The organism is Nocardia sp. NPDC059691 (assembly GCF_042733915.1).
GTDB lineage: Bacteria > Actinomycetota > Actinomycetes > Mycobacteriales > Mycobacteriaceae > Nocardia > Nocardia sichangensis.
In genome coordinates this window covers 114,225-210,291 of sequence record NZ_JBHWFB010000015.1, presented here as the reverse complement: position 1 = coordinate 210,291, position 96,067 = coordinate 114,225, and the positions used below count along the sequence as shown (strand labels likewise).

The window sequence follows — 96,067 nt, the reverse complement described above, 5'->3', positions numbered from 1 at the left end:
ACGGCGGCCGCGCAAACGCGAGCCGAGCCCCGAACGGCGCATGCTCGGTCTCGCTTCGCTCGAAAGACGTGGTCGGAGTGCGCTGGGCGCGTCGTATCGAAGCTCACTACCCGATGCACGCAGGGTGTAGTGGCCGAATGTCGGCTACTCCTCCGTCGTCCACACGGCGGCCACGCAAACGCGAGCCGAGCCCCGAACGGCGCATGCTCGGTCTCGCTTCGCTCGAAAGACGTGGTCGGAGTGCGCTGGGCGCGTCGTTTCGCAGCTCGCTACCGCGTGCACGCGGGTTGTAACGGCTGGCTGTCTGCTCGGCCCGAATGCGCCCACTTGGCCGTTCGTCGCGTACGCGGCGGCCGCGCACACGCGAGCCGGGCCGCGAAACGGCGGCGCGGAGAAGGGGGCACCGGTGTCGGTTGGACAACGCATCAACCCGGTGTGTTCGCCGCCTGCATCGCTCGCGCGGCGGCCGCTTGCTCCTCCGTCGCTTCGAGGCGGTCACTCGTGGGTGCGCCGAGTCGCGGCGGCGCAATAGGCGCTCTGACTTCGCCCGGCACCGCGACCGGGCCCGCTGTGGTCACGCGTGAACGATTCGGCGCATGGACTGGCCGTCACCGGGCCAGGAAGTGCCAGCCGAGCCATGCCCACACGAGTACTGCGGCGATTCTCGTCGCCCGGGTGCCGGTCAGGTAGGCGATCGTCTCTCCCAGCGTTGCGATCAGGTCCCGGCGCAGGCGCGTGATCACTACTGCGGCGAGCGCGGCCGTCAGGAGCAGGGCGAATCCGAGGAGGACGGCGGTTCGATCGCTCATCCGGAGACCAGCCACCATCCGGCTGCGAGCCACAACAGCCATCCGGCGAATCGCAGCGGCCATTGTTCGAGCGCCGGGTCCAGCAGCGTGGACAGTGTCGGGTGTTCGTGGCTCGGCCGGTTCAGGGCGGGCTGCCGCAGAAGGGCGTAGACCTCCCATGCCGACGCCGCGACCAGCAGTGCCGACCACACGGCTGTGCCGCGCCTGAGCCGGGCGGTGGACGGGGGTCGCTCGATTCGCACGCGGAAGGCAAGCACCATCCCCGCGAGTGCCGCCACCGCCACCATCGCGGTTGCCTGCCAGCTGAACGGCCTGGTCGCGGCACCGCACGCCGCCAGCACGAACCACGCTGCCAGCGGCGTCGCACGCCGTCGAAACCGATGCGCCGAGCGCGCTGGTTGCTCTGTCACATGCGCAGGATAAGACCCCGGCTGCTCAGAACGGGGCAGGCGGTTGCGACCTGCGCGCGGATTTCCAGCGAGGCGACATCGCTCCCCCGTGGTACCGCGCGGTCGGCCGCGTTCACCCGTCGGCGCGCAGCAGCCCCGAGATCAACAGCAGCACCGATTGCTGGGTCTGGGCGCGGGCGAGGTCGGGGTCTTCGGCGTGCGCGACGATCAGGGACGCCTCGCTGACCACGCTCACGACGAGCTGGGCCAGCACGGGAACGGGGGCGTCGGCGATCAACCCGGCGGCGCGGGCACGTTCGAGTTGCGCGGTGATCAGGCCTAGGCCGTGGGCGGATTCGAATTCGCGCCAGGCCTGCCAACCGAGCACGGCGGGGGCGTCGGTGAGGGCGATGCGCAGCATCGCCGGACGCTGGCAGATCTCAAGGAACAGCGCGAGACCCGCCGCCATCCCGGCCATCACATCGTCGGAATCTACTGCGGCGATGGCGTTTTCGATCTCCTCGGTGATCTCCGCCTCGATCTGCTCCAGCACCGCGAGGAACAGTCCGCGCTTGTCGCCGTAGTGGTGGTGCAGCGCGCCCCGGGTGACGCCGGCCTCGGTGACCAACTCCTCGGCGGAGGTGCCCGCGAAGCCGCGCTCGGTGAACAGGCGGCGTCCCGCCTGTTCGAGCGCGGCTCTGGTCGCTCGGGAGCGGTCTTCCTGGCTACGGCGTGGCATGCAGCCGAGTGAACTCCAGAATCGATTCGGCGAGCAACTCGGGCTGATCTTCCGGCAGGAAGGTGTAGGAGTCGTCGATGAGCTTCAGCGTCGCGTCCGGCAGGTCGCGAGCCAGGCGTTCGGCGAACGACACGGGGAACAACCGATCCTCCCGCGCCCAGGCCAGCAGTACCGGAATGTCGACTTCGGCGAAATGACGGGCGGCTTCCAGGGTGTATCGGCGATGCGCCGATTTCAGAAAGCGCCGCAGATCTTTCCGGATCGCGGCGGAGTCGCGGCTCGGCAGCAGGTAGGAGTCGACGATCTCCGGCGGGACCGGCCGTTTGGTGACCCAGCCGAAGGCCACCGGCAGCCGGTGCAGCGCGCGGATGCGCAGCAACTCGGTCAGCGGGCGCAGCGAGCCGGGGATCCTGGCCAGCAGCGGCAGCGTGGTGAACGGCTGCGGCAGGAAGCCCTCGTAGCTGTCCACCGAGGCGAGCACCACCCGGCCGACGCGGGAGCGGTCGCGGGTCAGCAACACCTGCGTGATCGCTCCGCCGGTGTCGTTGGCGACCAAGGTGACGTCGGTGAGGTCGAGGCGTTCGAGGAACGCGGCGATGAGATCGGCGACACCGGCCGGAGTCAGTTCCGCGTCCGGCACCGGGATCTCGTGCGAGCCGAGCGGCCAGTCCGGCGTCAGGCAGCGGTACCCGGCCGCTGCGACAGCGGGCACCACCTTGCGCCAGAGGTCCGCGTTGACGAGCAAGCCGTGCACGAAGACGACAGGGGCGCCCGCACCCGTCTCGTGGTAGCGGATACGGCCGCCGGGCAGGTCCACATCGTGGGTGCGGCCTAGTGCTGTGCTGGTTGCCATGGGTCCTCCCAGTGGTCTCGGTTCCCGACCACTGTTACATACATACCGTATGTATGTCTAGACCCGCAGTGCGCGGCGGATCAGCTGAACACCGCCTTGACCGCGTCCTTCGACGCCGTCACCGCGGTCGCCAGAGAGGCGACGCCCGCCACCGACTCCCCGACCGCGTACAGCACCCCCGTGAGCACGATCCGATTCGGCCGCTCCTTCGCCGCCTCGGCCGCCGCCCGCCGAGTCGTCTCCTCGACCAACTGCCGTTCCGCCAGATCGATGTCACACCGGCTGATCCGGTCGAGCAGATCGCTCAGGGAAGACCGCAATTCCTCCACCGCCTCCGCTGCCACCGCGTCGTACCTTCGGCGTGAACGCACGCCACATCTGCGGCAGAACAGGTGGTCGTCCCGGTTGGAATGCTGGCACTCGGCGCATCGCACCTCGCCAGCCAAGCATTCGCCTGCCGCCGAGCCGATCGCAATCCGGGTGCCGTACCAGGTCTGACCGGCTGTCACGGCACCCGGGTTCCATTCGGCTCGAGATGGATACGTGCCAGCAAGATCTTGCCGATGGGAGGCGTCAAGACCGCTCGAGCCTCGCCAGGAACTCTCCCCCGCCCAGTTCGTTCCAGCGGCCCTGCGCACCGGCACCCGGCAACAGCGCCAAGGCTCCCGCGAGCGTGACCGCGGTGGCCAGTCCGTCGCGGCGCTCGGTGGCGATTTCCGGGACGGAGAGCGTGGACAGTTGGCTCACGAGTTCATTCTGACTGAGAAGGCTTCACTCACGCCGAATACGCACGGAGCCTGCGAGCAAGATATTGCGACCTAGCGCGGTACCGCGGCAAGCATCGGTGAAAACGACTGTCGACCAAGCTATTACGCACCCGGCGGGCTTTTCGGAGTGCCAGATCCTACATCGACGATCCCCCCGCGACCGTCTCTCCGAGGTCCATACTTGATTCCTGTTCCAGCACCGCCGACGCGACAGAGAACTCTCCACCCGGGGGGCCATGAGAGGGGAACCGATTCATGCGACTCCTCGTCGCCGCACCGCTCGGAGACGTCATCGAGCCGACGCCGTCGCCGTCGTTCCCTGCGGCGGATACCGCCGTCGCGCCACCGAGCGGAACGGGCAGGGCGCTGATGCCGGACCGGGAGCGCCGAAAGCGGGCTGTGCCGTCAGGTGAATCGCGGACCGAGGACATCAGCGTGCCCATTTCGGCGGCACCAGCTGATGAGGTAGTGCGCGTGCTCACCGCACCAGCGAAAAACCGCGCCCTGGGTCAACGGCGTGCCCTCGGGCAACTCCTTCCGAGCGAGGATGATCGGGCCGATATAAGTATTGGTCGCCTTGTTGGCGGTGTTGAGACCGACACGAGCGACCTGGGCGAGAGAGTTGTAGTCCCACGCCGACTTGGCCGCGATCGCACCCGCCAGCCGGCCCGCCGTCTCGCCACGCTGTTCGGTGAACAGCGCGCACAACGCGGGCGGCCCTTGCGGCGGCGGCGCGACCTGGTCGCTGCGGCCGGTCGCGGCGCGCTGAATAGCATCCAGCAGCGCGGGCACACCGGAGGACTTGTCGTAGAACTCGGCGATCTCGTCCGCGCGCAGCCGCGCCTCGTCGAGATGATCGCTCTCCATGCTGTGTCCTTGAGCCGCGAGCAGGACCTCGCTCTGCCGTTTGGTTTCCCGGAGCAAGTCCAGAACATCCAAACCGTCGAACCGGTACTCCATTTCGGGTTTGTTCCAGATCAGATCCGAGATGACCACATCGAACCGGAAACGTCCCACGATTCGACCGCGCACCTCGTCGACGTCGGAGGCGACCGCGACGGTCGACGCCGGAAAGTACTGCGACAGCACAGGGGCGATGATTCCGCCCAACGGCGAGGCGACAAGCACTCGTAAGTTCGGTTCCATAGCGCGATCTTCATCGCTGCCGACACTCGTCGGCAAGACTCCAAATGTCTATCGAACCAGTAGGTTTCGTAATGCGTATCGCACAGCAAGATCTTGCTCGCCCGGCCGGTTGAAGAGTGCCGCAGCCGGCGATCCGGCGCTCGAAGACTACCGATCGCCGACGTGTCGATGACCTCATCGCTTTTCGATTGCTCGGCGGACGACTCGGACACCGCAAGATCTTGCCGGAGAACGAGCGTTCGAGCAATATTCCAGCGACACACCTCGGTACCGGCAAAAATCGGCCCACCGGCCGGAATACGGGTCGGAAATCACCGCGAAATTCGCTGATCAATCACCCACGGCGACTTATATGCTTTCAATCCGGTGCGCCACCCGAGCCTGTCGCACCGTTCCCCCTACCGGAAGGACCAGCAATGGCCGAAGTGTGTCCACAGTGCGGCAAGAAGACCGGAATGGATATCGGCGAGAAGGATCGTCAGGGGTGGCAGAAATACCAGTGCCAGATGTGCAAATACGAATGGAAGGCACCGAATCCCTGATCGTTCTCGCCGACCGTCCGGCGCCCGTCGTGCGGCTTATCCGATGAGATCGCAGGGAAAATCGTTCCGGCCTCGAATTTTCGCAGTATCAATTCGCGTGCATCGTCACCAGACGCATCGGGAGGGCAATCAGTGGCACACACCGTCGGTATCGATCTCGGTACCACGTATTCAGCGGTCGCCGTCGTCGGCGCGGGCGGGAAACCGGAGATCCTGGTCAACCGGGACGGCGAGCGGATCACGCCTTCGGTGGTCTTCTTCGACTCCGACAGCGTGCTCGTCGGCTCGATGGCCAAACGGTCCGCGGCGACCGCGCCGCTGGATGTCGTGCAGTTCGTCAAGCGGCAGATGGGCAATCCGGACTGGCGATTCGTCACCTCCGACGATCGCGCCTATTCGGCCGAGGAAGTCTCGGCGATGATTCTCAAACGGCTGAAAGACGACGCCGAATTGATCCTGGGGCAGGGGCAGGTCACCGACGCGGTGATCACGGTCCCGGCGTTCTTCGACGACGCGCGCCGCCGGGCGACCAGGGACGCGGGAACGATCGCCGGACTCAACGTGCTGCGCGTGGTGAACGAGCCGACCGCGGCCGGGTTGGCCTTCGGGCTCGACCTCGGCCGCAGCGGCACCGTCATGGTGTACGACCTGGGCGGCGGCACGTTCGACGTCACCGTGATGCGGATCCGCGACGGCGTGTTCGACGTGCTCGGTACCGATGGGCTGCACGAACTGGGCGGCTTCGAATGGGACAACCGGCTCATGCGCCACCTCAACGAGGAGTACATGGCCCGAGGCGGCGGCGATCTCGACGACGCGTTCGAGACCCAAGCCGATCTGCGCGAGAAAGCAGAACTCGCCAAACGCACCCTGAGCTCCGCCGGGTCAACGCGAGTCGTGCTCAGCCACAACGGCGTCACACACACGCTCACCGTCACGCGGGAAACGTTCGAGGACCTCACCAGCGACCTGCTGAACCAGTCGCGCGACCTGACCCATTCCCTCGTGGAGGAATTGGGCCTGAGCTTCGCCGACCTCGATCACGTCTTGCTCGTCGGCGGCTCCACGCGCATGCCCATGGTGGCGGCGATGCTGGAGGAACTGACCGGCAAGCCGCCGTTGCGTGCGGGCAACCCCGACGAACTCGTGGCGCTCGGCGCTGCGATCCGCGCCGAAGCGGAGACGTCCTCGAGCACGGCGCCGAAGCCGGTCATCCTCGACGTCACCTCGCAGGCGCTGGGCACGGTCGCCCTGAACGACAACCGGGAACCGAAGAACAACATCGTGATCCCCCGCAACACCAAGATCCCAGCCAAGGCGAGCAAAGTGTTCGGCACCGTCGCCGACGGCCAGACCGAACTGCGGATCTGCGTCACGCAGGGCGACGACGAGGATCTCGACTACGTCCGGTTCGTCACCGAAGGAAAGTGGCCCGACGGCGGGCAGCTCTTCGCCATTCCGCCCTATCCGGCGAATGCTCCGGTCCAGATCACATTCCACTACGACATAGACCAGACCATTCAGGTCGAGATCACCGACCTCACCGCGGACAAATCGCTCGGCACGTTCGAGGTCGACAACGTCGCCAACCTCAGCGAGGGCGAAATCCGCGTCGCACGCACGAAGAACGAAGACCTCGAGGTGAATTGAAGCATGACCACGACAACCGAAGAATTCGTCAACTACTACGAAATCCTCGGCCTCGCCGAGACCGCCGACCCGAATGCCATCAAGACGGCCATCCGCGAGCAGCGCAGAATGTGGAACAAGCGCGCGGGCCAGTCGGATCCCGTCAAACGCGCGCAGGCCGAAGCCCGGGTACGGCACCTCGGTCAGGCCGAGCGCGTGCTGCTCGACCCGAACCAGCGGCGGCAATTCGACCAGCAGGCCAGGCAGTACCGTCCGGCGAGCAATCAGCCCGCGCCCGTGGTGCAGGGCGGCCGGGACTGGCTGAGCCTCGCACGCGAGTATTTCGAGCGCGGCAACGCTCCCTCCGCGTACTACTGCGCCCGCGAGGCGATCTCGGTCAACGGCGCGAACCACGAAGCGTGGGCGGTGCGGGCGAACTCGTCGTTCGTCATGGGCAACTACAAGGACGCCGGCTTCGAATTCCGGGAGGCCATCAGCCTCAAGCCCGACAGCCCGGAATACCACTTCGACTACGCCGAAGCGTTTCTCGCCACCGGGGCGCTGAACGAAGCGCTCGGCGAATACGAGACGGCTCTGCGTCTCGCGCCCGGCGAGCCGCTGTACCGCACCGCCATCGCCAACGTCTACCTCCAGCAGCACAAGAACGACCAGGCGCTGGAACTGATGGAGGACGTGGTCCGGCACCATCCGAACGAGCAGATCTTCCAGTACTACCTCGCGCTCGCGCTGGAGCAGGTCAACCTGGGGATGTGGTCGGAGCTCCGCAGCGGGGCGTACTGCATCACCTCCGAAGCCCAGATCGCCGTGACGCACGAAATGTCGGGCCGCGCGTTGAAACTCCGGTTCGACGACGCGCCGCTGCGCGCCTCGCTGCAAGAGAACATCGAACTCGCCGAGCGGGCCGCCGTGGCCAAATGGTTCCACAGCGGTGCGGGCGCGTGGGCGGTGGCCCTGGTGATCGGCCTGGCGCTGATTCCGGCGAAGGGCATCGGCCTGCTGATCGTCGCGGGCGTCATCGCCGGCTACACGCTGACCCACCGGATGCCGGTCTGGAAGCACAACTCGAAGCGATACGACATCGCCAAGCGCGGCATATGAGTGCGGCTCCGGACGCGGGTGATCCGCTGACCGCGCTGGCCGGGGAGATCGCGCAATTGCGTGATCTCTTCCAGCGCAGGCTGCTGGAGGACAAGGCGAAGAATCGGGCGTTGGACGACCTGCACGAGCAGCTCGCACTCGCACGCGGCGGGCTCTCCGAACAACTCCTGGCCCCGCTGTTTCGCGAGCTGCTCAGACTCGTCGATCGCGTGACTGCGCTGAACGACGACGACGCCGCGCTCGGCAGCATCGTCGACGAACTGCACGAACTGCTCGAACGTCGTGGCGTCCGGCGCGTGCCCGCCACGGCCGACTTCGATCCCGACGTTCACGAAGCCGTCGCCGTCGCCGAGGCTTCCGGCCGATCGCCGGGCACGGTGCTGCAGGTCGTCCGGCACGGATACCTCATGGGTGAACGCCTGCTGCGGCCGGAACAAGTCGTCGTCGCGGCGCGCCCCGCGCGATCGGAGTCCGCCGTTCCCCCCATCGAAAGGTTCGAATGATGCGCAAGACCCTCCGCGTAGCCGTTCTCGTCTCCGCTTCCACGGCGTTCCTCGCCCTCGGACTGCCGAGCGCATCGGCGTCCACCACCGTGAGCGGCACGATCGGCTGCATCAACAGCGCGTCGCCGGTAGGCGTCTGGGTTCAGGCCAAGACGTCGAAATCGGGATGGGCGCGGACCAAGCTTCCGGTCCGGCTCGGCGGCCACTCCAAGGTCGACTACTCCTTCGAGCTCGACAAGGGCGGCGACTACCAGGTGCATGTCGGGTGCGGGGGAACGCCGCAGAAGTGGGCGAAATCCCTGAAGTCCAAGGACGTCTCGGGCACCAAGAACGACTTCCTTTGCAACGACATGGACCGGCTGTCGGTGGCGGCGTTCAACGCTCTGGTCGGCCGGATGTTCGGCCGGCCGGACCTCACCCAGGGCGTGCCCTACGGTGAGTGCAAGCACATTCCGTGACATGAGTACTCGGACCTCTCGGCCGAGAGCACAGGCCCGCTGCCGCCGATCTTCTCCGCGGCGGCACGCAGGCGCCGGACCGATTCCGCGTCCCCTGTGGTGGGTCATCTGGAAGACCCGGCCGAGCAAGTAGGTTCGATCGCACAGGTCGCCGTTCGGTGCACGATCGAAACCGGGCGGGTCGCTCGCCCCCTGCGACAATCTGGACGATTGACCAATATGACGCTACCGTCTGTAGATCACGACGAGACGGAGCTCACATGACGGTGTCCGATCCTGCCCACGTATCCGGCACGCGGGAACTGGGCCTGGCCGAACTGGCGGCCGCGATCGCGAGCGGCGCGATCACCTCGACCGCGGCGGTCGGCGGCGCACTGGACCGGATCGAGGCGGCGCAGGGCACGCTCAATGCCTTCCGGATCGTGCGCCGCGAGCGGGCCCTGGCGGAGGCCGCCGACGCCGACCGGCGGCTGGCCGCGGGAGAACGACTGCCGCTGCTGGGCGTGCCCGTCGCGGTGAAGGACGACACTGATGTCGCGGGCGAGCCGACCGCGTTCGGCTGCGGCGGCGACTTCGCACCGAAGACCGAGGACGCGGAATCGGTCCGGCGCATGCGTGCCGCGGGCGCGGTGATCGTCGGCAAGACGAACACCTGTGAACTCGGACAGTGGCCGTTCACGAGTGCCGCGTGGTTCGGGCACACCCGCAATCCGTGGGATCGCGACAGGACGCCCGGCGGGTCCTCCGGCGGAGCTTCGGCCGCCGTCGCCGCCGGATTGGTCCCCGCCGCTCTGGGTTCCGACGGCGCGGGCTCGATCCGCATCCCTGCGGCCTGGACGAACCTGGTCGGCATCAAGCCGCAGCGCGGACGAATCTCCACCTGGCCGGAAGCCGAAGCGTTCTACGGGCTCACCGTGAACGGTCCGCTGGCGCGTACCGTCGCCGACGCGGCGCTACTGCTGGATGCGGCGGCCGGTCCGCATGAGGGAGATCTGCACACCCCGGAGCCGATCACCGCGTCGGACGCCGTCGGCCGGGATCCGGGAAAGCTGCGAATCGCCCTGTCGCTGCGTATCCCCTTCACCGCGACCAGGACCGCGCTTGATCCCGAGGTCGAGCGATCGGTGCGCCGCACCGCCGACACACTGCGCGCGCTCGGACACACCGTGACCGTGGCCGACCTGCACTACGGCATCCTGATCGGCGCTTCCTTCCTCCCGCGTTCACTCGCCGGGGTCCGGCGGGCGTACGACCGCATGCCCGGTCCGGAAGTCGATCCGCGCACCACCGCCAACGCCCGAATCGGACGCGCGCTCGACGGCCCCGCCCTCTACGCGGCACGGCAGCTGGAACCTCTGCTGCACAAGCGAATCGGCCACTTCTTCCGCGACTACGACGTGGTCCTCGCCCCGACCACCGCCACCCCACCGCCCCGCGCCGAGGAAATCGACGGCATCGGCGTCAACGCCACCAACAACCTCATCACCGCGGCCTGCCCCTACACCTGGCCATGGAACGTCCTCGGCTGGCCCAGCATCAACGTCCCCGCAGGCTTCACCGACACCGGCCTCCCCGTAGGCGCCCAACTGATGGGCACAGCAAACTCCGAACCCCTCCTGATCTCCTTGGCCGCCCAACTCGAATCCGAACTCCAGTGGCACCGCCACCGCCCCGCCCGGTGGTGGTGACCCGGACCATCGACAAGTCGGCGTCCGTGTCCGGGCGTTTCGGCATGCGCAGCGGGAAGTTCAGTCCGTCGGCTGCGCCGGATCGGCCTGGCCGCCGCAGAACACCTCGTCGACGAGCCTCTGTGTCGCTTGCTGGAACGGCACCGCCAGGGACAGGGCAGCGTCGTCCGCGTAGTTCAGGGTGGCGGTCAGGGTCTTCTTGCCGTCGGGTGTGCTGTACATCAGCGCCGCGTGACCCGCCGCGCCGCCGTTGTGGGTGACGACCGTGCCGCCGAGACCGGTGTCCTGCACGAATACACCGAGGCCGTAGCCCATGTTCGGGATGCCTGTCGGGTGCGGTGCGCACATCTCGGCCAGCAACTCGGCAGGCAGCAGCTTGCCGCTCGTCAGCGCGGAAATGAAGGTTCGCAGGTCCTGGGTGGTCGAGATCATGTCACCGCCGCTGGAGATCCAGGAGGGGTTGTGGCTGGTGACGTCGACCGTCTTCTCCTGCCCGGCGTCCTCGTATCGGTAGTAGGCGTGGGCGTGCGGCTCGGGGAGCTCGGTCTGGGTGGTCGGGGCCACGGTGCCCGACAGCCCGAGCGGCCCGAAGATCAGCCGCTGCATCTCCTGGGCGACCGGGCGGCCGGTGACCTTCTCGATCAGCAACCTGGCCAGCACGTAGTTGGTGTTGGAATAGCTCCAGCCCGTGCCCGGTTCGAACCGCGCGGGCTTGGACAACGCCAGCCGCACCAGCTCTTCGGGCTGGTAGGTCTCGAAACGCTTGTCCACCCACTCTTTGCCCGCGGTGGTAGCGGGGATTCCCGGCACGACGGTCCCGTCTTCGTAGTACTCGCCGGTGAAGTTGAACACCCCGCTGGTGTGCTGCAACAGCATCCGCACCGTGATCCGCGAATCGAGTTCGAACTCGGGCAGGTAGTGGGCCGCCGGGTCGTCCAATCCGATCTTGCCCTCGGCCACCAGTTGCAGGACCAGAGTCGCGGTGAAAGTCTTTGTGTTGCTGCCGATCCGGACGTGCCCGTCGGTCGGCGGCTTCGCGGTGTCGCCCAGCCTGCTCACCCCGGCGCTGCCGACCCACTCGCCGCGCTCGTCGTGCACGCGCAGCGTGATTCCGGCGAAACCAGAAGCGACGATCTCATCGAGGGCCTTCTGGAGTTGCGGTCGATCCGGCCCGGCGGCAACCGTTCCGCTGTCGGCACCGGCCACCCCGGCGGCATCGAGCGCCGCGATGATCTTGCGGGCCATCTCGGCCGTGGCGGGGCCGGGCTCGCCGTGGTGAGGCTGGGCGGCTGCGTCGACGGCGATGCGGACGGTGCCGCGGAAGTTGTCGGCCTCGGCCGGATCGTGCCGCTCGAGCAGGTGCACGGCCGAGGTCAGGGCAGGCAGTACCTGGTCGGCGAGTTCGGCGACGGTCTTGCCCTTCAACTGGATGTCCTTGGACTTCGCGGCGAGCACGTGCCCGACCAGGCCGGTCGCCGACGTCAGGGCGATGGAGCCGTTCGTCGCGGCCACGTGCGGCGTGCCGGTGGCGGCCATCAGCGACAACGCGCCGTACGCGGCGGTCCGCAGCGTGCTCTTGTCCTGGTCGGAGAGGGTGGTGGTGGAAGTCGCGATTGCTGTGCTGTTCATGTGACTACTGTCGCGAGCCCGGCTGATACCGAGCTGACGCCGTTCTGACACGACCACTGACACGGCACTCGCCTCGAGTACAGCCGACACATCGGTGGATTACCCGGAATCATCGGCAGCCGACCGGACGCCCCACGCCAACGAAGACGCCTCCAGGACTTCCACGCACGCCCGCCGACGCCCGAACCGGTCAGAAACCCAGTTTGCCCAGCTGTTTCGGGTCGCGCTGCCAGTCCTTGGCCACCTTCACGTGCAAATTCAAGTAGATCCGGGTGCCGAGGATGTGTTCGATCTGCTTGCGGGCGTTGGTGCCGACCTCTTTCAGACGGGAACCGCCCTTGCCGATGACAATGGCCTTCTGGCTGGGCCGCTCGACGTAGAGCAAGGCGTGCACGTCGAGCATGTCCTCGCGCTCTTCGTAGGGCAGGACCTCCTCGATGACGACGGCCAGCGAGTGCGGCAACTCGTCGCGCACACCCTCGAGCGCGGCCTCGCGAATGAGCTCGGCCATCAACGTTTCCTCGGGCTCGTCGGTGAGCTCGCCGTCGGGGTAGAAAGCCGGGCCCTCCGGCATCTTCGAGGCGATGACGTCGACGAGGACTTCCACCTGCTCACCCTTGACCGCCGAGACCGGCACCACGTCGGCCTCGGGGCCGAGCAACTGGGCCACGGCGAGCAATTGCTCGGCGATCTGCTCGCGGCTCACCTTGTCGATCTTGGTGACCACGCCGAGCAGCGTCGTCTTCGGCGCCATCTGCTTGATCTGCTGCACGATCCAGCGGTCACCCGGACCGATCTTCTCGTCGGCCGGGATGCACAGCGCGATCACGTCGACTTCCGAATACGTATCGCGCACAAGGTCGTTGAGGCGCTGGCCGAGCAAGGTGCGCGGGCGGTGCAAGCCCGGTGTATCGACCAGGATCAGCTGAGCGTGCTCGCGGTGCACGATGCCGCGAATCGTGTGCCTGGTGGTCTGCGGGCGCGACGAGGTGATCGCGATCTTCGCGCCGACCAGGGCGTTGGTCAAGGTCGACTTGCCGGTGTTCGGCCGACCGACGAAACAGACGAACCCGGAACGGAATTCGCCCTTCTCCCGCGCGTCAGCCACCGCGGACCTCGCCGGAGTCGGCGCTCACCGCGTCGGCCGCGTCGGCGGAGTCGTCGACGATCTCGAACACCGCGCCGTCACGATCGGTGAAGATGATCCGCGCCTCCGCCGAAACCTCCCGCACCGCCGTCACACCGAAGTCGGACAACCGCCCGCCGACCACCACGGCCGCCTCGAAGCCCTCCGCGCCGCTGGACAACGCCGCGGCCACGGCGGCTTGCAGCGCCGTCAACCGCAACGCGGTCAGCGTGACCTCGCCCGCGGCGTAGGTGCGACCGTCGGTATCGCGGATCGCGGCTCCACTCGCCCCGCCGGTGCGGCCGAGCGCACCACGGGCCAGCACGACCAGCTTGTTGTCCTCGGCGTCCAGTTCGGTCATTCGGTGTCTCCGTCCTCGTCGCGATCGGCCGCGATATCCCGCTCCGATCCGTTCGCCTTGCGCTTGCCATTGGGATTGTCCCCGTTGGTCTTGCCCGCGGGGACCTTCTCGCGCGCTTTGCGTACCACCACGGTGTTCACCCGCATCCGGCCGCGCGCGTCCGGTCCGCCTTCACCGCGCAGCACCAACCCGTGCGCCTCGATCTTCGAACCGGGCAGCGGCACCCGGCCCAGTTCGTGCGCGAGCAGGCCGCCGACGGTGTCGACGTCCTCCTCCTCGATCTCCAATCCGAACAGCTCGCCGAGATCCTCCACCGGCAGCCGGGCCGACACGCGGTAGCGCCCGTCGCCGAGATCCTCGACGGGCGGGGTCTCGTCGACGTCGTACTCGTCGGCGATCTCTCCGACGATCTCCTCCAGCACGTCCTCGATGGTCACCAGACCCGCGATGCCGCCGTACTCGTCCACCAGCAACGCCATGTGGTTGCGCCTGCGTTGCATCTCGTCGAGCAGGCTGTCCAGCGGTTTGGAGTCGGGCATGAACACCGCGGGACGCATCACCTCACGCACCCGTACCTTGCGGCTGCGTTCGGCGAACGGCACGAGGTCTTTCAGATACACCACGCCGCGAATGTCATCGACGTTCTCGCCGACCACCGGGATCCGCGAATGCCCGGAACGCACCGCCAGCGACATGGCCTGCGCCGCGGTCTTGTCCGCTTCGATCCAGACCATCTCCGTGCGCGGCACCATCACCGCACGCGCCGCTGTGTCGCCGAGTTCGAAGACCGACTGGATCATCCGCCGTTCGTCGTCGGCCACCACTCCGCGCTCACCGGCCATCTCGACCACTTCGCGCAACTCGATCTCGGAAGCGAAGGGCCCGTTGCGAAAACCCTTACCGGGAGTGATCGCGTTACCGATGAGGATCAGCAGCCTGCTGATCGGGCCGAGCAGCGCGCCGATGAACTGCAGGGGCAGGGCCGCGGCCAGGGCGATGGAATACGCGTGCTGCCTGCCCAGCGTGCGCGGGCCGACACCGATCACCACGTAGGACACCAGCACCATCACCAGCGCGGTGATCAGCAGCGCCCAGTTCCTGCCCCAGACCGTCATCAGTCCCGCCGCCAGCAGCACCGTCGCGCCGATCTCGCACAGGATGCGAAGCAGCACCATGAGATTCACGTAGCGGGCCCGGTCGTCGACGACCCGGCTCAGCCGCACGGCGCCGGGCCGGTCGGCTCGCACCAAGTCCTCGACGCGGGCGGGCGAGATCGTGTTCAGGGCGGAATCGACCCCGGCGAAGACCCCACCCACGGAGATGAGCAGGACCGCGAGCAGGACGAGGGTCAGGGCATTCACGCGGGACCCAGGGACTCACCCGGTGTGGTGAAACCCGCCTTACCCAGCAACCGCGCGTCGCGTTCGGCCAGTTCGGCGCGCCGCTGCGCCTCCCGCAGGCTCTCGTACCACTCCTCGAGCAGCCGGGCCTGCAACGCGAACATCTCTTTCTCCTCGTCCGGCTCGGCGTGGTCGTAGCCGAGCAGGTGCAGCACGCCGTGCACGGTGAGCAGAGCGAGTTCGTGATCCAGGGAGTGCCCCGCCTTACGGGCCTGACCGGCGGCGAACTCCGGGCACAGCACGATGTCGCCGAGCATGGATGGGCCTGGTTCGGGGCTGTCGGGCCGCCCGCCCGGCTCGAGTTCGTCCATGGGGAAGGACATGACGTCGGTCGGGCCGGGTAGGTCCATCCAGCGCATGTGCAGGTCGGCCATGGTGTCGAGATCGACGAGCACCATCGACAGCTCCGCGGCGGGGTGCACGTCCATCCGGGCGATCACGAACCGCGCGACGCTGACCAGCTCTTCTTCGGGCACGTCGATACCCGACTCGTTGGCGATCTCGATACTCACCCGAACAGCCTACGATCCCGTCGATCGTGTCGGCGGAGCGGAGCCCCGCCCGGCGAGACGAGTTACCGCCGGTCCGACCGGCTCGCCGCGCGGCGCTGCGCTCGGTTGCCGCCGTAATGCGGGGCGACCTGCGGACGCGACTGGGCCTCGAAGCGGTCGTAGGCGTCGACGATGTCCGAGACCAGCCGGTGGCGAACCACGTCGCTACTGGTCAGCTCCGCGAAGTGGATGTCCTCGATCTCGGTGAGGATCTCGCTGGCGGCGCGCAGACCGGACCGGGCGCCGGTCGGCAGATCGACCTGCGTCACGTCGCCGGTCACCACGATCTTCGAGCCGAACCCGAGGCGGGTGAGGAACATCTTCATCTGCTCGGCGGTGGTGTTCTGCGCCTCGTCGAGGATGATGAAGGAGTCGTTCAGCGTGCGTCCGCGCATGTAGGCCAGCGGCGCGACCTCGATGACACCGGCCGCCATCAGCTTGGGAATGGCCTCCGGGTCCATCATGTCGTGCAGCGCGTCGTAGAGCGGGCGCAAGTACGGGTCGATCTTCTCGTTCAGCGTGCCGGGCAGGAAGCCGAGCCGCTCGCCCGCCTCGACCGCGGGGCGGGTGAGAATGATCCGGTTGACCTGCTTGGTCTGCAGCGCCTGGACCGCCTTGGCCATCGCCAGATAGGTCTTGCCGGTACCGGCGGGGCCGATGCCGAACACGATCGTGTTCGCGTCGATCGCGTCGACGTAGCGCTTCTGGTTCAGCGTCTTGGGCCGGATGGTCTTGCCCCGCCGGGACAGGATGTCCAGGCTGAGCACCTCCGCGGGGGACTCGCTGGAGCCCTCGGTGAGCATCGAAACGGTGTGCCGCACCGCCTCGGGCGTCACCACGCGGTTGCGCCCGGTCAGCGCGACCAGCTGCTCGATGACCCGCTCGGCGAGCGCGACGTCGGCCGCCTTGCCGGTGAGGGTCACGGAATTCCCGCGGACGTGGATGTCCGCGTCGAGCAGCGTCTCCAGTTCGCGAAGATTCTGGTCGGCCGAACCGAGGAAGGGGAACACGGATTCAGGAGCGAGTTCGATGCTCGAGCGCACGGTGCGCGCTGCGGGACCCGAACCGTTGTCGCCGGCGCCGATGCCTGCCGCTGGGGTGGTGGGGTCGCCGATCTCGCCTTGTGTTCTCAAAAGTGGCTATAGCCTGCTTTCCGGTCTCGACTGCTGCTGTATGGAGAAAGTTTAACCCGCCCCACCGACACCGCCCAGTGAATAAGCCGTGGGCAAAACCGGCTCCTCACGGGATTCCCCCACGTCGCCGCGCCCAATCCTCGGTGAAATCACGAAAGCGTCGCACCGCGTCCGGTGGTGTGGTAGCGGCGGGCCAGATCAGCCCGACCGCGCGCGCGGCGCCCGCGTCCGCGAGCGGGACCGTCACCGGGCCGGACAGCGGGCCCGCGGACAGCGGATCTTCGCGCGGCAGGATCGCCACTCCCAACCCCGCCGAGACCAGCCCGGCCACCGTGACGAGATCGCTCGACTCGAACGCGATCCGCGGCCGGATGTCCGCGGCGGCGCACAGTTCGTCGAAGATGCGCCGCATCCCGAATCCGTGGTGCATGGTGACGAACTCCGCGTCGGCCACCTCGGCGAGGCGGACCTGCCGCCGTCCGGCCAATCGGTGTTCCGGCGGCACCGCGAGAACCAGCGGCTGTCGCAGCACGGCGCGCCAGCCCACGCCGGCGACAGCCGGGCGCGGCGAGACGATGCCGAGATCGCTTTCACCCGCGAGCACTCGCTCGGTCACCGCGGCTGCCGCTCCCTGCCACAGCGTGATCGCGATCCGGCCGGAGATGCGCCGGAAGCCGCTGATCAGCTGCGGCACCAGCGAGCCGCCGAAAGAGTGCTGGAACGACAGCCGCACGACGCCCCCGGCCGGGTTGGCCCGATCCGCGAGGGCCTGTTCCGCCGCGTCCAGCTCGGATTGCGCGCGGCGGGCGTGCTCGCAGTAGATGCGACCGTATCCGTTCAGGACGATCCGCTTCCCGCGCCGGTCGAACAGTTCGACTCCCACCCTGCGCTCCAAGCGGGCCAGCATGCGCGACAACGTCGGCTGCGCCAGGTGCAATCGCTCCGCAGCGGCGCCGACCCGTTCGAGTTCGGCGAGTGTCGTGAACCACTCCAGATCCTCGCCAAGCACTGCCCGACCTTTCTATATGCGCTCAGGGAATGAACTCACTTCTCATTATTCATTTCCTTCCGGAATACCGCCTGGCGATGCTGGACGAAAGGAGGACCCGATGACCACGACACGGATCGAAGCGGCGAGGGACGTCGCCCACGAACGCAGGATCACCATCGCGCTGTTCGCGGCCGGTCTGACGACATTCGCCTCGATGTACAGCGCCCAGGCACTGCTGCCGAGTCTCTCGGCCGCGTTCGGCGCGACGCCCGCGCTGGCGGCACTGGCGGTGTCGCTCACCACCGGGTTCCTCGCGCTGGCCATCATCCCGGTGAGCGCGCTCTCGTCGCGGATCGGCCGGACCAAGGTGATGATCGGTTCCGCCGTCGCGGCGGCGGTGCTCGGACTGCTGCTGCCGCTGAGCCCTTCGCTGGATCTGCTGCTGGCCGGACGCGCGCTGCAAGGCATCGCGCTGGCCGGTGTGCCCGCGGTGGCGATGGCCTATCTGGCAGAGGAGATCGGCGGGGACGGGCTGGGCGCCGCGATGGGCATCTACGTCGCGGGTACCACCATCGGGGGGCTGGCCGGGCGGTTGATCCCGGCGTTCACGTTGGACGTGGCGTCCTGGCGGTGGGCGCAGGCGGTGGCCTCGATCGCCGCCGCGGCCTGCACCGTGTGGTTCGTCCGCCGGCTGCCGCCCTCGCGCGGCTTCGTGCCTCGTCCCGCCGGGATCCGGACGGTCCTGGGCGACCTCGGCAGCCCCTTGCGTCACCGTGGACTGCTCGCTCTGTTCGGACTGGCGTTCGTGCTCATGGGCGGGTTCGTCTCGATGTACAACTATCTCGGCTACCGGCTGACCAGCGCGCCGTTCGGGCTGCCGGAAGCACTGGTGGGGCTGGTGTTCGTGCTCTATCTGGCCGGAACGGCGGCCTCGGCGGCATCCGGCCTGCTGACCGATCGGATCGGCCGATCCCGGGTGCTCGCGATGTCGCTGGCCGTCATGGCGATCGGGCTCGTGGTGACGATTCCCGACCACATCGGCACTGTTCTGCTCGGCGTATTGCTCTTCACCGCGGGTTTCTTCGGGGCGCACACCGCGGCGAGCGCGTGGGTGGGGGCGATGGCCGAAGGCAACCGGGGCGCGGCGTCGTCGCTGTATCTGTTCGCCTACTACCTCGGCAGCGCGCTCGTCGGCGGAACGGCGGGCATCGCCTACGCCCGCTCCGGGTGGCTCGGGCTGGTCTGCGGCATCGGATCGCTGATGGTCATCGCGGCACTGCTGCTGTGGGTATCGCATCGGGCGTCGACGCGAGACCTCACCAACGCGGCGTCAGTGCGCCGAGCGCCCCGAGAGCGACCGCTGCCGCGGTGGATGTACGCAGCACGGTCGGGCCGAGCAAGGTGATGTCCGCGCCCGCTTCGGCCAACGCCGTGAGCTCGGCGTCGTCCAGCCCGCCTTCCGGACCGACGACGAGGACGATTTCGGCGGCCTCGGCGAAGGGCAATTCGGTGAAACGGGCGGCGCCGGATTCGTGCAGCGCCGCGACGATCGCACCGCGGGCCTTCGCCGCGCGGACCAGCTCCAGCAAGTCCTGGGTGCGGTGCAGGTCGGCGACTTGCGGAATGTAGGCCCGGCGGGACTGCCTGGCGGCCGAGCGGGCCGCGGCCCGCCACTTCTCGACTCCCTTGGCCGCCTTGCCCTCCCAGTTCGCGACGCAGCGCGCGGCCTGCCAGGGAACGACGACGTCCGCGCCCGCCTCCGTCATCAGCTCGACCGCCAGTTCCGAGCGATCGGATTTCGGCAGCGCCTGCACGACGGTCACCGGCGGCGTCTGAGGTGCCGCGAGTACCCGCTCGCGCACCGCGAGCTCGAGCCGGTCGCGTTGCGCGGCAACGACTTCCGATGCGGCCAGTACCCCGCGCCCGTCGGAGAGGGTGATCGGCTCGCCGACCCGGATGCGGCGCACCGTGGCGGCGTGCCTGCCCTCCGGGCCGTCGAGCACCGCGACCGCGCCCGGCTCGGGCACCTCGTCGAGGTAGAAGACCGTCGCGGCCACCTAGCGCCCGCTGAAGGACGCGCGCAGTCGCGCGAACAGGCCGCTGTTGTGCTCGGATTGCGCCGACATCACTTCGGCGCGTTCCCGCTCGCGCAGTCCCTTGTACTTGCGCAACAGTTCGGTCTGCTTGCTGTCCAGCTTGGCCGGGATCACGATGTCCAGATGCGCCAGCAGGTCGCCGCGCGCGCTCGAGCGCAGCCGCGGCATGCCGTGCCCGCGCAGCACCGAGATCTCGCCGGGCTGGGTGCCCGCCGGAATACTCAACTCGGTCGGGCCGTCCAGGATGGTGTCGATCACGACGGTGGTGCCGAGCGCCGCGTCCACCATCGGCACCCGGATGGTGCAGTGCAGATCGTCCCCGTCCCGGACGAACACGTCGTGCGGCTGCTCCACGATCTCGACGTAGAGGTCGCCCGCGTGACCGCCGCCGGGGCCGACCTCGCCCTGCGCGGCCAGCCGCACCCGCATGCCGTTCGCGACGCCCGCGGGGATCGGGGCCGCGATCTCGCGGCGCGCCCGCACCCGGCCGTCGCCACCGCATTTGTGGCACGGGTCCGGGATGGTCTCGCCCGCGCCGCGGCAGGTGGGGCACGGGCGCGAGGTCAGCACCTGGCCGAGGAAGGACCGCTGCACGGACTGGACCTCACCCGCGCCGCCGCAGGTTTCGCAGCGCACCGGCTTGGACTTGCCGTTGGTACCGGAGCCCTGGCAGATGTCGCACAGGATCGCGGTGTCCACGGTCAGGTGCTTGGTCACGCCGACCGCGCACTCGGCCAGGCTGAGCCGGGTGCGGATCAGCGAGTCGGCGCCGGGCTGGACGCGACCGCGCGGCTTGCGCGCACCGGCCGATCCGCTCATGCCGCCGAAGAACGCCTCGAACACGTCGCCGAGCCCGCCGAAGCCCGCGCCGTTGAATCCGGCCCCGCCACCGCCGGATTCCAGCGGGTCGCCGCCCATGTCGACGATGCGCCGCTTCTCCGGATCCGACAGCACCTCGTAGGCGGCCGACACTTCCTTGAACTTGGCCTGCGCCGCCTCGTCGGGGTTGACGTCGGGGTGGAGCTCACGCGCCAGCTTGCGGTATGCCCGCTTGATCTCCTGGTCGGTCGCGTTCTTCGCGACGCCGAGCAGTCCGTAGTAGTCCCGTGCCACTTGAGTTCTCTAGTCCTTGGTCGTTCTCGACAGTGCCGCCGGTGCCCGCGCCGCTGTGAAGCGCGCCGACAACAGCATTAGTCTTGTGCACTCAACTTTATCCGGCCGAAAGATCGAGCGTAGCAGTGGCGTCGTCGCGTCAGCGCTCGGCGAGTACCTCGCCGATGTATCGGGCGACGGCCGCCACCGATGCGATCGTGCCCGGGTAGTCCATCCGGGTGGGCCCGAGCACCCCCATACCGCCGAGCACGGCGCCCGCCGCGCCGTAGCCGGTCGACACCACCGACGTGCCGCGCATCTGCTCGACCTGCGTCTCTTCCCCGATCCGCACCGTCACCGTCCCTGGTTGCTGGGCAGCGGCGAGCAGCTTGAGCACGATCACCTGCTCCTCGAGCGCCTCCAGAACCGAACGCAGCGAGCCGGGGAAACCGAAGTCGGCGGCGTTGCGGGTGAGGTTGGCGGTGCCGCCGAGCACCAATCGCTCCTCCGGGTGCTCCACCAGGGTCTCCACCAGCACCGTGGACACCCGCACCAGCACGTCGCGCAGCCGCAACGGAGCGTGCTCGGGCAGCTCGGCCACCGCCGCGGAGGCCGCGGCCAGGCGTTTGCCGTCCATCGCGCCGCCGAGCATGCCGCGCAGCGCGGCCAGATCCTCGTCGTCGACCAGCGCGCCGAGCTCCACCAGGCGCTGGTCGACCCGGCCGGTGTCGGTGATCACCACCAGCAGCAGGCGGGCGGGATTGAGCGCCACCACCTCGATGTGCCGCACCGTGGACGCCGACACCGTCGGATACTGCACGACGGCGACCTGCCTGGTCAGCTGAGCGAGCAAGCGGACGCCCCGGCGCAGCACGTCGTCGAGGTCGACACCGGACTCCAGGAACTCGAGGATCGCCCTGCGCTCCGCCGACGACAGCGGCTTCACCTCGGAGATCCGGTCCACGAACTGCCGATAGCCCTTGTCGGTGGGGATTCGGCCGGAACTCGTGTGCGGCTGGGTGATGTAGCCCTCGGCCTCGAGCACCGCCATGTCGTTGCGCACCGTCGCGCTGGAAACACCCAGGTTGTGCCGCTCGACCAGCGTCTTCGACCCGATCGGCTCCTTGGTCGCGACATAGTCCGCGACGATGGCGCGCAAGACCTCGAAGCGCCGATCCTCGGTGCTCGACATCGGCCGCACCTCCTCGCTCTCGTCTCCCATCACGCCGTACCCGGCGCCGACGTCCCGTGACCGCCGCGCATCGCGGGCCGACCACGGGTTCGTCCGTCGATCCAGTCTAATTGTCGGTAACCGGATCTCTCGCCTGCAACGGGGCGTGACGAGCTGCGCGACGCTCAGCGCGGAACGGCGGCGTCGATCACCGCGGCCACGGCGTCGGGCCGGGAGACCAGCGAGGCGTGCGAGGCCTCGATCTCACCGGTTCGAGCCGCCATGCGCTGGGCCATGAAGCGCTGGGAGGACGGCGGGATGACCCGGTCGTCGGCGGAGACCAGATACCAACTCGGAGTGCCGGACCACGCGGGCGGCCCGGACGGTTCCAGATTGGCCTTCACGGCGATGGAGCGCTGATGGACGATCATGTCGGCCGCGGTCTCCGGGCCGACGTCCTGGGCGAAGACGTCATGGAAGCTGGCGGGTGCGACATACGCGTCCAGGTTCTTCCCGGCGACACCCGTGACGTCGTCGACGAGCTTCACCTGCAGCGCGGGCGGCAGCAGCTGGCTGCCCGGGAAGCGGATCGGGTCGAGCTCGGCCTGCGCCACCTCGCCTTCCACCGGCGCGAAAGCCGCGATGTACACCAGCGATTCGACCTTCGGATCGTGCACGTTGCTGATCACGAAGCCGCCGTAGGAGTGCCCCGCCAGCACGACGGGACCGCTGATCGTGTCCAGCGTGCGCTGCACGGCGGCCGCGTCGTAGGCGGGCCCGCGCAGCGGATTCTCCGGCGTCACCACGCGGTAGCCGCGCTCGCGCAGCACGGCGGCGACACCGTCCCAGCTGGTGGTGTCGGCGAAGGCGCCGTGGACGAGCACGACGGTGGGCAGCGATTGCGCTCGCGCAGGCCCGGCCGCTGTAGTGGCGGCGAGCAGGAGGGCCAGCGCGGCCACAGCACGGCGCAGGTAACGTTTGTTCGGCATCGGGTCTCGGCTCCTCAGCTCTTCAGGAAGTCCAGCAGATCGGCGTCGAACGCCTTCTCGTAGTCGCCGCACAGGCCGTGCGGAGCGCCGGGGTACACCTTCAACTCGGCCCTCGGCAGCAATTTCGCCGTCTTGGCGCCCGCGGCGGCGAGCGGCACGATCTGGTCGTCGTCGCCGTGCGCCACCAGCACCGGGATCTCGATGCTCGGCAGCTCGGCGGTGAAATCGGTCTCGGAGAACGCCTTGACGCAGTCGAACGCGCCCTTGAGCCCCACCTGCATGCCCATCAGCCAGAAGTGGTCGCGCAGTCCTTGTGAGACCTTCGATCCGGTGCGGTTGGCGCCGTAGAACGGGATCGCCAGATCCTTCCAGAACTGCGAGCGGTCGGCGGCCACGCCCGCGCGGATGTCGTCGAACGCCTCGATCGGCGTCCCTTCCGGATTGCTCGCGGTCTTCAGCATCAACGGCGGGACCGCGCCGAGCAGCACCGCCTTGACCACCCGCGAGGTGCCGTGCCGGGACAGATACCTGGTCACCTCGCCGCCGCCGGTCGAGTGCCCGACCAGAATCGCGTCCTTGATGTCCAGCTCGTTCAGCACCGCGGCGAGGTCGTCGGCGTAGTGGTCCATGTCGTGCCCGTCCCACACGTCGCTCGAGCGTCCGTGCGCGCGCCGATCGTGGGCGATGGCGCGATAGCCGTTGCTCGCCACCAGTTTCATCTGGTTGTCCCAGGCGTCCCCGTTCAGCGGCCAGCCGTGGCTGAACACCACCGGACGTCCGGCACCCCAGTCCTTGTAGTAGATCTCGACGCCATCGGTGGTGGTGATCGTCGGCATGACAGTTCCCTTCGATCTGGACGGATGTCGGGTGAACCGGGGATCGATCTTGGTCGACCGACAGCGTATGACGGGCGGCCGCCGGAGAAACGACTCTGCGTGCACGATCGTCGGCTAAGAATGCACGGCCCGGTCGGCGGGTTCCATGCGAGGATTGCCGAATCTGTCTCATTTGCGACGGAGGCTGTGATGACGGTCGTGTTCAATTCGGACACCATCGCGCCGCACGAGCGGGCGGACGCGGTGGCCGCGGCAGTACAAGAGGCATCGGTCCCGTCCCATGTCGTACTGGACGGGCCGGACGAGCGTGTGCACGCCACGTTCGACGTGTGGTGGTTCGGCGAGGCGCGCATCGTGCGTGCCAGCACCTCGGGCATCCAGCTGATCCGGACGCCGAAGCAGGTCAGGACCTCCCCCGCGCCGGTACTGGCGGTCGCGGTGCAGCAGGCGGGCGACGGACGGTACGAGCAGGGTGACGTCCGTCGCGTCGTGCGACCGGGCGATCTGCACGTCATGGATCTGAACGCGCCCTACGACTTCAGCCGGCGCGGCGACGGGGCGTCGACCTGCCTGCACGTGCCGCTCGATCAGCTCGGCCTGCCCGCCGATCTGATCGGTCAGGCCGCCGCCAGAGTGCAGGACAGCCCGCACTACCGGCTGGTGGCCAACCACATCGTCCAACTGACCGCCGACGCGGACGCGCTCAGCGCCGACCCCGCGGCAGCCCTGTCGGGTTGCGCCAGCATCGAGCTGATCCGGGCACTGTTGTTGTCGGCGTGCGCCGACGACGGCTCAGTCGTCCCCTCCGACATCCTGCTGTCCCGGATTCGCGCCTATATCCGGCGCAATCTGGCGGATCCTGGTCTCGGCGCGGAACAGATCGCCAAGGCGCACAACATGTCGGTCCGGCAGCTCTACAAGATCTACGCGAACACGGAGTGCAGCCTCGAGCAGGGAATCATCAGCCAGCGTCTCGAGCGGGTACACGGCGATCTGACTCGTCCGGACCAGAAGCATCGGACGATCGCGATGATCGCGCGCCGCTGGGGCTTCCGCGATCCGTCACATTTCGCCCGGCGCTTCCGCGCCGCCTACGGGCTCACGCCACGGGAATGGCGCAGCACCGCCCTCGCCCCGGACGAGGCGTAATGGTCAGCCGCAGGTTTTCGCCTGTTTGCCCGCGAGCGCATCGAGACCGAGCATCGCCAGCAGCGACTCACAGTCGGCGGCGTTCTCCGCGTAGCTGGCGACAGTGCGGGCGGCGACGGCGCACTGGCGCGCGTTTTCCGCTTTCTCCGCTGCTCGCGCCTCCGCGAACTCGCCTGGTTCATGGATAAGGGTCATACGTGGTGCCGAAGCCATGAGTCTCCTTGGGGTTGATCGCAGACTACGCGGCCGGTGCGCACCGAGTTACCGGAACGAGACATAAAGTGCATCGCGTTGACCCGACCGTGATCCGGCACGGGATCAGTCGAGCAGTTCACGGACGACGCCGTCCGCGAGCAGACGGCCGCGGTCGGTGAGGACGAGCCGGTCGTCCGCGGTGCGCACGGCGAGGCCGTCAGCGACCACGCGATCGACGGCGGTGCGCGCGGAGGACGCCAGCTCGGCCAGCGGCAGGCCGGTGCGCAGCCGGACGGCGAGCATGACCCGCTCGGTGTAGCGCTCGTCCGCGCTCAGCGCCTCCCAGCCCGCGGCGGGCAGCCCGCCCGCGCCGACTCGATCGGCGTATCGAGCGGGGTGCTTCACGTTCCACCACCGCACGCCGCCGACATGACTGTGCGCGCCCGGTCCTGCGCCGAGCCAGTCGCCGCCGTCCCAGTAACCGAGGTTGTGCCTGCAGACCGCGGCGTCGCCCACGGCCCAGTTCGACACCTCGTACCACCCGAATCCGGCCGAGCGCAGTCGGGCGTCGATGCGCTCGTAACGTGCGGCGAGCACGTCGTCGTCCGGCGCGGGCAACTCGCCGCGGCGCACCCGCCTGGCCAGCGCGGTGCCGTCCTCCACGATCAGCGAATACGCCGATACGTGGTCGACGCCCGCGCCGAGCACCGCGTCGAGGCTGGCGTCCAGATCGGCGTCGCGCTCACCCGGTGTTCCGTAGATCAGATCGAGGTTGACGTGCTCGAATCCAGCGGCACGCGCCTCCAGCGCGGCGGCCACCGCGCGGCCGGGGGTGTGCGTGCGATCGAGCACTTTCAACACGTGCGCCGCGGCGGACTGCATGCCCAGCGACACCCTGGTGAACCCGGCCGCCCGGATGCGCTCGAAGAATTCCGGCGAGGTGGATTCCGGATTGGACTCCGTGGTGACCTCGGCCCCGGCGGCGAAGGTGAACTCGGCGCGCACGGCGTCCAGCACCGAGGCGAGCCCGTCGCCGCCCAGCAGGGAGGGCGTCCCTCCGCCGACGAAGACGGTGGAGACTTCCGGCGTCGCGGTGGGCAACGCCGCGAACTGTTGCGCGGCGGTCGCCAGCTCGCCGCGCAACGCCGCCAGCCACGACTGCGGGGAGGCCGAACTGCCGAGCTCCCCCGCGGTGTAGGTGTTGAAGTCGCAGTAGCCGCACCGCGTGGCGCAGAACGGCACGTGCACGTAGATCCCGAACGGCCCGTCGCCGAAGTCGCGTAGCACCGGCGCGGAGGTGTCGGTGCTCGCGGTAGCGGCGGAAGAACTCACCTGTCCAGTGTGAACGTCGCCGCGACCGCGCCGACGGCCGGGACTCCGCTACCGGCCCTTCAGTCCGCCACGACCGGAGTGTTCTGGTTCGCGGTGAGCAACCAGCGGCCGTCCTCCTTGGACATCACGTACATCGGGCTGCCTTCGCTCTCCAGAACGCCCGCGTGGGTGAAATAGCGCTGGCGCACCTTCACCGCCGCCACGTCCGGGCGGATGAACAGCACGTGCTCGACCTCGTAGGTCGCCGTGCCGTGTGCGGTGGCACCGGGCAGCACCTGCGCGGTGAACTCCGCGATGGCCGCCCGTCCGAAGAGACGTTTGCCGTGTCCGGTGGTCCAGATCGCGTCCTCCCGGAACAGCGCGACGAATTCGTCGACGAGCTCGTTGCGCTGGGCGTGCTGGACGCTCGCGACCACCGCGCGGATGGCTTCGAGCTCGCCGGTGGCGTCGACAGTTGTGGTACTCATGACGCCGAGCGTCCAACCTCCACTTCGCTCGAGGTCAAGCGAGGTGCGCAGTGTCACAGACGGCGCGGTCGCCGTATCACGCGCCCGGTTGGGGCTCGCGACTATGACTGCCGTCACAAACTGGGTCGAACGTCCAGGGGATTTCCCGCAGATTCACGGGAAATACCGGACGCAGGGTCGGAAGGCCATCGCTGACGTGGCACAATTGGCCGCATGCGCGCTTTGGAGATTCGACTGGTGGCCCGTCGCCACGTCGATTACAAGCGCGTCTGTAGCGCCTGCTGTCTGCCCGGTTCCCTCCGGTAGTTCAGCGCGCCCGATCCCCGGGTCCCCGGCGATCCCGACTTCATCGGCCCGCTGACACCGCAGGCGTGAGTCAGCCCCTCGCGCCCCTCAGCAGGATGTACCACCCACCCCGCAGGAGCGACCCCATGACGTCGAGCACCGACGCCGGTCCGACCGATCAGCCCACGCCCGAATCCCAGCCGGAGCGCCGCGCGCGCCCCGAACGCCCGGCCTCCGAACGCCGCGTCCGCCCGGATCGGCCGCGTCCCGAGGCGACCACGACCGGACCGCGCGTGCGCACCGGCAAGCCCGTGCGCCGCAAGGCCGAGGGTCAGTGGGCGCTGGGTTACCGCGAGCCGCTGAACCCGAACGAGCAGTCCAAGAAGGACGACAACCCCCTCAACGTCCGCGCCCGCATCGAGAACATCTACGCCAAGACCGGCTTCGACGGCATCGACAAAGGCGACCTGCGCGGCCGGTTCCGCTGGTGGGGTCTGTACACCCAGCGCGAGCAGGGCTACGACGGCACCTGGACCGGTGACGAGAACATCGATCTGCTCGAGGCCAAGTACTTCATGATGCGCATCCGCTGCGACGCCGGCGCGCTGAACCTCGCGCAACTGCGCACGCTGGGCGGGATCTCCACCGAGTTCGCCCGCGACACCGCGGATCTGTCGGACCGGGAGAACGTGCAGTACCACTGGATCGAGGTGGAGAACGTCCCGGAGATCTGGAAGCGGATCGAGGCGGTCGGCCTGAAGACCACCGAGGCGTGCGGCGACTGCCCGCGCGTGGTGCTCGGGTCTCCGCTGGCCGGCGAGTCGCTGGACGAGGTCATCGACCCGACGCCCGCGATCGAGGAGATCGTGCGCCGCTACATCGGCAAGAAGGAGTACTCCAACCTGCCGCGCAAGTTCAAGACCGCGATCTCCGGCCAGCAGGACGTGGTGCACGAGATCAACGACGTCGCGTTCGTCGGTGTCGTGCATCCCGAGCACGGCCCCGGTCTGGACCTGTGGGTCGGCGGCGGGCTGTCCACCAACCCGATGCTCGCCAAGCGGGTGGGCGTGTGGGTGCCGCTGGACGAGGTGCCGGACGTGTGGGAAGCCGTCGTATCGGTGTTCCGCGACTACGGCTACCGCCGCCTGCGCACCAAGGCGCGCCTGAAGTTCCTGATCAAGGACTGGGGCATCGAGAAGTTCCGCCAGGTGCTGGAGGACGAGTACCTGAAGCGCAAGTTGATCGACGGCCCCGCGCCCGAGCAGCCGACCAAGCCGATCGACCACGTCGGCGTGCAGCGGCTGCGCAACGGACTCAACGCGGTCGGCTTCTCCCCCATCGCGGGCCGGGTGTCGGGCACCGTCCTGACCAAGGTCGCCGACGCGGTCGAGCGGATCGGCTCCGATCGTGTCCGGTTCACCCCGTACCAGAAGCTGATCGTGCTCGACGTTCCCGACGACAAGGTCGACGCGCTGATCGACGAGCTGGAACCTCTCGGCCTGCAGGCGCGGCCCTCGCTCTGGCGGCGGAATCTGATGGCCTGCACCGGTATCGAGTTCTGCAAACTCTCCTTCGCCGAGACGCGCAAGCGCTCCCAGGCGCTGGTGCCGGAGCTGGAGGAACGGCTGGCGGATCTGAACGCGCAGCTGGATGTCCCGATCACGATCAACATCAACGGTTGCCCGAACTCCTGCGCCCGCTCGCAGATCGCCGACATCGGGTTCAAGGGCCAGCTGGTCGACGACGGCACCGGGAATCAGGTGGAGGGATTCCAGGTTCACCTCGGCGGCAGCCTCGGCTTCGACAGCGCGTTCGGGCGCAAGCTGCGCCAGCACAAAGTGACCACCGGGGAACTCGGCGACTACATCGACCGGGTGGTGCGCAACTTCGTCAAGCAACGTTCGGACGGCGAACGGTTCGCCCAGTGGGCGGTCCGCGCCGACGAGGCCGACCTGAGATAAGTGTCGACGGGAGATCAATTGTGACAACCGAACTCGCGGAAAAGCTGTCCGAGGACGAGCTCCGCGCCATCGCCGCGCGCGGCGCCGCCGAACTCGACGGCGCCTCGGCGACCGAACTCCTGCGGTGGACCGAGGACACCTTCGGCACGAACTACATCGTGGCCTCCAACATGCAGGACGGCGTGCTGGTGCACCTGGCCGCGGGCGTGCGCGCCGGCGTCGACGTGCTCTTCCTGGACACCGGCTACCACTTCGCCGAGACCATCGGCACCCGGGACGCGGTGGAGGCCGTGTACGGGGTGAACGTGGTCAACGTCCGGCCGGAACACTCCGTTGCCGAACAGGATCGGCTGCTGGGCAAGGATCTGTTCGCCCGCGAGCCCAACGAGTGCTGCCGGTTGCGCAAGGTCGTCCCGTTGCAGAAGTCGCTCGCGGGCTACAACGCCTGGGTCACCGGCATCCGCCGGGTGGAGGCGCCGACCCGGGCGAACGCGCCGCTGATCTCGTTCGACGAGGCGTTCGGCCTGGTGAAGATCAACCCGATCGCGCCGTGGTCGGACGACGAGATGCAGGACTACATCGAAAAGCACGGCATCCTCGTCAATCCCCTGGTGGAGGAGGGGTATCCGTCCATCGGCTGCGCTCCGTGCACACGGAAGCCGGAGCCGGGAGCCGATCCGAGAAGCGGCCGTTGGGCCGGCCTCGCCAAGACCGAATGCGGGTTGCACCAATCATGACTGAAACGATTCGTAGCGAACGTTCGCTCGGTATCACCGATTTCGACACTCTCGCCGCGCTGGAATCCGAGGCGATCCACATCTTCCGCGAGGTGGCGGGCGAGTTCGAGCGGCCGGTGATCCTGTTCTCCGGCGGCAAGGACTCCACCGTGCTGCTGCATCTTGCGCTCAAGGCGTTCTGGCCCGCGCCGCTGCCGTTCGCGCTGCTGCACGTGGACACCGGGCACAACCTGCCCGAGGTGCTGGAGTTCCGGGACAAGGTGGTCGAGCGCTACGGCTTGCGCCTGCACGTGGCGAAGGTGGAGGACTACCTGGCCGACGGCAGGCTCACCGAGCGCCCCGACGGCATCCGCAACCCGCTGCAGACCGTCCCGCTGCTGGACGCGATCAGCGAGCATCGGTTCGACGCCGTGTTCGGCGGCGGCCGTCGCGACGAGGAGCGCTCGCGCGCCAAGGAGCGGATCTTCTCGCTGCGCAACGCCTTCGGGCAGTGGGACCCGAAGCGACAGCGCCCCGAGCTGTGGAACCTGTACAACGGGCGCCACGCGCCGGGCGAGCACGTGCGCGTGTTCCCGCTGAGCAACTGGACCGAGCTGGACATCTGGCGCTACATCGCCCGCGAGGACATCGACCTGGCGAGCATCTACTACGCGCACGAGCGTCCGGTGTACCTGCGCGACGGCATGTGGATGACGCCCGGCGTGTGGGGCGGCCCGCGTGAGGACGAGGTGCTGGAGACCAGGTCGGTGCGGTACCGCACCGTGGGCGACGGATCCTCCACCGGTGCCGTGCTTTCCGACGCGGCCGACAACGAGGCGATCCTCGCCGAGGTCGCCGCGTCCCGACTGACCGAACGTGGCGCGACCCGCGGCGACGACCGCGTCTCCGAAGCCGCGATGGAAGACCGCAAACGAGAGGGTTATTTCTGACATGTCCGACCTATTGAGGCTGGCCACCGCCGGTTCTGTCGACGACGGCAAGTCCACTCTGGTCGGACGCCTGCTCTACGACACGAAATCCGTTCTGGCCGACCAGATCGACGCCGTCACCCGCGCGTCGGTGGACAAAGGTCTCGCCACCCCGGATCTCTCGCTGCTCGTGGACGGGTTGCGCGCGGAACGCGAACAGGGCATCACCATCGATGTCGCCTACCGCTACTTCGCCACTCCGCGCCGCTCGTTCGTGCTCGCGGACACGCCCGGGCACGTGCAGTACACCCGCAACACCGTGTCCGGCGCGTCCACCGCGCAGCTGGTGATCCTGCTCGTCGACGCGCGCAAGGGCGTCATCGAGCAAACCCGCAGGCACGCCGCCGTGCTCGCGCTGCTCGGTGTGCCGAAGCTGGTGCTCGCGGTGAACAAGATCGATCTGGTGGACGACGCCGCCGCGGTGTTCGCCGCCATCTCCGCGGAGTTCAACGAGCTCACCAGCACGCTGGGCTGGTCGAGCGAGGACGTGCTGGAGATCCCGGTCTCGGCGCTGCACGGCGACAACATCGCCACCCGGTCGGACAACACCCCGTACTACGACGGTCCGTCGCTGATCGAGCACCTGGAATCGGTGCCGGTCGACGCCGACAGCACCGGCGATCACGAGCTGGGCCTGCGGTTCCCGGTGCAGTACGTGATCCGGCCGCGCACCGCCGAGCACCCGGACTACCGGGGCTACGCGGGACAGATCGCGGCGGGCGCGGTCGCTCCCGGCGACGAGGTCGTGGTGCTGCCGTCGGGCATCCGCACGACCGTGGAGCGGATCGACACCCCCGACGGCGAGCTGGCGGTGGCGCAGGCCGGACGCAGCGTCACGCTGATCCTGGCCGACGAGGTCGACATCTCGCGGGGCGACATCATCGCCGCGGCCGCCGACGCGCCCGAGCCGATCGACACCTTCGACGCCACCGTGTGCTGGCTGGGTGACAAGCCGCTGCGCCCCGGTGCGCGGCTGCTGCTCAAGCACGGCACCCGGACCACCCAGGCGATCGTCGGCGCGCTGCTGGAGCGCTTCGACGAGCAGCGCCTCGCGGCCGACCCGAACCCGGAGTCGCTGGAGCTCAACGACATCGGGCGCATCTCGGTGCGGGTCGCCGAGCCGATCGCGGCCGACGACTACCGAGCCAACCGGCACACCGGCAGCTTCCTGCTGATCGATCCGGCGGGCGGCAACACGCTGGCGGCCGGTCTGGTCGGTGACGTGCTGACCGCCGTCGAGGTCGGTACCGGGGCCTGACATGGCGGTGTCGCGAGCCGTGTTCGGCGCCCCGCCGGTCCTGGGCGCTGTCGCCCCGGCGGGCGGTCCGGGCTGCGCGACTTCCCGGAGCGCCCCTGGGCTCGACGGCAGCCCGGCGCGACCGCCCGCGCTGATCGCGGTGGCCCACGGCAGCCGCGATCCGCGGTCGGCGGCAACCGTCGCGGAGGTGGTCGGCGCCGTCGCCGCCGCTCGTGCGGACCTCGACGTCAGGACGGCGTTCCTCGATCTCACCGCCCCGTCGGTCGAACAGGTGGTGGATGCCGTCGCCGCCGACGGGCACACGCACGCGGTGGTGACGCCGCTGCTGCTCGGCAGCGCCTTCCACGCCAGGGTCGATCTGCCCGGCCTGCTCGCCGCGGCCCGTGCCCGCCATCTCGGGTTGCGCCTGACCCAGGCCGACGTGCTCGGCGTGGACGCCGGACTGGTCGGTGCGCTGCGCGACCGTGTCCTCGCCGTCGGCGCCGGGCGCCGCTTCACGGATCGGCGCCTTGGCGTCGCGGTCGCGGCGGTCGGATCGTCGTCGGCGGCGGCCAACGCCCGGACCGCCGAGGTGGCCACCCGCCTGGCCGACCGCACCGGCTGGCGCACCGAGATCTGCTTCGCGACCACCGAACCGTCGGTCACCGAGGCGATTTCGCGACTGCACGCTCGCGGCGCCGAGCACGTGCTGGTCGCTCCCTGGTTCCTCGCACCCGGATTACTGACCGATCGCCTCGTCGACGCGGCGCCGGAGGCGATCCACGCCGATGTGCTCGGCGCGCATCCGGCCCTCACCGAGGTCATCCTGGATCGCTATCACGCGGCGATCGCGGATACTCGCGCGCTCTCGGCCTGACCGGGCGTTCGCGGCGGTTCCCGGGCGGGCGCGCCCGCGTGACGCTGTCGCGTGCTAGGAACGTGGCATGGCCGAGTCGTTCCGCACCACCTCCTGCGCCAGCCACGGACATCCCGAGTTCACCATTCTCTTCACCGAGCCGCGGCTGCCCGGCATGGAGAACTGGCTGCTGTCGTATCTGGAGTCCACCGTCGCGGCGGGCACGCGCTACCACCCCGGCGAGACGATCCGGATCGGCTGGAATCTGGTCCGGGTGCGCGGTCGCGACGACGGCACATTGGGGCTGGCCGAACGCACCGACGCGCAGACCTGGGCCGAGCAGATCGACCGCACCCTGCGCGATGTGTGGTACCAGCGCGAAGTGGCGGCCGGGGTCGGCCTCACCGATCGCCTCGACTTTCCCGGCGAGGACCAGCGAGCCACCATCTCGTCGTGCGGACTCGAATCACCGGTCCTGGTGCTGGCGCGCACCGAGCCGGACGACTCCGAGTCCTCCGGTTGGTCGGTGGAATGCTTCGAAGACCACGCGCACCGGTCGTCGTACTACGCCACCCTGCTGGAGCTGGCCACCGCCATGCCGTTCGCGGTGCAGTTCTTCGCCCTTCCGGTAGCGACCACGGTGCTGATCGAAAGCCCCGAGATCACGCCCACCGGCACCATCCGGCCGCACATCGTGGACGCCGAAGGCGTGGAGCTGTCCCCGGTCCCGGGTTCCTACCTGGACTACCTGGTCAACGGTTCACCGGCCGACTAGTCGCCCGGGCCGAGCAGATCCGCCACGAGGTGGCGCGCGGTAGTGACGCCCCACTCGTCACCCATCTGCCGCGCCGTGTGCGCCGCGGCGATCACCGCGTCCAGTTCGAACGCGACGGCGTCGGCGCTGCGCGCACCGAAATGGCCCTGGTCCTGCGCCCGGCGAATCTCCTTGATCAGGAACGCGAGCCAGTCCCCGCGGTCTTCGGCGATGGCGTCACGCACGGGTCCCGGCCTGCTGTCGAACTCGGCGAGGGTCGCGACGCGGAAGCACCCGCCGGGGAATGCCGGGTCGGCCACCTGACCCAGCCAGCGCTCGACCAGGGCGCGCAGGCGCGGTAGTCCGGCCGGCTCGCTCAGGCTCGGCGTGATGACTTCATCGATGAAGACCTGCCGCGCGGACTTCACCGCCGCGATCTGCAGGCTCTCCTTGCTGCCGAAAAGGGTGGCGATGCCGCTCTTGCTGAGTCCCAGGTCGGTGGCCAAGCGGCCGATGCTGAGGCCGGTGAGGCCCTCGACAGACGCTACGTCGGCGGCGCGGCGGGCGATCGACGCACGCGCCCGCGCGCCCTTGGCCAGGCGCTGATCGGTGCCGCGCGGCTGGTCACGTGTGGTGACGGACTCGGTCATGAGGTCATTCTCCCACTTCGCTATTGCACATACGAACGTATGGTCGTAGTTTAATTGAACGAACGATCGTGCGTTTTGTATCCCCTACTAAGGACTTCCCCATGACCGACGCGTCCGTGCGGCTCGACAGCCCACCGACCGCGACCGCGGCCACGCGCACCTTGCTGATCGCCTGCGGCGCCGCCTTCATCGCCTTTCTCGATCTCTCCGTCGTCAATATCGCCTTCCCGTCGATCGCCAGGGACTACCCCGGCACGGCGACCGCCACGCTGACCTGGGTCGTCAGCGGCTACGCGGTCGCTTTCGCCGCGTTGCTCACCCCGGCCGGACGTCTCGCCGACGCGCTCGGCCGCCGCAGGCTGTTCCTCGGCGCGCTGGCCGGTTTCGCCCTCACCTCCCTGCTGTGCGGGCTCGCCCCGACAGCGGGCTGGCTCATCGCGGGCCGGGTGCTGCAAGGCGGCGCGGCGGCGCTGATGGTGCCGTCCGCTCTCGGCTTGGTGCTCGCCGCCACGCCGCGGGAGAAGATCGGCGCGGCCATCGGAGCCTGGTCGGCCGCGGGCGGGTTCGCCGCTGTCGTCGGTCCCGCACTCGGTGGCGCGCTGGTCGAAGGATTCGACTGGCGGGCGGTTTTCGTCATCAACGTTCCGGTGGCCCTGCTGCTCATCATGGCGGCGGCGCGCGTTCCGGCCCCCGACGACCGTCGATCCGGCGGTGCGCTGCCGGATCCGCTCGGCACCCTCGCGGTGGCGCTCGGGCTGGGCGGGCTGGTCGCGGGCGTCACCGAAGGGCAGCGCTGGGGGTGGACCTCGGCGGGGACACTGACCGCGCTGATCGGCGGCGGACTGCTGGTCGTGGCCGCCCTCATCCGTTCGGCGCGCCATCACGAACCCGCGATCGCGGTCGACCTGTGGCGCAGCAAGTCCTACGCGCTGGCCAACGCCACCTCGTTCGTCTTCGGCGCGGCCATGTTCGCCTGGCTGCTGTCGGGACCGCTGTTCCTGGACGCGATCTGGGACTACTCGGTGCTCGGCTCCGCAGGAGCCATGACCATCGGAGCGGTCGCGTCGATGGTGACGGCGACCGTCGCGGGCCGGATCGGCTCGGCGACGGCCAGGCGGTGGCTCGGCGTGCTCGGTGCGCTGATGTTCGTGGCGTGCACCGCGTGGATGAGCACGGATGCCTTCGGCGCCACTCCAGCCCTGTGGTCGGCGTGGATTCCGGCCGGTGTGCTCGGCGGCGGCGGCATCGGTTTCGTCGTCACGGTGCTGGGCACCGCGGCGGCCGGTGCTCTTCCGCCGCAGCAGTTCGCCGCAGGCACCGGCATGAATCTGACCGCGCGGCAAGTAGGCGGGGCGCTCGGCGTGGCCGTGCTCGCCGCCGTGTTCGCGGCGCGTCCCGACGATCCACTCGGCGCGTTCCACATCGTCTTCGCCGTGTGCGCGGGCATCGCCGCCGTGGCCGCTTGCCTGGCGGCGCTACCGGCCCGCACTCCGTCCTTCTCCGTCGACAACTAGGAATCAGCGTGAGCGACAACGATATTCGTACCGAAGAGAACGATCCGCTGCTGCTGCCGCCCGCGGAACAGCGGCGTCTGCTCGCCGCCGCCCCGTGGCAGCGCTACGCGGTGCTCGGCGACTCCATCGCGCAGGGCGTCGGCGATCCGAGCCCGGGTTACGAATTCGCGGGCTGGGCCGACCGCGTCGCGGCCGTGCTCACTTCGGTTCGCCCGGATCTGGCTTACCTGAACACCGGCCGGATCGGCGCCACCTCCGCCCAGGTCATCGCCGAGCAGTTGCCCTCCGTACTCGAATTCCGTCCGGATCTCGTGCATCTCAGCTGCGGCGGCAACGACCTGTTCCTGCCGGGCGGCGACCTCGCCGAATTGCGTTCCAACCTGGACACGCTGTTCGGAACGCTGGCCCGCACCGGAGCGCGGATCGTGACCTTCACCCTCGCCGACGTCTGGGAAATCGAGCGCATGGCGCCGATGCGTCCGATGCGCGACCGGATGGCCGCGCTCAACGACCTGGTCCGCGAACTGGCCGCCCGCTACGACGCGCTCCTGCTGGAACTATGGGACCACCCGCTGCGCCTGCGGCCCGACCTGATGAGCGCCGACCTCATCCACTTCAGCATGAGCGGTCACGCCGTACTCGCCTCGGACATGGTGCGCACGCTGGCCGGACACGTTCTCGTGTCGCGCTGACCGGACACGTGGCGGAGGCGCCGGCGGTCGGGTGCCTCCACCACATCTCGAAAGGCGGACAACCGAGTGCAATGCGCTGTGGGCGCCGATCGAGGCGAACGACGCCACCGCTCCGTTCCAGGATCACGGCGGTATTCGAGACGACACGCCCCGTCTCCGGCCAGGCCCTCGCGGGCAGCGACCGAACCCGGGTCCGCTGCGACGGCGGAGCAACCCGCTTTCGATGCCTGCGATCTACCCAGGACAGTGTCATGGTGCCGCGCCGGACCGGCCGTCCGATCCGTACCGTTCGACCAGTTCGGCGCCGAGGCCGGCCAATTCGGCGCGGACCTCGGGCGGGCCGAGGACCTCGATCGAGGCGCCCCAGCCCGCCAGCTGCTGGGCCAGCATCCAGGCGGTGGGAGCGGTGACGCGAACCTGGATGCGGCCGTCGGCAATCGGACCGTCCACAACACAGTTCCGCCCCTGCTGGTCGTGCAGGATCGGCAACAGACGCTCGGAGATCAACACGGTGGCGGCGAGGGTCGCGCGCCGCTGCTCCATCTCCTCGACCACCTGTTCCCAGGCGCCGGCGAGATCGAAATCCGCTGGGCGGTGGGCCGGTTGACCGGTGCAAGACGCCTCGGAGATCCGATCGACGCGAAAAGTCCGCCGACCCCGCTCGGTTCCGGCTATCAGGTACCAGACACCGTCCTTGTCGGCCAGGCCCCAGGGATCGACGAGACGCTCGGACCGCTTCCCGGTCCGGTTCGCATAGCGCAGCCGGACCTTTTCCCGCTGCACGACAGCGCGTTGCAGCAGCGACACCAGCGGGGGCAGCTCGCGATCGGTCGCACCCCAGCGCGCGGGATCGATCACCACCGCATCGGCCGCGGCCTCCGCTTCGCCGCGAAAGGTCTGCGGCAGCGCGCGCACCAGCTTGCGCAGCGCCGACTTGGCTTCCGGCACCGCGCCCGCGGAGGGACCCGCCAAGAGGAACAGCGCCCGCGCCTCGCCCGCCGTCAGCCCGGTCAGATCCGTGCGCGCACCGCCCACCAGCGACCAGCCGCCGCCACGCCCCGGCTGCGGATACACCGGCACCCCTGCGGCCGACAGCGCCTCGAGATCCCGGCGCGCGGTGGCGACCGAGGTCTCGAGCTCCGCCGCGACCTGCGCGGCCGTCACCCGCCCTCGGGTCTGCATCATCAGCAGGATCGCCACCAATCGGTCCGCTCGCATACGCACAATTCTTCCGTCAAAAGTGCTCATTCGGTGCGCACTTTTACTCGGATGATGGATCTACGAGTACGGATGAGAACGATTCGAAGGAGACCACCATGCTGCGCGGAATGGCGACGAGCACCTTCTACGCCGACGACCTCGAGGCCGCCAAGGACTGGTACGCGCGGTTCTTCGGCGCCGAGCCCTACTACCAGGTGCCCAACGGCTACTACGAGTTCCGCATCGGCGACTACCAGCACGAATTCGGCATCGTGAACCGCGCCTACGCGCCCGCCGGAGCACGCAACGCCCCCGGCGGCGCGATCGTCAACTGGCACGTCGACGACGTGCGGGCGACGTTCGACCGGCTGCTGGAACTCGGCGCGACCGTCTACGATCCCATCACCCCGCGCGGCAACGGAGAGGGCTTCGTCACCGCCGCCGTTGTGGACCCGTTCGGCAACGTCCTCGGCCTCATGTCCAACCCGCACTACCTCCAGATACTCGCGGAGACCGGTCCCGCGTAATGCAGCAGTACGGCGGCGTGCTGCCCGTATCCTCTCGACGGACACCACGCCGCGCACTCCGGGCGCGTCCCGCTCGAAGCGGACCCGATCGGAAGATCAGGGACGGAACCAGCGTTCCAGGACGGTGGCTACGCCGTCGTCCAAGACGTGGCCGGTCACTTCGTCCGCCAGGTCGCGAACGTCCGTGGGCGCGTTCGCCATCGCGACCGAGTGCGCCGCCCAGCGCAGCATTTCCCGATCGTTGTAGCCGTCGCCGATGGCCAGCGTCGCTTCGTCCGGGACACCGAGTGCGATGCGGAGCTGTTCCAGCGCCCAACCCTTCGACACGCCCTGACGGCAGACGGTGAGCCACGGCCCGAACTCGCCGTGCACCCAGCTCGCGCCGGGCACGCGCAAGGACCGCAGCGCCAGCAACATCTCCTCCAGCGAACCATCCGGCAGCCAGCCGTTCAGTCGCGGGGTCGGTTCGCTGCTCAACGCGTGATGGTCGACGAGCAGATACTCGCCGAGCGAGAATTCGCCGGGACTCGCTCCGGTGGCCCAGGTGCCGATGCCGACCTTCTCCACGGCGAAGATCATCGCGGGAAACAGCGCGCGCAGCGCGGTGATCGCGGGCGCAGGGTCGAACGCCTGGATCGCCACCGGTTCGCCCCTGGCCACGTCGATCTGCACGGCGCCGTTCGAGCAGAGGGCATGTCCGTCGCGCAGACCGAGTTCGGTGAGCACCGGACGTGTGGTCAGCAGCGTGCGTCCCGTGGTGATCACGACATGCGCACCCGCCGCCACGGCCGCGCGCACCGCCGCGACCACCCGCGCACTGATCGGTGTTCCCGTATCCAGCAGCGTCCCGTCTACGTCCAGCGCGATCAGCTGGGGACCCCCGGATGCCATCAACCCATTGTGCCTCGCGGCCGCCGCACCCGCCGTCGAATCCGGCGCGACCAGACCCGCACCGCCACCGGGCAATTCACCGTCCGGGACTGGGCCGCTATCGACCGCGCCCTCCGCCGCCGACACCGCCCGCACCTCCGGCGCCTCCTCTGGACGACCCGCCTGCCGACCCACCGATCGAGCCGGATCGGCCCGGCGAGCCGCCGAACGACGAAGCGCCCGAGGGGTTCCCACCCGAGTGGCCGCCCGCCGACGACGCGCCGCCCGGCCGCCCGCTCGATGAATTACCGGCCGACGCCCCCGAGCCGTGGGCCGACGAAGTGTCAGCCGAGCCGCCGGCGGACGAGCCATGGGTCGACGGAATACCGGCCGACCCGTCCGACGACGAGTTACCGGCCGGCCCAGCCGAAGACGATCCGTGCGTCGTGGAGTGCCCGGGGGACCCTCCCCACGACGATCCACCGGTCGACCCGCCCGGCGAGTCGTCGGAGGATTCGTGCGCGGTGGAATCGTTCGTCGAGCCACCGCTCGACGCGCTCCCGCCGGACGAGGTGGATGTTCCGTCGGTCCCCACGGACGAGGAACTCCCGGGGCTCGCCGGCCCGGAAGAGGACGAATTCGATGCGGAGGGTTCGCCGTGCTCGCCCGTTGCCGTACCGCCGCCCGATGAGTCCGACCTTCCGGTCGACGGACTGCCCGCAGAACTCCCCGGCGCCGTCCCCTCCGCAGGCTTCGAGCCGTTCTGCGATACCGGACCGGTGGAGCCCGGCGTGCCCGACCAGGGAGCGGATACCTGCCCCGGCGCGGGCGGCCGTCCGGGCAGATCAGACCCGGGTGCCTGCCCCGGCAGCGGCAGACCAGGAGCCGGTCCGGGAACGGGCGGCTGCACGATGTCTCCGGGCACGGGACGAACCACCGGAGCGAACGGCAATGGATTCACGAAATAGGCGGGATCGCCATATCCCCGGTAGCGCAGGCCCCCAGGGGCGCAGCAGTTTCGCGGATCCCGGTGCGAGCCGATCCTGGACTCGGCCACCGACGGACCGTAACCGGTGCTGCGCGGAACAGGTGTGATGAATCGGGTATACGCGGAAGTCGGCTGCGATAGCAGCGAGGGCAGCGCCCGGCCCGAGTTCCATGCGGCGGGCACGGCCATCCGGGACCAGGCTTCGGCGAGGTGCTCGCTTCCGACGTCGACCAGCAGACTATCGGTCGGGAAACTGATTTGGGGAAGATGCTCGAGCATCGGCGCCAGCTCGGGAACCATGGATCCGCCGAAGACGGTCACGGCCGACATGGCCACCGCGGAGACCACCGCGGCACTGGAGAACACCGCCACGCGAGGCGCGGCGGCGCGGCGGTCCGACGCACCGAGCGCCATGGTGCGCGCCGCCATCAGCGCGGCGCCCGCGGCGATCGTCTGCCCCGGATCGGCCGAAATCAGCACGGGCCGGCCGAGTTCGGCGAGCGTGCGCGCTACCTCCGCAGGCCGCGACGCCCCTCCCACCAGCAGTACACGCCCGATATCGGAGAGCGTGATGCCCGCTTCCCGCACACAGTCGCGGACCAATTGGAGCGAGTCCTGCACATGCGCGGTACGCAGTCCGTCGATGTCGACGATCGATGTCATCGACAGTCCGGCGCGCGAGACGTCCGGGGCGTACCGCGCGATCATCGATCCCAGCGGCCTGCCGCCGAAATCGTGGGAGCGCGTCGGCTTCCCGATCATCGGATGGTTGTCCCAGTCGGGCCCGACGCGCACGATACTCACATCGAGGCTGGTGCCGCCGAGGTCGTAGATCAAGACGAAATCGGTATCCAGCGGGCCGTGCTCGTGTTCCAGCCATTCCGCCGCCGCGACGGGCTCGGGCACCAGCAGCACGTCGCTCGCCCCGGATAGGTCCAGCGCCTGGCGCAACAACGCGACCTGCTTGTCGGAATACACCGCCGGGTAGGTGGTCACGACGCCCGCCTCGGACGCGTCCGGCTCGACCGCCCTGAGCTCGTTGACCACCGCGGCGACGAGATTGGCCGGCGACCAGATGCGGCCGCCGACGATCACGGCCTCCGGATCACGGCTCAGATCGGCGAAATCCGTGACCGCCATGCTGAATTGCGGTATCCCGCCGAGGCGCAGTCCACCCGCGCTGTCGAAGGTCACCGCGGTGCGGCGAGACCGCACCGCCGGTCGTGGCCGATCCGCGCTGACCGAAGCCGTCACGGAATTCACTGCACCGATGCTGAAACCCAGACCTGTAGTCATTCGCTATCCCGTCAACGCACCGTGACCACGTCCATCACATGGCGTTCCCCTGTGGCCGCGGTCGTCTTCCAAACAGCCACCACAGGTTAGCTGTTTCGCATCGACGTGGATGCGCAATTGATACGGAATGTTCGACCGATAGCAATAATCGTCCGAATTGCCAGGTAGATACGAGTGGACGCCCGCGTCCAGCCCGCTCGACATCACGAATCAGACTGAGCCCACAGCATTTCCGCTACCATACAGCGATCTCGATATGAGGAGAAAATCCGACCGCTCGCCGGTTTGCCCCACCGAAAGCACACCGCTCGACGGACACCCACCGGTAGGTAACCAAACCCTTGCCAAATCCGTGCATCTCGGCACGCCACCACGAGACGGCATTCAATTGACACATCAACTAGATGTCCGATTACCGCCAGCACCCTCGTTCGCGTCCGGCTTGACTCGACATCGGGTCACACCACGGAGGTGCGATCGCGAGAGTGAGAGGAAATCGAACGATGGCAACACGGTTCGCGGAGCAGGTCGTCTTGGTCACCGGCGCGACCTCGGGCGTGGGCAAGGCCGTCGCGCTGCGGGTCGCGGGCGAAGGCGCCGCGGTCGTGCTCGGCGCACGCGGCAAGGACGCGGGTGGGCAGGTGGCCGCCGACATCCGCGCGGCCGGCGGACGCGCGCTGTTCGTGCCGACCGACGTCACGGTGGAACAGGACGTGGCCCGGTTGACCGACGCCGCGGTATCCGAATTCGGCCGCCTGGACGCCGCGTTCAACAACGCGGGCGCGGTGCACGCCTTCGGCCCGGTCGCGGAGATCGACGAGGCGGATTGGCGCGCCGATCTCGAGCTCAATCTCACCAGCGTGTTCTACGGCCTGCGGCATCAGGTTCCCGCGCTGGCGGCCTCCGGCGGCGGCGCGATCCTGAACAACGCGTCGAATCTGGGTGTGGTGGGCATGGGCTCGGTGGCGCCGTACGTCGCCGCCAAACACGGAGTGGTCGGCTTGACGCGTGCGGTGGCGCTCGAAGCCGCCGATCAGGGAGTGCGGGTGAACGCACTGGTCTCCGGGGCGGTCGACACCCCGGCGTTCCGTAATTCGATGGGCGCGACGCCCGAAGGAGTGGCTGCCATCGCGGCGCTGCACCCGCTCGGCCGCATCGCGACGCCGGAGGAGATCGCCTCGTTCTGCGCCTATTTGCTCAGCGGTGAAGCCAGTTTCGTCACGGGTGCGGCACTCGCCATCGACGGCGGCTTCACCGCACGGTGACCTCTGGACGTGGGACCGCCTCGGGATACCGGCGCGGCCGGGGTATCCCGAGGCGGGGTTCGTCAGGCGCGCGCCAGCAAGCGGCGGACCCGGCCTGGGCGAGCTTCCACCGTTCCCCCGGCCCGCACCGCGGGCTGCCGCAGCCGCACCAGACGATCGAGTTCCGCCGCGCTGCCGACGGGTTCGGTCAGGCGGCCCGCGTTGAAGTCGGCGGCCAACTGCCGCACCGTCTCCTGCGCGCAGGACTTGTTGGTCCCGATGAAGCCGGTGGGCCCGCGCTTGATCCAGCCGGTCACATAGGTGCCGGTGACCACGGCGCCGCCCGGGCGCTCCAGCACCCGGCCGTCCTGGTTCGGGATCACCGCGGCCTGCTCGTCGAACGGAAGGCCCGGCACCGCCACGCCGCGGTAGCCGACCGAGGTGAGCACCAGGCCCGCGTCGAGCCGATCGGTCTGCCCGGTCCCGACGGCGCTGATGCGGCCGTCCGGATCGGTGACCAGCTCGGTGCGGCCGATTGCGAGACCGGTCACCCGATCGGTGCCGAGGATCTCGGTGGGCGCGGCCAGATAGCGGAACACGATGCGCTTGCGTTGCCCCACCGGCCGGGTGCGCACACTGTGCAGCAGCCGCAGCTTCTGTTCGACATGGAACGGCAGCTCCGCGCCGAGTTCGGGCAGCTCACCCTCGATCACGATGTCCACGTCGCATCCGAGCAAGCCGACGAACTCCGGCACTGTGAAAGCGGATTCGAGCGGACCGCGCCGCCCGAGCACGACCACCTCCTCGACCTTGCTCTCGCGCAACGCCCGCAATGCGTAGGGCGCGATGTCGGTGCCGGTCAGCGTCGCCGGGTCGCTGGTGAGGACGCGCGCGACGTCGAGCGCGACATTGCCGTTGCCGACGATCACGGCACGCCGGCCGGACAGGTCGAAGGCACGGTCGACGTAGTCGGGATGACCGTTGTACCAGGCGACGAAGTCGGTGGCCGAGACATTGCCCGCCAAGCCCTCACCCGGGATGCCGAGCTTGCGATCCGACGACGCGCCGACGGCGTAGATCACGGCGTGGAAGTGCTCGAGCAGCTCGGCATGCGAAACGTGGGCGCCCACATCCACGTTCAAGTACGAACGGAACCCCGGCTGCGCCGCGATGACGTCGAACAGCTCGCCGACCTTGCGGGTCTTGTCGTGGTCCGGTGCGACGCCGTGCCTGGCCAGCCCGTATGGCACCGGCAGCCGGTCGAACACCGTCACCGACACCTCGGGCTGGGTCAGCAGTTCGTCGGCGGCGTACATCGCCGAAGGACCCGACCCAACGATCGCCACCCGCAGCGGCGTGCGCTCGGTGTGGATCCGTGCCGCGGGCACCGGTCGCGCCAGCAGGGGGCGCGGTCGCGCCTGCCGGTAGAAATCGGCGTTGATCTCGATGAACGGCTTCTGCTCAGCGGTCAGCTTCTTCGATGACACGATGGCGTCGACCGGGCACGCGGTGGCGCAGGCGCCGCAGTCCACGCACGCCTGCGGGTCGACGTACAGCATCTCCGCCGTCCGGAAGTCCGATTCGTCGGGCGTGGGATGGATGCAGTTGACCGGGCAGGCGTACACGCAGGACGCGTCGCTGCAACAGGATTGGGTGACGACGTACGGCATGCGACTCAGGCGACCTTGTTCGCGGCGCGCAGCGGTTCCGATCGGTACCGAGTGCTGGGACCGTCGATGCCGAGCGCCTTCCAGACCGCCTTGGCGACCGGGTTCATCAATCCGATGTCCTTGGCCAGGGCGCGCACGTCACAGAAGTAATCGCTGAAGACCTGCTTGGCCTCCGGCGAGCCGTAGAACAGCTCCTTGCGGACCTTCTCCGGGATGTCGAACTCGGCGAAGAACGACCGCGGCGGCGTGACGATCGAGCGGCCGAGAATCCGCATGACGATCGGCATGGCCAGCGAGAGGATGAACTTCTGCGCCGGCTTCGCTTCCGGCACATGGTTCTTCAGGAACTCGTGCGCGAAGGAGATGTGCCGCGCCTCTTCGGCGACGTGAATGGCCATCACGCCGCGCATGATCGGGTGCACCTCTTCGCCCGAGCGCAAGATCTGCTTCTGGATGTGGTCGATCGGCTCCTCACCGGCCAGCACGGCCATGAAGAACAGATTCGGGAACCAGGCCGCCACGGGCGCGCCCAGGTACTTGAACTTGCTGACCAGCGGGCCCATGCCGGGCACGTCCAAGCCGATCCGGTTGACCATCTCCTGGAACATCAGGGTGTGGTTGTGCTCCTCGATCATCTCGTGGGAGCAGTACCGGAACTCCGGCGAGCCGTTGGGTAGGCCGAAGTTGTGGATGACCATGCCGCTGATCAGGATCGACTCGAACTGCAGGCCGACCTTGGCGATGTTCGCCTGCCGGTACTTGCCGACCGCGATCTTCTGCTCGGTCGACAACGCCTGATACCAGGGGTGGCGCGCCACCGTGTCGGCGGACACGGGCAGAATCCAGCGCTCCTCGCCGGCGTCGGCGGCGAAGTCGGGGTTGTCCCAGTCGATGTCTTCGAAGGGATCGAAGTGCTTGTTGACCGATCCCTCGGAGAGCAGCAGCAGCTTCGCGGCGTACTCCTGCGCCTTTTCAAGATCGGGATCGACGGCTGGTGTCACGGCTGCGGACATCGTCGTCACTGCCTCTCCTCGATGGAACCGTTTAACTGTATCCCATAGTTACACCAACGGAGAGTTACGTCAACCCAGCAGTTGCTAGGGCCGCCCGGCGATGCGCGCCCTCATCACGCGCACCGCCGGACGGCCCCTGTTCATCGCGGTCCGTGCCGGGGCCTAACTCACCAACACCCCGTCACCGACCGCCAGGATCGAAGTCCCGAAACCGAATACGGCCGACATACTCGTGACGACGACCACCCGGCCCAGCCTGCGCCTGGTCCGGCGCGACAGCATCAGGGCCCGCGTGGCGGCACGACGACGGACGCGCCTGCGCCTGACCCGGCGCAGCTCGGCCGCCGCCTCGGCCGCGGCCGCCGCCCTCCGTCCGAGGATCGCGGCGCCGTCGGCGGTGGTCCGCCCGGGATCGGCGGCGACGATCACCGGCCTGGCCAATTCCGCCGCCAAGACCTCGGCCACCTCCGCCGGTCGCGCCGCCCCGCCGACCACCAGCACGCGGTCGACGTCGGCCATGGTGACGTCCGCGACCCGCAAGCAGCGGTAGACGAGTTCCAGCGACTCCCGGACATGCTTGACGCGCAGTTCGCCCGCGATCGTGTCGGCGACCGACTCGGCGACCGACGACGAGTGCGGGCCCGGCCCGGCTTGCTCGGCGATCAACGCCCCGAACGCGCGTCCGCCGAACTCGGTGGAACGCAGCGAGACCCCGACGATCGGATTGCGCGGACATCCCGCACCCACCCGGACCAGCGTGACGTCGAGCCCGGCACCGCCGAGGTCGTAGACGAGGGCGAGACCCGGCATGAGCGGACCACGGTCGGCCTCCAGCCAGGCCGCCGCCGCGACGGGTTCGGCCACCAGCGCCACCTGGGTCAGTTCCACGCCGTCCAGCGCCGCGCGCAACGCGTCCACCTGCTCGTCGGCATAGCGGGCCGGATAGGCCACCGCGATGCCGAGCCCGTTTCCGCGGCCGGGATGGTCCTGCCGCACCTCGTCGATCAGGCACTTCGCCACCGTCGCGACGAGGTCCGCCGGGGCGAGCGCGCGGTTGCCCACCCGCGCCCACGTGCTGGAACGCTGCGTGAGATCGGCGAATTCGGTGACCGCGCGGCCGTGCCGGGGAATCATGCCCACCCTGGCCACGCCGGTGCTGTCGAAGGTCAGCGTGGTGCGGCGCGTGATGGTCTGCGCCCGCTGCGTTTTGCGTCGCCCCGGCGGAGCCTTGGCCGAACCTTCCTCCGCGAGAACGGAAACCGTGTTCACCGTACCGATGCTCAACCCGAGACCAACCGCCATCGCAATCCACCCGATCGCCGTGCCGATTTGCTTCGAACGCCGTTTAGGCAACCACTCCGCGATCTTCGTGCCAAGTCCGGACAACCGATTGTCCGCAAGCCGCCTGTGCCTCGCCGCATCCGAATCCACGGGCTACGACGCCCTCACCAGGCCAACCAGCACTACACATGCCGTCCAGTCGGATTTCCTTGCGACACGCGGGGATAGATCATGCCCGGTGGATGTTTGCCGGAATCCGGGTTCTTACGGGCACGGCGCCGAGCGACAGCGCTCGACATGGGGAGACTCCCCTTGACGGATCCGTGCCGACAATTCGCCGAATGGACGGGGCGCCGCACCCGGCGACAGTCGCCGATATTCGCATCGCATGCCGGGTCCGGCCCGACGCCGCTACGACCGCCGCCTGGCGCACACCTCGCCTCCTCGTCGGCAACCGTTCCGCAGCGCAGCCGGATAGCAGTGGACACGGCAACGGGAGAAAGTTTGGCAACTTCTCAGCGCCACACTCCCTATGCCGCCGGGTATGTGACCGGTTCGCGAAAACCCTTAGTGCGCGGGCAGTTCCGGGATCCGAGTGGCGCGGACGTACACCGTCTCGCCGTCCGACAGTCGCAGCGCCTCGGCGTCACCGCGGGTGACCTGCGCGGCGAACAGGTCGCCGGTCGCTGCGTTGCGCAGTTCCACGCGCACCTCGAAGCCGAGGTGCACCACGCGCTCGACCGTCGCCCTGGTGACGCCCGCGGAAGCGGCGGTGCCCTCGTGCTCGGCGAGCGCCATGCCGGGATCCCGGCCGACGCGAATGTCGTGTGGCCGCACCAGATGTCCGTTGAGCCGGGCCACCGCGCCGAGGAACGACATGACGAACTCGTTGGCCGGCCGGTCGTACACGTCCTCCGGAGTGCCGATCTGCTCGATGCGGCCCTTGTTCATCACCGCGATCCGGTCGGCGACGTCGAGCGCCTCCTCCTGGTCGTGGGTGACCAGCACGGTGGTCACGTGGACCTCCTCGTGCAGCCTGCGCAGCCAGGTCCGCAGGTCGGCGCGGACCTTGGCGTCCAGCGCGCCGAACGGCTCGTCCAGCAGCAGCACCTGCGGATCGACGGCGAGCGCGCGGGCCAGCGCCATACGCTGGCGCTGGCCACCCGACAGCTGGGCCGGGTAGCGGTGCTGGAAGCCGTCCAGTCCCACGATGCCGAGCAATTCGTCGACGCGCTTGCTGATCTCGTGCTTCGGACGCTTGCGGATCTTCAGGCCGAACGCCACGTTGTCGCGCACGGTCATGTGCTTGAACGCCGCGTAGTGCTGGAACACGAAGCCGATGTCGCGCTTCTGCGGCGGCACCCGGGTGACGTCGCGCCCCGCGATGCTGACCACGCCGGTGTCCAGCGACTCCAGCCCGGCGATCGAGCGCAGCAGCGTCGACTTGCCCGAACCCGACGGGCCGAGCAGCGCGGTGAGTTCGCCCGAGGGGATGTCCAGACTGACGTCGTCGAGGGCTGCGAACGTGCCGTAGTTCTTGTTCGCGTTGGTCACGGTGATCACTTTGTGCCCCGCTTACGTTCGAGGAGGGTCATCAGCAGAAGGGTGACGAGGGCGATGCCCATCAGCAAGGTGGCGGCGGAGTACGCGCCGAAGGTGTTGTGGTCGTTGATGTACCGGCCGTGCACGAGCAACGTCAGCGTCTGCGACTTGCCCGGCAGCGCGGAGGACACCATGATCACGGCGCCGAACTCGCCGAGCGCGCGGGCCACGGTGAGCACCACGCCGTAGGTCAGGCCCCACCGGATCGCGGGAAGCGTGATCCGCCAAAAGGTCTGCCACTTGGACGCGCCCAGGGTGGCCGCGGCCTGCTCCTGGTCGTCGCCGATCTCGTGCAGCACCGGCTCGACCTCGCGCACCACGAACGGCAGCGTCACGAAGATGGTGGCGATCACCATGCCCGGTAGGTTGAAGATGACCTTGAAGCCCAGGTCTTCCAGACCGCCGAACCAGCCGCCCGCGCCCCAGAGCAGGATCAGCGAGACGCCGACCACCACGGGCGAGACCGCGAACGGCAAGTCCACGATGCCCTGAACCAGGTTGCGGCCCGGGAACTTTCCACGCACCAGCGCGAGCGCCGTCACGATGCCGAAGACCACGTTCACCGGGACGGTGATCGCGACGATCAGGAGGGAGAGCTGGAACGCCGAGATCGCCGCGGGCGTGGTGATCGAGTCGACGAACGCGCCGATCCCCCGCTCGAACGTGCGCCACAGGATGATGATCAGCGGCAGCACCAGCAGTACGAACAAGTAGCCGAGCGCCACCGTCCGCAACGAGATGCGGGTCAGCGGATGCAGTTTCATCGACCCTGCTCCGTCCCAGGGGAATGCCCGCGCCCCGGCGACACGGGGAGCGCTGCGCGATTGTTTGTCATCGGCTCGCCTGCTCCTTGCGCGCGCTGCGTTCGGCGAGCAGCCGCAGAACCAGCAGCGTCGCGAACGAGATGGCCAGCAGCGCGACCGACACGGCCGCCGCGTTCACCGGCCGATCGATCTCGATCTGCTTCTGGATGTACTGGGAGGCCATCTCGGTCTTGCGCGGGATCGCGCCGCCGATCAGCACCACCGAACCGTACTCGCCGATCGCGCGGGCGAAGGCCAGTCCGCCGCCGCTGATGATGGCGGGAGCCAGCGCGGGCAGCACGATCCTGCGGAAGGTGGTCCAGTTGTTCGCGCCCAGCGAGAGCGCCGCCTGTTCCACCTCGCGGTCGGCCTCGATCAGCACCGGCTGCACCGAACGCACCACGAACGGCAGCGTGACGAACGCCAGCGCGACCACCAGGCCCGGCTGGGTGGCGTTCAGGTGGATGTCGATCGGACTCTGCGGACCGTACAGCGAGAGCAGCACGATACTGGCGACGATGGTCGGCAGCGCGAACGGCAGGTCGATCAGCGCGTTGACCACACCCTTGCCGGGAAACCGGTCGCGGACCAGCACCCAGGCGATCAGCGTGCCCATGACCACGTTGACCACCGCCACCACCACCGAGACCAGCACGGTGATGCGCAGCGAGTCCAGCGCGGCGGGCGCGGTGACGGCGTCCCAGAAACCGGACCACCCGTCCTCGAAGCTGGTCACGGTGAGCGCCGCCAGTGGCAGCAGCACGATGATGCTCAGCCACAGCACCGCGGTGGCGATGCCGAGCGGACCCACCGAGCCGGTCACGCGCAGCCACGACCAGTTCCAGCGGCGATCGGGACGCACGGGTTCGGAGACGCCGGGACCAGCTGCCTGCGCGGTCCCGGCGTTACTGCTCGTAGTCACGATCGTCCAGTATCCCGTGTAACGGGGGTCACCCGGTCACTTGGTGGCGTTGTCATAGATCACCGCTACCGAACCCGTGTTCGGGGTGAACAGTTCCTTGTCCACGGTCTTCCAGCCGCCGAGGTCGGCGATCGTCCACAGCTTCTGCGGGGTCGGGAAGTCCTTGGCGTAGTCGGCGGCGACCTTCGGGTCGACCGGGCGGAAACCGGCGGCGGCCCAGGCCTTCTGGCCCGCGGTGGTGAACAGGAAGTCGCGGAAGGCGACGGCCTTCTGCTGGTTCTTGCTGTTCTTCAGCACCGCGACCGGGTTCTCGATCTTGAACGTGACCGGCGGGACGAAGTGCTCGATCTGATCGCCGTTGCGCTCGGAGAAGATCGCCTCGTTCTCGTAACTCAGCAGAACGTCACCGGTGCCCTGCAGGAACGTCTCGGTCGCCTCGCGGCCGGACTTCGGCTGCACCTTCACGTGCTCCTTGGAGACCAGCTTGCTCAGGTAGTCCAGGCCCGCCTGCGGGTTCTTGCCGCCGTCGCTCTTGGCCGCGTACGGCGCGAGCAGGTTCCACTTGGCCGAACCGGAGCTGAACGGGTTCGGGGTGACCACCTCGACGCCCGGCTTCAGCAGGTCGTCCCAGTCCTTGATGCCCTTCGGGTTGCCCTTGCGCACGACGATCGCGACCACCGAGCCGAACGGGATGCCCTTGGTGGCGTCGGCGTTCCAGCTCGCGTCCACCAGGCCCGCGTCGACGAGGCGGGTGATGTCCGGCTCGACCGAGAAGTTCACGACGTCGGCCTCGGCGCCGTCCTTCACCTTGCGGGACTGGTCGCCGGAGGCGCCGTAGGACTGCTGGATCTGGACGTTCTTGCCCTGCTCGGTCTTGTTGAACTCGGGGATCACCTTGTCGAAACCGGGCTTCGGCACGGCGTAGGCGTAGAGGTTCAGGGTGCCGCCGCTGCCGTCGGAAGCGCCCGCCCCGACCGTGTCGCTGGCTCCGCCGCCGCACGCGGTCAGCGCGACCGCCGCTAGGGCGGCTAGGGCAACGGCGCTGTAGCGTCGGCGCGGCGAAAGCCAGGATTTGCGAGCCATCGGGGTGGACCTTTCGTGCGGACCGCCAGTTCTCCGGTAACACATCGGTGGCGGCGACAAACTTATCGATTCAGCAGACCCGCCGATCGAGCGATACGGCAGCGGCGCGACTACCGGCCCACAACGGGCCGTCGGGAAGCGAAAGCACATCTGCAAGAAGCGCGCCAGTCTGCTGACAAACGAGACGCGGATGTGCCCGGTCGCGATCAGCGACAGTAGACGTCCGCGACCGCGAGGTCACCGACAGCAATCAACGCCAATTCATGGCGGACCTGCGGGACTGCGCTCGAAGACACGGGCAGACTGTAGCAGAGCACAAGGCGGAGTTCGAATCGAAGAGCCCAGGAAGAGGGGGGTTTCATCCGATGACCACCAGTCCGGATCGCGTCCGCACGACATTCCCCGGCATCAGCACCCGCACGTGGGAGCACCCGGCCGACCGCACCGCCCTGGTTACCCTGCGGTCACTGGCGGGGTTCGACGTGGTGCTGCGCACATTGTCGGGTTTGCTGCAAGAACGCCAGCACCGGCTGCTGTATCTGGCCACCGCGGTACGGGTGGACGAGCGGCAATTCCGCACCCTGCACCACCTGCGCGAGGACTGTGTGCGAATCCTGGACGCCCCCACGACGCCCGAGCTGTTCGTGTTGCAGAGCCCACAGGTGAATGCCTTCACCATCGGAATGGACCGGCCGTTCACCGTGCTGACCACCGGGTTGCTCGAACTGATGGACACCGAGGAGCTGCGTTTCGTGGTGGGCCACGAACTCGGGCACGCGCTGTCCGGCCACGCGGTGTACCGCACGATGCTCATGCACCTACTGCGGGTCTCGGCGAGCGTCGGCTGGTTGCCGGTCGGTGGGTGGGCTCTGCGCGGCATCGTCGCGGCCCTGATGGAGTGGAGCCGCAAGTCCGAGCTGTCCGGCGACCGGGCCGGGCTGCTGTGCGGCCAGGATGTCGACGCTTCGGTCCGCGTGCACATGAAGACGGCCGGGGGCGCCTTGGTGAAGGAGATGAATCACGGGGCATTCCTGGCCCAAGCCGACGACTACGAGCGGTCCGGCGATCTGCGCGACGGCGTGCTGAAGCTGCTCAACCTGGAGTTACAGAGCCACCCGTTCTCCGTGCTGCGCGCGGCCGAACTGCGCCGCTGGATCCAGAGCGGCGACTACGACCGCGTGCTCTCGGGCGACTATCCGCGCCGTGACCAGGATCGCGCCACCCGGATCACCGACGAGATGAAGGCCGCCGCCCGCACCTATCGCACGAACTTCGACCAGTCCGACGATCCGCTCATCCGTACCGTGCGCACGCTGGGCCGGGATGTCGGCGCGGCGGCGAGCACGGTCGCCCACGAGGTCGGCGACACCGTCGCGAAGCTCGGCAAGCGGTTCGGCGACTGGCGCGGCGGCGGGAACTGACCGTCAGCGGGTGATCAACCAGGCGACGACGATCAGCACGAGCAGCGCGATGAGGGCGAGCTGAACCCGCGAACGAGGCATCAGCGCGCCCCGCTCTGCACGGGAGTGCGATCCGCGGCGGCCTGCCCGGGCTCGAGCACCGCCGCCGCAGCGGCCGGGGCGGGGCGGGCCGGTGCGGGATGGGCGCCGTAGCGGCGATCCAAGACGCGCAGCACAGCGCGCAGCACGCGATCGAGCCCGTAGGCGATGGCGAAGCTGATCGGGACCATGCCCACGAGCACCACGAGGAACTGCGGGATGAACGGCAGTCCCGCCACCCACAGCTCGAAGCCGTCCCACCAACCTGCGATGCGATGCACGGCTCCAGCCTAGTCGGTACGCCGGCCGGTTCCACGAGGCCGTCGGCCACATCGGCGGACGGAGGAATCGCGCAGTGGACGACGGGCGCACATCGGCCCGAAGATGGGGTATGGCGTCCTCCGATGACCTCACCCTCAACGACTCCGACGGCCTGCCGACGAACTTGGCCGAAACCCACCGCCACGGCGCCTACCCGCCGATCGATGACTACGCCTTCCTGTCCGACTGCGAGACGAGTTGCCTGGTCGCCAGCAACGGCGCGGTGGAATGGATGTGTGTTCCGCGGCCGGATTCGCCGAGCATCTTCGGGGCGCTCCTCGACCGCAGCGCGGGGCACTTCCGGGTCGGGCCGTACGGGGTCAACGTGCCCGCCGCCCGCCGCTACCTGCCCGGCGGGATGATCCTGGAGACCACCTGGCAGACCGGCACCGGCTGGCTGATCGTGCGCGACGCACTGGTGCTCGGCCCCTGGCACAACAACGATCAGCGCAGCAAGACCCACCGGCGCACCCCGATGGACTGGGATGCCGAGCATCTGCTGCTGCGCACGGTGAAATGCGTGAACGGCACCGTGGAGCTGGAGGTGAGCTGCGAGCCCGCGTTCGACTACCACCGGGCGAGCGCACGGTGGGAGTACACCGGCAAGGTGTACGAGGAAGCGACCGCGGTGCGCGGCGACGAGCCCAGCGCCGGGCCGAGCCTGGTGCTCACCACCGATCTGCGTCTCGGACTCGAGGGGCGCGAGGCGCGCGCCCGCACCAGGATGAAAGAGGGCGACGAGGTCTTCGTCGCGCTCACCTGGTCGGAACTGCCCGCGCCGCGCACCTTCGGCGAGGCCGCCGAGAAGATGTGGCAGACCACCGAATGCTGGCGCCAGTGGATCACGCTCGGCAAGTTCCCCGATCACCCGTGGCGCAACTACTTGCAGCGCAGCGCGCTCACCCTCAAAGGCCTCACCTACGCTCCGACCGGCGCCCTGATGGCCGCCGCCACCACCTCGCTGCCGGAAACCCCTGGCGGAGAACGCAATTGGGATTACCGCTACAGCTGGGTGCGGGATGCCAGCTTCGCGCTGTGGGGCCTGTACACGCTGGGCCTGGACCGGGAGGCCGACGACTTCTTCGCCTTTCTCAACGACGCGACGACCGGCGAGGACGGCGAGCCCGTCCCGCTGCAGGTGCTCTACGGCATCGGGGGCGAGCGGCAGCTCGACGAGATCATCCTCGATCACTTGGGCGGCTACGACCAGTCCCGTCCGGTGCGCATCGGCAACAATGCCTACAGCCAGGATCAGCACGACATCTGGGGCACCATGCTCGACGCGGTCTACCTGCACGTGAAGTCGCGCCAGCAGGTGCCGGAGACGCTGTGGCCGCTACTGGTCCGACAGGTGCACGCCGCCATCGAGCACTGGAAGGAGCCCGATCGGGGCATCTGGGAGGTGCGCGGCGAGCCGCAGCACTTCACCTCGTCCAAGGTGATGTGCTGGGTGGCGCTGGACCGCGGCGCGAAGCTCGCCGAGTTGCACGGCCAGTACGAGCACGCCGAAGAGTGGTACGCGATCGCGGAGGAGATCAAGGCCGACGTCCTGGCCAACGGCGTCACCTCAGAAGGCGTGTTCACCCAGGTCTACGGCGGCGACACGCTGGACGCCTCGCTGCTGCTGGTGGTGCTCACCCGCTTCCTGCCGCCCGAGGACGACCGCGTGCGCGCGACCGTGCTGGCCATCGCCGACCGGCTCACCGAGAACGGCTTGGTGCTGCGGTACCGGACCGAAACCACCGACGACGGCCTGAGCGGCACGGAAGGAGCGTTCACCATCTGCTCGTTCTGGCTGGTCTCCGCGCTGGTCGAGATCGGGGAGATCCAGCGGGCGCGGCACCTGTGCGAACGACTGCTCGGCTTCGCCAGCCCCCTGCGGTTGTACGCCGAGGAGATCGATCCGCGCAGTGGCCGCCACCTCGGTAACTTCCCCCAGGCGTTCACCCACCTCGCGCTGATCAACGCCGTGACCCACGTCATCCGTGCCGAGAGCTCCCGGCACGCGGGCCGCTTCCAGCCCGCGAACACCCCGCAGGGCCATCCGGTCTGACCGACGCCGGGAAACGGTCTACGCCGGAACCAGTCCGTCGGCCTCCTCGCGCAGCGCGTGCAGTTTGCCGAGCCGCGCCTCGAGGTCGGCGATCCGCTCCGGCCTGCGGTCGCCGTACTTCCCGTAGTTCTCCTCGGCCGAGCGCAGCGCGTCGTCCGCGGCGCGCGAAACCTCGGTCGCGATGTCGGTGAAGTGGTCGCGCAGCACTCGCTGCACGGCGCGCAAGCGGTTGCGCGACTCCTTGCCGACCTGGAAGATCACGTCGTCCATCAGGCGGGCCACCGCTACCTTGGCCTCGGCCCGGCGGCGCACCTTGCGGCTCTTGCGGTCGTCCCACAGCGCGTTCACGCCCAGCAGCACGCCCGCACCCGCCGAGTACCAGTTCACCAGCGACATGCCCAGGAGGCTGGTGGCCAGACCGACCATCAGGATGCCGCCGTAGGAACCGCGCAGACCGGTCAGGAATTGCTGGGTGACCCCGGCTTTCGCGCTCTCGAGGGGCTCCAGCGGCTGCACCGCCTCGAGCACCTCACCGGGGTTGGACAAGCGCAGGTCCGGCAGCGGCGGGGTCCGGTTGTCGGCCGGGAACTTGGCGGCCACCTGCTCGGACAACTCCATCGAGCGGTAGTGCGCCACGGCGAAGTTCTCCTCGACCGCCTCGCAGATGCGCGCGTCCAGATCCGCGGCGAAATCCTTCCAGCGGCGCGCCGGATCGGTCTGGGCGATCTCGGCCTCGGCGTCGCGGATCAGGCTGCGCAGCCGGTGGCGCAGATCGTGCTCGATGTCGGCCATCAGCTCAGTCGCGCCGTCGACCAGCGTGACCTGCCAGTTCGCGGTGCGCTGGCGCAGCTGATCGGCCTCGTCGCGCGCGCGGGCGAGCTGGTCGGTGATCTCGGCGCGGCGTCGCGGGTCGCGCAGCGCCTCGGCTTCGGTGCGCAGGGTCAGCGCGAGGTGATCGCAGACCAGGCGGATGTCCCCGACCGCGGCTTCCAGCGCCACCGCGTCCGCGCGGGCGACCACGTAGTCGCGCAGATGATCGATCAGCTGCGGCACGCCGGATTCGATGTCGCGCTGGTAGTCACCGGTCAACCCGGCCTGCCGGTGCAGTTCCGCGGAGACCGGGGCCACCGCGAAGCCGAGTCCCGCCGAGTCCAGCAGTTCCCGGTTGCGCTGCTGGGTGCGCGCCCAATGCGGGAACACGTCGATCTTGTTCAGCACGCAGATCACGGTCGGGCAGATCTGCTGGATGCGCTGCAACTCGGCGATCTGCTCCGCGGTCAGCTCGGTGCCGGCGTCGCCGACGTAGAGCACGGCGTCGGCCGCGGCGATCATCGACCAGGTGGTGCGGTTGTCGCCCAGCGCGCCCGGCGCGTCCATCACCACGACACCGTCGGCGAGCAGCGGACTGGGCTGGGTGAACTCGGCACGGACGACGCCCTGGGTGGCCAGCGCGGGACCGGGATCGAGCGGGTCGACCGACTGACGTTCGGTGCGGCCGTGCTCGGTCTGCCGCACCAGCGTCGCGGTCGGCTCCGGCCCGTACTCGACGATCACCGGGACGCTCAGATCGCTGTTCGTCGCACTGACCGAGGCACCGACCAGGCTGTTGACCAGCGTGCTCATGCCGTTCTTCGGACGACCGACGACCACGAGCCGCACCCGGGGATCGCTCACCCTGGCACGAACCATGCTCAGTCGGCTGCCGAGGTCGTCGCGTCCCGCGGATCGGGCCGTCTCCCGCAGCTCGTCGAGTATCCGAATGAGCGGGGCCATCGCGTCCGGATGTTTCACGGTCGCAGCCTTCAGCCCGGCAGCGGCAGACAACCCTCCTCCTTACTCTCGATGACTTTCGTTCAGGTGCCCCCTGCGACCACTCCGCAGTCGTCAGAACCCGCTACGCCCCTGCTAGATCAGGGAGATGTCCGACGCATCGGACACGTAATGGTGCGTTTCCACTATGCCCGACTCCGGCAGCAGTGCACCCGAGAGGCTGCCACCCGAGGACAGCGCCAGTGCGGAGTGGTCGTAGGTGTAGTCGGCGACCGGGTAGACGGTGTCGGCCGGGTGGTCGAGCGCCAGCGGCGCCGAGATGCCGTGCGGCTTCGGGTCGATCACCTGCGGCTTGATCGGCGCCTGGGTGGGTACGGGGGCGGTGTAGGTCGGCGCGGACGGGGCGTGCGGCTCGACGGTGGGCGCCTGTGCGGGTGCGCTGTAGGTCGGCTGGTCCGGCGCCTCGTACGTCGGCTGCGAAGGCCTGCTCACCGTCGGTACGTCGCCTGTGGGCAGTTCGTGGGTCGGCACGTCGTTGGTCGGGTGGGTGCTGTTGGAGGTGCCACCGGTGCTCGGGCGACCCGTGACGCCACCCGGCGAGGTCGCGTCGTCACCCGGGGTGGTCGGCGCATGCGTCGGCGCCGGGGTCTGGGTGACCGTCGCGCCAGGGACCTTGGCGGGCGGCACGTCCGGAGCGGTGGTGACGCCCCCGTGCGGCACCGTGGTGGCGCCCGGGAGCTTCGTGACGTCGTGGTCCGGCGTCTTCGGCGCGGAGGGGACGGTCACGTCGCCGGGAACGCTCGGCGTCGGCGTGGTCTTGACGATCGTCGTCGGCGCGGTGACGGTCGACGCGGGCGACTGGGCCGGGTGGGACGGATGCGGGTCGGTCCCGGGGGCCGGCTTCACCACGGGCGCCGGCCGTACCGCGTCGAACAGCGCGGGGACGGCCGCCGCGGGAGCGGTCAGCACGGACGGGCCCTCCGGAGCGGCGAACACATTCGCGATCGGGGTCGAGGCGGCGTCGGGCTGGATCGTGGTCTGCAGCGGGGTGGCCGCGACCACCGGTGCCGCGGCGACCGCCGCGGGTGCGGGCGCGGGCGCCGTGGCGGCAGGGGCCACCGGCGCGACCGCGCTCACGGGGGCGACGGACGCCGAGGCCGCCAGCGGCTGCGCGACGCTCGATGCCGTCGGCGCACCGGCCGCCGACGCGGACTGCGCGACGCCGGACGCCGCCGACGACTGCGTAGCGGACGCGCCCGATGACGTGAGCCCACCGAGCAGTCCGGAAGGGCCTTGGCTCAGCGCGTTCGGCTGGGCGGCCGCGCTGGCGGTGCCGTCCGGCAGATGGATGCCGTCGGCCAGATAGTCGGTGAATTCGTCGAGCTGATCGCCGACGTGCCCGACGGCGGCGTCGACCTTCATCTCGGAGGTGAAGTAGATCCCGTTCGGGCCGACCCCGAAGTCGACCGACCACTGGGTGCCGACGAACATTCCGAGATCGCCGCCCTGACCGACGCCGTCGAACGGATCGCCCGCCGCGTGCGCCGCACCGGCGCCGCTGTTGCCGGGCAGGTCGAAGACGGTGGAGCCGGGCGCGGTGAAGCCGTTCGCGCCGGGCAGGCCGAAGCCGTGCCCGGCTTGGCCGAGTCCGTGGCCGGGCAGGCCGAACCCGTGCCCGCCGGGCGCGTCGAGATCGTTCGCGGCGTCGGACCGGACGCCGGGCAGCGAGAAACCGTTGGACACGTGACCGTCGGTCCCCGGGATGGACAGTCCGCTCCCGGCATCCCCGTCCATGCCGGGGATCCCGCCGAGCCCGGGGACGCCGCCGCCGGAGTGTCCGGGCAGCTGCGTCCCGTGGCCGCCGGACTCGCCGGGCAGCGTCGGCAGCTGCATCCCCTGCGCGCCGGACTCGCCGGCCAGCGTCGGCAGTGGCATGCCGGCGTCGGTGCCGCTGTACTCGCCGGGGAGCGTGGGCAGCGCCCCGGCGGGGCCCGCGCCGGGGCCGGGCAGGGCGAACCCGGGCGCGGGATTGCCCGGTCCTGGCACCGGGTTTCCGTGCGCCACCGGGACATTCGAGCCATGCGAGAACGGCGCGGGCTCGACGACCGGGTCCGGGAAGGTGATCACCGGGCTCGGCTGGTCGGGATCGGGATCGGTGCTGTGCGCCCAGCCGGTGTGCCAGCTGTCGAGACGGGATTCGCCGGGCTGTGCGGGGACGCCGCCGCCGTTGGCGGCCACCAGCGCGCCGCCGGTGACATAGGCGCCCGCCCGCGCGACCCTTGCGACGCCGGTGGCCACACGGTAGGCGGTGTCCCCCGCGCGGTCGGCCTCTTCGGTGTCGCCGTCGAAGGGCAGATCACGCGTCATGAAAGCTCCACTCTCGGTTGTTCAGCATCCTCACCACGCCGGTCCGACCGAGAGTGAAGATCACCCAACAGTATTTCGGGAATACTCCCCTGTCACATTCTCCAGGACTGGAGAGAATGCGACTGTGGCGGGCAACACAACCCTGCCATCCGATTTGCCGGATCGGAAGCCCCATTTCCGGCGGCCTCCCCGACCGCGCACAGTCTCGAATAGACACCGTCACCAGGCCTGATCGAAACGTGGCGAGTGCGCGGCGGCAAGAGTTGAAGGAACTCTGAGAGTTGCCGACGGAGTGCCGAGCATTTGCTCTCCATCGAGGAATTCGACGAATCAGCCGTTCGGCGGCATGGACGCCGAGTTGGCCGGGACGCGAACGTATCGACCGGACGACTATCGGCCCATATCGACTTCCACTCGGCAGCATCGCGACGATCCACGTCTGCACACCGTCCGACACGTCCGTTACAAGTTTGCGCCGTGGCCAATGCCTCACTTTCCAATCCCGCGCATCGCGCACCACGGGCGCAGCCGACACCACGATCTCAGACTGTGGGATTAGATTGACCTCATGGCCGGACATCGAATCTTGGTCGTGGACGACGAGGTTCGCGTCCTCGCGTCGCTGCGGCGGGGACTGGAGCTCTCCGATTTCGAGGTCGTCACCGCGACCGACGGCGCCGAGGCCCTGAGCATGGTCCGCGCCACCACGCCCGACGCGATGGTGCTCGACGTCAACATGCCCGAACTCGACGGTGTCGGCGTGGTCACCGCGCTGCGGGCGATGGGCGACGACATCCCGATCTGTGTGCTCAGCGCGCGCACCGCGGTCAGCGACCGGATCGCCTGCCTGGAACGCGGAGCCGACGACTACCTCACCAAGCCGTTCGATCTCGGCGAGCTGGTCGCGCGGTTGAACGCGCTGCTGCGACGCAGGCGTAAACCGCTGGACCGCCCCGACCGGGCGCGCACGGTCGGGCAGGTGCGGATCGACCCCGCCGGACGCCGCGTGCTGGCCGGGGGCAGGCCGGTGGAGTTGACGAAACGTGAATTCGAGGTGCTCGCCCTGCTCGCCGAGCACATCGGGATCGTGCTCGACCGCGAGCAGATCCTGTCCGCAGTGTGGGGTTACGACTTCCCCACCGACACCAATGTCGTCGACGTCTTCGTCTCCTACCTGCGGCGCAAGCTGGAGGCGGACGGCGTACCCCGGATACTCCACACCGTGCGCGGCGTCGGCTTCGTCCTCCGGGAGGAACCATGAGCGGATCGCCGTCGCTGCGCACCCGGGTAGCGGTCGTGTCGGGGGTGGTCGCGGCACTGGTCGCGCTCACCTTGACGATCACTTTCGCCACCCTGCTCGGCGCCACCGGTGAACGTCAGCTGGACGAGACCGTCTCGTCGATGGCGGTGCGGGTCGCCGCGCCGCGTGAAGCCGCGCCCGCGCAACCTGTTCCGCCGTCCGCGGCCACGCTGTCTCCCGAGCAGGGGCCCGCGGACGCGCGCGGACCCGTGGCGCCCGCGGACGCGGCGATCGCCCGGGTCGACGGGCTGCCCGGCGTGCTGGTCGCGCTCGATCCCGACCGCGACGTCGTGGAGGCGGCTATACATCGCAGCCAGCGCATCGGGCTCGGCATCGGCGTGGCGGGCGCGTTGCTGGCCGCCCTGCTCGGCTGGTTCCTCGCCGGGTTCGCCGCACGGCCGTTGCGTCGTCTCGCCGATGCCACCCACCGCATCGACACGTTGGAGAAACTGCCGCCGCTGTCCGGCCGCGGCGCGCGGGAAGCCGAGGAACTCTCCGACGCGATCACCCGCATGCTCGCCCGGCTGGAAGCCGCCCACCGCGCCACCCAACGGGCGCTGACCGGCGCACGCGACTTCGCCGCGGTCTGCGCGCACGAGTTGCGCACGCCGCTCACCGCGCTGCGCACCGACCTGCAAGTACTTGCCACCAAGGAGATTCCGGAACAGCAGCGCGGCGTGATCCTGTCCGAGATCCTCTTCGCCGAGCGGCAGATCGAGAACACGCTGACCGATCTGGAACGCCTCGCGGTCGGCGAACTCACCGAACCGGACGTCTTCGAGCCGTTCGACCTCTGCGACACCCTCGACCGCGCGGTGCACGACGCGCGGCGCGGGCATCCCGAGGTGCGGGTCGAACTCGCCGAATGCCCACCGATCACGGTGAACGGTCTACCGGGCGGCATCATGCTCATCGTCACGAATGCCGTCGCCAACGCCGTGCAACACGGCAAGGCCGGAACCGTCACCGTCAGCGCACGATCCGGCCCGGAGGACATCGTGGAGATCTACGTGGACGACGACGGTCGCGGCGTCCCCGAGGCGTTGCGCGGCGACGCCTTCGACCGCTTCGTCAAGGGCCCCGGTTCCCCCGGCTCGGGCCTCGGCCTGGCCCTGGTCCGTCAGCAAGCCGAATTGCATTCCGGCACGGCCGAACTCGACGAGAGCCCGATGGGCGGCGCCCGCCTGCGCGTACGGCTGCGCGCGGCGGGCTAGCCGCCTACTTCTTGTCCTTCGGCTTGTCCGAAGCGGCGTCCGAGGACAGCGCGGCCACGAAGGCTTCCTGCGGGACGTCGACGCGGCCGATCGTCTTCATCCGCTTCTTGCCTTCCTTCTGCTTCTCCAGCAGCTTGCGCTTGCGGCTGATGTCACCGCCGTAGCACTTGGCCAGCACGTCCTTGCGGATGGCGCGGATGTTCTCGCGGGCGATGATCTTCGACCCGATCGCGGCCTGGATGGGCACCTCGAACTGCTGGCGGGGGATCAGCTCGCGCAGCTTGGTGGTCATCTTGTGGCCGTAGGCCTGGGCGGCGTCGCGGTGCACGATCGCGCTGAACGCGTCCACCGCCTCGCCCTGCAACAGGATGTCCACCTTCACCAGCTGCGATTCCTGCTCGCCCGCCTCCTCGTAGTCGAGGCTCGCGTAACCGCGGGTGCGTGACTTCAGCGAATCGAAGAAGTCGAAGATGATCTCCGCCATCGGCATGGTGTAGCGCAGCTCGACGCGGGTCTCGGACAGGTAGTCCATGCCGCCGAGCTCGCCGCGGCGGGACTGGCACAGCTCCATGATCGAGCCGATGAACTCGCTCGGCGCGATGATGGTGCACTTCACCACCGGCTCGTAGACATTGCGAACCTTGCCTTCGGGCCAGTACGAGGGATTGGTGACGACGTGCTCGGCGCCGTCCTCCATCTCCACCCGGTACACCACGTTCGGGGCCGTCGAGATGAGGTCGAGGTCGAACTCGCGTTGCAGGCGTTCCCGCGTGATCTCCATGTGCAGCAGGCCGAGGAAGCCGCAGCGGAAGCCGAACCCGAGCGCGACCGAGGTCTCCGGCGTGTAGGTCAGGGCGGCGTCGTTGAGCTGCAACTTCTCCAACGCGTCGCGCAGGTCCGGGTAGTCGGAGCCGTCCACCGGATACAGACCGGAGTACACCATCGGGCGCGGCTCGCGATAGCCGGTGAGCGGTTCGGTCGCGCCGCCGCGCGCGCCGGTCACCGTGTCGCCGACCTTGGATTGGCGCACGTCCTTCACGCCGGTGATCAGGTAGCCGACCTCGCCGACGCCGAGCCCCTGGGTCGGTTTCGGCTCGGGCGAGACGATGCCGATCTCCAGCAGCTCGTGAGTCGCGCCGGTGGACATCATCTTGATCTTCTCGCGCGGAGTCAGCTTGCCGTCCACCACACGGACGTAGGTGACCACGCCGCGGTAGGTGTCGTAGACCGAGTCGAAGATCATCGCGCGGGCGGGCGCGTCCGCCTCGCCGACCGGCGGCGGCACCTGGGCGATCACCTCATCGAGCAGATCGGCCACGCCCTCGCCCGTCTTGCCGGAGACGCGCAGCACGTCCGACGGATCGCAGCCGACGATGTGCGCCAGCTCGGCGGCGTAGCGCTCCGGGTCCGCGGCGGGCAGGTCGATCTTGTTCAGCACCGGGATGATCGTCAGATCCTTCTCCAGCGCCAGGTACAGGTTGGCCAGCGTCTGCGCCTCGATGCCCTGCGCGGCGTCGACCAGCAGGATCGCACCCTCGCACGCCTCCAGGGCGCGCGACACCTCGTAGGTGAAGTCGACGTGGCCGGGTGTGTCGATGAGGTGCAGCACGAAATCGGTGCCCGCGTGCTCCCCCGTCCGGGGCGTCCAGGGCAGCCGCACGTTCTGGGCCTTGATGGTGATGCCGCGCTCGCGCTCGATGTCCATCCGGTCCAGATACTGCGCACGCATCTGCCGCTCTTCGACCACACCGGTCAGTTGCAGCATCCGGTCGGCCAGCGTCGACTTGCCGTGGTCGATGTGCGCGATGATGCAGAAGTTCCGGATCCGGGCGGGATCGGTGAACGTCGTGTCGGCGAAGCTGGCGGGCACTCCACTCCTCATGGGTATCGGCAAACTGCCGTCTATCGTCCCATGGTGCTGTGTCGGTTTTTGCAGCGCCTGCGGCGCTGCGTGTTCGCGGCCCCTCATGGCTCGCGTCCGAGCGGGCGAGTCTCGCGACTACGTCGCATGCGCTTCGCCCACTCGGACACGAGCCGGGCCGCGAACGGTGCTCGTAAGACTCGCACCCTGGCGGGTCGAGAGTGTGATCGAGCTGCGGATCCTTCCTTTACCCGGGGTGAATGGACGGACGCAGCTGAGCCGGTGACGGCTGGGTATGAGCCAGTGGATCCGTCGCAGACGCTTCGGGCAGTCAGACATGAAGTGCGCCGCGACGGTCGCGGTGCGATGCTGCGCCCTGCGCGACCGCTCATGGTCAGCGATTACTGTCTGCCTGCGCATTGCGCGAAGAATGCGCTGAGGCCACGCTTCGAAGATGTCACCGCCCGCACCGTCGCCACCGTCGGGCGCGCCGCGCCGTCCTCCGCTGCGTTCATCGCGCTCGGTCTCGGCGTACCTTGCCGACAGGCAGGGAGCCGGACATGTCCGATCGGTCCCGGATCGGCGGGCACATCCGCGTCCATAGCTCGCTCGCAGACGAATGGCCCCCGCGACACAACGCATCCCACGCGGGTGATATGCGGCGGGTGCGCCGTTATCCTCCTGAGATGGCCCGAAGTTGGAACACCCTCGGCAAGCAGATCGGTCTCATCGCTAAGCAACAGGGGCCCAAGATGGTCAAGCAGCAGGGTCCCCGGCTGGTCGACCGGCTGGTGGGGTCGCTGGCCCAGCGGCGCACGGCCGTGGGCGTCACGGTGCGGCCCGCCGCGTCGACGCCGGTCCCGACCGCCGAGCGGGCGCGGCAGATCGTCTACTCGCCGCAACTGGACGGCCGTGCCGATCCCGGGGAGATCGTCTGGACCTGGGTGCCTTTCGAAGAAGACCCGAGCAACGGCAAGGACCGGCCGGTGCTGGTGGTGGGCCGGGACCGTCGCACGCTGCTGGGGCTGATGCTGTCGTCGAACCCGGAGCGCGCCTACGACCGCAACTGGATCGGCATCGGCAGCGGGTCCTGGGACCACGACAACCGCCCCAGCTGGGTGCGGCTCGATCGGGTGCTCGACGTGCCGGAGGCGGGCATCCGCCGCGAAGGCGCGATCCTGCCCCGCAAGACCTTCGATCTGGTCGCCCACCGGCTCTGCGCCGAATACGCCTGGCACTGAGGCAGGCCATGGCACGCGTGCTCGGACCGACCAAGATCGCCATGCTGATCACCGACGTCGGTTTCCTGCTCTACTGGGCGATCGCGTTCGCCCAGGTGATTCCGCCCGAATGGGCATACAAGGATTACACCGACCCGATCCTCAGCGACTGGAACTACTCGTTCGTCGTACTCGACCTCGCCGCGAGCGCCACCGGCTTGGCGAGCCTGTGCCGCTCGCCCGGTTGGCGCACCCTGATGACCGTCTCGCTGACCCTGACCAGTGTGGCGGGGCTGCAAGCCATCGCGTTCTGGACACTGCGCGGCGATTTCAGTCCGCTGTGGTGGGTGCCCAACCTCTTCCTGCTGCTCTTCCCGATCCCGGCGCTGGTCACCTTGGTGTGCACCGCACCGCAGGAGCGCACCGCGAGCTGACCGCCCAGCCACAGTGATCGACCCCGGCCGAGTGACCGGGGCCGAACGCCTTCGTCAGGAGATCATTTCGCGGGAACGGCCGAACAGCAGGCCGTACAGCAGCGCGCCGAGTGCGCCGCCGATCAGCGGGAACACGATGAACGCCCAGACCTGCCCCATCGCGCCGTCCTGGTAGGGCGCCACGGCGAGGCTGCGTGCCGGGTTCACCGAGGCATAGTCCACCGGAATCGCCACCAGGTTGATCACCGCCAGCGTGGCGCCGATGGACAGGCCGGCCAGCGGCACGTCGGAGAGCTGATCGGTGGAGGACAGCACGACGAAGACCAGCAGCGCCGTGAGCATCACCTCGACGATGATCGTGGCGGCGATGCCGAACCCGTTCTGCACCACCACCTCGCCCAGCGGCCCCCGAATCGCCGATGGACTGTGCTTGCCCCACCCGTTCGCGGCGAGGCCGTCGACCGACCGGTCGTACGACGGCAGGTTCTTGGCCAGCGCGAACAACACGAGACCGGCGAGGAGCCCGCCGATCAGCTGCGAGATCACGTACCCCGCCGCGGACACGCCGCTGATCCGGCCGAGCAGCAGATGCCCCACGGTCACCGCCGGGTTCACGTGGCAGCCCGAAATCGGCCCGATCGAATAGACGAGAAACATCAGCGACAGGCCGAAGGCGAGCGCGATGCCCAGCGGACCGACCTTCTCCCCCGCCAGCACCGCGGTGCCGACACCGCCGATCACCAGGACGAAGGTGCCGAGCGCCTCCGCGCCCCATTTCTTGCTCTCGGGAACCGGTTTGTTCTCGACAGCCTCTTCGACTACTTCCTGGGCCGTTGGAGACATCTGTCCACCTTCCGCGTTCCAGACATGTACTCGGACGAGTCGTGGTACCGCTTCGGCAACGCCAGCCGCTCGAAAGCAACGGTTGCTAGGAGGACGCTACGCGAGTCGTGTGATCTCTACAACGACTTCGGGGCCGGTCGAACCGCCGCCCGAGAAGAGGCCCTTCAGCGGCGGCGTATCGCGTAGTGGCGGCCCACCCCGACGGACACGCGCTGCTCGGTGCCTGCGTGCGCCGGCCGGGCCGTGAGCCCGACCACGCGCCGGTCCACGCCTCGAGGCGGGCGTACTCTCGCCCGGAGACCGTCGTGCCGATCCCCGCAGCCGGATCGCGGGTGGAACTCGCCGGTCGCCAGGGAAGCCCAGCGCGGTGCCGTGTCCGGTATCGACCGGGCCGGGTCCGGTGTCGGATTTCGCGTGCCGAACGGTGACTGGTAACCTCGACCTTCGGCGCTGCGCTACCCGTTCCATTCGGGTATGTCGCGCGCTCGATGAACTTTCCCAGGACAGACCTACCAGACAGGAACACGAGGAACCGGCGTGGCCAACATCAAGTCCCAGCTGAAGCGGATCCGCACCAACGAGGAAGCGCGCAAGCGCAACCAGTCGGTCAAGTCCGCGCTGCGCACCGCCATCCGCAGCTTCCGCGAGGCCGCTGCCGCGGGTGACAAGGAAGCCGCCGCCGCGCGCCTGCAGTTCGCCAGCCGGAAGCTGGACAAGGCCGCCTCGAAGGGCGTCATCCACGCCAACCAGGCCGCCAACAAGAAGTCGGCCCTGTCGCTGGCTTACAACAAGCTCTGATTCACCCGGTACCGCGCGCCGGTACCGCACTCGTGGTGTGACGCAGCCGTCGTGGCCTCGATGACCACGGCGGCTTTTGTCGTGCCCGGACAGCAATCTGGCTCCCACGCCGTTTCAGCTGCTGTTTCGAGATTCGGCCCGCGCTGTGTCGGAGGTTCCAGCTACCATTCCGCGCATGGTAACCGTGTATGCCAATCAGACGGTCGTTCGCGCCGAGGACCTGCCGGACGTGATCCGCGCGGCCGAGGTGCTCGGATTCGGACTGAAGATCGAGAATGTGCTGGTTCCCGACGACGACGGCGGTTACTCGTTGGAGTGGATCGTCACGCGGGACGAGGACGTGCCCGCCTACGAGGAGTGGGAAGGCCGCTACGAAGACGCGGACGACGACGGCGAGCTGGTTCTGACCTCCACGGAATAGCCCCGATCACCGCGTATCAAGGTCGGCGGTGAGCCGGTCGAGCGCCGTCTGGGAGTCCGCGTCGGCGGCGCGGTAGATGACGATCCGCTGGTCGGGATCCTGCACGGGCATGAGCACCTCGTAGCTGACGACCAGCGGACCCACCACCGGATGCCGCAGCGGCTTGTTCCCCCGACCCTGCACGCGGACGTCGTGGCGGGCCCATGCCTGCTCGAACTCCGCGCTGTGGGCGGTGAACTCGGCGATCAGGTCGGCCAGCGCCCGGTCCTCCGGATGCGCGGCCCATGCCGCGCGCAGATCCGCGATGCCCTCCCGGATGATGCGCTCCCGCTCGACATAGAAATCTCGCATGCCCGGGTCGAGCAGGCACAACCACATGGAGTTGCGCTGCCGCTCCGGCAGCGCGCCGAAGTCCGTGATCAACGCCGCCATCTCCCGATTCCAGGCCAGGATGTCGTAGCGGTGGTTGACCAGCATCGCGGGCAGCGGGGACAGATCGCGCACCAGCATGGCCAGTGCGGGTGCGGGCACCGTGCTCGGCTTGCCGCTGTCCGGCTGTCGCTGTCGCGCCAGATCGAACAGGTAGGCGCGCTCGTCGTCGTTCAAGCACAGGGCCCGCGCCAGCGCGTTCAGCACGTCCACCGACGGCCGCAGGCCCCGCCCCTGCTCCAGCCGCACGATGTAGTCGGTGCTCACGCCTGCCAGTTCGGCCACCTCTTCCCGGCGCAGCCCCGGCGTCCGGCGCGCCTGCTTGCGCTGCGGCAAGCCGAGATCCTCCGGCGTCAGCCGCTCCCGGCGAGCCCGCAAGAAGGCGGCCATCTCCTGGACTCGATCCGCGCCGCTGCCGGACCACGCGCGCGTGCGCGAACTCCCGCCGCTGGACCCGAGGTCGCGGCGCTGGGTCGAATCAGCGCCGCTCCCGGGTGCGGTGTGACTACGGGGGCTGCCGCTGCCAGGCCTGGGATCGCGGCGCTGGGCCGACTCTGCGCCGCTCCCGGGTCCGGCGTGGTTACGCGGGCTGCCGCCACCGGAGGTGAGGTCGCGGCGCTGTGTGGGGTGCACGGTGCTCATCACCGTCGATCCTACGGCTGCCTAGGACTGGCTTTCCCAGGATGAAGCTTCCCTTACTGGTCCTCGCGCGGCGCTGAAGACTGGCTTCCGGCAACGAGACATCGCGAAAACACAAGGAGCTGGACATGTCCGGAGCTCGCACCCTCGACACCTACCGGCTGCTCGGCCGCTCGGGCCTTCGGGTGTCACCCCTGTCCCTGGGAACCATGACCTTCGGCGCCGATTGGGGCTGGGGCGCGGACCGGGACGAGGCCCGCAAGATCTTCGACACCTATGTCGAGCGCGGCGGCAACTTCATCGATACGGCCAACCAGTACACCAACGGCACCTCCGAGCAACTGCTCGGCGAATTCACCGCGGACAACCGCGAAAGCTTGGTGCTGGCCACCAAATACACCATGCTGCGCCGTCCTGGCGACCCGAATTCCGGTGGCAACCACCGCAAGAGCATGGTCGGCTCGGTGGAGGCCAGCCTGCGCAGGCTGAACACCGACTACATCGACCTGCTCTACTTGCACGCCTGGGATTTCCTGACCCCCGTCGAGGAGATCCTGCGCGGTATGGACGATCTGGTGCGCTCGGGCAAAGTGCTCTACGTCGGCATCTCCGACGCGCCCGCCTGGCAGATCGCCCGGATGCAGACCATCGCGGACCTGCGCGGCTGGTCGCCGCTGATCGCGCTGCAGATCGAATACAGCCTGATCGAGCGGACCGTCGAGCGCGACCTCATCCCGATGGCGCGCGAACTGGGCCTCGGTGTGATTCCGTGGTCACCACTGGCCAGCGGTGTGCTCACCGGCAAGTACAGCCGCGCCGACCTCGACCACCAGGCGGACGGTTCGCCCGAAGGCAGCCGCAAGAACGTGGCCGCCGCCAACGGCTCGCTCACCGAACGCGGCCTCGCCATCGCCGACGTCGTGAAGCAGGTCGCGGACGAGATCGGCAAGACACCCTCGCAGGTCGCGCTGGCCTGGACGCTGCGCGAGCCCGGAGTCACCTCGCCGATCATCGGCGCGCGCACGGCGGCGCAACTGGAGGACAACCTCGGCGCCCTCGACGTGGAATTCGACGCCACCCAGCTCGCGAGGCTGGACCAGGCCAGTGCGGTGGATCTCGGATTCCCGCACGAATTCCTCAACCGCCCCATGACCCAGAGCGTCACCTTCGGTGACCTGAAGATCGAAGGGCGCGTCTGAGCGTCGATCCGATGCGGCGGTGCGAAGCGAGACCCGCACCGCCGCATCGGGTCGCACCTGATCGGCGGCGCGGCCGGTCTCCGGCGAGCTGCCGTCCGCCGTGCATGGGTACCTGCCGAGTTGGGTGGTGACCAGCCCCGCATGGCGTTGACCCAGCGGGAACCAGGACCGAGGCTGAACCCTCTGAAGCGTGTGCTCCGGCGAACGGGTTGGAACGGGTCGACCGGACCCGGATCAGCTCGCGCCGTGCAGATCGAGGATTCGGGTGAGGGCGTGTTCCAGCGCGTAGCCCGCGTCGGCGGCGCCGCCTTTCACGTCGGCGTTGAGGGTCGCGACCACCTGGAGGGCGGAGCCGATGGTCGCGGGAGTCCAGTTGCGGGCCTGGGCTTGCGCTTTCTTCACCTTCCACGGCGGCATGCCGAGCTGCTGGGCCAGCTTGAACGGGTCGCCGCGCCCGGCCGAACCGACGCGCGCGATGGTGTGCACCGAGTCGGCGAGCGCGTCGGCGAGCAGGACATGCGGAACGCCGCGGTCGTTCGCCCAGCGCAGCGCCTCCATCGCACCGGGGCGATCCCCGGCCACCGCGAGCTCGGCCACGTCGAACCCGGAGACCTCGGCCTTGCCCGAGTAGTAGCGGCGCACGGCCGCGACATCGATCTTCCCTCCGGTGTCCGCGGCCAGCTGCCCGCACGCCGCGGCCAGCTCACGCAGGTCCGAGCCCACCGATTCCAGCACCACTTGGACGACCTCGCCCGACACCCGCACTCCGGCGTTGCGGAACTCACCGCGCACGAACTCGACGCGCTCGGCGGCCTTGGTCAATTTGGCACAGTCGTGGGTGACGGCACCGGCTTTCTGCAGCGCGGCGGCCAGCGCCTTGGCCCGTCCGCCACCGGAGTGCACAACGACCAGCAACACACCCTCGGGCGGGCTCTGCGATGCCTCGGTGATCACCGCGACCGCGTCCTTACCCGCCTCGGCCGCCGCCTCGAGGATGATCACCCGGTCCTCGGCGAACAACGAGGGGCTCAGCAGTTCGGCCAGCTCGGCGGTACTCGCGTCCCCCGCGCGCAGGCGATCGACCGGCACCGCGGCCGGGTCCGGAGCCAACGCCCTCACCTGCGCGGTGAGCGCGCCCAGCGCCCGCTCGATCAGCAGTTCCTCTTCCCCGAGCACCAGATGCACGGGCGCAGGCCGCTCGCTCACGACGGCGCCTCCTCGTCGCCGGAGGGCGTCGTGCTCGATGGCTCTGCCGCCTTGCTCCATTCGCCGCGCTCGTCCACAGCCCGATCCTACGGTCAACGACCGACACCCCACCCCGGCCAGGGGCAGTCGCGGCACGCGTGATCCGCCGGTCATCGCGAACTCGTCATACGCAAGTGGCCGCCTCCGGCCGAGACCACGATGTCGCCGTCCAGGTCCGTGCGTACCACCGTCGCGCCGAGGGCCGACAAGTCCGCGAGGACGGTGGGGGCGGGATGCCCGAAGGCGTTGTCCGCGCCGACGCTCACCAGCACCAGACGCGGACGCACCGCGTCGAGGAATTCCTTTGTGGTGGTGCGTGATCCGTGGTGCGGAAGTTTGAGGATCTCCGCCTGGATGGGAATTCCGGCGTGCATCAGAGCCCGCTGCGCGGTGGCCTCGATGTCCCCGGTGAGCAGAATCCTGCCCGCGGGCGTGCGAGCGGTGACGACCACCGAACGGTCGTTGGCGCCCTCGGTTTCCGCGCCCCGGACCGGTCGCGGACCGTTCCTTGCCGGTGCTAGCACCTCCAGTTCGATCGACCCGAAACTCAGAACATGTCCGGCCGACAATTCCAGCAGCGGCACTCCCGCGCTCCTGGCGATGGCCGCGACCTGGGTGAGACCGGAGGCAGCGGCATGCGCGTCACCCGATGGACGCGCCTGGCTCCGCACCCCGTATCCGACTGGCCGACAGTCGATTTGCGCGTGTCCCAGCACGGAAGGGGCGCGATCGTGGCTGCCCGGCAACCGGCTTCGCGCATCTCGTCGGCCGAACGAAACGATTCGGTCTTCCCGGGCATGACCTTTCGCGAACCCGCTGAGCCGGTGCACCTCCGCGGCCGGTGCGGTGGCGGGCACGGAAGCGCACCCGAGCCCCGCTTCGGGCGTCGACCGATCGTGTGCGGGTGGCGCGAGCACGTCGAGCTCGTGGACGCCGACGGCGATCGCGTCGACCGTGCGGCCGTGCAGCGCGCCTGCGAGCCCGTCGATGTGATCCGCGTGCGGATGGGTGAGGATCAGCAGCGGGATGCGCGAGACGCGCAAACGATCCAGGCAGGTCCGGATCGGACGCGGATCCGGCCCGGCATCGATGACCACGGCGGCGCCGGGACCGACCGACAGCGCGAGGCCATCACCTTGGCCGACGTCGCACGCCGCGAGGACCCAGCCGGTCGGCGGCCAACCGGGGTGCCAGAGCCGCACCGGGACCAGGACCACCGCGACGCCGACCACGACCGCAGCGGCGATCCGCCGCACCGGGCGAGCGCGCAATGCCGCGACCACGCCCACCACGACGGCACTCGCGGTCAGACCTCCCGCCAGGCCACCCGGGACCGCGACGGACGCGCCGGGCAGCGCGGCCGCGTGGCGGGCCACCCACAACAGCCACCACAGCGGCGGTGCCGCGCAGCGCAGCGCCAACTCGGCCGGCGGCGACCACAGGCTCGACAGCGCGGCACCGGCTGCCCCCGCGACGGTGATCGGCGCGACGACCGGTGCGACCAGCACGTTCGCGAGGACGGCGACCAGGCTGAGCTGTCCGGTGAGCGCGATCATGATCGGCGTCGTGACCACGAACGCCCCGGCGGACACGGCCACTGTCTCGGCGGGCACCCGCCACCATCCCCTGGCGCGCAACCAGTCGGCCCAGCTCGGCGCCAACAGGATCAGGCCACCCGTCGCGACGACCGACAACGCGAACCCCGCGTCGACGGCGAGCCCCGGCCAAAGGGCTAGCAACGCGATGATCGCGGCGCACAACGCGGGCAGCGCCTGTTTACGACGGCCGGTGAGCACGGCGAGCAGGGTGATCGCGCCCATCGCACCGGCGCGCAGCACACTCGGGTCCGGCCTAGTGACGACGATGAACATCAGCAGCGCCAAGGCGGCGACGGCCGTAGCACCGCGCGGTCCGAGCGTCAGCAGGCGTACGACGAGCAACACCACCGAGAGCAAGATGGTGAAATTCGCGCCGCTGACCACTGTCAGGTGTTGCAGCCCAGCGATCTTGAAATCCTCGCGCACCTGTTCGGGCAACGCCGAGGTATCGCCGACGACCAGCGCTGGCAGCAGCCCTGCGGCGTCGGCCGGCAGGGCTCGCGTCGCCGACGCCGCGAAGTCGGCGCGCACCGTATCGGCGGCGCGCTGCCACCACGGCAGCGGTCCGGCGGTAGTGGGCGCGCCCTGCGCATGCAGCGTGACGACGGTGAGGTCGGATCGGCGCGGCATCTCCACCCTGGCGCGGAACTCGACCGGCCCGCCCGGTGACAAGTCACCCCACTCCGGACCGGAGGCCAGGACGACCACCGCGCCACCGGCACGTACCGTCACCCCGCCGCGGCCGTACTCGCGCAGATCCGCCCGGACCACCCAGTGACGATCCGCGCCGGAGACCTTGGCGCGCAGCGGTTTCGGATCGTCTGTCGGAATGACCACCACACGCACCGACTGCCCGGCCGAAGCCCGCAGCGGATGGGTCGCCACGCGATGTTCCCGCCATGCCGCCGCGGCCGCGAACCCCGCGCCGAGCACCACGGCGGCGAGGGCAACCACCGCCACCGCTCGTCGGCGTTCGCCGCGGTGCGCGGTCACCCACAACAGCAACACCCACAACCCGATGGCCGAGACCGTCAACGCGATCGCCAGCGCGATCCCGGCCCGCCACCCCGCCGCCACCGCCACGATGGTCGCACCCCAGCAGCACAAAGCGGCGGGCAGCAGGCGAGCGTCGAGTGCCTGAACGACGCCGGGCTCCTCCGACGCGACGCCCTCCCCCGAACCTCGAACGGCTCCGGCGCGCGGGCGGGCCATGGACGATTCCGTATCGGCACCCAGCTTCCGGCGAACCAGTTCGAGCAACCCGGCGGCGTTCATACCCGCACCAGATCACGCAGCCGCGCCAAGCGGGCGGGGCCGATGCCGTCGACTTCACCGAGCTGCTCGATCGTGCTGAAGCGACCGTTGGTGGTACGCCAGTTGACGATCGCGCGTGCGGTGACCGGCCCGACACCGGGGAGAGCATCGAGTTCGGCTTCGGAGGCCGTGTTGAGGTCGATCCGGCTCGCCGGGCTCGACGGACGGCTCGGCGCGGCGGCGGACCCGGTGGATGGGCGCCCGCCTGCGCCGATCGTGCCGCTGCCCTGCTGCGACGCGCCCGAACTCGGCGCGGCCGGACCGACCTGCACTTGATCGCCATCCGACAGCCGCTGCGCCAGATTCAGGCCGGTGGTGTCCGCGCCTTCACTCGGGCCGCCCGCCGCGGCGAGCGCGTCGGCGACACGCGAACCGTCGGGGAGACGAACCAAACCGCTGCGGTGGACCAGGCCGACCACGCTGACGACCAATTCCGTCGTCGGCGAGCCGGGATCGACTGCCCGCGGTGGCGCTCCGCCCGCGCTCATGGTGGCAGCACTGGTTGTCGCCAAGGCGACGCTCTGTCCGATCGGCAACGGCGGCACCGTGTGAGCGATCGGGCGTTCGCGGAACACGACCACCCCGGCGACGACCATCGCGGCAAGGCCGACAAGCGCGAGCGTGCGTACCCCGTAACGCCCCGGATCGAGCCGCAGACCCCGGAACCGTTCGGGCACGAGGCGGTGCAGCCGATTCGCGCCGGGCACCGGCTCCTCCAGCCAGCCGGGCGACCGAACTCGGCCGACATCGTCTTCGGACTCCCGGTCGGGCGCGGGATGGCCGGGCAGCCGCACGAGATCCCATTTCCCCGCGGCAGCAGGACGGCTCGCGGGCCGGGCCTCACCGGTTTGCGCTGCACTATCGGAGTGGTTTCTCACGGGTGCCGACCGGCGGTCGCCTTCGTCATCCTCGGATTCGGCGGGGCGGGCATCCGCCACCTTCTCGGCATCGGGTGCGGGCCGCGTCTCCCCAGCTGTGGGACCGGGGCGGACGACAGGCGGCGTCCGGCCCGTCTGCCACCCGAGACCCACTGGACGCGAGGCATTTTCGTCCGCAGTCGATGGGCGTGCGACCGTGCTCGATCGACCCCGGTATGGGACGGCCATGGCGGTGCGGCTCGGACGATCCGGCTGCCCCGTTTCCCCCACGGGCACGCTACGCGCAGACCGCGCCGTCTCCCATCCAGACGGTCCGTGCTCCGCATCGGGCCCGGCCCTCCCGGTGCCGACACCGGCCGTCATGCTCGCGCCGACCCGGGCGGTCAGCTCACCCAATCGCCGCCGTACCCGCTCGCGTTCGTCCTGTCGTGACATGGCCGCGACGGTAGTGCGGGCATACGCCGAAAAGACCCGTCCGACCAGCGGATTCGACGAACCTGTTGACAACCGCGGCCCTGTGCACAACTCGCCGGGGAACAGTGGCGGCTATGCCGGGACACGCCGTGGCTCTGTGCCTCCCTCAGCCCAGATCCTTGGCGAAGCAGTTCGACAGGGGAAGCACTTCGTACGGCGAGAAGATCGGAACTCGGTGGTAACCGCTGCGTTCGTAGAAGCGGACGGCCTCCGGTTGCAGGTGACCGGTTTGCAGGATCAGTCGGGGGCGTCCAGCGGCGCGGGCGGCATCCTCGGCGGCGGTGAGCAATAGCGCCGCCGCGCCCGAGCCGCGATGCGCGGGGCGGACGAACATCCGCTTGACCTCGAGTTCCTCCCCGTTCCACCGCAGCGCGGCGTGACCGACCGGACCATCGGAGTACGCCACGAAAGTGCTGTGCACAGTGGCGGAATCCACCGCGTTCGGGTTCGTGGGCAGTTGCCTGGCCAGATGCGCGTAGCGCGGCCCGACCTCGGCCGCCATCTCCGCGCGCAACGTCACCGCGTCCGGATGGTCCCAGTCCACGGCGGCCACGGTGAGCGGAGGACGGACCGGCGGCTTCGCGGAACTCATGCTCCGACGCTAGCCGTAGGCCGGGCGACGCGCTCGCATTCGGATCACCGAGATCGTTGTCCGCCCGAAGACCCGCACACGCTCAGCGACATCCGCCGGGGACGACGAGCACGCCGAGCGCCCCCAACCCGAGATGCACCGCCAGCGCGGGCCCGAACTCGGCGACGATGAGTTCTTCCAGGCCGGGAACGAGTTCCCGCAACTGGCCCGCGATGGTCTGGGCGGCGTCCTCGGCGCCCAGATGCTGCACGGCCACCGCGGCGCCGTCCTCGCCCGCCGCGTCGACTGCCGCGGCGACGAGTTTCGCGTACGCCTTGGAGCGCGTCCTGACCTTCTCCCGCAGCTCCAGCCGTCCCTCGACGATCTGCAGCAGCGGCTTGGTGACCAGCTCGCTGCCGAAGAACGTCGCCGCCGACGACAGCCTGCCGCCGCGCCGCAATTGCTCGGTGCGATTGACCAGGATGAACGTGCGGGCGCGCGCGGCGGCCGCCACCGCCGCGTCGTACACCACGTCCAGCGGCGCTCCCGACTCGGCACGCCGGGCGGCGGCCAGCACGGGCAGCCCGGTGGCCAACCCGGCTCCGAGCGAGTCGACCAGCCGGACGCGGTCGGCGGCGTCCATGTCGCGCACGGCCTGCCGACCGGCCTCCCATGTTCCCGACAGCCGCCGGGAAAGGTGCACCGCGACGACGCCGTCACCGCCGCTGCGCTCCAAGGCCCGCTCGTACACCTCCCGCAGCTCGCCGGGCGAGGCGGCCGAAGTGGTCACGGTGTCTGAGGCATAGTCGATCTCGACCGGGTCGACGCCTTCCCGCATCGCCCGGTCACCGACCAGGACGTGCAGCGGGACGACGGCGATATCCAGCTCGTCGACATGTTCGGCAGGGAGGCTGGCGGACGAATCGGTGACGACCACGACTGCCACGGACTACCGAACCTCCTGCAGGGTCTTGACCATCGCGTTGGCCACCGCCGTGTGACCGTCCCAGCCCCAGTGGATGCCGTCCGGATTCGCCTCGCCGGAGAAGATGTTGTCGCGCACCGCTTCCCCCAGGTCGACCAGCGGCACCGAAGTCCGGTTCGACCAAGAGCGCAGCGCCTCCACCGCCCGTGGCCGCCCGGAGTGCACGCGGCCGTAGGCCTCGCAGTCGTGCACCGAGGGCAGCACCGCGACGACCGGCAGGTCAGGGCGCAACTGCGCCAGCGCCGTGCGGCACTGTTCCAGATAGTCGACACTCACCTTCGGCGGAAGCGCCACGGGCCTGCCGAGTTTCGACAGCTTGGGCTGCAGCCAGTTGTAAGTGGCGCGGACGACGCGGCGCAGCGCGGGCGGGCGCACGTAGCGGATCAGTTCGCGCAGCGCGGTGGGCAATGGCGAGGGCAGCGTGTCCATGCCGCCGACGGCGAAGACCACCGCACCGGCGCGCGGCACCGCCGCCCACACCCGAGGATCGCCGATCAGGGCCCAATAGGCGTCGCGGCAGGTCCAGCCGATCCGGGCGACCAATTCGACGTCCCAATCCAGTTCGGCCGCAACGAGGTTCGGCCAGATACGCGGATGGTCGGCAGGCAGTCCGCCCTTGGGCCCGAAGTAGGACAGGGAGTCGGCGATCACCAGCAGCACCGGGCGCCCGGCTTCGCGCGTTTCGGCGGGTTCGTCGGCGCCCGCGGATTCCGGAGCGACAGCGGCGAACTCGGGCGCAGCGAGTTCAGGTTCTCCTGGCACAGCGGATCCGGGCGTCGCGGACTCGATCACGGCGTCTGTCGGCGCGGGCGATGCGGAAATCGCGTCGGCCGCGGACCCCTCTCTTGCCGGAGCAACAGGTTCGCCGAGCGCCGCAGCGGACCCATTACCCGCCGAGACAACCGGTTCGTCGAGCACCGCTGCGAACCCAGCCGCCACCGTGGCATCCGATTCGGCGATTGTGTCGGCCGCGGCCCCTTCCGTCACCGCGACCGATTTGCCGAGTCCTCCGGCGAATCCATCCGCCCGTGTGCCAACCGGTTCCGCGATCGCAGAGGCCGCGGAACCGTCCGCCGCCGGGCCAACCGGTTCGCCGAACGTTGCAGTGGACCCGTCCCCCATCGAGGAGACCGATTCGCCGAGCGTTTCCGCCGACTCGGCAATCAGTTCCGGAGCGTCGTCCGCGGCACCGACGGGCGAGGCATCGCCGCCGCCGACGTGCACCCGCGGCTCGGCGCTGGTGACGATGTCACCGGATCCGTCGTCCTCCGAGTCGGATTCCTCTCCGGACTCGGACCCGCCGCCGGAATCGCCTGCCGCGCCGGAAGCTTCGTCGGATGTAGCCCCGGATTCGCGGTAAGCCGGTGGCGGACCGCCGAACAAAGCGTCGGGCAACTGTCGTTCGGCCTTCGCCGAGACCTTACGGAACAGTTCGTCCGGGACTGATCTGATCGGCTCTTCAGAGGACATCCGGTGCTACCTTCGCCGCTGCGTTCCACACATCCAGACGCCAACCGGGCTGTTCGATGCTCGGGCCGTGACTGCTGAGCTGCACCCAGCTGGTATTGGCCAGTCCTCCCAGGATCGGCCAGTTCTGCGGCGGCAGGTCGAGCAGCGCAGCCGTGAGGGCGGCGATCAGCCCGCCGTGCGCCACCAGGATGATAGTCCGGCCCGGCCAGTCCTGCCGCTCGACCAGCAACTCCTGCACCACCGGCAGCGACCGCGCCCCGACCTCGAGTTTGCTCTCGCCGTTGGGCGGGGTGTAGCGCGCGTCCAGCCGCCACGCCATGCGCGCGCCCGGATAGTCGGCGTCGACCTCCAGGTGGGTCAATCCCTCCCAGTCGCCGAGATTGGTCTCCCGCAACCTGACGTCGGGCACGACGGTGAGCCCGGTGTGTTCGGCCAGAGCCGTCGCGGTGTCGAAGGCACGGCGCAGATCCGAAGCGTGGATAGCGATGGCGTTGCGCGAAACCAGTTCGCGTGCCGCCTCTTTGGCCTGTCTGCGACCGAGTTCGGTGAGATCGGTGTCGATCTGGCCTTGCATGCGGTCGGTGGCGTTCCATTCGGTCTGCCCGTGGCGCAACAGGATGAGGGTGCGCACGCCGGCATGTCTGCTCACGATCGCGCCTCGTCCTCCGTCGCCGCGGCGCGCGAATCCGGCGCGGCCCCGGTGAGACCGGCGACCGGCACCACGGGGCAGTCCTTCCACAGGCGTTCCAGCGCATAGAAATTGCGCTCGTCGTTGTGCTGGATGTGCACGACGACGTCGACGTAGTCCAGCAGCGCCCAGCGGCCTTCGCGGGTGCCCTCGCGCCGGACCGGCTTGTGCCCGGCCGCGCGGAGCTTCTCCTCCACGTTGTCGACGATGGCGTTGACCTGACGCTCGTTGGGCGCGGACGCGATCACGAAGCAGTCGGTGATCACCAGCTGCTCCGACACATCGAGCACCACCACGTCGGACGCCAGCTTCTCGTCGGCGGCCAGTGCGGCGACCTGCGCGATCTCCACCGACTCGGTCGACGCGGTCATGCCTGCACCCCCCAGGCGCTCGGCGGGACGGCACTCGCGGCCGTGGGGATCGTTCGCTCGCTCATGCCCGCACCTTCGCTGCGCTCGCTCACGCTCAGCTACCTTCCGCTGCTCCGGGCACATACAGGTGCCGCTTCGATATGTACTGCACCACGCCGTCGGGGACGAGGTACCACACCGGCCGATTCTCGGCGGCGCGGCGACGGCATTCGCTCGACGAGATCGCCAGCGCGGGGACCTCGACCATGGTCACCGCATCCGGCGGGAGATCCCGCAGATGCTCCTCGAGATGATCGATGTTCAGCTCGTACCCCGGACGGCTCACCCCGACGAACTTCGCCAGTTCGAACAGTTCTGCCCAATCCTGCCATGTGAGGATGCTGGCCAGCGCGTCCGCACCGGTGATGAAGTACAGCTCGGCGCCGGGATGGGCCGATCGCATCTCCCGCAGGGTGTCGACGGTATAGGTGACCTTGCCGCGCTCGATGTCCGCACGGCTCACCGAGAACCGTGGGTTGGACGCGGTCGCGATGACGGTCATCAGGTACCGATCCTCGGCCGGGCTGACCTGCTTGTGCGATTTCTGCCAGGGCTGCCCGGTCGGGACGAAGATCACTTCGTCCAGGTCGAACCGGTGCGCGACCTCGCTGGCGGCGACCAGATGCCCGTGGTGGATGGGGTCGAACGTGCCGCCCATCACCCCGAGCTTGCGGCCGCGCCGACCTGTCTCGTGCATGACTGCCGAGCTTAACGGGTCGCTCGCGGCCCGCACGGGGCCGGTAAGCGGGCGGGCAGCGAACTGGGGACACCCGCCCGCACTATGCCCCGCCACACGGCCCGGCGGCGCTTCAGGCGGTGGCGTCGCCGATCTCGCGCATCCGGGCCAGCTGCTCGCGGGTGCGCGCGAGTTCATCCGCCGCCTCGGCCGACCGGCCCGCCAGCGGTGCCAGCTCGGCGATCAGCGTCCGCATCGAGGTGAGCCCGGATTCGGGATCGGCTTCGCCGCACACGCGCAGCCAGGCCGCCGCCCGCAGGCAACGCGCCCGCTCCGCCACCGCGCCCAGCCCGGCCCACAGCCGCGCGGCGCGCTGGTAGGCGGCCACCGCCTCGTCGTCCTGCCCGCAGTACTCGAGCGCGGTGGCGGCCGACCACGCCAGCTCGGCGTGCAGCTTGGTCCGCTCCGGGTCGCGTTCGACGAGTCGTGCCGCCTCCAGGAACTGCCGCGCGGCCTCGCGGTGGCGGTTCAGTGCGTTCAGCGATCGGCCGAACTGCGCGCGCACCACCGCCAGTTCGCCGGACGGATACGGAATCGCGCCGCTGAGCAGCGCGTGTTCGAACAGGGCGACGGCCTCGCCGTGGCGCTCCGCGCGATGGAACGCGCGTGCGGCGACCACGGTGTGATGCAGTACATCCGGTTCGGACAGCCCTTCCCAGCGTGCCGCGGCGCGCACCGCGGCATCGGCCAGATCGAGTTCGCGGTCCGGCTGGCTCGCGATGGCGATGACCAGCTGCGCGCCCAGCCGGGCGGCCTCCTCCCCGGCCAGCACCTGCGTACCGAGCGCCAGCGCTTCCCGCAGGTGCGCTTCCGCCTCCTCGGGCGTATCGGCGAGCCGGGCGGCACCGAGTTCGGCCAGCCTGCGGACCTCCGTCGCTCGGTCGCCGCAGAAGTCGTCGGCCGCCCGGACGCTGTCCGGCGCGCTCGCGGCGCGCGGCAGTGTGCTGCGCAAACCGAGCGGCAACCGGTCCAGTAGCGGTTCGGCCGCGAGCCGGGCGGCGGTGCGCAGGCTGACCGAGCTGTTGCCGTTACGGGCGTCGTAGCGGGCACACAACGCGCCGATCTCGACCTCCGACCGGGCGCGCACCGATTCCACCGTCCCCTCCGCCAGCGGAAGATCACCCAGCCGCAGCGCCACCAGCCTGCGCAGCAGCACACACACGCCGGTGGCGAAGGCCAGGCGCGCGCCCGCGTCGGCTCCGGAATCGGCCAGCCAGTTCGCGTGCTCGGTGAGAATTTCCAGCCCGCGTGCCTCGTTGCCGGTCAGCGCGCAGAATTCTATATGCGAGGCCACCGACGGACGCAGGTCCTCGGTGTGCCGGACCAGCGGATACCCGGTCAGGTGCGCGCCGCGTGCCGCCGCGACGCGGCCGGTGCGCACCAGCGGGAGCAGTGCCTGCGCCAGAACGCGGTGCGGCTCCTCGGCGCAGGTCAGTTCGCCGTCCAGCACGGGCTTCCAGTGCGCGAGTCCGCCCTCGTCGTCACCGAGAGACACGCTCGTCACGCCCCATTCGCCGCGCTCGCAGGCATCGCAGTCGGACATGCTGTCGCGCGGGGCGGCCATCGCCTGTTCCAGCCACGCGGCGGCGGCCGCGGTGTCACCGATCTCGCGGGCGAGTTCGGAGCGCAGGGCCAGCACCGGGCGCGGACTGTAGCCGCGCTGCCGGTAGCGGCGGTCCAGTTCGTCGAACCAGCGATCGATCGTGGACAGCGGCAGCGCGGGGTTGCCGACCATGCCCCAGGTCACCCATTTCAGATACCAGTGCACCGAGTGCGTCATCGAGCCCAGCTCGGCGGGGTGGTCGTCGTAGATCCGCAGCAACCTGCCGTAGGCGACGGGCACCAGATCGCGTTCGCCCGCGTAGGTGTACGACTGCGCGAGCTCCAGCAGCACCCTGCCTTCCAGCGCGCGATCCGATCCGGTTCGCGCGGCCGCGGCCAGGGTCTCCAGTCGCTCGGTGCGCGTCCGGCCGTGCGGTAGCGCGTAGACCTGCGCCAGCGCCGCGCCGATCTCGGCGGCGTCCATGCTCACTCCGTCTCTTCACCGCGGTCGGCGGCACGTTGGGTGGCCCAGCCGAGGAATTCGCCGAAGGCGCGATTGAGCAGCGCCGTGTCGGCCGCGCTCAGCGGACGATGGGTCATCAACAGGGCCTGCCCGTAGAGCGATTCCACCGCCGTCTTCCGGAAGCCGGGATCGTCGATGCGCGACAGCCTGCGCACGATCGGGCTGTGGTGGTTGAGCACGAGCCGAGCGCGCGGTGTCGCGACCGCCAGGGCGCCGAGGATCTCGGTCCACAGGTCGTCGGCGTCCCCGGCCGTCTGCGCTCTGGCGCGTTCGTTGCGTGCGGCGCGGCCGTCGAGATAGAGCGCGGGCACCGTGACCGGATGGAAGGCGCGCACGATGACGTCGCACGACAGCGGGTCGAGCACGGATCGCGCCAGTTCGAGCACCGGGGCCAGCGCCAGTTCGTCGCCGGGGTCGACCGGGTCGAGCGCCGCGGCGATCGCGTCTACGTCCAGGTCGACCACTTCGACGCCGGGCAGCAGCCGCGGCAACCGCGCGATCAACTCCCGGTCGTAGGCGTAGCCGCCGTTGACGACGCCGATGCCCTGCGCGGCGGCGGTGGCCGCCACCTGACGGAACTCCTCGACCGTCGCCGTCACCCGGACGGTGCGGTGGTCGCGGGCGAACTCGGTGAGCGGCACGCGCCCGTCGGTGGTCTCGAAGTGCAGATGGGGCAGCATGATGCGCAGCAGTTCGACGGAATGGCTCGCCATCGCCTTCACGCCGAGTGCGTGCACGGACAGGAACGCGGCCAGCCGCTGCGGCTGTTCGGCGGCGATCTCGGTGAGCCAGTCCCGGATCCGGTCTCCGAGCACCTCGCGCACGACGGCGAGCCGCTCGTCCTCGTAGAGGCCCTCCCGCGACGCGGTGGGGCGCAGCGTGTCGGTGTCGAGCACGCAGCGCACGAAGAACGCCCAATCCGGCAGCACGCCGCGCACCGCGTCGCCCAGGAGCATGCCCTTCAGGTACACCCGATGCGCACTGCTGTCGGACGGGTTGCCCGGCTGGGACAGGACATAGGCCACACCGCTGACGCCTGCCGCACCGGCATCGAGCTCGATGGCGTCGAGCGGGGCGAAGCCCAGCGTCCGGTGACCGTAGTCGAGCAGGGCGGCCCTGCGCCGCTGCGCCGACGGATACGCGCGGCGCCAGACCGGAACGCCTTCGGTGACCGTCGTCACAGCACCGTCCGACTCCACCGTCACCTCGTAGGGCAGCAGCGACCCGAATTCGCGTGCCAGGTCGGTCACCCGCTGCGGGCGGAACCACCCCCCGGCTCCGCCGCGCGGGGTGAGCCACACCGTCGTGCCCGGTTCCGCGTACTCGCCTCGATCGAGTGAGCGCACCGAGTAGGTGCCGTCGGCGCGGGCCAGCCACTCGACCGGCGAGGCGGTCGGGTCGGCGGCCGATCGGGTGACGACCCGGATGGTCTCGGCGACCGTGAAACAGGCCAGCAGCCCGATCCCGAACTGTCCGAGGAACTCCCGTCGTGCGCCTTCGATGTCGTCGCGCTTGGACGAGCGGCCGATGGTGGCGAGGAACCGGTGCACCTCGGCCTCGGTCAGGCCGACACCGGGATCGCTGATCCGCAGCCCGGACTCGTCCACGGAGAGCCGAATTCCGGTGGGAGCCAGCGGATCGAGCCGAACACGTGCGGTGACCGCGTCGACGGCGTTCTGCAACAGCTCGCGCAGATAGACCCGCGGACTCGAATAGAGGTGATGAGAGAGCAGATCGACTATCCCGCGCAAATCGACCTGAAACGAATAGTTGTTGTGCACCGCCGCCGGATCGTCCGGCGTTCTGTTCCCCATGGCCGCCGATCTTGTCGGCGCAAGCCAAAGATCCCCTTAACGAACCCTTTCAGGCGGTCGGGCGCTTACTCTTCGGCAGCTTGCGCACGACGGCCTCGTAGGAGAGATCGACCAGCTCGTAGAGTTCGTTATCCGAGACCGCGCCGCCGAACTGGATGACGTTCCAGCCGTACCGCCCGATGTAGGCCGACGCCGCCACGTCCCCCGGGTACACCCGGACCAGTTCGTCGGCCTCCTCGCGGGTCCGCCCGCATTTGAGGCCGACCGATGTCGCGCCGAGGAAGGCGAAGATCTTGTCGCCGACCTTGGCGACGACGTCGCCCTCCCACGGTTCGTCCTGCCAGGCGCCCGGCTTGGCCAGGCAATAGCTCAGCAGCGCGGCGTCGTCCATGCCGTCTCCTACACCGGTAGCAGCCGCGAAACCACCGCGGTGAGCTGTTTGGCCGAACGACATTCGTGCATCTCGATCACGTCGCGGTACTTGTCCGCCGCGGAATCGCCGGAACCCCATTGGTTGCGCGGTTCGGGATTGAGCCAGTGCGCGTGCTTGGCCACCTCGACCAGCGACCGCAGGGTGCTCAGCTCCGGGTCACGGTAGTTCGTGCGGGCATCGCCGAGGATCAGCAGCGAGCTGCGGCTGGTGACGGCGTCCGGGAAGTCCCTGGCGAACCCGGCCAGCGCGTTGCCGTAGTCGGAGTGCCCGTCCAGGCCGACGACGTTCGCCTCACCGAAGATCCGGGTCATCGACCGGTCCAGCTGGGTGTGCGGATCGAAGAACCGGGTCACCTCGTCGATCTGGTCGACGAACGCGAAGATGCGCACCCGGGAGAACTGTTCGCGCAGCGCGCTCACCAGCAGCAGCGTGAAGTTGCTGAAGCCGGCCACCGAGCCCGAGACATCGCACAGCAGAACCAGTTCGGGGCGGCCCGGTCGCGGCTTGCGGTTCACCAGGTCGATGGGCACGCCGCCCGTGGACATGGACGCGCGCAGAGTGCGGCGAAGGTCGATGGCTCCGCGGTGGGCGTGCCTGCGACGCGCGGCCAGACGCGAAGCCAGGATGCGGGCCAACCGCTGGGTACTGCGCTTGAGTTCGGAGAGTTCGGCCTCGGAGGCGCGCAGGAAGTCGACCTCCTCGGCTTGCCGGGCGACGCCGTAGCTCGCCACGCGTTCGCGTCCGATCCGTTCGGCGACCCGCCGCCTGGTCTCGGCCTCGACCGTCGCGCGGAAGCCCGCGATGCGCTGCCGGGCGGCGCGACGGGCGATCTCGGAGTCGAACTCGCTCGTGTCCGGCCCGAGGGCCATGCCCGCGAGGATCTTCGCCAGCAACGTCTGCGGCTGCACCTCTTTCAGCGCCTGGTACGACGAGAAAGACGGACCGCGGGCAGACTGGTACTGGCCGAGTTGCTCGACCAACTGCGCGGCCAGCGCCTCCAGTTGCGGGGTCGCCGACTCCTGCGCCAGCAACTCCGCGAGCAGTTCGCGCAGCGCCGGGATGTCCACGTCTCCCGAGGGCGTGTGCGGAATCTCCAGCTCGTCCTGGCTCGCGGCGCGCTGCCCGACGGCGACAGGGAACCACAGGTCGAACAGCCCGTCGAAGGTCGCGCGGTGGGTGGTGCGCCGCAACAACGCGCACGCCAGCCCCTCCCGCAGGACCTCACGGTCCATCAGGTCGAGCACGGTCACCACGCGGCCCGCGTCCACCGTCTCCGACGGTCCGACCGGTATCCCGCGCGCCCGTAGCGCCTCCACGAAGCCGACCAGATGTCCCGGGATACCGTGTGGCGCGCTCAGTGCCGCGACATCGGCGGGGACCGGACCGGTCGCCATGGCTCAGGCCAGCTTCAGTTCGGCCAGCGCGCGCTGGTGGTCGCTCTGGTGTTTGAGGACCACACCGAGCGTCGCTCGGACGGTGGTGTCGTCCAGATCCCGCAGGCCGAGCGCCAGCAGCGTGCGACCCCAGTCGATCGATTCCGCGACCGAGGGCAGCTTCTTCAACTGCATGCCGCGCAGCACGTGCACGATCCGCACCAGCTGCGCGGCGACGGCCGCCGACAGTTCGGGCACCCGGCTGGCCAGGATGCGCCGCTCCAGCTCCTCGTCCGGGAAATCCAGATGCAGGTACAGGCAGCGACGCTTGAGCGCCTCGGACAGCTCGCGGGTGGCGTTCGAGGTGAGCACCACGAACGGTTTGCGGCTGGCGGTGATCGTGCCCAGTTCCGGTACCGTCACCGCGAAGTCGCTGAGCACCTCGAGCAGCAGGCCCTCGATCTCGACGTCGGCCTTGTCGGTCTCGTCGATCAGCAGCACCGTGGGATCGGTGCGCCGGATCGCGGTCAGCAGCGGGCGCGAGAGCAGGAACTCCTCGGTGAAGACGTCGGCCTTCGTCTCTTCCCAGTCGTTCTCGCTGGAGGCCTGGATGCGCAGGATCTGCTTGGCGTGGTTCCACTCGTACAGCGCGCGGGCCTCGTCGACGCCCTCGTAGCACTGCAATCGCACCAGCTCGGCGCCCGAGGTCTGCGCGACCGCGCGCGCCAGCTCGGTCTTGCCGACACCCGCCGGTCCTTCGATCAGCAACGGCTTGCCCAACCGATCGGCGAGAAACACCGAGGTGGCGGTGGCCTTGTCCGCCAGGTAGCCCGTGCTGGCCAACCGTTCGATCACGTCGTCCACCGACGTGAAGATCGGCTCCTGTACTGCGCTCTGCGACACCACCCGGCACCTTCCTTCCGAACCGTCCCCCACGCTACGGCAGCGCGTCGCCGATGCCGACTCGGCATCGGCCGTGGCCGCCGCGCACGCGGGTCAGACGGGCCGGATCTGTCCTTCGCCCCAGACGATCCACTTCGTGGAGGTCAGCTCCGGCAGCGCCATCGGGCCGCGAGCGTGCAACTTCTGGGTGGAGATGCCGATCTCGGCGCCGAAGCCGAACTGCTCGCCGTCGGTGAACGCGGTGGAGGCGTTCACCATCACGGCGGCGGCGTCGACCCGGCTGGTGAACTCGCGGGCCGCGGCGAGGTCGCCGGTGACGATGGCCTCGGTGTGGCCGGTGCCCCAGGTGTTGATGTGCTCCACCGCCGCGTCCAGGCCGTCGACCACTTTGAGCGCGATGTCCAGGGTGAGGTATTCCTCGCCCCAGTCGGCCTCGGTGGCCGGAACCTGGCCGGGCAGGTCGCCGTGGATGGTGACGCCGGAACGCTCCAGCGCTTCGGTGAGCCGGGGCAGCGCCGTGTCCGCGATCCCGGCGTCGATCAGCACGGTCTCGGCGGCGTTGCACACGCTGGGACGGCGGGTCTTGGCGTTGATCAGGATCCGCTCGGCCATGTCCAGGTCGGCGGCGGCGTGCACGTAGACGTGGCAGTTGCCGGTACCGGTCTCGATGGTCGGCACCTGCGCGTCACGCACGACGGCGTTGATCAACCCGGCGCCGCCGCGCGGAATGACCACGTCGACCAGGCCGCGGGCCTGGATCAGATGCGTGACGCTGGAACGGTCCTCGCTCGGCAGCAACTGCACGGCGTCGGCCGGGATATCTTGCGCGGCAAGCGATTCGCGCAGCACCGCGACGAGCGCGGCATTGGAGCGGGCCGCCGAGGACGAGCCGCGCAGCAGGGCGGCGTTACCGGACTTGAGCGCGAGCCCGAACGCGTCGACGGTGACGTTCGGCCTGGCCTCGTACACCATGCCGACCACGCCGAGCGGCACTCGCACCTGCCGGATCTCCAAGCCGTTCGGCAGCGTCGAGCCGCGCACCACCACACCCACCGGATCGGGCAGTCCCGCCACCTGACGCAACCCGGAGGCGATGCCGTCGATGCGGGGCTTGGTCAGCCGCAGCCGGTCCAGCAGTGACTCCTCGGTGCCCGCGGCCCGCGCCGCGGCGATGTCCTCGGCATTGGCGGCCAGCACCCGATCGGCGGCGGCCAGCAGCGCGTCGGCGGCGGCGTGCAGGGCGTCGTTCTTCCGCGCCGTCGTCAGCTGGGCGAGGGCTCGCGACGCGACCCTGGCCTTGCGCGCGGCCTCGTGCACCACCTCGCGAACATCAGGCTGGGTGGTCGTTCCTACCGTCATGGGTACAGCCTACGCACCGGTTACACCGCCGATCCCACCCGCTGCGACGCGGGCGCGGTCACGTGCGCGACCCGGGCCGGGCGACTACCGTCCGGCGATATGACGGTCGAATCGGACGCTCCCGCGATCGTGGTGCTCGGCAGCGTCAACATGGACCTGATCACTACGACCGCACGCAGGCCGGTCCCCGGTGAGACGGTCCTCGGCAACGGCTTCGCCATGGTGCCCGGCGGGAAAGGCGCGAATCAGGCGATCGCTGCGCGGCGGGCGGGCGGCGAGGTCCGCTTCCTCGGGGCGGTCGGCGACGACGTCTTCGCCGGTGAACTGCGCGCGGCGCTCACGAACGCCGCGGTGTTCACCGACCGGCTGCGCACGGTCGCCGGGCCGAGCGGCATCGCCACGATCGTGGTGGACGACGACGGCGAGAACAGCATCATCGTCGTCGGAGGCGCCAACACGCGGATGACCGAGCTGACCGAGGACGACCTGGCGGCGATCGCGGCCGCCGATATCTTGTTGTGCCAGCTGGAGATTCCGGTCGAAACGATCGCCGCCGCGGCCCGCCACGCCCGCGCGCACGACACCACCGTGCTGGTGAACCCCTCGCCCGCCCGTCCGCTGCCGACCGATCTCTGGACGAATATCGATGTCGCCGTGGTGAATTCCGGCGAGGCCGAGCAACTGGGCGCGGACCTGGACACCGTCGCGCACGTGGTCGTCACCCGCGGGGCGGCGGGCGCGGACTATCGCGGACCGGACGGCGCCCGCCTGTCCCGGCCCAGCCCGCGGGTCGAAGTCGTCGACACCACCGGCGCGGGCGACGCCTTCACCGGTGCGCTGGCCGCAGCCTGGCATCGGGGGCCGGAATGGGCGCTGACCTGGGCTTGCGCGGCCGGGGCGCTGGCGACGACCCGGTTGGGCGCGAGCAGTTCGATCCCGGCCCGCGAGGAGATCACCGCAGCCCTCGCCGCGGAGTGACGACTCGCGCCGCGGCGGCTCCCGCTGCGCCCGAGCCGATATCGTGATGGGCATGGCCACCACGCCGGATCGCATCCCCGCCGAGGGCGACACCGCGCCGATCGAGCGGCTGGACGCGGCCATGGTCGCGCTGAGCTTCGTGGACAACGCGGGCATCGCGCGCGTGAAAACCGTCCCCAGCCAGCGGCTGGACCGAGCGTCCCGGTACGGCGTCGGAGTGTCGCCGTGCTTCGAGACCTTCGCCTTCGACGACCTGATGGCGATCGGGCGCTATCTCGGCGGGCCCGACGGCGATCTGCGACTCGTCCCCGATCTGAGCATGCTCACCGAACTGGCCTGCCAGCCCGGCTGGGCGTGGGCGCCCACGGACAAATACACCCAGGACGGCACCCGCTTCGCCGCTTGCCAGCGCCACTTCGCGGCACGCCAGACGGCTGCGGCGCAGGCCGCCGGACTGCGGTTGTCCATGGCGTTCGAGACCGAATGGGCGGTGGGCCGCGCCGACGACACCGACGACTTCACACCCGCGATCCACGGCCCCGCCTACGGACTGGTGCGGCTCGGGCAGGTGGCCGACTACGCCGCCGACCTGGTCGCCGCGCTCGAGCGCCAAGGCGTCACCGTCGCCCAGTTCCATCCCGAATACGCGCTCGCGCAACTGGAGTTGTCGGTCGAACCGTCCGAGCCGGTCACCGCCGCCGACGAGGCCGTGCTGGTCCGGCACACGATCCGGCAGGTGAGCGCGCGGCACGGCCGTCGCGCGCTGCTCGCCCCGTGCATCGAACCGGGCGGCGCCGGTTCCGGAGCGCACCTGCACCTGTCGGTGACCGACGAGGACGGACCGCTGTTCGCGGGCGGCGACGGCCCGCACGGCATGCGGCGGACCGGCGAGGCGTTCCTGGCGGGAGTGCTGCGCGAACTGCCCGCGCTGGTCGCGGTCGGCGCGGGCAATCCGGCGAGCTTCCTGCGGTCGGAGCCGTCGCGCTGGGCGGGAGTCTGGCAGTGCTGGGGCCACGAGACGAGAGAGGCCGCGCTGCGGTTCGTCACCGGGGTGCGCGGCACCGAGGCGTGGGCGGCCAACGCCGAGATCAAATGTTTCGACGCGACCGGCAATCCGTACCTGATCGTCGGGTCGGTGATCGCCGCCGGGCTCGCCGGTGTCGCCGAACAGTTGCGCCTTCCGGTCGAAATCACCGGTGATCCAGCGACTTTCGACGCCGAGGCACGCATGGTATCGAATGTGCGCCGCCTGCCGACCACCCCGTCCGAAGCCGCCGATCACCTCGCCGCGTCCACGGTGCTCGCCGACGCCATGGGCGTCGAATTACACGACGCGCTGCTCACCGTGCGCCGCGCGGAGGCCGAGCGGTACGCCGCCGCGAGCGCCGAAGAGCTGGTCGCCCTGACCCGCTGGCGGTTCTGACATGCTCACCGACGGTGTCCGGCTCACCGACCACCACTGCCACGGGGTGTACACCGAGAACCTGGATCGGCCCGGTTTCGAGCGCTTGCTCGGGGAAGGCGCGCACGGCAGTTTCGATTCCGCGATCGGGCTCGCCGTGCGCCGCTGGTGTGCCCCCGCGCTCGATCTGCCCGCCCACGTCGGCCCGGACGTCTACCTGCGTCATCGCGCCCGGCTCGGCGCGCGCGAGGTGTCCGCCCGGCTGCTGCGCGCCACCGGGGTGACCCGATGGTTTCTGGACACCGGAATCGGTGGTGGAACAGCGGATTTCATCGAGCTGGCCGGCGGGGAGGTGCGTGAGGTGGTGCGGCTGGAGCAAGTGGCCGAGCAAGTCGTCGCGCAGGTCGGCGCGGTGTCCGGGGTGTACGAGCGGATCGAGGAGGAGCTGCGCGCTCGGGCGGTCGGCGCCGTCGGGTTGAAGACGATCGTGGCGTACCGGTGCGGTCTGGACTTCCCGCCGCGGGATCACCCGCCGACCAGTTTCGCGCCCGAGCACCGGCTCACCGATCCGGACGTCCTCGGCTGGCTGGTCGGCCTCGGCGCGCGCATCGGCGCCGAACTCGGTCTTCCGCTGCAATTCCACACCGGATTCGGTGACCCGGACCTGCGCCTGCGGCACGGCGACCCGCTGCTGCTCACCGACTTCCTGCGCCGGACCGCGGGCACCGGGCTGTCGGTGATGCTGCTGCACTGCTGGCCCTTCCACCGCCATGCCGCCTACCTCGCGCACGTCTTCGAGCACGTCCATCTGGATCTGGGCCTGACCATCCCTTATGTGGGACAGCGGGCCGGGGCCGTGCTGGCCGAGACGCTGGAGCTGGCTCCGTTCCGGGCGCTGTGTTACTCCTCCGACGGCTACGGGCTCCCAGAGCTGCACTACCTGGGCGCCCTGCTCTGGCGGCGCGGTCTCGGCAAGCTCGTCGACGAGTGGCTCGCCGACGACGCGATCACCACCGCCGACGCCGAAGCCCTGGTCAGCGCCATCGCCCACGGGAACGCCGAGCGCGTCTATCGCGCACGGTTCGAGCAAGCGGCCGGCTGACCGCCACCATTCCGGGCGGTCGAATATTCGAGTGCGCCGGGTGTCCTCGGTACCTACCGTTGATGGCATAACCAACGGAAGGATCGACACCATGTTTCCCGTCGAGCTGCGCGGCACCAAGGCGCAGACGCTGATGTGGGCCGACGAGCACGAGGTCGAGCAGGCCGCGCTCCAGCAGCTGCGCAACATCGCCGCGCTGAAATGGGTCCACGGCGTCCGCGTGATGCCGGACGTGCACCTCGGCAAGGGGGCCACGGTCGGCTCCGTGATCGCGATGAAGGACGCGGTGGCCCCCGCCGCGGTCGGCGTGGACATCGGGTGCGGCATGGAGAGCGTGCGCACCGACCTCACCGCGGCGGATCTGCCCGACAACCTGCGTTCGCTGCGGTCGCGCATCGAGGCGGCGGTGCCGGTCGGCTTCCAGGCGCATCACGACGCCGTCGACGTCACCCGGCTCGGCGGCCAGGTCGCGGGCCTCGGCGCGAGCACGGCGACGCTGCGCGCGGGCTGGGACCGGTTCTGGGGTTCGTTCGGCGCGCTGGACAGCCGGGTTCAGGCACGAGAGTCCAAGGCGCACAAGCAGATGGGCACGCTCGGCGGTGGCAACCACTTCATCGAGGTCTGCCTGGACCAGGACGACCGGGTGTGGATCCTGTTGCACTCCGGCAGCCGCAACATCGGCAAGGAACTCGCCGAGCGGCACATCTCGATCGCGCGCACGCTGCCGCACAACGTCGATCTGCCCGACCGCGACCTGGCGGTCTTCGTCTCCGGCACGCCGGAGATGCGGGCGTACCGGCGCGACCTCACCTGGGCGCAGGAGTACGCGGCGCGCAACCGCGCGGTGATGCTCGCCCTGGTCTGCCGTGCGGTCGCCGCCGAATTCGCCGATCGCGGAGTGCGTTTCGAGCAGCCGATAAGCTGCTTCGCCGGGGAGACCTCGGTGATGACGGAACAAGGTTGCCGCCCTATCTCGGAGCTCGCGGGTGGCATGCATACCTTGCTCACGGAGGGCGGCGAGTGGGTGAAGGCGCCCATCATGTCCTTCGGTCATCAACCACTCTGGGAGCTGGTCGTTGGGCGCTACGGACAAGAGCGCACCATTCGCGCGACAGCTGAGCATCGCTGGCTTCTTCGACCGAAGGTCGCACATAACCGCACCGAGGCAATCACTTCGGGACTCCGCGTCGGAGATCGCCTGGCCTACGTCTTCCCGAAGCGCCCGGATGACCTCCAACCGTCTCGGGAAGGCATCGCCCGCGGCTTCGTGTTCGGCGATGGCAGCATCGCTGGTGACGCGCTGGCTAATGCCATCTTCTATGGGTCGAAAGACATGGCACTACTGCCCTACTACGACAACCTCGAGCGCGTACGAACCTACTATTACCTGTACTCGGACGACCCATCGCGGAAGACCTACGTGAAGTTGAACGAGGTCGCGCAACTTCGAAAGCAGGGCTACAACGTAAAAGCGTACAAGCGGTTAGGCGGACTTCCGCGCGAGTGGAAGCGCGAGTATCCGCCACTCGACGGATCACGTTCCGATCTGTACGGCTGGCTCGCGGGCTACTTCGCGGCAGACGGAGAGGTCGGTAAGACCGGCCGCCCGGCCATCTGGTCCGCGAATCGCGAGCATCTCGAATTCTTCAAGACTGCCTGCGATGTACTCGGCATCTGGACCCTCCCGATACGGAGGAAGACTCGCGAAGGGTTCGGCCGGTGCGAGTCCGACGTGTTCGTAATGGGCATCTCGCGCAGTGACGTCACGCCTGAGTTCTTTATCCATGCGAAGCACCGCTCGCGGTGGGCTGCTAATAGGAGCGCTGTCGAGCGACGCGGATGGACAGTTCGCTCGGTGAGGCCCACTACGGAGGTAGCAGAGGTCTTCTGCGCTGTTGTGGAAGAGACACACTCCTTCGCTCTCGAGGGAAACATCCTTACCGGAAACTGTCACCACAATTATGTGGCGGAGGAGATCATCGACGGCGTGCCCATGCTGGTCACCCGCAAGGGGGCCGTGCGCGCGGGGGAAGGCGATCTCGCGCTGATCCCCGGCTCGATGGGTACCCGCTCGTATGTCGTACGCGGCAAGGGGAATCCGGCTTCTTTCCAGTCCGCCTCGCACGGCGCGGGACGGCGGATGAGCCGCAACGCGGCCAAGAGGCAGTTCACCGTGGCCGACCTCATCGCCCAGACCGAGGGCGTCGAGTCGCGCAAGGACGCGGGCGTGGTGGACGAGATCCCGGCCGCGTACAAGGACATCGACGAGGTCATCGAGGCACAACGGGACCTGGTCGACGTGGTCGCGACGCTGCACCAGGTGCTCTGCGTCAAGGGCTGAACGTCGGCTGCGCGCGGGGCGGACCGACTCGCCCGGCGTGCGGCCGCGGTCAGCGCCGCCGCAAGGTGGCGGCGAGCCCGGCTCCGATGAGCAACAGGCCGAGCACCAGCCCCCATCCGTTCAGCACCCAGTTGTAGAGGGCCAGGCGCCATTCCTCCGACAGCCCCGGGGTCTGCTCGATCAGACGCCAGAGGTCGTGAGGGAAGAACAACTGCACCGCGCCCGGCAGCAGACCCCACACCAGGCCCGCTGTCACAGTGCCGACGGGTGAGTACGCGGCCAGCAGCGCCACCAGGAACAAACAGCAACGCACCACCGATCATCTGGGCGTTCGAGCTCCAGCGGTCGCCCTCGTCCCCGAGGATCACCCACTGCCGGGTGCCGAGCCCGCCATGAGCGGCCAGGCCGATCCCGATCGGCGTCACCGACAAGCCGACGAGCGTGCCCGTCACAGTGCGCGAGAAGTTGTTGCTGGTCCGGAACTCGGCGCCCGGCGGAGCCCACCCCGCGGGCGGCTGAATGTGGCTCGACACCGCTGCCTCCTCCCCGGTCCCCGCACCGGGGATTCAGGGCTTCATTGTCCATCGCCGGGAGCTGTTTCGCTCTGGATGTCTCGGCGGCGTACTGGATACCATCGGATATGCCCTGGCGGCCCTCGTTCTTCTCACCCGCTCCTGCGGACGCGGCGGCCGGCCCGCCGGAGATCCCCGGCGTGCGGCGTTCCTATGTCACCGCTCGCGGGGTGCGTTTCCACGTCACCGAGGCGGGGCCGGCGGATGGCCGCCCCGTGTTGGCCTTGCACGGCTGGCCCGAACATCATTACGCCTATCGTCACCTGCTCGCCGACCCGCCGGACGGACTGCGGATCATCGCGCCCGACCTGCCCGGCTACGGCTGGTCCGGTCCCGCGCCGCACCGGTGGGCCAAGGACGACGTCGCCTCCGACCTGCTCGCATTGCTGGACGCGCTCGGCCTGAAGCGCGTGCTGCTGGTCGGCCACGACTGGGGCGGTTACATCGCCCACCTGCTCGTGCTGCGCGAGCCGGAGCGATTCGACGCGCTGCTGGCGCTCAACATCGCCCACCCGTGGCAGACACCGCGCACTTTCCTCCCGCACGCGTGGCGGTTCCTGCTCTATCAACCCGCCGTCGCGGCGTTCGGCACCTACCTGCACCAGCGCACCCGCTTCCTGGACCTCGTCTTCGCCGGCGCCGTACGCGATCGCGAGAAGTTCGGACCCGAGGCGATTCGCGTCTACGCGGACCGTTTCCGCGACCCCGTCTGTGCCCGCACGGCGACCGACACCTACCGCACTTTCCTGCTGCGCGAGGTTCCGCGCTCGGCCGGACACGGTGAACGACGTCGAGCGAAGATTCCGATCCGCACCCTGTTCGGAGTCGAGGACGCGGCGGTCCATCCTTCGCTCGCCGCCGAGGAGACCGCGCGCGCCGACGACTACCGCCTGGAACCGGTGCGGGGCTGCGGCCACTTCATTCTCGAGGAACGTCCGGATCTGGTCCGTGCCCGGCTGGCCGAGTTGGCGGCCGCTACCGCGCGATCCGCCTGATCACGGCCGTCGTCGCGGCCTCACGCCGAGGATGCGCACCCGCCACGGCGAGATCGTGTGGCCGGAAGGCGCCGCGCGCGACTGACCGATCGCCACACCAGCGCCCCGACGCCGCCTGTCGGTGGCGTCGGGCACGATGGACCGCATGACCACGGCCACCGACGCGTCTCCGATCGACCTCACGGCCCGCGACCTGCGCGAGCACGCCGAACAGCTGCTGCGCGAGCTGGCCGGGGCGGACGCCGCGCTGCGGGAGGATCAGTGGACCGCGATCGAAGCGCTCGTCGTACGGCGGCGCAGGGCGCTGGTCGTGCAGCGCACCGGCTGGGGCAAGTCGGCGGTGTACTTCATCGCCGCCAAGCTGCTGCGCAGGGCTGGGCGCGGGCCCACGGTGATCGTGTCGCCGCTGCTCGCCCTGATGCGCAACCAGGTCGCGGCGGCGCAGCGCGCGGGAGTGGTCGCCGCGACCATCAACTCGGGCAATGTCACCGAGTGGGACGAGATCCACGCACAGGTCGCCGCCGGTGCGGTCGACGTGCTGCTGGTCAGCCCGGAGCGATTGAACAACCCGGATTTCCGGGATCAGGTGTTGCCCCGGCTCGCGGCCGACGCCGGGCTGGTGGTGATCGATGAAGCGCACTGCGTGTCGGACTGGGGCCACGACTTCCGGCCGGACTACC

The 96,067-nt window shown here is 69.3% G+C and carries 88 protein-coding genes and 2 pseudogenes (1 of these 90 running past the window's edge); 34 read left to right on the top strand and 56 right to left on the bottom strand.

What is annotated here, in order from left to right; genetic code table 11:
• Positions 1-608: 608 nt before the first annotated feature.
• The 7 genes from ACFV2O_RS29840 to ACFV2O_RS29810 all read right to left on the bottom strand — a co-directional run bounded on the left by ACFV2O_RS29840 (position 609) and on the right by ACFV2O_RS29810 (position 4,703).
• On the bottom strand, positions 609-809 hold the full coding sequence (locus ACFV2O_RS29840) for a DUF6186 family protein (RefSeq protein WP_379254751.1): 201 nt from the start codon (positions 807-809) through the stop codon (positions 609-611).
• A complete protein-coding gene (locus tag ACFV2O_RS29835; protein ID WP_379254749.1) occupies positions 806-1,219 on the bottom strand; it encodes a hypothetical protein in 414 nt (137 codons plus the stop codon). Before ACFV2O_RS29835 ends, ACFV2O_RS29840 begins: the two co-directional genes overlap by 4 nt.
• Positions 1,220-1,331: 112 nt before the next feature.
• Positions 1,332-1,937 carry a TetR/AcrR family transcriptional regulator gene (locus ACFV2O_RS29830; protein WP_356966346.1) on the bottom strand — a complete coding sequence of 202 codons (606 nt, stop codon included), beginning with the start codon at positions 1,935-1,937 and terminating at the stop codon, positions 1,332-1,334.
• Positions 1,924-2,790 (bottom strand): alpha/beta hydrolase, encoded by an 867-nt coding sequence (locus ACFV2O_RS29825; protein WP_355072466.1) that lies wholly within the window; start codon positions 2,788-2,790, stop codon positions 1,924-1,926. The genes ACFV2O_RS29830 and ACFV2O_RS29825 overlap by 14 nt, the downstream gene beginning before the upstream one ends.
• An 80-nt stretch (positions 2,791-2,870) precedes the next feature.
• The gene (locus tag ACFV2O_RS29820; protein WP_356966349.1) at positions 2,871-3,134 is read right to left on the bottom strand and encodes a hypothetical protein; all 264 of its coding nucleotides are present in this window, start codon (positions 3,132-3,134) and stop codon (positions 2,871-2,873) included.
• 229 nt (positions 3,135-3,363) lie between these two features.
• Complete coding sequence (locus tag ACFV2O_RS29815) at positions 3,364-3,537, bottom strand: hypothetical protein (RefSeq protein WP_379254747.1); 174 nt, start codon at positions 3,535-3,537, stop codon at positions 3,364-3,366.
• A 425-nt stretch (positions 3,538-3,962) separates the two neighbouring features.
• Complete coding sequence (locus ACFV2O_RS29810; protein ID WP_356966353.1) at positions 3,963-4,703, bottom strand: response regulator; 741 nt, start codon at positions 4,701-4,703, stop codon at positions 3,963-3,965.
• A gap of 674 nt (positions 4,704-5,377) precedes the next feature.
• Between ACFV2O_RS29810 and ACFV2O_RS29805 the strand changes: the two genes are divergently transcribed.
• From ACFV2O_RS29805 to ACFV2O_RS29785, 5 genes are all read left to right on the top strand, one after another.
• The gene (locus tag ACFV2O_RS29805; protein ID WP_379254745.1) at positions 5,378-6,895 is read left to right on the top strand and encodes an Hsp70 family protein; all 1,518 of its coding nucleotides are present in this window, start codon (positions 5,378-5,380) and stop codon (positions 6,893-6,895) included.
• A gap of 3 nt (positions 6,896-6,898) precedes the next feature.
• Complete coding sequence (locus tag ACFV2O_RS29800) at positions 6,899-7,993, top strand: tetratricopeptide repeat protein (protein ID WP_379254743.1); 1,095 nt, start codon at positions 6,899-6,901, stop codon at positions 7,991-7,993.
• Positions 7,990-8,496: a nucleotide exchange factor GrpE gene (gene grpE, locus ACFV2O_RS29795; RefSeq protein ID WP_379254741.1), complete on the top strand. Its 507-nt coding sequence runs from the start codon at positions 7,990-7,992 to the stop codon at positions 8,494-8,496. Before ACFV2O_RS29800 ends, grpE begins: the two co-directional genes overlap by 4 nt.
• Complete coding sequence (locus ACFV2O_RS29790; protein WP_356966361.1) at positions 8,496-8,954, top strand: hypothetical protein; 459 nt, start codon at positions 8,496-8,498, stop codon at positions 8,952-8,954. Before grpE ends, ACFV2O_RS29790 begins: the two co-directional genes overlap by 1 nt.
• A 260-nt stretch (positions 8,955-9,214) precedes the next feature.
• Positions 9,215-10,642, top strand: coding sequence for an amidase (locus ACFV2O_RS29785; RefSeq protein ID WP_379254739.1), 1,428 nt, complete (start codon positions 9,215-9,217; stop codon positions 10,640-10,642).
• Between the two features lie 60 nt (positions 10,643-10,702).
• On the opposite strand, the gene ACFV2O_RS29780 is transcribed toward ACFV2O_RS29785, so the two are convergent.
• The 7 genes from ACFV2O_RS29780 to ACFV2O_RS29750 all read right to left on the bottom strand — a co-directional run bounded on the left by ACFV2O_RS29780 (position 10,703) and on the right by ACFV2O_RS29750 (position 17,851).
• A complete protein-coding gene (locus ACFV2O_RS29780) occupies positions 10,703-12,271 on the bottom strand; it encodes a serine hydrolase (RefSeq protein WP_379254738.1) in 1,569 nt (522 codons plus the stop codon).
• Between the two features lie 190 nt (positions 12,272-12,461).
• Positions 12,462-13,379, bottom strand: coding sequence for a GTPase Era (gene era / locus ACFV2O_RS29775; RefSeq protein ID WP_355072447.1), 918 nt, complete (start codon positions 13,377-13,379; stop codon positions 12,462-12,464).
• Positions 13,372-13,758: a cytidine deaminase gene (locus ACFV2O_RS29770; protein WP_379254736.1), complete on the bottom strand. Its 387-nt coding sequence runs from the start codon at positions 13,756-13,758 to the stop codon at positions 13,372-13,374. The genes era and ACFV2O_RS29770 overlap by 8 nt, the downstream gene beginning before the upstream one ends.
• On the bottom strand, positions 13,755-15,119 hold the full coding sequence (locus tag ACFV2O_RS29765; protein ID WP_355072443.1) for a hemolysin family protein: 1,365 nt from the start codon (positions 15,117-15,119) through the stop codon (positions 13,755-13,757). The genes ACFV2O_RS29770 and ACFV2O_RS29765 overlap by 4 nt, the downstream gene beginning before the upstream one ends.
• A complete protein-coding gene (ybeY, locus tag ACFV2O_RS29760) occupies positions 15,116-15,670 on the bottom strand; it encodes an rRNA maturation RNase YbeY (protein WP_195077616.1) in 555 nt (184 codons plus the stop codon). The genes ACFV2O_RS29765 and ybeY overlap by 4 nt, the downstream gene beginning before the upstream one ends.
• A 62-nt stretch (positions 15,671-15,732) precedes the next feature.
• Positions 15,733-16,794 (bottom strand): PhoH family protein, encoded by a 1,062-nt coding sequence (locus tag ACFV2O_RS29755; RefSeq protein WP_039796813.1) that lies wholly within the window; start codon positions 16,792-16,794, stop codon positions 15,733-15,735.
• Positions 16,795-16,948: 154 nt separating this feature from the next.
• Positions 16,949-17,851: a LysR family transcriptional regulator gene (locus ACFV2O_RS29750; RefSeq protein WP_379254734.1), complete on the bottom strand. Its 903-nt coding sequence runs from the start codon at positions 17,849-17,851 to the stop codon at positions 16,949-16,951.
• A gap of 100 nt (positions 17,852-17,951) precedes the next feature.
• On the opposite strand from ACFV2O_RS29750, the gene ACFV2O_RS29745 reads away from it, so the two are divergent.
• Complete coding sequence (locus tag ACFV2O_RS29745) at positions 17,952-19,238, top strand: MFS transporter (RefSeq protein WP_379254732.1); 1,287 nt, start codon at positions 17,952-17,954, stop codon at positions 19,236-19,238.
• On the opposite strand, the gene ACFV2O_RS29740 is transcribed toward ACFV2O_RS29745, so the two are convergent.
• The 5 genes from ACFV2O_RS29740 to ACFV2O_RS29720 form a co-directional block, all read right to left on the bottom strand.
• Positions 19,150-19,890: a 16S rRNA (uracil(1498)-N(3))-methyltransferase gene (locus ACFV2O_RS29740; RefSeq protein WP_355072437.1), complete on the bottom strand. Its 741-nt coding sequence runs from the start codon at positions 19,888-19,890 to the stop codon at positions 19,150-19,152. The two genes, ACFV2O_RS29745 and ACFV2O_RS29740, sit on opposite strands and share 89 nt — an antisense overlap.
• Positions 19,891-21,042, bottom strand: a complete 1,152-nt coding sequence (gene dnaJ / locus ACFV2O_RS29735) for a molecular chaperone DnaJ (protein ID WP_355072435.1) — start codon at positions 21,040-21,042, stop codon at positions 19,891-19,893.
• A gap of 139 nt (positions 21,043-21,181) precedes the next feature.
• Positions 21,182-22,213: a heat-inducible transcriptional repressor HrcA gene (gene hrcA / locus ACFV2O_RS29730; protein WP_355072433.1), complete on the bottom strand. Its 1,032-nt coding sequence runs from the start codon at positions 22,211-22,213 to the stop codon at positions 21,182-21,184.
• A gap of 164 nt (positions 22,214-22,377) precedes the next feature.
• On the bottom strand, positions 22,378-23,181 hold the full coding sequence (locus tag ACFV2O_RS29725; protein ID WP_356966377.1) for an alpha/beta hydrolase: 804 nt from the start codon (positions 23,179-23,181) through the stop codon (positions 22,378-22,380).
• Between the two features lie 14 nt (positions 23,182-23,195).
• Complete coding sequence (locus ACFV2O_RS29720; protein ID WP_379254729.1) at positions 23,196-24,017, bottom strand: alpha/beta fold hydrolase; 822 nt, start codon at positions 24,015-24,017, stop codon at positions 23,196-23,198.
• A 189-nt stretch (positions 24,018-24,206) separates the two neighbouring features.
• Here ACFV2O_RS29720 and ACFV2O_RS29715 point away from each other — a divergent pair, with 189 nt between their 5' ends.
• A complete protein-coding gene (locus ACFV2O_RS29715) occupies positions 24,207-25,166 on the top strand; it encodes a helix-turn-helix domain-containing protein (RefSeq protein ID WP_379254727.1) in 960 nt (319 codons plus the stop codon).
• 3 nt (positions 25,167-25,169) lie between these two features.
• Here ACFV2O_RS29715 and ACFV2O_RS29710 read toward each other — a convergent pair whose 3' ends face one another.
• From ACFV2O_RS29710 to ACFV2O_RS29700, 3 genes are all read right to left on the bottom strand, one after another.
• Positions 25,170-25,379, bottom strand: coding sequence for a hypothetical protein (locus tag ACFV2O_RS29710; protein WP_355072425.1), 210 nt, complete (start codon positions 25,377-25,379; stop codon positions 25,170-25,172).
• Positions 25,380-25,484: 105 nt separating this feature from the next.
• Positions 25,485-26,693: a radical SAM family heme chaperone HemW gene (gene hemW, locus ACFV2O_RS29705; protein ID WP_379254726.1), complete on the bottom strand. Its 1,209-nt coding sequence runs from the start codon at positions 26,691-26,693 to the stop codon at positions 25,485-25,487.
• A gap of 59 nt (positions 26,694-26,752) precedes the next feature.
• Positions 26,753-27,160: an SgcJ/EcaC family oxidoreductase gene (locus ACFV2O_RS29700; protein ID WP_379254725.1), complete on the bottom strand. Its 408-nt coding sequence runs from the start codon at positions 27,158-27,160 to the stop codon at positions 26,753-26,755.
• Between the two features lie 213 nt (positions 27,161-27,373).
• Here ACFV2O_RS29700 and ACFV2O_RS29695 point away from each other — a divergent pair, with 213 nt between their 5' ends.
• The 7 genes from ACFV2O_RS29695 (at position 27,374) to ACFV2O_RS29665 (ending at position 33,979) form a co-directional block, all read left to right on the top strand.
• Positions 27,374-27,466 (top strand): Ms4527A family Cys-rich leader peptide, encoded by a 93-nt coding sequence (locus ACFV2O_RS29695; protein ID WP_350356343.1) that lies wholly within the window; start codon positions 27,374-27,376, stop codon positions 27,464-27,466.
• A gap of 125 nt (positions 27,467-27,591) precedes the next feature.
• Entirely contained in the window at positions 27,592-29,406 is a 1,815-nt protein-coding gene (locus ACFV2O_RS29690) for a nitrite/sulfite reductase (RefSeq protein ID WP_379254723.1), read from the top strand.
• Positions 29,407-29,426: 20 nt separating this feature from the next.
• A complete protein-coding gene (locus tag ACFV2O_RS29685) occupies positions 29,427-30,143 on the top strand; it encodes a phosphoadenylyl-sulfate reductase (protein WP_379254722.1) in 717 nt (238 codons plus the stop codon).
• Entirely contained in the window at positions 30,140-31,072 is a 933-nt protein-coding gene (gene cysD / locus ACFV2O_RS29680) for a sulfate adenylyltransferase subunit CysD (RefSeq protein ID WP_355072418.1), read from the top strand. The genes ACFV2O_RS29685 and cysD overlap by 4 nt, the downstream gene beginning before the upstream one ends.
• A gap of 1 nt (position 31,073) precedes the next feature.
• Entirely contained in the window at positions 31,074-32,369 is a 1,296-nt protein-coding gene (locus ACFV2O_RS29675; protein WP_355072416.1) for a GTP-binding protein, read from the top strand.
• A 1-nt stretch (position 32,370) separates the two neighbouring features.
• Positions 32,371-33,225 (top strand): sirohydrochlorin chelatase, encoded by an 855-nt coding sequence (locus tag ACFV2O_RS29670; RefSeq protein WP_379254720.1) that lies wholly within the window; start codon positions 32,371-32,373, stop codon positions 33,223-33,225.
• Between the two features lie 67 nt (positions 33,226-33,292).
• Positions 33,293-33,979, top strand: a complete 687-nt coding sequence (locus tag ACFV2O_RS29665) for a hypothetical protein (protein WP_379254718.1) — start codon at positions 33,293-33,295, stop codon at positions 33,977-33,979.
• Here ACFV2O_RS29665 and ACFV2O_RS29660 read toward each other — a convergent pair.
• Complete coding sequence (locus ACFV2O_RS29660; protein ID WP_379254716.1) at positions 33,976-34,608, bottom strand: TetR/AcrR family transcriptional regulator; 633 nt, start codon at positions 34,606-34,608, stop codon at positions 33,976-33,978. The genes ACFV2O_RS29665 and ACFV2O_RS29660 overlap by 4 nt on opposite strands.
• A gap of 101 nt (positions 34,609-34,709) precedes the next feature.
• Here ACFV2O_RS29660 and ACFV2O_RS29655 point away from each other — a divergent pair, with 101 nt between their 5' ends.
• Positions 34,710-36,122, top strand: a complete 1,413-nt coding sequence (locus ACFV2O_RS29655) for an MFS transporter (RefSeq protein WP_379254715.1) — start codon at positions 34,710-34,712, stop codon at positions 36,120-36,122.
• Between the two features lie 8 nt (positions 36,123-36,130).
• A complete protein-coding gene (locus ACFV2O_RS29650; RefSeq protein WP_379254713.1) occupies positions 36,131-36,814 on the top strand; it encodes an SGNH/GDSL hydrolase family protein in 684 nt (227 codons plus the stop codon).
• Positions 36,815-37,063: 249 nt separating this feature from the next.
• Here ACFV2O_RS29650 and ACFV2O_RS29645 read toward each other — a convergent pair whose 3' ends face one another.
• Positions 37,064-38,032, bottom strand: a complete 969-nt coding sequence (locus ACFV2O_RS29645; RefSeq protein WP_379254711.1) for a helix-turn-helix transcriptional regulator — start codon at positions 38,030-38,032, stop codon at positions 37,064-37,066.
• Positions 38,033-38,130: 98 nt separating this feature from the next.
• Between ACFV2O_RS29645 and ACFV2O_RS29640 the strand changes: the two genes are divergently transcribed.
• On the top strand, positions 38,131-38,541 hold the full coding sequence (locus ACFV2O_RS29640) for a VOC family protein (RefSeq protein WP_379254710.1): 411 nt from the start codon (positions 38,131-38,133) through the stop codon (positions 38,539-38,541).
• A gap of 96 nt (positions 38,542-38,637) precedes the next feature.
• Here ACFV2O_RS29640 and ACFV2O_RS29635 read toward each other — a convergent pair whose 3' ends face one another.
• Together ACFV2O_RS29635 and ACFV2O_RS29630 are read right to left on the bottom strand one after the other, a co-directional pair.
• Complete coding sequence (locus ACFV2O_RS29635) at positions 38,638-39,432, bottom strand: HAD hydrolase family protein (RefSeq protein WP_379254709.1); 795 nt, start codon at positions 39,430-39,432, stop codon at positions 38,638-38,640.
• A 97-nt stretch (positions 39,433-39,529) separates the two neighbouring features.
• On the bottom strand, positions 39,530-41,662 hold the full coding sequence (locus ACFV2O_RS29630; RefSeq protein ID WP_379254707.1) for an Hsp70 family protein: 2,133 nt from the start codon (positions 41,660-41,662) through the stop codon (positions 39,530-39,532).
• 536 nt (positions 41,663-42,198) lie between these two features.
• On the opposite strand from ACFV2O_RS29630, the gene ACFV2O_RS29625 reads away from it, so the two are divergent.
• Positions 42,199-42,960 carry an SDR family NAD(P)-dependent oxidoreductase gene (locus ACFV2O_RS29625; protein WP_379254706.1) on the top strand — a complete coding sequence of 254 codons (762 nt, stop codon included), beginning with the start codon at positions 42,199-42,201 and terminating at the stop codon, positions 42,958-42,960.
• A gap of 62 nt (positions 42,961-43,022) precedes the next feature.
• Here the strand turns inward: ACFV2O_RS29625 and ACFV2O_RS29620 are convergent, their stop codons facing one another.
• The 8 genes from ACFV2O_RS29620 to ACFV2O_RS29585 all read right to left on the bottom strand — a co-directional run bounded on the left by ACFV2O_RS29620 (position 43,023) and on the right by ACFV2O_RS29585 (position 51,675).
• Positions 43,023-44,609 (bottom strand): FAD-dependent oxidoreductase, encoded by a 1,587-nt coding sequence (locus ACFV2O_RS29620; protein WP_379254704.1) that lies wholly within the window; start codon positions 44,607-44,609, stop codon positions 43,023-43,025.
• Positions 44,610-44,614: 5 nt separating this feature from the next.
• On the bottom strand, positions 44,615-45,631 hold the full coding sequence (locus tag ACFV2O_RS29615; RefSeq protein ID WP_379254702.1) for a diiron oxygenase: 1,017 nt from the start codon (positions 45,629-45,631) through the stop codon (positions 44,615-44,617).
• Between the two features lie 153 nt (positions 45,632-45,784).
• A complete protein-coding gene (locus ACFV2O_RS29610; protein ID WP_379254701.1) occupies positions 45,785-46,891 on the bottom strand; it encodes an Hsp70 family protein in 1,107 nt (368 codons plus the stop codon).
• 579 nt (positions 46,892-47,470) lie between these two features.
• Positions 47,471-48,466 (bottom strand): sulfate/molybdate ABC transporter ATP-binding protein, encoded by a 996-nt coding sequence (locus ACFV2O_RS29605; protein WP_379254699.1) that lies wholly within the window; start codon positions 48,464-48,466, stop codon positions 47,471-47,473.
• A complete protein-coding gene (gene cysW, locus ACFV2O_RS29600) occupies positions 48,463-49,269 on the bottom strand; it encodes a sulfate ABC transporter permease subunit CysW (RefSeq protein ID WP_355072388.1) in 807 nt (268 codons plus the stop codon). The genes ACFV2O_RS29605 and cysW overlap by 4 nt, the downstream gene beginning before the upstream one ends.
• A 67-nt stretch (positions 49,270-49,336) precedes the next feature.
• Entirely contained in the window at positions 49,337-50,170 is an 834-nt protein-coding gene (gene cysT, locus ACFV2O_RS29595; RefSeq protein WP_379254765.1) for a sulfate ABC transporter permease subunit CysT, read from the bottom strand.
• 96 nt (positions 50,171-50,266) lie between these two features.
• Positions 50,267-51,313 carry a sulfate ABC transporter substrate-binding protein gene (locus ACFV2O_RS29590; protein WP_355072386.1) on the bottom strand — a complete coding sequence of 349 codons (1,047 nt, stop codon included), beginning with the start codon at positions 51,311-51,313 and terminating at the stop codon, positions 50,267-50,269.
• Between the two features lie 206 nt (positions 51,314-51,519).
• Positions 51,520-51,675, bottom strand: a complete 156-nt coding sequence (locus ACFV2O_RS29585) for an Ms4533A family Cys-rich leader peptide (protein ID WP_353963123.1) — start codon at positions 51,673-51,675, stop codon at positions 51,520-51,522.
• Between the two features lie 3 nt (positions 51,676-51,678).
• Between ACFV2O_RS29585 and ACFV2O_RS29580 the strand changes: the two genes are divergently transcribed.
• The gene (locus ACFV2O_RS29580; protein ID WP_379254696.1) at positions 51,679-52,734 is read left to right on the top strand and encodes a M48 family metallopeptidase; all 1,056 of its coding nucleotides are present in this window, start codon (positions 51,679-51,681) and stop codon (positions 52,732-52,734) included.
• Positions 52,735-52,814: 80 nt separating this feature from the next.
• Here the strand turns inward: ACFV2O_RS29580 and ACFV2O_RS29575 are convergent, their stop codons facing one another.
• A complete protein-coding gene (locus ACFV2O_RS29575) occupies positions 52,815-53,093 on the bottom strand; it encodes a hypothetical protein (protein WP_379254694.1) in 279 nt (92 codons plus the stop codon).
• Between the two features lie 110 nt (positions 53,094-53,203).
• Here ACFV2O_RS29575 and ACFV2O_RS29570 point away from each other — a divergent pair, with 110 nt between their 5' ends.
• Positions 53,204-55,186 (top strand): glycoside hydrolase family 15 protein, encoded by a 1,983-nt coding sequence (locus tag ACFV2O_RS29570; RefSeq protein ID WP_355072380.1) that lies wholly within the window; start codon positions 53,204-53,206, stop codon positions 55,184-55,186.
• Positions 55,187-55,204: 18 nt separating this feature from the next.
• Here the strand turns inward: ACFV2O_RS29570 and ACFV2O_RS29565 are convergent, their stop codons facing one another.
• Positions 55,205-57,010, bottom strand: a complete 1,806-nt coding sequence (locus tag ACFV2O_RS29565) for a dynamin family protein (RefSeq protein ID WP_379254692.1) — start codon at positions 57,008-57,010, stop codon at positions 55,205-55,207.
• A gap of 81 nt (positions 57,011-57,091) precedes the next feature.
• Positions 57,092-59,323 (bottom strand): hypothetical protein, encoded by a 2,232-nt coding sequence (locus tag ACFV2O_RS29560; RefSeq protein WP_379254690.1) that lies wholly within the window; start codon positions 59,321-59,323, stop codon positions 57,092-57,094.
• Positions 59,324-59,891: 568 nt separating this feature from the next.
• On the opposite strand from ACFV2O_RS29560, the gene ACFV2O_RS29555 reads away from it, so the two are divergent.
• Together ACFV2O_RS29555 and ACFV2O_RS29550 are read left to right on the top strand one after the other, a co-directional pair.
• Positions 59,892-60,584 (top strand): response regulator transcription factor, encoded by a 693-nt coding sequence (locus ACFV2O_RS29555; RefSeq protein ID WP_379254688.1) that lies wholly within the window; start codon positions 59,892-59,894, stop codon positions 60,582-60,584.
• The gene (locus ACFV2O_RS29550) at positions 60,581-61,837 is read left to right on the top strand and encodes a sensor histidine kinase (protein ID WP_379254686.1); all 1,257 of its coding nucleotides are present in this window, start codon (positions 60,581-60,583) and stop codon (positions 61,835-61,837) included. Before ACFV2O_RS29555 ends, ACFV2O_RS29550 begins: the two co-directional genes overlap by 4 nt.
• 4 nt (positions 61,838-61,841) lie before the next feature.
• On the opposite strand, the gene lepA is transcribed toward ACFV2O_RS29550, so the two are convergent.
• Complete coding sequence (lepA, locus tag ACFV2O_RS29545) at positions 61,842-63,719, bottom strand: translation elongation factor 4 (RefSeq protein ID WP_379254684.1); 1,878 nt, start codon at positions 63,717-63,719, stop codon at positions 61,842-61,844.
• A 665-nt stretch (positions 63,720-64,384) separates the two neighbouring features.
• Here lepA and ACFV2O_RS29540 point away from each other — a divergent pair.
• Positions 64,385-64,939, top strand: a complete 555-nt coding sequence (locus ACFV2O_RS29540; protein WP_355072370.1) for a type II toxin-antitoxin system PemK/MazF family toxin — start codon at positions 64,385-64,387, stop codon at positions 64,937-64,939.
• An 8-nt stretch (positions 64,940-64,947) separates the two neighbouring features.
• The gene (locus ACFV2O_RS29535; protein ID WP_355072368.1) at positions 64,948-65,352 is read left to right on the top strand and encodes a DUF5360 family protein; all 405 of its coding nucleotides are present in this window, start codon (positions 64,948-64,950) and stop codon (positions 65,350-65,352) included.
• A 54-nt stretch (positions 65,353-65,406) separates the two neighbouring features.
• Here the strand turns inward: ACFV2O_RS29535 and ACFV2O_RS29530 are convergent, their stop codons facing one another.
• Positions 65,407-66,195, bottom strand: coding sequence for an aquaporin (locus ACFV2O_RS29530; RefSeq protein ID WP_355072367.1), 789 nt, complete (start codon positions 66,193-66,195; stop codon positions 65,407-65,409).
• A gap of 537 nt (positions 66,196-66,732) precedes the next feature.
• On the opposite strand from ACFV2O_RS29530, the gene rpsT reads away from it, so the two are divergent.
• Both rpsT and ACFV2O_RS29520 read left to right on the top strand, forming a co-directional pair.
• A complete protein-coding gene (gene rpsT / locus ACFV2O_RS29525) occupies positions 66,733-66,993 on the top strand; it encodes a 30S ribosomal protein S20 (protein WP_355072365.1) in 261 nt (86 codons plus the stop codon).
• Positions 66,994-67,168: 175 nt separating this feature from the next.
• The gene (locus tag ACFV2O_RS29520) at positions 67,169-67,414 is read left to right on the top strand and encodes a hypothetical protein (RefSeq protein WP_379254682.1); all 246 of its coding nucleotides are present in this window, start codon (positions 67,169-67,171) and stop codon (positions 67,412-67,414) included.
• 6 nt (positions 67,415-67,420) lie between these two features.
• Here the strand turns inward: ACFV2O_RS29520 and ACFV2O_RS29515 are convergent, their stop codons facing one another.
• Positions 67,421-68,233 carry a helix-turn-helix domain-containing protein gene (locus ACFV2O_RS29515; RefSeq protein WP_379254681.1) on the bottom strand — a complete coding sequence of 271 codons (813 nt, stop codon included), beginning with the start codon at positions 68,231-68,233 and terminating at the stop codon, positions 67,421-67,423.
• A gap of 377 nt (positions 68,234-68,610) precedes the next feature.
• Here ACFV2O_RS29515 and ACFV2O_RS29510 point away from each other — a divergent pair, with 377 nt between their 5' ends.
• Complete coding sequence (locus tag ACFV2O_RS29510; RefSeq protein ID WP_379254679.1) at positions 68,611-69,681, top strand: aldo/keto reductase; 1,071 nt, start codon at positions 68,611-68,613, stop codon at positions 69,679-69,681.
• 234 nt (positions 69,682-69,915) lie between these two features.
• Here the strand turns inward: ACFV2O_RS29510 and holA are convergent, their stop codons facing one another.
• From holA to ACFV2O_RS29435, 15 genes are all read right to left on the bottom strand, one after another.
• Complete coding sequence (holA, locus tag ACFV2O_RS29505) at positions 69,916-70,887, bottom strand: DNA polymerase III subunit delta (protein WP_379254678.1); 972 nt, start codon at positions 70,885-70,887, stop codon at positions 69,916-69,918.
• Positions 70,888-71,036: 149 nt separating this feature from the next.
• On the bottom strand, positions 71,037-73,799 hold the full coding sequence (locus ACFV2O_RS29500) for a ComEC/Rec2 family competence protein (protein ID WP_379254677.1): 2,763 nt from the start codon (positions 73,797-73,799) through the stop codon (positions 71,037-71,039).
• Positions 73,796-74,632, bottom strand: a complete 837-nt coding sequence (locus ACFV2O_RS29495) for a helix-hairpin-helix domain-containing protein (RefSeq protein ID WP_379254675.1) — start codon at positions 74,630-74,632, stop codon at positions 73,796-73,798. The genes ACFV2O_RS29500 and ACFV2O_RS29495 overlap by 4 nt, the downstream gene beginning before the upstream one ends.
• A 664-nt stretch (positions 74,633-75,296) precedes the next feature.
• Positions 75,297-75,782, bottom strand: a complete 486-nt coding sequence (locus ACFV2O_RS29490) for a GNAT family N-acetyltransferase (protein WP_379254673.1) — start codon at positions 75,780-75,782, stop codon at positions 75,297-75,299.
• A gap of 82 nt (positions 75,783-75,864) precedes the next feature.
• The gene (locus tag ACFV2O_RS29485; protein WP_379254671.1) at positions 75,865-76,707 is read right to left on the bottom strand and encodes a DegV family protein; all 843 of its coding nucleotides are present in this window, start codon (positions 76,705-76,707) and stop codon (positions 75,865-75,867) included.
• A 3-nt stretch (positions 76,708-76,710) separates the two neighbouring features.
• Complete coding sequence (gene octT / locus ACFV2O_RS29480; protein ID WP_379254763.1) at positions 76,711-77,406, bottom strand: diglucosylglycerate octanoyltransferase; 696 nt, start codon at positions 77,404-77,406, stop codon at positions 76,711-76,713.
• A 799-nt stretch (positions 77,407-78,205) separates the two neighbouring features.
• On the bottom strand, positions 78,206-78,790 hold the full coding sequence (locus tag ACFV2O_RS29475; protein ID WP_379254761.1) for a histidine phosphatase family protein: 585 nt from the start codon (positions 78,788-78,790) through the stop codon (positions 78,206-78,208).
• Between the two features lie 71 nt (positions 78,791-78,861).
• Positions 78,862-79,275 (bottom strand): ribosome silencing factor, encoded by a 414-nt coding sequence (gene rsfS, locus ACFV2O_RS29470; protein ID WP_355072349.1) that lies wholly within the window; start codon positions 79,273-79,275, stop codon positions 78,862-78,864.
• A 94-nt stretch (positions 79,276-79,369) separates the two neighbouring features.
• Positions 79,370-80,011, bottom strand: a complete 642-nt coding sequence (gene nadD / locus ACFV2O_RS29465; protein ID WP_355072347.1) for a nicotinate-nucleotide adenylyltransferase — start codon at positions 80,009-80,011, stop codon at positions 79,370-79,372.
• Between the two features lie 112 nt (positions 80,012-80,123).
• Positions 80,124-82,076, bottom strand: a complete 1,953-nt coding sequence (locus ACFV2O_RS29460; RefSeq protein ID WP_379254669.1) for a hypothetical protein — start codon at positions 82,074-82,076, stop codon at positions 80,124-80,126.
• 2 nt (positions 82,077-82,078) lie between these two features.
• Positions 82,079-83,929 (bottom strand): HSP90 family protein, encoded by a 1,851-nt coding sequence (locus ACFV2O_RS29455; RefSeq protein ID WP_379254667.1) that lies wholly within the window; start codon positions 83,927-83,929, stop codon positions 82,079-82,081.
• A 49-nt stretch (positions 83,930-83,978) separates the two neighbouring features.
• A complete protein-coding gene (locus ACFV2O_RS29450; RefSeq protein ID WP_355072343.1) occupies positions 83,979-84,320 on the bottom strand; it encodes an MmcQ/YjbR family DNA-binding protein in 342 nt (113 codons plus the stop codon).
• An 8-nt stretch (positions 84,321-84,328) separates the two neighbouring features.
• Positions 84,329-85,756, bottom strand: coding sequence for a VWA domain-containing protein (locus ACFV2O_RS29445; RefSeq protein WP_379254665.1), 1,428 nt, complete (start codon positions 85,754-85,756; stop codon positions 84,329-84,331).
• A gap of 3 nt (positions 85,757-85,759) precedes the next feature.
• A complete protein-coding gene (locus ACFV2O_RS29440) occupies positions 85,760-86,641 on the bottom strand; it encodes an AAA family ATPase (RefSeq protein ID WP_379254664.1) in 882 nt (293 codons plus the stop codon).
• Between the two features lie 90 nt (positions 86,642-86,731).
• On the bottom strand, positions 86,732-87,997 hold the full coding sequence (locus ACFV2O_RS29435) for a glutamate-5-semialdehyde dehydrogenase (protein ID WP_379254662.1): 1,266 nt from the start codon (positions 87,995-87,997) through the stop codon (positions 86,732-86,734).
• Between the two features lie 99 nt (positions 87,998-88,096).
• Here ACFV2O_RS29435 and ACFV2O_RS29430 point away from each other — a divergent pair, with 99 nt between their 5' ends.
• From ACFV2O_RS29430 to ACFV2O_RS29410, 5 genes and pseudogenes are all read left to right on the top strand, one after another.
• Entirely contained in the window at positions 88,097-88,975 is an 879-nt protein-coding gene (locus ACFV2O_RS29430; RefSeq protein ID WP_379254660.1) for a ribokinase, read from the top strand.
• Positions 88,976-89,027: 52 nt separating this feature from the next.
• Positions 89,028-90,398, top strand: a complete 1,371-nt coding sequence (locus tag ACFV2O_RS29425) for a glutamine synthetase (RefSeq protein WP_379254658.1) — start codon at positions 89,028-89,030, stop codon at positions 90,396-90,398.
• Position 90,399: 1 nt separating this feature from the next.
• Complete coding sequence (locus ACFV2O_RS29420) at positions 90,400-91,479, top strand: amidohydrolase family protein (RefSeq protein WP_379254657.1); 1,080 nt, start codon at positions 90,400-90,402, stop codon at positions 91,477-91,479.
• 91 nt (positions 91,480-91,570) lie between these two features.
• Positions 91,571-92,440, top strand: a pseudogene (locus tag ACFV2O_RS29415) (RtcB family protein); the annotation flags it as partial.
• Positions 92,441-93,346: 906 nt separating this feature from the next.
• Positions 93,347-93,820: pseudogene (locus ACFV2O_RS29410) on the top strand (RtcB family protein); the annotation flags it as partial.
• A 49-nt stretch (positions 93,821-93,869) separates the two neighbouring features.
• Here ACFV2O_RS29410 and ACFV2O_RS29405 read toward each other — a convergent pair.
• Positions 93,870-94,133, bottom strand: coding sequence for a hypothetical protein (locus ACFV2O_RS29405; protein WP_379254655.1), 264 nt, complete (start codon positions 94,131-94,133; stop codon positions 93,870-93,872).
• Between the two features lie 327 nt (positions 94,134-94,460).
• On the opposite strand from ACFV2O_RS29405, the gene ACFV2O_RS29400 reads away from it, so the two are divergent.
• Positions 94,461-95,387: an alpha/beta fold hydrolase gene (locus ACFV2O_RS29400; RefSeq protein ID WP_379254653.1), complete on the top strand. Its 927-nt coding sequence runs from the start codon at positions 94,461-94,463 to the stop codon at positions 95,385-95,387.
• Positions 95,388-95,532: 145 nt separating this feature from the next.
• Positions 95,533-96,067, top strand: partial view of a RecQ family ATP-dependent DNA helicase gene (locus ACFV2O_RS29395; protein WP_379254651.1) — the beginning only. The gene runs 1,580 nt beyond the window's last position; the window shows 535 of its 2,115 coding nt (coding positions 1-535); the start codon lies at positions 95,533-95,535; the stop codon falls past the right edge of the window.

Coding starts and splice junctions, on each gene's coding strand:
- ACFV2O_RS29840 (WP_379254751.1), bottom strand. CDS start 809: ATGAGCGATCGAACCGCCGTCCTCCTCGGATTCGCCCTGCTCCTGACG.
- ACFV2O_RS29830 (WP_356966346.1), bottom strand. CDS start 1,937: ATGCCACGCCGTAGCCAGGAAGACCGCTCCCGAGCGACCAGAGCCGCG.
- ACFV2O_RS29825 (WP_355072466.1), bottom strand. CDS start 2,790: ATGGCAACCAGCACAGCACTAGGCCGCACCCACGATGTGGACCTGCCC.
- ACFV2O_RS29810 (WP_356966353.1), bottom strand. CDS start 4,703: ATGGAACCGAACTTACGAGTGCTTGTCGCCTCGCCGTTGGGCGGAATC.
- ACFV2O_RS29800 (WP_379254743.1), top strand. CDS start 6,899: ATGACCACGACAACCGAAGAATTCGTCAACTACTACGAAATCCTCGGC.
- grpE (WP_379254741.1), top strand. CDS start 7,990: ATGAGTGCGGCTCCGGACGCGGGTGATCCGCTGACCGCGCTGGCCGGG.
- ACFV2O_RS29790 (WP_356966361.1), top strand. CDS start 8,496: ATGCGCAAGACCCTCCGCGTAGCCGTTCTCGTCTCCGCTTCCACGGCG.
- ACFV2O_RS29785 (WP_379254739.1), top strand. CDS start 9,215: ATGACGGTGTCCGATCCTGCCCACGTATCCGGCACGCGGGAACTGGGC.
- ACFV2O_RS29780 (WP_379254738.1), bottom strand. CDS start 12,271: ATGAACAGCACAGCAATCGCGACTTCCACCACCACCCTCTCCGACCAG.
- ACFV2O_RS29770 (WP_379254736.1), bottom strand. CDS start 13,758: ATGACCGAACTGGACGCCGAGGACAACAAGCTGGTCGTGCTGGCCCGT.
- ACFV2O_RS29745 (WP_379254732.1), top strand. CDS start 17,952: ATGACCACGACACGGATCGAAGCGGCGAGGGACGTCGCCCACGAACGC.
- hrcA (WP_355072433.1), bottom strand. CDS start 22,213: ATGTCGAGCACCGAGGATCGGCGCTTCGAGGTCTTGCGCGCCATCGTC.
- ACFV2O_RS29725 (WP_356966377.1), bottom strand. CDS start 23,181: ATGCCGAACAAACGTTACCTGCGCCGTGCTGTGGCCGCGCTGGCCCTC.
- ACFV2O_RS29720 (WP_379254729.1), bottom strand. CDS start 24,017: ATGCCGACGATCACCACCACCGATGGCGTCGAGATCTACTACAAGGAC.
- ACFV2O_RS29715 (WP_379254727.1), top strand. CDS start 24,207: ATGACGGTCGTGTTCAATTCGGACACCATCGCGCCGCACGAGCGGGCG.
- ACFV2O_RS29710 (WP_355072425.1), bottom strand. CDS start 25,379: ATGGCTTCGGCACCACGTATGACCCTTATCCATGAACCAGGCGAGTTC.
- ACFV2O_RS29700 (WP_379254725.1), bottom strand. CDS start 27,160: ATGAGTACCACAACTGTCGACGCCACCGGCGAGCTCGAAGCCATCCGC.
- ACFV2O_RS29695 (WP_350356343.1), top strand. CDS start 27,374: ATGCGCGCTTTGGAGATTCGACTGGTGGCCCGTCGCCACGTCGATTAC.
- ACFV2O_RS29690 (WP_379254723.1), top strand. CDS start 27,592: ATGACGTCGAGCACCGACGCCGGTCCGACCGATCAGCCCACGCCCGAA.
- cysD (WP_355072418.1), top strand. CDS start 30,140: ATGACTGAAACGATTCGTAGCGAACGTTCGCTCGGTATCACCGATTTC.
- ACFV2O_RS29675 (WP_355072416.1), top strand. CDS start 31,074: ATGTCCGACCTATTGAGGCTGGCCACCGCCGGTTCTGTCGACGACGGC.
- ACFV2O_RS29670 (WP_379254720.1), top strand. CDS start 32,371: ATGGCGGTGTCGCGAGCCGTGTTCGGCGCCCCGCCGGTCCTGGGCGCT.
- ACFV2O_RS29665 (WP_379254718.1), top strand. CDS start 33,293: ATGGCCGAGTCGTTCCGCACCACCTCCTGCGCCAGCCACGGACATCCC.
- ACFV2O_RS29660 (WP_379254716.1), bottom strand. CDS start 34,608: ATGACCGAGTCCGTCACCACACGTGACCAGCCGCGCGGCACCGATCAG.
- ACFV2O_RS29655 (WP_379254715.1), top strand. CDS start 34,710: ATGACCGACGCGTCCGTGCGGCTCGACAGCCCACCGACCGCGACCGCG.
- ACFV2O_RS29645 (WP_379254711.1), bottom strand. CDS start 38,032: ATGCGAGCGGACCGATTGGTGGCGATCCTGCTGATGATGCAGACCCGA.
- ACFV2O_RS29640 (WP_379254710.1), top strand. CDS start 38,131: ATGCTGCGCGGAATGGCGACGAGCACCTTCTACGCCGACGACCTCGAG.
- ACFV2O_RS29635 (WP_379254709.1), bottom strand. CDS start 39,432: ATGGCATCCGGGGGTCCCCAGCTGATCGCGCTGGACGTAGACGGGACG.
- ACFV2O_RS29625 (WP_379254706.1), top strand. CDS start 42,199: ATGGCAACACGGTTCGCGGAGCAGGTCGTCTTGGTCACCGGCGCGACC.
- ACFV2O_RS29620 (WP_379254704.1), bottom strand. CDS start 44,609: ATGCCGTACGTCGTCACCCAATCCTGTTGCAGCGACGCGTCCTGCGTG.
- cysW (WP_355072388.1), bottom strand. CDS start 49,269: ATGAAACTGCATCCGCTGACCCGCATCTCGTTGCGGACGGTGGCGCTC.
- ACFV2O_RS29590 (WP_355072386.1), bottom strand. CDS start 51,313: ATGGCTCGCAAATCCTGGCTTTCGCCGCGCCGACGCTACAGCGCCGTT.
- ACFV2O_RS29585 (WP_353963123.1), bottom strand. CDS start 51,675: ATGAAACCCCCCTCTTCCTGGGCTCTTCGATTCGAACTCCGCCTTGTG.
- ACFV2O_RS29580 (WP_379254696.1), top strand. CDS start 51,679: ATGACCACCAGTCCGGATCGCGTCCGCACGACATTCCCCGGCATCAGC.
- ACFV2O_RS29570 (WP_355072380.1), top strand. CDS start 53,204: ATGGCGTCCTCCGATGACCTCACCCTCAACGACTCCGACGGCCTGCCG.
- ACFV2O_RS29560 (WP_379254690.1), bottom strand. CDS start 59,323: ATGACGCGTGATCTGCCCTTCGACGGCGACACCGAAGAGGCCGACCGC.
- ACFV2O_RS29555 (WP_379254688.1), top strand. CDS start 59,892: ATGGCCGGACATCGAATCTTGGTCGTGGACGACGAGGTTCGCGTCCTC.
- ACFV2O_RS29550 (WP_379254686.1), top strand. CDS start 60,581: ATGAGCGGATCGCCGTCGCTGCGCACCCGGGTAGCGGTCGTGTCGGGG.
- lepA (WP_379254684.1), bottom strand. CDS start 63,719: ATGAGGAGTGGAGTGCCCGCCAGCTTCGCCGACACGACGTTCACCGAT.
- ACFV2O_RS29540 (WP_355072370.1), top strand. CDS start 64,385: ATGGCCCGAAGTTGGAACACCCTCGGCAAGCAGATCGGTCTCATCGCT.
- ACFV2O_RS29535 (WP_355072368.1), top strand. CDS start 64,948: ATGGCACGCGTGCTCGGACCGACCAAGATCGCCATGCTGATCACCGAC.
- ACFV2O_RS29530 (WP_355072367.1), bottom strand. CDS start 66,195: ATGTCTCCAACGGCCCAGGAAGTAGTCGAAGAGGCTGTCGAGAACAAA.
- ACFV2O_RS29520 (WP_379254682.1), top strand. CDS start 67,169: ATGGTAACCGTGTATGCCAATCAGACGGTCGTTCGCGCCGAGGACCTG.
- ACFV2O_RS29515 (WP_379254681.1), bottom strand. CDS start 68,233: ATGGCCGCCTTCTTGCGGGCTCGCCGGGAGCGGCTGACGCCGGAGGAT.
- ACFV2O_RS29510 (WP_379254679.1), top strand. CDS start 68,611: ATGTCCGGAGCTCGCACCCTCGACACCTACCGGCTGCTCGGCCGCTCG.
- ACFV2O_RS29500 (WP_379254677.1), bottom strand. CDS start 73,799: ATGAACGCCGCCGGGTTGCTCGAACTGGTTCGCCGGAAGCTGGGTGCC.
- ACFV2O_RS29490 (WP_379254673.1), bottom strand. CDS start 75,782: ATGAGTTCCGCGAAGCCGCCGGTCCGTCCTCCGCTCACCGTGGCCGCC.
- ACFV2O_RS29475 (WP_379254761.1), bottom strand. CDS start 78,790: ATGCAAGGCCAGATCGACACCGATCTCACCGAACTCGGTCGCAGACAG.
- rsfS (WP_355072349.1), bottom strand. CDS start 79,275: ATGACCGCGTCGACCGAGTCGGTGGAGATCGCGCAGGTCGCCGCACTG.
- nadD (WP_355072347.1), bottom strand. CDS start 80,011: ATGCACGAGACAGGTCGGCGCGGCCGCAAGCTCGGGGTGATGGGCGGC.
- ACFV2O_RS29460 (WP_379254669.1), bottom strand. CDS start 82,076: ATGGACGCCGCCGAGATCGGCGCGGCGCTGGCGCAGGTCTACGCGCTA.
- ACFV2O_RS29455 (WP_379254667.1), bottom strand. CDS start 83,929: ATGGGGAACAGAACGCCGGACGATCCGGCGGCGGTGCACAACAACTAT.
- ACFV2O_RS29450 (WP_355072343.1), bottom strand. CDS start 84,320: ATGGACGACGCCGCGCTGCTGAGCTATTGCCTGGCCAAGCCGGGCGCC.
- ACFV2O_RS29445 (WP_379254665.1), bottom strand. CDS start 85,756: ATGGCGACCGGTCCGGTCCCCGCCGATGTCGCGGCACTGAGCGCGCCA.
- ACFV2O_RS29435 (WP_379254662.1), bottom strand. CDS start 87,997: ATGACGGTAGGAACGACCACCCAGCCTGATGTTCGCGAGGTGGTGCAC.
- ACFV2O_RS29430 (WP_379254660.1), top strand. CDS start 88,097: ATGACGGTCGAATCGGACGCTCCCGCGATCGTGGTGCTCGGCAGCGTC.
- ACFV2O_RS29425 (WP_379254658.1), top strand. CDS start 89,028: ATGGCCACCACGCCGGATCGCATCCCCGCCGAGGGCGACACCGCGCCG.
- ACFV2O_RS29420 (WP_379254657.1), top strand. CDS start 90,400: ATGCTCACCGACGGTGTCCGGCTCACCGACCACCACTGCCACGGGGTG.
- ACFV2O_RS29400 (WP_379254653.1), top strand. CDS start 94,461: ATGCCCTGGCGGCCCTCGTTCTTCTCACCCGCTCCTGCGGACGCGGCG.